Source organism: Lacinutrix iliipiscaria (genome assembly GCF_042686125.1).
GTDB lineage: Bacteria > Bacteroidota > Bacteroidia > Flavobacteriales > Flavobacteriaceae > Oceanihabitans > Oceanihabitans iliipiscarium.
In genome coordinates, this window is record NZ_JBHUOV010000015.1 from 57,672 (window position 1) to 173,014 (window position 115,343).

A 115,343-nucleotide genomic window follows, 5' to 3' on the forward strand; every position below is an offset into this window, starting at 1 on the left:
TTTTATGAGCCTTATTTGTATAGGTCTGTTAAATAACGATTTGGTTAGTGATTTTGTATTGTTTCGATTGTTAATTTCAGGAATAGCTTCATCCTTATTTATGACCAATTTAGTTGCATCACTTTTTGCTAATGTAATTGTTTTTTGATCTTTGGTGTTAATCCAAGTTTTAGAAAGTACAGAATCCTTTTTGAGCTCAAATAAAGCCGAAGGCATACTGTTTTTATTTTTATTCTTAACTGTTACTTTAATGGAGTCCTTAGATGCATCAACTGTTTTAATCGTGTAATCTATTTTTTTAGTAGTGCTTAGATAATCTGTAAAAAACCAGTCCACATTTTTATTGGCTTTAGACTTAATAAGTGTTTCAAAATCTTTGGTTGATGTAGGCTTTAATTTTTGAATATTTATAAACTCTAATAAAGAGCTATCCATTTTTAGAGTCTCATCAAAGTGATTTAAATACTGCAAACCAATTGCTGCTTTATTTGGGTTGGCAATATTTTTATTGAATTTTAAAAGCGAATCTTTAGCCATCGTTAATGGTTGGTCGATGTTGGTTTTCGCCATATTTAAGTAGGAATAGCGGTATTGGTCATTAAAATTTAATTTTGAAGCGTGGAAGGATTTGATGCCCCAAATATTAGAAAGTGTTCCAAAAATTTTCATGTTTGGATAGTATTCATCCACATATTTCATTAAATAATAGACCTGTAATCCATCTATTAACCACTGATCTTTTCTAGGGTTAATAAGGAGAACGTTTTCTAAGTAGTTGCGAATAGTGGTTTTAACCAATTTTAGTTCATATTGAAAACGATCTGGAAATGGACGAATAAAATCTGGTAATAAATTAAGTCCGTAAATAGGGCTTTTTTTGTAATCGATATTTGTTATAAGCAGTTTTTTATGAGGATAATCGCCAAGATTTCTTGTTACAAAACCAGCAATTTTATCGGTAAGAATAACACGATCGGTCTGAGTTAAGTTTTCGTCATCAATATTAGAAACTATGGTAAAATAATCGGTTTCAACAGTATTAAATTGAGGGTATAATGACAAGTATAATTTAGAGTTAACTCTGTCGTTACCAGATAGCTGTGTGATGATATTTCCGTCGACTTTTTTCTGGTCGGTTTGATTTAATTCAGTAGATAAAATATAACGTTCAGGATATTCGATTGAAAATGTGTGATTCGCTTTAGGAATATAAGCATCGTCTAAATCTTTATTACTAAAATAATGCCAAGTTCCATCATAAACAGCAGGAGTTATATACCAATACCTTAGGCTAATATTAGCTTTTGAAGAAACACCATAACGTGTAAATTTAGAATTAGGAATTTGTACAATATAATCCAATTGAAGCGTGTAAACTTCATTAGGTTGTAATGGGTTATTGAGTGTCACTTTAACAATATCGAGCTGATCTTTTAGTCGTTCATGTGAGACGTCAAAACCATCTTGTTTTAAAGAGGTAATGACAGTAAATCCACGGTCTTCATTTTTAGCAAAGTGAAATTCATTTTTGTATTCTTCAGCTAAGCGAATGGCTAAAGGTGTGCTTTTAGTAGAAAAACTATTACTCCAATCATTTAAATAAACCTCTTGTAAGACATCGTTGGTTGTGTTTTGATACTGAATTGTTTGGACAATTTTTATTTGCCTTTTGTCAATGTCAAATGTCGCTTTAAGGTCAATAGTATTTTGACTATAGCTTATAAAATTCACACAAGTGAATACTAAGAAGGTTAAAAAACGGAATTTCAATTTACTTTTACAAACTTTAAAGGTTCAACATGCAAATTAGGCGTGGTAATGTAGTATAAACCACTTGATAGATGGGAAACATCAATGTAATGAGTTTCTGCATTATCAATAGCTAAGGTCATTACCAACTGACCTAAAGTGTTAAAAATGTTTAGTTTTTTAGTGGTAAGTAATTGATTGTTGGTTTGTAAATTTAACGTATTAGAAATAATATTTGTGCCAATTATTTCATAATAATTTGCAGTGGTGTATTCTGGAACGCTTAAAAAGAGTTGATTTGCTTCAATTTGTAGAATTACAGGAAGGTGATCGCTAAAATTGAAGAGTTCATTTCTGATGTCTTCGGAATAATCTGGAGTTGATACATCGCCATCTTCTCCACAATCGGTAGAAGTTATAGCTTGATTATAACAATTTGAATTTGAGTTGTTGCCAAAAACTTCATACGAGCCATCAACAAAATACAAATCAGGGTTAGGGTTTTCTGAAGACATCTCCATGCTTTCAGAAGTTAGTATAAAATCGAAGCGATCATCAAAACCTCCTGTTGCTCCACCCATTCCAGTTGTGGTTCTAGTAGATTGAGTAAACACTTCAATAAAATTAGTGTTGTTATGCCAAGACCCAATTTTATTGGCAGGATCAACAAAAGTAATTACATTAGTCGTATTAATTAATTCTTGGAAGGCATCTTCTGAACTTCGGTATAAATTTAAATCGCCTCCAAGTAAGACATGGCTGTCTTCTGGTAAAGTATTTAAGTAGCTAGTTAAATCTTGAACCATTTCTAGTCGAATCGCTTGATTTTCTGAACCATCTGAAGATTTCAAATGCCCAACTATAACTTCTAGAAATAAAGGGTTTATATCTTGATCTACCGTATTTAATTTTAGAGTATAGTGATTAAAATCTCGATAGACAGTGGTAATAGCGTTTTGGTTTTCTAGGCTAAATTTAGAGCTGTCAAAAAACAATAAATTCTGAAGGTCGTTTTGGTCTCCAAAATCATCATCAGAAGTATTTAGCATAAAAACAGCACTTTCATAATTCGAATTTACATCAGACTGTATCATAGTAATTATACTATTTGCTCCAGTTTCATTATTTAATTCACAAACCATAAAAATATCTGGTTGTGCTTCAATGAGTATTTCTCTTAAATAATCGATTCTGTTTTCAGGAATAGTTTGTAGAGGGAAATTCAACAAATTGTAAAACATTGCTTTAAATGTATCTTGAGCAGAAACAGAGTTTAAGCTTAAGATACTTATAAATAGTATTGCTAAATGTTTTTTCATTTGTTGATGGTTATTGTTTTCAAATACAAAAACGGATTAGAAGTTAGGGCTAAATCCGTAATCTTTATAGAAAGCATCAAGAATATTAATAACTTCATCTTCTGTGTCTACAAGATGAATTAAGTCTAAATCTTTAGCGCTAATGTTATTGAATTTATCTAATAATGTAGATTTCACCCATTCGAATAAACCTTCCCAAAAATCTTTTCCAACTAAAATAATTGGAAATTTTTCAATTTTATTCGTTTGTATTAAAGTAATGGCTTCAAATAATTCATCTAAAGTTCCAAATCCTCCAGGCATAACCACAAATCCTTGTGAATATTTTACAAACATCACTTTACGAACAAAAAAGTAATCAAAGTCTAAGCTTTTATCATGATCTATATAAGGATTGTCGTGTTGTTCAAAAGGCAATTCAATATTTAAGCCTACAGAAGTTCCTCCAGCAAGATGAGCGCCTTTGTTACCAGCCTCCATTATTCCAGGACCTCCACCAGTGATAACACCATAACCATGCTCTACTATTTTAGAAGCCACTTTTTCTGTTAGCTTATAATATCTGTCTTCTGGTTTAGTTCTTGCAGAACCAAATATAGAGACACAAGGTCCGATTCTACTTAGTTTCTCATAGCCATTAACAAATTCACCCATGATTTTAAAAATTGCCCATGAATCGTTTGTTTTAATGGCATTCCAAATTTTTGTATGTTGTTCTGTTCTCATGTATTTTAATTTTAATCCTTTCTCTTTTCAGCAACTTGCTAATTTAATTCTTTTTTTAAGAAATGTGCAGTATAACTCGTTTTATGTTTTGCTACTTGTTCTGGAGTCCCTTCAACTATAATCTCTCCACCATTTTTTCCACCTTCATAACCAATATCAATAATATAGTCAACCGTTTTTATAACATCTAGGTTGTGTTCGATGATAAGGACTGTATTTCCTTTATCGGCAAGCTTATTAAGTACAATCATAAGCACTCGAATATCTTCAAAATGTAATCCTGTTGTTGGCTCATCTAAGATATAAAATGTATTTCCAGTATCGCGTTTGCTTAGTTCTGTAGCTAGTTTTATGCGCTGCGCTTCTCCACCAGAAAGTGTCGTACTTTGCTGTCCTAGTGTAATATAGCCTAAACCAACATCCTTGATGGTTTTTAATTTTTTATAAATCTTTGGAATGTGCTCGAAAAACTCAACAGCTTCATTAATGGTCATGTTTAACACATCGCTTATGCTTTTTCCTTTATAGCGAATTTCTAAGGTTTCACGATTAAAGCGTTTCCCTTGACAGGTTTCACACTCAACATAAACGTCTGGGAGGAAATTCATTTCAATCACACGTAAACCGCCTCCTTGACAGGTTTCGCAGCGACCACCTTTAACATTAAAACTAAAACGACCTGGTTTGTAGCCACGAATCATGGCTTCAGGTATTTTAGCGAATAGACTACGTATCTCACTAAAGGTTCCAGTATATGTAGCAGGGTTACTTCTAGGTGTTCTTCCAATTGGTGATTGGTTGATGTCGATCACTTTATCGATATGTTCTAAACCTTTTATGCTTTTATATGGCATTGGTTTTTTTACACCATTAAAATAATGAGCGTTAAGAATAGGATAGAGGGTTTCGTTAATTAAGGTCGATTTTCCACTTCCAGATACTCCAGTGACACCAATCATTTTTCCTAAAGGTAATTTTATCGAAACATTCTTTAAGTTATTTCCAGTACAGCCTTTAAGTTCCATAAAGTTTCCGTTGCCTTTTCGACGTGTTTTAGGAACCTCAATTTGCTTTGTACCATTCAAATAATCTGCTGTAAGGGTAAAATGCTTTAAAAGTTCTTCAGGCGTACCTTGACTAATAATTTCTCCGCCATGCTTTCCTGCATGAGGACCAATATCTATAACATGATCTGCGCGTTCTATCATGTCTTTATCGTGTTCAACAACAATAACAGAGTTCCCTACATCGCGTAATGATACTAATGAATTAATCAATTTTTCGTTATCACGCTGGTGCAATCCAATGCTAGGTTCATCTAAAATATAAAGTACACCAACCAGTTGCGAACCAATTTGTGTGGCCAATCTAATACGTTGTGCTTCACCACCTGAAAGCGATTTTGAGCTTCGGTTTAAACTTAAATAATTAAGGCCAACATCTAATAAAAACTGAAGTCTAGCTTTTATTTCTTTTATGATTTCTTCAGCAATTTTTAATTGTTTTTCTGAAATATGCTGATCTAATTTATCAAACCATTCAGCTAAATCAACAATGTCTTTATTGGCAAGTTCAGCAATATTCTGATTATTTATTTTGAAATAAAGGGATTCTTGACGCAATCTTGCTCCATGACAAGCGTCGCAATCAATTTTATCCATATATTCTTTTGCCCAACGCTTTAAGGATGTAGAATCTGCATTTTTATACTGATTTTCTATAAAGTTTGCGACACCTTCAAAATCTATTTTATAATCTCTTTTAATACCAAGGGTTTGGCTATCGACAGTAAATTTTTCATTTCCACCATAAAGTATCATTTGTTTAGCCTCGTCAGGAATTGTTTTATACGCATCACTTAACTTAAAGTCGAAACGTTGTGCAATCAATTCAAACTGTTTGAAAATCCATGATTTTTTTTCAGGACCATGAGGCGCTAATGCACCATTTTTTATAGATAAACTATCGTCTGGAATAATTTTTTGTGCATTGACTTGGTACAATTTACCAATCCCATTACATTTCGGACAAGCCCCTTTAGGTGAATTGAATGAAAAGTTATTTGGTTCAGGGTTTGGATACGAAATACCAGAACTAGGGCACATTAAACTGCGACTAAAAAAGCGGGTTTCGTTAGTGTCTTGATCTAAAACCATAAGCACATCATTGCCATGATACATTGCTGTATTTATGGATTCGGTAAGACGTTTGTCATGGTCGACTGTGTCATCAATTTTCAATCGATCGATAACAATTTCAATATCATGATTCTTGTAGCGATCTAATTTCATGCCCTTTACAAGGTCTTTAATTTCACCGTCAGTTCTTACTTTTACAAAGCCTTGCTTGGCAATTTGTTCAAATAATTCACGATAGTGTCCTTTACGCGAACGTACAACAGGAGCCAAAACGTTAATGCGTTTGCCATGAAAACTTTCAATAATTAGCGATTTGATTTGCTCATCACTATAACTTACCATTTGTTCACCAGTATTATAACTAAAAGCATCAGACGCTCTAGCAAATAATAAACGTAAGAAATCATAAATTTCAGTAATGGTTCCAACCGTAGAACGTGGCGATTTGCTTGTTGTTTTTTGTTCAATAGCAATAACAGGCGAAAGCCCATCTATTTTATCCACATCAGGACGTTCTAATCCGCCTAAAAATTGTCTCGCATAAGCCGAAAACGTTTCAATATAACGACGTTGTCCTTCAGCATAAATAGTATCAAACGCTAATGACGATTTTCCACTGCCAGATAATCCAGTTATAACGACTAGTTTTTCTCTAGGAATAGTCACATCAATGTTCTTTAGATTATGAACACGAGCACCTTGAACTTCAATATTTTCTTCGAATTTGGACATAAAATGACAAAGTTGCAAAGTTACGATTTTTGCTTGTCAATACGAAAGATATTTAATTAGGATTTAATTATTATTTTAATAATTTTAGATCTATATTTTTTGGTAAAGAATGGAAATAAAATAAATACGTTTTTATATGCAATTATTAGGAATTGGTTCACGAATTAACCATAATGAATTCGGTAAAGGTGTGGTTACTAATGTCACATCAAAACACTATTGGGTGACGTTTATTGAAAATGGTTTAGAAACGATAGACTTAGATAGCGATTTTGAAGTTATTGAAGCTGCTGAAGATGATGTGGATACTGTAAGCTTTTATGAGGTTGAAAGTAGTTTAGTGTCGATCTTAAAAAAATGGAGTGATGCGACTGAAATAGTACCTATTGCTGATAAATGGAAAGGCGGAAAACTTATTCTAGAACCAGGTGACACAAATTTGCAAAGTAAAGAAGTAAAGATTGACGATTTTTTTCATAAGATAACTATGGTTAGAGACCGTTTACGTGTCATGGAACAGAAAGTAAATTCAAGCAATCTAGAGGAGCAAGAAAAAATAGATTTGCAGCAATACATTACCCGAATTTATGGAAGTTTAACCACATTTAATGTCTTATTTAAATTGAAGGATCAGCAGTTTGTTGGGCAACGATCTAAATAATTAGTGCGTTGTTTTTATATCATCAATTTCTAAGCCTAAGAATAAAAGTTTATGAAAGTTAGGTAGTTGCGCACCAGTTTCGGTCGTGGTCCAATCTGTCCATGAGGCTTCTAAGCCATCAATAGGCAGAATAGACGTCCACATTTTAAAATGAGTCGGTTTGCCTTTTTCATTAAAAAACCACAAATAAGAATCTCCAGGCGTAGAGCCTCCAGAAGTATAAGTAATTAATAGTGCATCTTTGCTATCTTCTGTTTTGACTACACGTCGTTCAGTACCTTGATCAAAGACTTTATAAGGTGCTACGAGCCAAAAGGTATCATTGTTAAAATAGTCTATTGCTTTTTGGATGTGTTCAGGACTTTCAATTTTTTGCTCATTTTGATAAACGTCGTTGTTTGCACTGTTGTTTAAATCTAAATAGACTTTATAGTCTTTCCAGTAAACTTCACAGGTGTTTTCTGATTTATGCCATTTATAATGATGACGCTTTTTAAACGTAAACTCGATATAATCGGTGGCATTATAAGCCTCATAATCTAATGCGTTTAACATTTTTGTTGCTAACAAATCAGCTTGTTCACTATGAGTTCCTGTTGGTAAATCTTCATTGTATTTAAAGTATAAAAATCCAAAAAAGAGTAGGCTAGGCAAGGTGAGGAAGATGATAATTCCAGCAATTATTTTTAAAAGTCGTTTTAATTTCATTTTAGTTTTTTATAAATTGATTTAGCCAGTACAGTAGCTGCTTCTGGATAATTTCTAAACCACAATTCAGGTTCTATAAGTTCTAATTCGGCGAGTGCAATTTTTTTGTTATTATCTTCAAAAATATCAACTCTAGCATAGATTGGTAATTCTGAGCAAGCTTTTACACAGTTTTCTGCAAAGGTAATTTCATCTGGAGTAGGTGTATAATTATGAACGCTTCCACCAAAATCATCTTGTACTCTAAAATCGCCTGATTTTGCTATTTTAAGAATGGCATGTGTGAATGTGCCATTAAATACCATCATAGATATTTCACCTTTGCTTACAATATTGTATTGAAAAGGTTGTAACATCATAGATTCATTAGAAATTAAATCTTTAAAGAGCGCTTCATGTGATGCTATGTTTTCAGAATTCAATTTATAAGTATGTCTAGCTCCACCAGAAATGCAGGGTTTTAATACAGTTTCATTCCACTTTAACTTTTTATGCAATTCTTTTAGGGTTTCAGTGGTTCCTTGTTCGATAAAATAAGTATCTGCGACATGAACACCCTTTCGGTGTAAATCAAATAGGTAATGTTTGTCTATATTCCAGCGAATAATCGTTTCAGAATTTAATAAAATGGTTTTTTTAGCTACATTTTCTAACCATTGAGAAAATTCACTGAAGCGATGAAAATAATCCCAAGTCGCTCTAAACAGTACACATTGTGTTGATGTCCACTCAAAATGTGAGTCATCCCAAGCGACACGCTTAACTGTTAATCCGAGTGATTCAAGAGCTTTTTGAACCAATTCATCTTCATATAAAACATTTTGCACGTAAGTATCAATATGTTTTGGACTTATATAATCTTTTTGAGTGAGTATAATTACATCAAATAGTTTCATAATAACACATTAAAATCCTGCGGCTGCATCATCGCCACGTTTATCAGCACCACCTTCAAGTTTTCCATTGTCTAAAACAAGGATAGCATCTACTTTACCAATAACAGGAGTGCGCTCTTCATTTATAATATAGCCTTTATGTTCAAGCTGTTGTTTTAAATTTTCAGAAAATGAATGCGGTTCCATTCTAATTTCATCAGGTAACCATTGATGATGAAAGCGAGGCGCATCCACAGCGTCTTGCATGCCCATTTTATATTCATGTACATTAATGATGGTCTGGGCTACAGAAGTAATAATGGTAGAACCTCCAGGTGTGCCAACTACCATAAAAAGTTTGCCGTTTTTTTCAACAATTGTAGGAGTCATTGAGCTTAGCATTCGTTTTTCAGGTAGAATGCTATTCGCTTCAGCACCAATTAATCCATAGACATTTGGAACACCAGGTTTACTAGAAAAATCATCCATTTCATTATTTAAAAAGAAGCCTAATTCTTCACAATACAATTTAGAGCCAAAACCACTATTAAGAGTTGTGGTTACAGCAACCGCATTCCCAAAAGGGTCAACTATAGAATAATGCGTCGTTTCATCACTTTCAATAAGGTCTATTACACCATGCTTTAGGTTTTTGGAATCTGTCGCTTTTTCAAAAGAAAAGCTAGACATTCTATCATTTAAATAAGACGTACTAATTAGTTTTTCTTGCGGAATGTTTACAAAGTCTGGATCACCTAAATAGAAACTTCTATCGGCATAAGCACGACGTTCGGCTTCAGCAATAAGCTGAATAGCTTTAACTGAATTATGTTCAAATTGATTTAAGTTATAAGGTTCTAACATGGTTAGTATTTGAGCTAATACGATGCCTCCACTAGAAGGAGGAGACATGGAAATGATTTTTAAATCGTCATAATTAAAGGTAATTGGTGTTCGCCATTTAGGTTGGTATTTGGCTAAGTCTTCTTCAGTAAGAATACCACCATTATCCTGAATACACTTAGCTAGTATTTTAGCACTTTTTCCTTTATAGAACTCGTCAGGACCATGTTTCATGATTCGAGTTAAGGTTTTTGCAAGATTTTGATATTTTATGGTATCATTTTTTTTCCAGTCCTTAGAAAATAAGATTGATGTTTTATTAGCTAATTTAAAATCCTCTTGTTTTTCTGCAATGCGAATTTCCTGTTTTTCAGTCACAACAACACCTCGTTTAGCTAATGCGATTACAGGTTTCATAATGGTTTCAATAGAAAGTTTTCCAAAACGTTTATGCGCTTCAAAAGTACCAGCAACAGTTCCTGGAACACCAACAGCCATAGCACCACGCGTACTTAAATTTGGAATAACCTGTCCAAGAGAGTCTAGAAACATGTTTTTGGATGCAGCTAATGGTGCTTTTTCGCGATAATCTAATGCGCCAATCTCTCCTGTATTTAAGCGATATACCATAAATCCGCCACCACCAAGATTTCCCGCATAAGGATAAGCAACAGCTAAAGCTAGATCTGTAGCAAGCATGGCGTCAAAAGCATTGCCACCTTGCTTCATGATGTCGCTTCCAATTTTTGAAGCTTCGGCACGTGCAGACACCACCATTGCTTTTTCTGTGACTAAACCAATATTCTTCTGTTTGCAAGAAAAACAAAGAGTCAAGAGAAGTATGAACAAAACTATCTTTCTCATGTGGTTAATTCAATTAATTTTTGATTAGAAAAAGTGATAAGCTCGTCAAAAAAACGCGTAAACTCATCTTCAAATTCATTATAAAACGCTTCTAATTCATTAACAGCAAGATTCATTTTAGAGCGATTTTTTGTACGTCTATTCATACCTTCAAGAACTTTAGTAATCCCTTCAATAGTCGCATAGCTTAGCAACCAATTATCAGCGATCATATAAGGCATCATCTTTTGAATTCGAGTTGGTAAAATTTCAAAGTGATCTTGTAGCGAATCATAAAAATTATCGACATACACATCCAATGGTACATGAGAATAGTTATTCCAATTTTTCGCTAAAAAGTGATCGTATAAAATATCGACAATCACACCAGAGTAGTGGCTATAGTTTTCATGTAAGCGTTTAGTACTTTCTCTTACCGTTTTATGAGCATCTGTAAAGGTGTCAATTTGACGATGCAATAATATTCCTGTTTGGATGTCTTTAGGAAACATAGTATATTTTTTTCCACGAATGCCATCAGCAATAAAGTTACCAATAGTCACTAAATCATTATTTCCTGATAGATAAATGTGGGCGAGAAAATTCATAGTGTGAATTTACAAATTCATAATATAAGAATACCATTTAGAACTATTATATTTGCTAAAACTTATTAAATATATATGACACTAATAAAATCTATTTCAGGAATTAGAGGAACTATTGGAGGAACCGTAGGCGACAATCTTACACCAATTGATGCCGTTAAGTTTGCATCAGCTTATGGCACTTGGTTAAAGCAGCAGCGGAATAAAGAAAACTACAGAGTTGTTGTTGGACGTGATGCTAGGATTTCTGGAGAGATGATTCAAAATTTAGTAATGAATACCTTAGTCGGATTAGGAATTCATGTTATAGATTTGGGTTTGTCAACAACACCAACAGTTGAAGTCGCAGTGCCAATGGAAAATGCAGATGGAGGAATAATTTTAACCGCCAGTCATAATCCGAAACAGTGGAATGCGTTGAAGTTATTAAATGAAAAAGGCGAGTTTTTGAATGGTGTAGAAGGAGAGAAGATTTTAAATATTGCTGAAACTGATTCCATGACTTTTGCTGAAGTAGATGCTTTAGGAAAGATTACTAAAAATCAAGCGTATATTGATTTGCATATTGATGAAGTGTTGGACTTGCCTTTGGTTAATAAAAAGGCCATAGAAGCTGCTAACTTTAAGGTTGTTGTAGATGGCGTGAATTCAACTGGAGGAATTGCTATTCCTTTATTATTAGAGCGCTTAGGTGTGCATCCAGTAAAATTATATTGTGAGCCAAATGGTCATTTTCCGCATAATCCTGAACCATTAAAAGAGCATTTGACAGATCTATCAGAAATGGTAGTTAAAGAGCGTGCAGATTTGGGTATTGTAGTTGATCCTGATGTTGATCGATTGGCTTTTATGGATGAAAATGGAGACATGTTTGGGGAAGAATATACATTAGTGGCCTGTGCCGACTATGTGTTAAGTAGAACACCAGGAAATACAGTAAGTAATATGAGTTCATCACGTGCCTTACGTGACGTTACAGAAAAGCATGGAGGGCATTACCAGGCCAGTGCTGTAGGTGAAGTAAATGTAGTTGAGTTAATGAAAACAACTCACGCTGTTATTGGAGGTGAAGGTAATGGCGGCATTATTTACCCTGAGTTGCATTACGGAAGAGATTCTTTAGTAGGAGTGGCTTTGTTCTTAAGTCTTTTAGCAGAGAAAAAAATGAAAGTGAGTGAATTACGAAAGACTTATACGAGTTATTTTATGAGCAAAAAGAAAATTCAACTTACGCCTCAAATAAATGTTGATGAAATATTGAAAACTATTGAATCAAGATATGCTAATGAAAATTTAACGACTATTGATGGCGTTAAAATAGATTTCCCAGAAAATTGGGTGCACCTAAGAAAAAGTAATACAGAACCAATCATTAGAATTTATACGGAAGCTAAATCACAAGTAGCCGCAGACACCTTAGCAGATAAGTTTATTGACGAATTAAAAGCAATCGCTGGAATTTAATACTATTGAAATTTCGCAGGAACTTTATCTTTATGTTTCCAGCGTTTGTGAGTCCATAAGTAATATTCTGGAGCTTCATAAATTTGTTGTTCAACAAGTTTTAAAAATTGATCTGTAATGTCGTAATTTTTAAAATCTTTAGGGTTAACAGCAAGTGTTTTAAAAGTCGTTTCGTAATAACCCCGTTTCACCTTTTTAACAGCAAAGAATACTACAGACATGTCTAATTTTTTAGCTAGCATTTCTGCTCCAGTATGAACAGGGACTTTAATGCCCATAAATTCTTTCCAATGAAAAGCTTTATTAGCCTTAGGTGATTGGTCTGAAATAAACCCATTAATGGTTAATTCGCCTCTCTTTTTGGTTTCAGTTAATGTTGGAATAGTCTCTTTGGTCGTGATTAAGTCTGTATTGTATTTAGCTCTAATACGCTTAATTAAACGATCAAAATATTTATTTTCTAAGCGTTTATAAACACCATAACCTTTATGGTTTACAAATCGCTGAGCGATAAAAATCCACTCAAAATTAGCATAGTGTGCACACATTAAAACAATGCTTCTATTGGCTTTTTCTAGTTTGTGAATTTCTTCAATATGTTTGAATTGAAAGCGTTTCGTGATTTCGGCTTCAGAAATGGTTAATGATTTAATTGATTCTAAAATCATATCACATAAATGGTGAAAAAACTTTTTAGCGATAGCATTAATTTCTTTTTCAGACTTTTCAGGAAAGACAAGTCTTAAGTTATGCCGAACTGTTTTTCTTCGATACCCAATGATGTAGTACACAAAACCAAAAAGTACATCAGAAAGCATGTATAATAATCTAAATGGAAGTATAGAAATTATATATAAAAATGGATAAATTAAGATGTAAACAAGAAATTGCATGAAATAATTTTAGATTTGCAAGAACAAATATATATTATATTTGATTTAAACGTTTCAAATTTATGGGCAATTTAAGTATTGTAACAATTGTAATAATAGTAGCAAATGTATTAATTTCTTACAAAGGCTTTGGCGACTTTAACTTTTTTGAAAAGTATAAGTTTAATGTTGGTGGTATAAAAAGAGGAGAACAGTTTAGAATGTTTAGTTCTGGGTTTCTGCATATAGATACACAGCATCTGTTATTTAATATGTTAACCCTTTTCTTTTTTGCAGATGTAGTTATACAAGACTTAGGCGCTTTAAGTTTTGTTTTAGTGTATGTTGGTAGCTTGATGCTCGGAAGTTTACTGTCCTTATACTTTCATAAAGATGAGTATCATTACAGTGCAGTTGGAGCTAGTGGTGCTGTAACGGGAATTTTATATTCAGCTATCTTATTACGTCCAGAAATGAGTTTATATATGTTTTTTGTTCCTATACCAATTCCAGCATATGTCTTTGGTATTGGTTATTTATTATATTCTATTTATGGAATGAAAAGTAAATCCGATAATATAGGCCACGATGCACATTTTGGAGGTGCTATAGGAGGTTATATTATTACTTTGTTTTTAGCAACTTGGCTTTTTGAAACGAACCTTTTAATGATTGGTTTATTAGCAATACCAATTGTGTTATTATTTGTCTTAAAACGAATGGGGAAATTATAATAAAAAAAAGCCTTCTAATTTTTAGAAGGCTTTTTTTTTAGTCAAGTAATTCAGCTATTTTATTATCTAATGCCTGACCTCGTAAATCTTTGGCTACTATTTTTCCATCAGCATCTAATATAAATGTAGCAGGAATAGAATTAATATTGAATTCTTTTGCTATAGGATCATTAAAATACTGTAAGTTAGAAACCTGATGCCAGGTTAATTTATCTTGAGCAATAGCAGCTATCCAAGCTTGTTTTGCGTCTTTTTGTTGAGGTGTACCATCTAAAGAAACTCCAATAATTTCTAATCCTTTGTCATGATATTTTTCATATACTTTTACCACATTCGGATTTTCTCTTCTGCATGGTCCACACCAAGCTGCCCAGAAGTCTATAATAGTGACTTTGCCTTTAATATCATTTAGAGCTAGTGTTTTTCCATCTGGAGTAGGCGCCGAAAAATTTGGCGCTATGCTACCAATGGCTGTTTTTTTGTTTTTGGAAATATAATCAGCAATTACTTTTCCAGATCTAGAGTTTTTTACTGACGCATTAAAATTTGTATATAAGTCTTCAATTTTAGTAAATTCTACTTGTTTACTCATTAAAGCTCGCTCTAAAATTAGCGCTGATAAAATAGCATCTTCATTTTTAGTCATAAATTCTAAATCATGAGCCAGATTTTCTTTCATAAAACCATCATACTCTTTACGTAAAGCAGCAATTCTTGCTGTGTCTTGTTGTTGCTGGGCAACTTGGTAGTCTGCTGCTAATTTATTGCTTCTACTACGTAAAGATTTTACAAACTCTTGATATTCATTAAAGTAGTTGTTTTCTTTTCCTCCTTTAATTGTTGAAGCAGAAATACTGTCGGAATAAATATTGATATCTATTGTTTCATTTTCAATAATTATAGGAAGTCCTCCTTGTACGCCATCAACGGCAATAAAATACATATCAGGACTCTCAACATTTCCTTTTAGTTCAAAAGTATTTCCATTAATTCTGGTAGAATCTAAAATAATTTCTTGTCTGTTTTCATTTCTAAGTAGTGTTACTAGAGTATTTTCTTCAGCGTTATCTATACGTCCTTGAATTAAAAATCCATCACTACTTTCGGTTTTGCTTTCATTTTTACATGAAACAAGAACAAGTGAAATACATAATATATAAAGTATACTTTTCATAGTCTTTTATTTTCCTGCAAATATAGCAGGAATTACTTATTTATTTTGAAAATGTAAATATGTTAGTTTTAATTTAACAATTTAGTACTTTTGTTGCATGATGGAAAACGATACAATTATTGCATTGGCAACACCTTCAGGTGCAGGAGCTATTGCTGTAATTAGACTTTCAGGACCAAAAGCTATAAGCATTATAGATGCTAATTTTAAGTCAGTAAAAAGTCAAAAGACGCTTAGTACTCAAAAAACACATACCATTCATTTAGGTCATATTGTAGAAGGTCGTAAAACACTAGATGAGGTTTTAGTTTCTGTATTTCTAAATCCAAACTCATACACTGGAGAAGATGTTGTTGAAATATCTTGCCATGGCTCAAATTATATTCAACAGGAAATTATTCAACTTTTTCTCAGAAATGGTTGTAGAATGGCAAGTGCTGGAGAATTTACTTTGCGTGCTTTTTTAAATGGAAAATTAGATTTAAGCCAGGCAGAAGCTGTTGCAGATTTAATAGCTAGTGATAATGAAGCTTCTCACCAAATCGCTATGCAACAAATGCGAGGTGGTTTTTCGTCTGAAATCGCTAAATTAAGAGAAGAACTTCTAAATTTTGCTTCATTAATTGAGTTAGAACTTGATTTTGCTGAAGAGGATGTTGAATTTGCTGACCGAACTCAGTTTAAATCTTTAGTTGATAGAATAGGTTTCGTATTAAAACGATTGATTGACAGTTTTGCTGTAGGAAATGTGATTAAAAATGGTATTCCTGTTGCTATTGTTGGCGAACCAAATGTTGGCAAATCAACACTTTTAAACGCCTTATTAAACGAAGATAGAGCAATAGTTTCTGAAGTTGCAGGAACGACTAGAGATACTATTGAAGATGAAATATCAATTGGAGGTATAGGTTTTCGTTTTATAGATACAGCTGGAATACGCGAAACAGAAGATATAGTTGAAAGTATAGGGATTAAAAAAACATTCGAAAAAATAGACCAAGCTCAAGTTGTTGTTTATCTTTTTGATAGTTTGAATAGTATTTCAAATCTTAATCAAGTACAAATAGAAATTGAAAAGATAAAAAATAAATACCCTCAAAAACCTCTTATTATAATTGCGAATAAAATTGATAAGTTGGATGATATACAACTAGCAAAACTTAACGCAGAAGTTTCTAATGTTCATTTGTTATCTGCAAAAACAGGCTTTGGAGTGGAACAGTTAACCAGTTCATTATTAAATTTAATTAATACTGGAGCATTACGTAATAATGAAACTATAGTCACTAACTCAAGGCATTACGATGCACTTTTAAAAGCCTTTGAAGAAGTTAATAAAGTTAAGCATGGTTTAGAGTCTGGCTTATCTGGCGATTTGTTAGCTATAGATATTCGCCAAGCACTTTATCATTTTGGAGAAATTACAGGTGAAATTACTAATGATGATTTGTTGGGTAATATATTTGCTAACTTCTGTATCGGGAAGTAACTTACTTTCTTTTATTTATTAATGTATTGATTTTATTGACTTTACAAATTTTTATCTTCTCTTTTTTGTTGCTTTTTTGCTCTTTTTTAACTAAATTTGTTGTATATCTGTTGCCTTAAATACGGATTTGTTGCCCAAATCTGTTGGCTAAAAGATTGGCGAAATGATGCACCATATTGCCCCACGTTGCACCATAACGCTACATAAAGCACCATTTATGAGCAGTAATTTATACATCCCAAAAACCTGTAAACATTGCGGTAATGCTTTTACAGCACGCACAACAGTAACTAAATACTGTGGTGATACTTGCGCTAAAAAAGCTTATAAGGCACGTAAGCGTAAAGAAAAAGTACAAGCTACTCTCACAAAGGATATGCAGCAGCAAAAGGAAGCTGTCCAAATTCCAAGTCTCAACACGGTAAATAACAAAGATTTTTTAAGCGTGACAGAAGCTTCACAATTGATTGGTGTAAGTAGATGGACCATTCAAAGAATGATTCAACAAGGACGCTTAAAAGCAGTCCGTTTTGGAAGAAAACGTATTGTAGCCAGATGGCAAATAGAAAACCTCTTTAATTAACATCCTATGAAAGTAACATTAAGACAACGCAAAAAGAATGATAAGATAAGTCTGTATTTAGATTACTATCATAAAGGAAAACGCAAAACCGAGTATTTGCGATTATACCTTACACCTAATCCTAAAACTAAAACTGAAAGAGAGGTTAACAAGAAAACCAAGCAATTAGCAGAAACCATTTGCGCACAACGTCAAATAGAAATACAAAATGGTATTTATGGCTTTCAGGATATTGAGAAATTAAAAGGCAGTTTTATTACTTATGTTACGGCTTTAGCTGAAAAGAAAAACACCAGCTCTGGCAACTACGGGAATTGGAACAGTATGCTAAAACACTTGAAAATCTTTTGTCCTACGGATGTAAGTTTCCAAGATTTGGATAAATCATTTGTTGAGCGTTTCAAAGAGTATTTAGACAAAGATGCTATGGCAAGAGCAGGTAAAAAATTGTCTCAAAACTCTAAATATTCATACTATGGTAAATTTTGCGCAGCTTTAAAGCAAGCGGTTAAGGATGGTATTTTAAAAGTCAATCCTGCTAATGGTGTCGATTATTTCAAACAAGGAGAACCTCAACGAGAATTTTTAACGCTTGATGAATTACAAAAGGCAGTCAACACAGAATGTGAGTTACCACTATTAAAAAATGCGTTTATATTTTCAGCCCTTACCGGATTACGTTGGTCAGATATTGAAAAATTGGTATGGTCAGAAATCCAACACTCTAAAGAAATGGGTTATTACATACGTTTCAGACAAAAGAAAACCAAAGGTGCTGAAACATTACCAATTTCAGAACAGGCAAGAGAATTATTAGGTGAAGCAGGAAAACCCGAAGCAAAAGTTTTTGAAGGTTTACATTATAGTGCCTGGTCAAACCTTAAATTGCAACAATGGATGTTAAAAGCAGGTATTACTAAAAATATTACTTTTCATTGTGCCCGTCATACCTATGCCACTTTACAATTAACTTTGGGTACAGACATTTACACGGTATCAAAATTATTAGGGCATAAAGAATTAAGAACCACACAGATTTACGCCAAAGTAATTGATGATAAAAAGAAAGAAGCTGCTAACCGTATTCAATTGGATTTATAATGAAAGGAAATGTATTTGCAAGCTTGGTATCGATTACCAACGGTTTACATAGAGACGATAGATCAGATAGAGAGTTTAATTTTCAGAACTCTGAATTAAAGGAAAGACCAAAAGCTGATAATGCGGTTTTTAAGGTAAACTTTAAAAGACCTTTAAACAGTAAAAAAGAATATTACTTTAAGTTGATTTCAAATGATACTGAAACCGAATTAGCAGCATTAAAATCCGAATTTCCAACCGATGCAGGAGAACCCGAAAGCAAATACAGATATACAAGACAATTTAATAAATACGATAAGTATCTAAAGGATATTGCCGCCTACATCAAAAAGCAGTCTATAAGTAACGATTTAGGCAACGATACTGATTACATCATTAATTACCTAAAAGTGTCCGCAATTCGCCTATACATTGAACTACAAGAGCAATACGGACAATTTTCAGATACTGCTTTATTTTCAATTCAAGAGATAGCAGAAAAGTATTTTAACGATACAGATTTTGATACTTCAGTATATGTAAAAATAGAAGCTGATAAAAAAGGGGTAATTAAAAAGCCATCTAAAACGAAAAGTAAGCCTAAAACCTCATTTGGTTATAAAAATAAAGACACATCTGGACTCTTGAAAGTATTAAACGATTTTCAATTAAGGGTTGATATGCTTGATAATAGAACTACAGTACAACAGTTATTTAACCTATTAATAGCAAAAGATTTTACAGAAGGTAATACAGAAATTTATCTTCAATGCGAAACCACACAGTTTAGTTATATAGTAGATGTTTTAAAACCTTTTTTTACAGGATTTAATCCAACTTCAATTGAGCGTTCTGGAAAGTTTGTTACTAAAACAGGAACACCTCTAAAGGCAAATAATCTTCATAAAAACAAAGTTCACAACCCAAAAGAAAAAGAAGAAATAGACAATATTATCCAACAACTGCAATAAAAAACAGTAAGATTAGTAAGAAATCTTACTGTTGTCTTACTCTCATTTTACACTCTTACTAAAATCCGATAGCTAATTTCAAACCTTTGTCATGTTCTTGAAAACCAAGAATGACATTTGGCCAGATGTCCATTTCTATTTTTAAAATTAATTAGTTATGGACGAAATATTAGAACGTCTTAAAATTATCGAAGCACACGTTTTAGACAGAAACATTATTGTAAAAAACGTATTGAGCTTTAACGAAGCCTGTAAATTTTTGGAATTGTCACAATCCCATTTATACAAGCTTACAAGTACCGGAACCATTCCGCATTACAAACCGAATGGTAAGAAAATTTATTTCAACAGAGCAGAATTAGAACAATGGTTATTGAGTAACCGTGTCGATTCACAAGATGAAATCGAACAGCAAGCTGCCGATTACTTAATTAAGAAAGGAGCGGTGAAGTTATGACTGAAATAATCGATTTACTCTTGGTGCTCTCACAAGAAATAAAGGACTTAAAGGCACGTATCGAGTTGTTACGACATTCGAGAGCAGAAGTATTAAAAGATACGTGGATAGACAACCAAGACGTATTGCAGACCTTACACATCAGTAAGCGAACCTTACAGACCTTGAGAGACAACGGAACACTGCCTTATAGCAAAGTAAAGGGTAAGTTTTATTACAAGGTGTCCGATGTAGAGCAATTGCTTCAAGATAACTACTACAATCATAATTTCAAGCAAGATGGAAGTAAGTAGAGAGGCAATTTTAGACAAAACACATTACGGCTTAAAGATTTATGCCTACGTGTTAAGACAGTATTATCCTAATACAGCAGTCCTTTCTGTAAAAGGAAGGGACTGTGGGATAACCCGAAACCCCTTTAATGGTGGTAAAGAAACCTTACGGATTCATATTGATGGTGTAATAGCAACACATCGAGATACTGAACTAAAAACTTTTAACGGTGATGTATTCGATTTTGCACAATATCATTTTAGAATAACCGATGAAGAAGAATTGTTGCATAAGATTAACCAAGAGTTGCATCTCAATTTAGAAGTCAAGGAAAAGAGCGAATTAGATTGGTTGAATGGTCCAGACGATACTTGGTATGCTTACTGTAGCTTTTTCAAAGCCCCAGTTCGCAATGTGTTTCCTGCGGAAACTATGCGGTTATATCAAGTATTTGCATTAATCACAAGTGATAAATACAAAAGAATTACTGAAGATTTAAGAGCAATAAGCGATGTAAAAGAAGCACGTAAATTCAAAGCTAATCGCTTTGATTACGTCACTTTTTCAGGAACGTTTGAAAAGCGGAATGATAACAATTTGTTACAGCATTCCAATCTATTAACTATTGATTTTGACCATTTAGAAAATCTACAAGAGTTAAGAACACAATTATTGAATGATGAATACTTTGAAACCGAAATGCTATTTACATCACCTTCTGGTGATGGCCTAAAATGGATTATCAGAATAGATGTTTCAGAAGTAACACATTCAGAGTATTTCACGGCAGTAGCCAATTATATTAAGCATACTTATAACATTGAGGTTGACCAGTCAGGTAAAGACGTTTCCAGAGCTTGTTTTTTACCATACGACCCAACAGCCTTTTTACATAAAAGACACCAAGCATTATGACCAAAATATTTAATCCAAAAGAATGGTTGGAAGTTCCAGAAGAGCAACCGCAACCAACAAGCAACAAAGCAACAACGAATGTTGTTGCTGTTGCTGATAACGACATTGAAACCTACATTTCAGCAATTGAGCAATCAGGTATAGACATAACAGGAAATTATGCCACTTGGAGAGATTTAGGATTTGCTTTAGCTGAAGAATATGGCGAAACAGGAAGAGACTACTTCCACAGAATAAGCAAAAACTATGTAGGTTATGATTCAAAAGAATGTGACGAACAGTTTAACAAATGCCTAAATGCTAAAGGTCACGGCATTACCATTGCAACGTTTTACCATTATGCGCATCAGGCAGGTATAAAACCAATGAAGCAACAAAACAACAACGAGGTTGCAACAAATGTTGCAACTGTTGTTGATGTACCAGAGCAAGCAATGCCAACAATACCAGATGAGGTATTTAATACCTTACCGCAGTTTTTACAACAAGTTGTAAACCCTTCGAGCAGTCAAGAGGAAAAGGACATTTTGTTGTTAGGAGCTTTAACGGCTTTTAGTGCCTGCTTTCCTAAACTCTTTGGTATCTACGACCAACGTAAAGTCTTTGCCAATTTATACCTGTTTGTTACCGCACCTGCATCTGCAGGTAAAGGCAGACTTAACCAAATTAAGAATTTGGTAGACCCTGTACATAAGTTAAAACGTGAACAAGCCAAAGTACTAAAACAACAATTTAATACAGAAATGGCAACGTATAATATGAACAAGGGTAAAGATGAAAACTTGGAGAAACCAGGTAAACCACCCGAAAGGATGTTGTTTATTCCTGCCAACAATAGTGTTACTGGAGTATATCAATTAATTTCTGATAATGAAGGTAAAGGATTGATTTTTGAAACTGAAGGAGATACATTAGCACAAGCTTTTAAGAGCGATTACGGTAATTATAGCGATGGTTTTCGTAAAGCTTTCCATCACGAAACAATAAGCTATTATCGTAGAACAGATAGAGAGTATGTAGATATTGAAAAGCCTTGTTTATCAACAGTATTGTCAGGTACACCTAAACAAGTAGCAACCTTAATTCCAAATGCCGAAAATGGTTTGTTCAGTCGTTTTATGTTCTATTATATGAATATAAAACCTACTTGGAAAAACGTATTTTCAAGTAACAACAATGTTGGTTTAGATGATTACTATTCACAATTGGGTAATGAGTTTTTGGGCTTATATAAAACACTAAAGAATAACCCAGAGATTGAAGTAAGGCTAACAACACCTCAACAACAGATATTCAATACGTTTTTTGAATCCTTACAAACCAAATACATCAACTTACAACCCGAAGAGTATATTGCAACCATAAGGCGATTAGGCTTAATTGCATTTCGTTTAATGATGTTATTTACGGTATTTCGCATTATGGAAGATGGTGATGTTAACCAAGTAAAAGAATGTGAGGATGTCGATTTTCAAAATGCGCTTACTATTATTTCTATTTTGGTAAAACACAGTAGTAAAGTGTTTAACGATTTACCGATAGAACAGAAAGCGGCAAAACGTTTAAATCGAAAGGAAAGGTTTTTAGAAACCCTACCAAAGAAATTCAGTAGGCAAGATTATTTGGATCTGGCAATCAAACAAAGCATCCCACACAAAACAGCAGAGGGTTATATTACAAAGTTTGTAGAAGCAAGATTAATACATAGAGAAGCACACGGTGTCTATTTAAAGATTGTTTGATTGTCAAAGGGTTTTGAATTGCAATGATTTAGTTTCTTTATTTCAAAAAGAGAAAAAACTATACATAATTTGCGACTATAACCTACATTTTTTAGTATAGGCATCTGTAATATTTTCATCAATTGCTTAAAAATTGTACATTAGTTTTATCGATTGAGTTTAATACTCATTATTATGAACTTTTCATTTTTAGTTACCATAAACCACCATGATAATAAACCGCAAAATCCCTTTTAAATTTTTACTTAACGAAATAAAAATTCCATTAATAATAGTTGTCCTTTTAGGCTTTATTTTTGGCTTGTTACCAAAATATTTCCCCAATTTTTCACCTGAAATACCGATAGGTATTGCCACCACGTTAGGTATAGCCATATCTATTTTGCTGTCATATAAAATCAATCAATCGTACAATCGCTGGTGGGAAGCCCGAACCATTTGGGGAGCCATAGTGAATGATAGTCGTTCTTTGGTATTACAACTTCAACTTTATTTGAATGAGAATGATGAACTTTTGCGCAAGATAGCCCACTATCAAATTGCTTGGTGTTATGCTTTAGACAAGTCATTAAGAAAACAAGATGTTCTTTCCGGATGGGAAAACCTGTTAAATAAAGAGGATTTGGAAAAAATAAAAAAACAATCCAACATACCTTTAGCTATAAATCAACTTCAAACAGAAGCCGTTAGAAAGCTATATGAGAAAAAAACGATTGAAGAGTTTGCAAGAACACAACTTGAAGTAACACTAACGAGATTAGTAGCTTCTATGGGGAAATGTGAACGCATAAAAAACACCGTTTTTCCACCAACATATGGTCAAGCTTTAAATATATCTATCTACTTGTTTGTTGTTTTTTTAAGTTTATCCCCTGTGCTTCAACTTAATCTTTTCTTACAAATCATTATTCTACTTTCTATTTCTATGTTGTTTTTCATTTTACAAAAGTTAGCACATCAACTTCAAGACCCATTTGACAACCATGAGACAGATACACCTATGACTTCTTTGTCCAGAACAATTGAAATTAATATCCGTCAATTATTGGACGAAAAAGATATTCCCGAACCTATTCAACCAAAAAAGTTTTATTTAATGTAGTAAAAGCTTTCAAATTGATAAAATGGCAAAGCTGGGTGTCATTTCGAGTTAGAATAAAGGCCTATTTTATGTTATATTTGAAGTATAATAAATAAAAATATTTAAAGAATTAAATGAAAAAATTATTTTACATCTTCCGTTATGTGAGTTGGATTGCAGTTATATGCTCTTTAATAGGGTCATTACTTTTGTTTGTGGTAGGAGCTTTAAAAACCATTAATGCGTTACGGGTGGTATTGTTTGATTATGTTCCGAAGGATAAAGCGCATTTACATAGTGCTGATGTAGCTACAACCTACCTTATCAAATCGTTGGACACCTTTCTTATCGCTTTAATTCTATTTATTTTCGCTCATGGTGTATATACATTGTTCATTTCCAATAAAAAATATGAAGATGGAAATGGCGTACTAAAATGGGTTCGAACTCCTAATATTGGACATCTCAAAAATGTACTTGCAGAGGTTATTGTTATAATTTTGTTCGTGAAGTTTCTTGAAACGGTCTTTGTTAACATAAACAACCTTAAATGGGAAATTGCCATTCTTCCTATTTCAGTGTTGTTGTTAGCTCTTGGTCTCAAATTTTTGCATCTTGACAAAGAAGAAAACTCAAACAAAAAAGATAAACCTGAATAAATTATGAGCAGAGGATTTGTAAAAGAAGATGACCAAGAGGAAATCCCTATAGTACCACCAAGAGCCCACTTACCAGAAGGTGTAACAAACTATGTAACTCCAATGGGAATGGATGAACTATTGACTGAAAAGCAAGTGCTACTTGATGAAAAGAATGAATTAAGTATTAAAGATGAAAACGAACGTCGTATAGCTTTAAATCATATTGATGCAAAATTAAATTTGCTAAACAGCAGAATTTCTTCAGCAAAAGTAGTAGATTTAAAAACACATCCTCCGCATGAAATTCGTTTTGGAGCATCTGTAACACTCAAGAAAGAGAGTACAAAACAAATCGAAAAATACCAAATTGTAGGTGTGGATGAGGCTGATATTTCTAAAGGGAAAATTTCCTTCATTTCACCATTGGCCAAAATGCTAATTCATAAAAAAGTGGGTGACAGGGCTATTTTAGAATTGCCACAGAAACAAAGAGTTTATGATGTTTTAGAAATAGAGTATTAGTCTGACTGACAACTTTTTTTTAGCCTTTCCCGAAATATTCACAATAGAAACATCCATATCCAGTTACTGGTGAAATTGTGGTTAAAGCACATAAGTTACTATAATGTGTATGCCAGAAATTTGACTATCTTTATGTCTGTACATCATTTTTAAACAGAAATAACAGAAACCATTTTTATGTCAACAGGCGTTTTTATTTTACATTCCAATAACACCCCAGCAGGTGACCAACCCGAAGCAATCGCACAAATTGTTTCTGGAATAGAGTCGGGAGCAACCCATCAAACACTTAAAGGTATTACAGGTTCAGGTAAAACCTTCACAATGGCAAACATCATCCATCGGTTAAAACGTCCAACGTTGATTCTTGCACCCAACAAAACACTAACAGCACAGTTATATCAAGAAATGAAACAGCTTTTTCCTGAAAATGCGGTTGAGTTTTTTGTTTCGTATTATGATTATTTTCAACCTGAAATGTACCTACCTGGTAGCGACCGTTTCATAGAAAAAGATTCGTCAATTAATGAGCAATTAGAACGATTACGTCTTTCAACTACAAAATCACTTATTGAGCGAAAAGATACAATTGTAGTAGCATCCGTTTCATCTATTTATGGATTGGGTGACCCTAAAGATTATAAGGCGCTTCAAGTGCATCTTGAACTCGGGATGCCGATTCTTATTGATGAGTTCGAAAAACAACTTTCATCAGTACAATATGACCGTACACAGCATAGTTTAAAAAGAGGGGTTTATAAAATTGATGGAAATACAATCGATATTTTCCCTGCCGATTCTGAATATAAGGCAGTACAGTTGGTAATAGATAATGGAAAGGTTAGTTCGTTAAGATATATCGATTCAGCATCAGGAAACCATATAGAAGACATCACACAATACGCTGTGTCACCAAAAACGTTATTTGCACCGTCCCATGTACAGGCATCCGAAGCGGCAGACCAGATTTTATTAGAGATGGAAGAGCGTATTGCCCAACTTAATCAAGAGAATCGATTAATAGAAGCAGACCGTCTCTACGAACGCATTACAGATGATGTTAATATGCTCAAAACTGTTGGGTATTGTTCCGGAATGGAAAATTATGCAAGTTACTTTAGTGGGCGTGACCCAAAACTACCGCCAACAACACTTCTCGACTACTTGCCTAAAGACGGTCTTTTGTTCATCGATGAATCTCACGTAATGATTCCGCAAATATCGGCAATGTATAAAGGCGACCAAGCACGTAAGGACACGCTTATTGATTACGGTTTTAGATTGCCTTCGTCAAAGAATAACCATCCATTGAGTTTCGAGGAGTTTGAGAAATTAAAACCACAAACAATTTTTGTTTCTGCGACTCCAGGAGCATATGAGTTAAAAGTCTCAAAAGGAAGGGTTGTTGAACAAGTTGTTAGGCCTACAGGCTTACTTGACCCTGTTGTAGAAGTACGACCTAAAGATAATGCTATTGAAGATTTGTTGGGCGAAATAAAAACCTGTGTAGAAGCAGGCAATCGAGTTTTGATTACTACACTCACAAAGGTTGCAGCAGAAAGTCTTCACGAATTTATAGTAGATAAAGGTTTTAGGGCACGATATTTACATTCGGATTTTAAAACTATTGAGCGTACAGAAATCATCAACGGATTAAGAGCAGGCGAATTTGATATTTTAATAGGAATAAGCCTATTGCGTGAAGGATTGGACATTCCAGAAGCTTCCTTAATGGCTATTTTAGATGCTGACCATGCAGGGTTTTTGCGTTCGGTTAATGCATTAATACAAATGATTGGTCGTGTGGCCCGTAACGTCAACGGAAAAGCTATTATGTATGCAGATAATATTACACCTGCTATGAAAGAGGCTATTGATGAAACCGAAAATCGCAGGAAACGACAAATAGCCTATAATGCAGAACATAATGTTACACCAGTAACTTCGGCAAGAAAACTGAATGTTGAAGATGAGAGCGTGGAAGAAACATTCTCCCACCCAAAAGATTTTTGTGAGAATCTTGATGAACTTTGTGAAAGGATTACAGAAAAAGAGCAACAACTTTTGGTAGCTTCTAATGATAAGGATGAACAAACTATAATGAAAATCCGTCAAGAATTAGATAATCTATACAGGCAGTATATTTATATGTGATAGAATAGATATTTAATACAGTTAGTTTTTCTATTGTTTCAAGTAAAACTAAATGAACTTTTAGTAAAGCATCAAAAAATGAAAGCAATACAATTTACAGGCTACGGTGATATTTCTGAAAAAGTAATAATTTCTGAAATACAAAAACCAATCTTAAACAAAGATGAAGTGCTCATTGAAACCCGTTCTGTTAGTGTTAATCCTTTGGATATTAAGGTAATTGAAGGAAAACTTAAAGCAGTACGTAAATTCAAACTGCCAGCTACTTTAGGATATGATGTCAGTGGTATTGTAGTGGATAAGGATAAAAATGTAACTGATTTCAATATTGGAGATGAAGTTTTTTCAAAAGTTAATAAACAAGGAACTTTTACAGAGTTCGTAGTTGTACACAAAGATATTATTAGCCTAAAGCCCAAGAATGTAAATTTTGAGGAAGCTGCCAGTTTACCACTTGTAGGATTAACAGCAATTCAGGCTTTAAAACGCGGAAAATTAAAAGAGGGAGATAAGGTTTTAGTTCATGCTGGTTCTGGTGGTGTAGGTTCATTTGCTATTCAATACGCAAAATACAAGGGAGCCTATGTGTATACTACTACCAGTACAGAAAATGTTGAATGGGTGAAGAAACTTGGGGCTGATGTTGTTATTGATTATAAAAGTCAAAACTATTTAGATATTGTAAGTAATGTTGATTTGGTATTAGATACACTTGGCAACAAATTTACCGAAGATGCTTTTAAGGTTATTAAAACTGGAGGGAAAGTAATATCGCTTGTTGGTCCTATTGACAAAGAAACTGCCAGCCGGATGAAGTTGAATTTTTTCGTTAAATTAATTTTAGCTTGGCGAAGAAGAAAAATCACTAAACATATTCGATTAAAGTCAGCCTACTACAGTTTAATTTTTATGAGAGCTAATGCAAAACAACTCAATGAAATTGCTGAACTTGTAGAATCAGGAATAGTGAAGACCAATTTAGATAAGGTCTTTACCTTTAATGATGCTTTGCAAGCATTGCTTTATGTTAAAAAAGGACGAACAAAGGGAAAAGTTGTTATAAATGTAAAGGCATAACAAGTAAAGCCTTGAACAATAACAAACAATTTTTTATTACTAAATCGGTATAAAAAAGGGGATAATTTTTAAATCATCCCCTTTAATTTTATCTATTTTCTTTGAAATTAATAACGTCCCTTTAGCATACCGTGTGGATCGATAACAAACTTCTTATTCGAGCCATCAGAAAAATCTTGATAAGCTTGAGGTGCTTCATCTAAAGTAATAACCTCTGGGTTCATAATAGTTTTCATAGAGATTCTATCCCAAAGAATGGCTTGCATTATCTGATAATTGTATTTCCCTATCGGTGCCATACCTGTCTGGATACGTAATGATTTTAACCAGCCTTTACCCCAATCAACAGTCAGTTTTCCTTGTTTAGCGTTTTCATCTCTTCCGCCCGGGTCAACAGGAGTATAAATCCCTGGAATGCCTATACCACCACTTGCACGTACAACGTCAAAGAGGTCATTGATTACGGCATTCGGATTTTCTTTCTTATAATCCTCATCCCCATGTCCGTGTGCTTCATATCCAACAGCATCTACTCCTGCATCTACTTCAGGAACTCCAAGAATTTGCTCAATTTGTTCAGCTACGCTTGCATCCAAAGTTAAGTCTACGGTTTCCATTCCTGCTTTTTTCACCAGTTCTAAACGGTCTTTGTTCATATCACCAACAATGACGCATGATGCTCCCAAAAGTTTAGCAGATTCGGCAGCACATCGACCTACAGGTCCTGCACCAGCAATATAAACAGTCGACCCCGTAGTAACACCTGCGGCAAAAGCACCGTGGTATCCTGTTGGAAGAATATCAGACACTAATGTTAAGTCCAGCATTTTATCCAATGCCTGCTCCCTGTCTGGAAATTTCAGTAATTGAAAATCAGCATAAGGTATTAAGCAATATTCCGATTGTCCACCAAGCCATCCGCCCAAATCAAAACCATAAGCACCTACAGGAGCTTCTGGATTAACTGTCTCACATACATCAGTATTTCCTTTCTTACAATTTCTACAACGTCCGCAGGAAACATTGAAAGGTACGGAGACTATATCTCCTACTTTTAGAAATTCAACATCTTTACCAATCTCTACAACTTCACCCGTAATTTCATGACCCAATACATGTCCAACAGGAACAGTAAAACGTCCTCTAAAAATGTGTTGGTCACTACCACAAATGTTGGTAGAAACCACTTTAATGATTACGGCATGATGAATATCTTTTCCTCTTGGATCTTGAAATTTGGGATAGGCAATATCATTTACTTCTAAATTCCAAGCCCCTTTGTAGACAACTCCTCTGTTACTTGACATACTTTTTTGTGTTTTAGTTAATTGATTTCTTTTTTACCAACCTTTTGGTGATGTAAATATAAGCAAATTATTGCTAATTATAAAGTTAAATTATCCTGTTTCGTATCATTTAGAGTTACTTTTAGTATCTAACAAATGTTTCTTGAACAAATATTTCAAGTAAAATTTAATCCTTAAATTAGACAGATTATCATTACACTTAATAGAAACACCTTATAAACATCATTAATTATGAAAACACATATTGGATTAACAAGTGAAAATGCTAATGCAGTTGCAGAAATATTATCTAAACTATTAGCAGATGAGTATATACTTATCACAAAGACTAAAAAGGCACACTGGAATATAGAAGGAGCAGACTTTAAACCGATGCATTTGTTTTTTGAAGAACAGTTTGGACAAATAGATGGTTTTATTGATACCGTTGCAGAACGTATTAGAAGTATAGGTCATTATACACCAGGTACTTTAGCCGAATTTTTGGATTTAACCCATCTTACAGAAAAATTCGAAGGCAAGAACAATAGTAACGATTATATTAAAGCATTACTGTCTGACCATGAAAGTATTGTTTACTCTATTCGTGAAAACATAAATAACATAAATAATTCTTACAATGATGAAGGTACTTCTGGTATGTTGGGGTCATTATTGGAAGAGCACGAAAAAATGGCTTGGATGCTTCGAGCAAGCTTATAATAAATGAGTTGTTAAGGATTTAAAGGAATTGAGGATTTAGAGTAATTTTATTTTGGTCAATATTCCTGTAAATATCTTAAATTCAATGCTGTAATTACATCAGCAGACGAATTTTGGTCGTAGGTCTTTTGAGAATACTGCTTAAACAAAAACCTGAAAAAGACCACCGCATCAGCTGTACGAACACGGTTAAGGAAACGAGGATTTTAAATCCTCATTTCTTTGTGTAGTAATACAGTTTCCTTATTTCCTTAACTTCCTCACTTTCTGTTAATAACTGTTTATATCTTTTTCTTACTTCTTTTTTTCTTTTTCTTACATTAGACAAAATCTGACAAGTCTAATTAATGCTATTATGGAGTTTGGCGAATACATACGCTCATTACGCGAAAAGCGCAATTTGCTATTAAGGGAAATGGCTGCTAATATCAATATGGATGTGGCTTATTTAAGCAAGATTGAACGAGGAAACCGTTTGGCAAGACGAGAGCAGGTAATAGCATTTGCAAAAGAATTAAAAGTAGATGAAAGCAAATTAATTAAGCTTTGGATGTCCGAACAGATTGTACAAATGATAAAAAACGAAAAAGACAGTACGGAAATCCTCAAAATAGCTGAAGAAAAAATTAGTAAGATTGAAAAAAATGAGAGTTTATGAAATATTTGTTTAACTCAAGCGGTAACTGGATTGCTTTTAAAATAGATAGTTATCTTTTTAATAGTAATGCTAATTGGATTGGTTGGTTCCCTTGGGATGACGAACACGCAGTTGATAAAAAAGGTAATTATTTGGGGAGTATTTTTGATAATGACCGTTTCTACAAAATACTCAATTTTCCTTATAGAGGTTATCCTGGTTACCCTGGTTATCCTGGTTACCCTGGTTATCCTGGTTACCCTGGTTATGCAGGCTATTCTATTCGTCCACAAAATACAAAAGACTATACTGTTGAAGAATTAAAAAAATTAGAGAACTAACTTCTTAAAATATGTAAATGAAATTAGACAATTTATATTCATTAAGGCGAGATTTTGTAGTAATAGGTTTAACAGGCCGTACGGGGTCAGGTTGTACCAAGGTAGCAAATCACTTAACTTATAGCTACACTAAATTCAAAAAGCAAGATGGGTTAAGACCTCTTTCCGATTTCGACCCAAGAGATCTTTTTTATAGGAAGTATAAGATTTTAAATGAATTTATGGAGTTCAAAGGAAATTGGATTCCTTTTGAAAAAATAATGTATAAAAACGTAATTGTTTTTTATCTATTTAACAAAGAGGGAGGTAACCTAAAGTTTTTAAGAAAGATTTTAGAGAAATATTTTGTAGAAAAATTAGGTGAAGATAATTCGGATATTGTATCAAATGTATTTAAAGATATTGTCAATCTTCATTTGGAATACAAGGAATTAATAGATGACATAAAAAGTTTAGGTGAGGTAAAAGATATTAAATCTAAAGATGATTTGTCTAAACTAAATGAGATTTTCTTTAAATCAGACTTTAAGCATTTTTGTCATAAATTATTTATGGCTTTAGAAAAATATGGATTTTTCAGACGTACACTTTTCTTACATTATTTAGCATGTAATATTAGGCAAACAGGCCATCCTCTTAAAGAGAAAGGGGAAGGAATTAAGCATGTTTATACAATTGCGGAGGTTATAAATAGGCTAATTAAGGCACGAAAGGCTAATAATAATGGTATGCCAACAAGAATAGTAATAGACTCTTTAAGAAACTCATTAGAGATAATGTTTTTTAAAGAAAGATATTCAGCATTTTACATGCTCGCTACTAAAGATGTAATAGGAAATTCAAAAAGAAGAATACAAAAAAGACTTGAACATATTATAGATGACGAGATAGAGAGGGAAAAGGTAGCAAATAAGCTGTTGGAGCTTGATGAAGTTGAATATAAAACAGGTGATTTTTCAAAAGGTTTATTTTCTTCCCCTGATGTTGAAAATTGTATTCAGAAAAGCGATTATCATATACTTAACTTAAAAAAAGAGGATATAAAGACGTTTTTTGATTTGCATTTAAATGAAAAATTCAAGGAACGTAATTTCATTACAAGAGAAGAGCAATTATTAAAGTTAATGGCTTTAATTGCTCAACCGGGTTTATTAACCCCGAGTTCACCAGAAAGGTGTATGCAAATAGCTCATACGGCAAAATTAAATTCAGGGTGTATTTCAAGAAATGTTGGCGCAGCTATTAGTGATGAAGATTTTTATATTAGGTCGGTAGGATGGAATGATGTTGCAAAAGGACATACACCATGTAATTTAAGGAACATTAATGATATAATTAATCCAAAATCTAAACAAGAATTAGAAGAATCAAATCATTACAGTCCGTTTGAGAAGGGGAATCACTCACAAAATGCCTCATTCAAATACAAAGGGGAGTATCCAGAGAATTTCCCAACTGCTTTGACAGATTATTTTAAAGATAGCTACAGCAAGAATAAAGATGATTTAAATGGTAAAAATTGTTCATTCTGCTTTAAGACTGTTCATAATCATTATGAAGGTGAAGCAAATCAGGTGCATACACGTTCTTTACACGCTGAAGAAAATGCAATGTTACAAATTACTAAACTTGGAGGACAAGGTATTAAGAATGGTATACTTTTTACAACAGCAAGCCCTTGTGAGTTATGTGCTAAAAAAGCCTATCAATTAGGTATTAGAACAATTTATTTTATTGACCCTTATCCAGGTATTTCAAGTGATCAGATTTTAAAAGGTGGAACAGAAACACCAACAATGATACCTTTTGCTGGAGCCATAGGTAACGTTTATCATAAATTATATGATTCTTTTATGGCTTATAAAGATGAGGTTTCTATGACACTTGACATTAAACAAAAAAATAAGTTTGGTATTCAATTTAAAAGTTTATTAAAAAGTTTAAAAAAATCAGATAAAGAAATCGAAGAGTTTCTTGAAAGTAAAAACCAATTCTCTGATGAGGATGTTATAGAATTGATTAAAAATGGACTTTTAAAAAGTGAGCAAAAAAAAGAATAATGAAATGTCAAGAATAAACGCACTTTCAAATTTCAGAAAAGATAACAATATTTTCTTTTTAGACTTGGAGTTACAAACCTTTCGCAATTATGCAAAGTTTGTCGAAGACCATTTTGATAGTTCCTTGACTAATCACGAAAAGGAATATACTAAAATAATGAAGAAAATTGAAGCTGAACCTAAAAAGTATGCGGATGAATATTTAAATCATTTACAGGATACTTTAGTTGATAAAGTAATCGAAATTGATAGGGATTTTGTACAAAGTTTTAGGGCTTCAATGATTACACAATTGTTTTCTTTTATAGAACGGACTATTCAAGACGTGTGTAATTCTTATTGTTTAATGCATAATAAAGAGTTTGGTTTGGATGATTTACGTGGTAATAGTGAATTTGAAAAAGCAAAGTTGTTTTTAACAAGAGCTGCTAAAGTTGATATTAAAGAATTAGAACCTCATTGGTCATATATAAATAATTTAAGGAGAGTGAGAAATTGTATTGTACACAATAACAGTACAGTCTTTGGTGATGAAATTAGAAAATATAATACTCTAAAATCCTTTTCTAAAGGAAGATATATTTTATTGGAGAAAGATAGGGATATTGTTTATTACAACTTGGTATTTGACAACAAGAATTTTATTAATGAAATCATTGAAAATATATTAGGTCTATTTGAAAAACTTGAAAAGTACGATGTCTATTTATAACCTATAATCACTCACTATATGTAAATACAAAAACACCTCATTATTTATGCAAGAACACTTAAAGACGAACATACTCAATTTTAAATGGCCAAGTAGTACACCTGTTATATATCTATCGTTAGAAGATATTGAAGGTAGCCATCCAATCCATAGATCAAAGTTTTCAAAGCAGGTAAAAGAGGCGTTTCCAGATACAGATTTATCAAGTTTAGAGCATATTTTCACCACATTTACCCAAGAAATACCCAATGCCCCAAGTATCAAAATAAATTTAATAAAGGATAAAGAACTACGCATATACAAACAATTCCTTAAACACCAATTAAAAACCTACTTTTTAGAAAAGGGTTACATCGTGGTCAAAAACTTTGTACGTGATGTACAGGTTTGGATGCCTTCAAAAAAAGGAAATACAGCAGACTATAATTTATACTATAAATTCTCATTCAAAATACTGTTTGCAACACTAACAGACTTACCAGAACTTGTGGTATCGTATGATGGTACGTCAAAAGTCCTCACAAAATCAGTTAATGATATTGAGGAAACAGAGTATATTAAGCGTTGTGTGTATGGTCAAAAAACCTTCAATTACCAAATGAACCTTGATACAGAGGACAAAGAAGAGTTTTACAACAGCATAGAATTTACTCAAGCCTTTCCAATATTCAATTTACAACTGGCAAGAGCTTTAAATATACCTATTGAAGAACCAGACAGACCAAAGAACAGATACCAAAAGTATGTAGCACTCATCACTACTTTTGCTAAAAACTACTTGTTTACAGAAGAATTTAAGACCTTGTTTCCTTTTAAGCAAGATGCCTTTATAGATGTTCCTGGCAATCGCATCAATCACATCAACCCTAACTTGGGCTTATTAGAGTTTGGTAAAGACCAATATGGTAATAAAAGAACCCATTTAGTGCCTAAAAAGGCTATGAACATTTTAAACCCTTACAGAAGACCAAACAATCAAAATATCAAGATATTTTTCATTTGCCATACCTCACATAAAGATTCAGTGTTGTCTTTCTATCAAAATCTAAAAGAAGGTGTAAATACTGAAAAGAACTATTACAAAGGATTGGAAGCTTATGTGAATATAAAGGCAACAGCTTCAAAAGAGCATTTTATCGAGTTCACCAATGAAAATGACCCAATACCCGAAATAGTTGAACAGCTTGAAAGTTTAACTTTTGACCACGAAAATGTAAAGTATGCAGCATTTTATATAAGTCCTTTCGATAAGTTTACACCAGATCCTGACAATAGGGAAATTTACATCCGGATTAAAGAACTGTTTTTAAATGAGGGCATTGTAACCCAAGTGGTCGATTATGAAAAGATGATTGTAAACATCCAAGACCAATACAATTTTCAGTTTTCATTGCAAAATATGGCATTAGCTATTCACGCTAAATTAGGTGGTGCACCTTGGAAGCTGGCAGTAACTGATAAAAAAGAATTGGTAATTGGAGTAGGAGCATTTACCAATCAAGGCGAAAACAGAAGATATATAGCAAGTGCATTTAGTTTTCAAAACAATGGTTTGTTTAGAAATTTTGAATATTTCAACCAAAACGAAACAGAATTATTAGCAGGTAGCATATTAAAGGCAATTAGAGATTTTACATCAGTAGCTCAAGCAGATAAAGTAGTCATTCATTTTTATAAAGAAATGAGTTACGAAGAACTACAACCAATTATTGATGGGATGAACAAACTAAAATTAGGAGTGCCTTTATATATTCTGAACATTAATAAAACCGAAGCAGAAGATATAATTGCTTACGATGTAAATTGGGGAAATAAATTAATGCCTGTAAGTGGTACATACATTCGTATAGGAATAAATAAATTTTTACTATTTAATAATGCACGTTACCCAAACGATATTTATTATGCAGATACTGATGGTTATCCATTTCCAATAAAGATAAAAATAAGCAGTCCAGATGAAGATGCTTTTGAAGATGTTGAGGTGATTGAAGAATTGTTAACCCAAGTATATCAGTTCAGCAGATTGTATTGGAAATCCTTACGCCAACAAAATGTACCAATTACCATAAAATATCCCGAAATGGTAGCCCAAATAGCACCTCGTTTTGAAAACGGTGTTCCAGAGGATGCAAAAGATACGTTGTGGTTTTTATAACAAAGTTCTTAACTACATTAAATATTTAGGAAGAGCAGGTAATAAGGTGTTCGTCAGTTGTTCCATTTTGTTCCATAAAGCATAATCACAAATGCGTTGCATTGGTGCTTACCATACATAGCACTACTGCGGTGACACATCCTCGTTAGCACTATGTATTTGCTTTACTTCACACACTACACAACTTCCTCACCCGCTGCTACTCTTGCACCCCAAACCCCAATAAGGTGTGCGCTCGTGGCACACAAAATATAAATTGGGGTACAACCGCTGCTTCATAATTTGGCTCGCCTGCTGTTCGCTGCGGGCTAATCAGGGTGTCACAGTTTTTGATGGCAGCCATTTTGCATATACAATAACCGCTTCAAGTAAATTGAAGTATCCGAATACTTTTAAAACCGCTTTAATAACTGATTAAATAATCTTTTAAATCCAAAAGCGGATTATTCTATATTGCAAGCGCACAGCAAGAGTAACGCATTCAGTCAGCTATTTCAGCCACCACTCAACCCATTTTTAAATTGGCAATTGCTCATTAGGTAAAATCAAAACCCTCAATTTCCTTAATCTACTTAAATCCTTATTAGCTTAATCACGGTAAGTACTCACAATTGCTAAAATTTAAAAACGGTAACCATCCTTCAATAGCTTCATTCAATTGTTACACTTGCTTTCCCACGCTACACCCAAGCTAAAGCCAACGGCTTCAAAAACCTGCGCCACCCTTGCGTTTTCAACGTAGGTGTGGTAGCACTATCGGGCTATTTTCCCACACCACCCTTGCTCAACTCGCTGGCGGCTCGCTATTATGGCTATCGCCATACGCTACGCGATTACCTGCTAAAAGTAAACTTATAAACATTTAGATGTTAAAAAGTTACATTTTAACCTGCTCATTTAATTGTTAATTTTGGATAAAATTAATACCGATGAACGTCACAATAAATATCAAAAACACAGAACCAAAAGTCAACATTGTAAAAGACCGCGAGGCCGAAGAAAAGCTAATTCAAGAAATAGCTTCAAAAGTTGTAAATGATTTATCCAATAATCCAGAGGTATCTGAAAAAGTCAAAAAAATTGGCAAAGAAAAATTAAGAGATATTGCAGTTGAAGCTTTAAGGGACTCAATAAAAAAGTCAGAAGAAAAACAAATTGTAGAAGCAAAAGAAATGAGTGCTGAAATCTCAAGTGCACTTATAGCTGGTATTGTAAAAACCACCATTGATTTTGCTAACGAACTTTAGTTGCTACAATGGTTGAAGGCTTAAAAGAATTATTTCTGCGTTTTAATTATACCGATGAAAAAGGATTCATCCTTAATGTTCCATCTTTAAATAATGGAGAACACTTAACATTGGGTTTTGATAACAAAAGAAAAGAGTTCAATATTCATTTTACCAACGATAACATAACTGTACCAGGTGCAAAACGAAGGGAGTTTATATTTGCAATGTCTGCTTTTCGTTTTTTCTTGTTTTTAAAACGTTTTGAAGTATTCTACAACCAAAGTATTGTCAACCTTATACTATCATCCAAAACCAATCTTGGTAAGCTAAAAAAGTATAAATTTATTGTTAACACCTTTGTTACATCAGACGAAGCAGAAGACAAGCTTATTCATAAGAGGAAAAATGGTAAGCATTGGAAATTTAGAGAAAATTTCGATTGGAATTTAATAGCAGATAATTTCAAATACCTTGAAGAATCAGATTTAAATTCAGATAAAGTTTTAATAGCATATAAGTATGATAAAGGTCATTTGTCACTTCAAGGCTTCATATATAAGTTTGAACATCTAAAAGGTGTTTATTTTATTCCGATTAGAAAATACAATCGTTTTGCAAGGTATATGGCAATTGCAATGTATAATTACCTAAACGCATATCCAACTGAAGAAACCTTACCTTTTAGGCAACTAATGTTTGAGCGACTTAAACACCCTTATCTGAACAAACAAGAAGAAAAAAGTTTGCAAAGTTAGCTGGCTTCCTTCATCCCACGCTCACCATACTATAAAGTTCAAGCCCTACGGGTTTTGAAAAAAATATTGCACCTGAGGTCAGGCACAAATTTCAAAACCCTTTCCATCAGCAATATTTTTTCCAAAAAACTTGACAGTATGTCAACGCCATCAAAGAAACGGCTTTCTTTTTTCTCTTTTTCTTTGTAAAAAAAATATTCATTTTTTTAGTTCTGATGCAAAAGGAAGCAATCTAAAGCAACAAAATCCATATCCAACGAATAGCATAAAAGTTGCCATATATTTCAACGGAAGGTACAACTTCGTGTCAAGTCCGTACCAAGTCCGAAGAAAAGTAAGTTTCATTTAAATTATTTATGTTATGGGTAAAATTGCTCAAGGAATTTTAGGAGGGCTTTCCGGTAAGGTTGGAAACATTATCGGTGGAAGCTGGAAAGGAATTGACTACATCAGAATTAAACCTTCAAGTGTAGCCAATCCAAGAACTGTAGGTCAGGTAAACCAAAGAAACAAGTTTACTGTGACTTTAGAATTTATTCAAGCTGTTAAACCATTTATCCAAAAAGGGTATAAGTTTTTAGCAGTGAAGAAAACAGCATTTAATGCTGCGATGTCTTATGTGTTAAATAATGCCATCACAGGAGTCGAACCAGACTTTGAGGTGGATTATGCAACCGCATTAGTAAGTAGGGGAGGTTTATCAGCTGCTTTGAACCCTTCTACAGATCTTGCAACAGCTGGAGAGGTAACTTTTAACTGGGATGATAACTCTGCTGAAGGTAACGCCAATGCTACCGATAAAGCAATGTTATTGGTTTACAATCCATCAAAGAAAGAATCTATTTCTTTAACAGATGGAGCAGACAGAACAGTAGGAACTCAAATTGTTGCAATACCAACAACCTACGCAGGAGATACTGTAGAGCTATTTATGGCATTTATAACTGCCGATGGTAGCCAAGTATCAAACAGTACTTATTTAGGCTCTGGGATAGCCAATTAATAGCTTGGTGCTTTTATTTGAAAACCGCTCAAATCGAGCGGTTTTTTTATGCTATATTCGTAAATGAATTTATTAATGATTGCTCTTGTTTTACTCTTTTTATGAGTTTTTTGTATCCTATTTGTTGCCCAAACACGATAAACCCTTTATTATAAAGAAAAGTTAAATATTGTATCGGGAAATAGAATTCAAAACAGTTGTATAAGTCTTAATTAAGTCGATTTTTCTATTGCTTTTTGAATTAGTTGCTAGGCATACTTTCATTTTTTATTTTTTAAATTTGCCTTTATAAATTAAACCTTTGATTAATCAAAAATCCATAGCAGTTTTACCATTTGTTAATATGAGCAGCGATATTAGCAACGAGTATTTCTGTGATGGTTTAACAGAGGAAATTATTAATGCATTAGCAAAAATCAAACAACTTTCAGTTACTTCCCGTACCTCATCATTTTATTTTAAAAACAAAACAGTAACTGCTGAAGAGATAAGAGAGAAACTGGAAGTCGCTACATTTATAGAAGGGAGTGTTAGGGCATCTAAAAAGAAATTGCGTATTACAGTACAAATGATTGATACGGTTGATGACTTTCATTTCTGGTCAGAAACTTTTGATAGAAATCCAGAAAATATTTTTGAGATACAAGATGAGATTAGTCTCTTCATTGCAGAAAAACTACGCGAACATATAGGCCACCTTGAAATAGAAGATAAACTAGTAGAACCTATTGATATTCCTGTAGCTATTTATAGAGAATATCTTAAGGGTCGGTATTTTTTAATGAAACTAGGTTATGATAATACATATAAGGCAATTGATATATTTGAAGGTATTATTAAAAAAGCACCAAATTTCCCAAATCCTTATTTAGATATTAATCAAGGCTATGTTTATATGGGAACCATGGGACTTTTACCTGCATTTGAAGCATACAAAAAAGCCCAACCTTATTTGCAAAAAGCCTTAGAACTCGATCCGAATTCATCAAGATCACAATTGAATTTAGCTTGGATTGAATGTTGGCAAAATTGGAATCTTAAGAAGGCCTACGAACACGCAAATAACGCTTTAGAGATACAACCAGCAGACGATATCTACTTAACCATTTCTAACTTTTTAACAGTGGAAGGGAAATTAGATGCAGCACGTAATTACCTTGATAAAGCTTTAGAGTTAGATCCTTACGCTGCCATTAACCATCATTATAAGGGGTTTTTATACTACTTGAAAGAAGAATACGAGACTGCAATACCTTATCTAAAAAAGGCATTGGAGCTAGACCCAATGTTACCTTTTCCTCCAATTTATATAGGAATTAGTTTGTTAATGTCAGGCAAACCAAATGAAGCTTTGACATATTTCGGTTCACTTAAAGGAATTTCTGTGAAAGACCTCACCAAATTAGGTGGTGAAACCATGTGTTATGCAAAGCTCAATGAAACGGAAAAGTGTAATGATGGATTAAAAGAATTAGAAACCTATTTAACAACAGCACTTGTGGATAAGGCATTTACGTTTTTGATATTAGTTAATGCCTTATTAGGTAATAATGAAAAGGTAGTTGATTTTGTAACACAAGCATATCATAACCGCTTGCCTTTAATTTTATTATTAAATCCGTCACCAATTCTTAAACCTGTAAAAAATCACAAAGGGTTTAAAGACATCATGCTAAAAGCCATTCCAGATAATGTCAACTATAAACAGAAAAAAAAGTATAAGCAGGCATTACTAGATGCTAACGAAATTAAAAAATATAGTAAAGAACTAGACCAAATTATGATAGATTATAAACTGTACTTAAACCCAGATCTATCCTTAAAAGATTTAGCATCTTACTTAGAGCTTCCAGTAAATTATGTATCTCAATTGTTAAACTTGGGCTTTCAAAAAAACTTTTCAGAGTATGTGAATTCTTACAGAGTAAAAGAGTTTAAAGAGCGTATTCTTTTAGAAGAAAACAAAGGCTTGACCATTATGGCTGTAGCCTATGATAGTGGCTTTAATTCTAAAACAGTCTTTAATACGTTTTTCAAAAAAATAGAAGGGATAACACCGAATACTTACCTTAAAAGTAATAGTTAGTTCTGATTTTTAAAGTAGAACTTTTCATATTTAAAGCTGTTATAATTTTGCTATAATATAATTAAGAACAGCACAATGGAAAAAATGAAAATTAAAAAAACTAAAAAAGGAGTAAAATTAGGAATAGGGATCATACTAGGTACTATTATAGGGTATTTCACCTCAAATATGCAATTATGGTTTGTACTAGGCATAGCAATTGGTGCGGCATTAGAATATGGTTCAAATAACAAGCAATCATCAAAATGAAATCATCTATTAAAATAGTAATTTTTGCATTTATCACGCTTTCAACGTTAAGCACTCATTCTCAAACCACCAATAAAGAGCTCTTTAACAGAGTTGACTCGTATTTGGAGTCAAGCGCAAACAATGGCTTTTCTGGTGTTGTGTTGGTTGCTAAAAAAGGTGAAGTTATTTTATCTAAAGGCTATGGCTGGGCAGACAGGGAAAATAAAATTCCCAACGCACCAGCAACTGTTTTTAATATTGGTTCTGTAACCAAACAATTTACAGCATCCGCTATTTTAAAATTGGTGGAACAAGGAAAAATTAACACATCCGATAAAATAAGTTCCTATTTTAATCAGACACCTAGTGATAAGAGTGATATAACCATTCATCAATTATTGACACATACCTCTGGAATTTCTAATAGAACAGGCGGTTTTAGATATCATGAAGCAAGTAAAGAACAGTTTTTAAACGAATTTTTTGAGTCAACATTGCATTCTAAACCTGGCACAACCTACCAATATGCCAATGCCAACTATATTATGCTCACGGCTATATTGGAGTTGGTTTCAGGACAAACTTATAATGCTTTTCTACAGGAAAACCTATTTGGTCCTGCCCAAATGACGAATACTGGATATAAACGCATCAATTTTAGTACGGAACGACTGGCGCATGGCTATTACTATAATCGAGATGATGAAAAATGGACAGATTGGGGAACAACCCAACAACACCTACCTTACAACACTAATCATTGGTATAGTATTGGTAAAGGCGACATACATTCTACCATAGAAGATTTATACAAATGGCACGTGGCCTTAAAAAACAATGCAGTATTAACGTCCAAAACAAGAGCAATCCAAGAAACGGCATATGTGGCTGAAAATGATAAAATGACATCATATTATGGATATGGTTGGGCCATATCTAAAAGTGATAGAGACACCAAAATTGTTGCTCATAATGGTAGTAATGGTTTGTACTTCGCAGACTTCGTTCGATTTATAGATGACGATGTTGTGGTCATATACATCACAAATGCGTTTTTAGGACCTGAATCAGAAAACGTTGCGAGAGAAATAGGTAAAATGATTTTTGATACAAATTATAACGCGAAACCAATTCCCAGAAATATTTATGAATTGATTCATGAATTTATGAGAATCAATCCATCATCAGATGCCGAAAAATTACCTGATTTTTTAAAGAAAGAACTTAAAAATGAATTTAACGACCATGCGGTTTTAAATAGGTTAGGGTACAGCAGATTAAAAAAAGAAGACCAGCCCGATTGGGCATTAGCATTGTTTAAACTCAATGTGAAATTATTTCCTCAAGATGGTAATTTATGGGATTCATTGGGTGAAGCTTACTTAAAATACAACCAAAAAGAAGAAGCCATAGAAAGTTACACAAAGGCGGTTAAATTGGGCAGTGAGAGTTCCAAAAAAACGTTGAACAAATTATTGAAAAAAAACTAATTCGCTTTCCAATGTATATGCAGATAATGGAAATATACTCCATAAGAATCACTAAAAAATCAAAACGGTATGACAGGACCTGATAAAAACATAAAATTCCCACTTGAGCATTACGACAAATTATGTTTCTTAAAAAACATAGTAAAGAACCCCAATATCATTATTGGAGATTACACCTACTATGATGATTTTGAAAATGTAGAGAACTTTGAGAAAAATGTAAAATACCATTTTGACTTTGTGGGTGACAAATTAATCATTGGAAAATTCTGTATGATTGCTTCTGATGTAAAGTTCATAATGAATGGCGCCAATCATTTGACGGATGCTATATCAACCTATCCTTTTGCGGTTTTTGATAATGGTTGGGAAGATGCCATGGAAGGAAAATCCTACCCTCAAAAGGGAGATATAAACATTGGTAATGACGTTTGGATAGGCTATAACGCAACAATTATGGCGGGAGTAACTATTGGAGACGGAGCAATTATAGCCACAAACGCAACGGTTGTAAAAGATGTTGAGCCGTATTCTATTGTTGGTGGCAATCCTGCTAAAGAAATTAAAAAGCGTTTTTCAAAAGAAGTTATTGCTAAACTTTTAGAACTTCAATGGTGGCATTGGGATATCGAAAAAATCACAAAGAACATCCAGAACTTAACGGATAACAAAATAGAGAAATTGATGGAATAATTGAATTTGTTCCAATTTCCAAACATGAACCTTTATCACACAAACAAGTTGCAACTTTGTTGTAAATCATTACAATTATGAAAGCAACATTTTATATAGTATAAGCCTGTAAAATTATTTTTTTCTGATGCTTTGTTAAGAAATTAAGCGAAGTCTTTCAATAAGTAGCGTCAAATACTTAAATTTGAGTATAGTAGAAAAAGCATCTTGAAATTGGAGCACTCACATCAACTTATTATTGATAATGTTAGCAGGTTTATTGATTTAACCGAGCTTGAAAAACAGAAGTATATTTCTTTGCTTACAGACATAAAAGTAAAAAAGAAAGGCTTTTTAATGCAGGCAGGCGACATTGCTACATACGAGTACTTTATAAAAAAAGGTTGCTTAAAAGTGTATACTTTGGATGAAGGTGGCGCGCCTCATATCTCTATGTTTGCTGTTGAAGATTATTGGACAGGAGACATGGCTAGTTTTATGACCAAAGAGCCCACACGTTATTTTATTAAAGCTACCGAAGATTCAGAATTATTAGGAATTTCTAGAGCTAATTATGATTTGCTTTTTCAAGAAATACCAAAATTTGAACGGTTTTATCGCATACTATATCAAAGGTCACTCATAAGCTACATAAGGCGTTCTAACCATGGCATATCCTTAACCGCCGAAGAACGATATATTGCCTTTAAAACGAAATATCCTAACATTATTAATAGAGTTACCCAAAAAGACTTAGCAGCATATATTGGCATTACACCAGAATTTATGAGTAAAATTATCTCTAAAGTCAATAGAATCTAAAAGTCTTAAACTAGTTCATTTTTTTTCATGTTTTCCTATCGGAATTTTGTAGCATGAAAAAAGTAATCATCATCACATCGTTTTTAACAATTGGGTTTGCAAACTATTTACAAGCACAATTTACACAAGTAGAACTGTTCGTCGGTTTTGATAAAACAGATTTTACTTTATACTCTAGTTACACTATTAATAAGAGTAAAACTCTAAGTGTTAATACGCTGGCGTTTTTTCAGAAATTTAGAGATGACGAAAACCAAGTCTTTGATGAGACAGGTGTGCAACCAACGTTATTCTGGAACATTAATAAAACTATTGCCATTGGGCCGTCTATATATTACAACAGTTTCTCTGGATATTCTGAACGATTGTCAGCAAAGTTCACATTACAACATTCACGAGTCGTATTTGTAATTATTCCTACGCTAGCGTATTCTGAACAAAAGGATGCTAGCTATGCCGAAGCATTTGCACAATTTCAATTCAATAAACCCATAAACAATAAAATCACTCTTTGGTTCAACGGACAGTTTTTAACCGTCTGGGATGAGTTTAAAATACATTCAAGAAGTTTTCAGCAATTCCGTGCAGGCGTATCACTCAATGGACATCAATTTGGTATTGGTTTGGACTTAGATCAATATGGATCTAATCCTATAGAAAAAACATCTTTCGGTGTGTATTACCGAAACACTTTATAAACACTTTAAATTTTAAATAATATGAAACATTTAGTACAAACACTTTTAATAACACGTCCAAATATTGGATTTAGCATTGCACGATTAACACTCGGCTTAGTCATATTTCCACATGGTGCACAAAAATTATTAGGTCTTTTTGGCGGTAATGGCTATACAGCAACCATGGAGTTTTTCACTTCACAAATGGGATTGCCAAGTATTGTAGCCTTCTCAATAATTATGATTGAATTCTTTGGCTCAATCTCACTAATTCTAGGGTTTGTGAGCAGGTTTTGGGCATTATCGCTTACAGGAATGTTTATAGGTATCATTTACACCACACAGCTAGAGCATGGCTTTTTCATGAACTGGTTTGGTAATCAGGCAGGTGAAGGCTTTGAATATTCACTTCTCATAATAGGTCTTGCCTTAAGCATATTAGTAAATGGAAGTGGGAAATGGTCAATAGATGGTCTAATCTTTAAAAAAGAATAATCATGAAAAAAGTAATCACAATCGCAGGAAGTAATAGTGAAAAATCTATCAACAAAAGTTTAATAAGTTATACTGCTAATTTATTAGAAAAAGTAGAGGTTGTTTCAATAGACTTAAATGATTATGTATTGCCAATTTATGGTGCTGATTTTGAAGCAGAAAATGGCATTCCTACAGCTATAAAAAGACTAAACGACTTGTTTGATACTGCCGATGGTTTTATGGTTTCGCTAGCAGAACATAACGGCTCTTATGCTGCAGTATTTAAAAACACATTAGACTGGTTGTCTCGTGTAAACATGAAAGTATGGAGAGAAAAACCAATGCTGTTAATGGCAACCTCACCAGGTAGTAGAGGAGGAGCCACTGTGTTAGAATCTGCAAGGGCCTATTTCCCGTTTATGGGAGCTAAAATCACAGACACATTTTCATTGCCTAATTTCTATGATAATTTCAAAGACGGCAAGGTAATAGACACTAATCTCGAAAAGGAAATGAAAGAGAAAGTGAGGAAATATTCTAACGAACTCTGAACGTTGTAACGTTAGGAAAATAAAACCCACAGCTAAAGTATATCAAGACTTATTAACCTGGATATCATCCACAAAAAGCAATCAAAATGGAAATAAACTTTAAAATTATCGTATTAATGCTAAGCATCTTATTTACAGGACTAACAGCAGGACTGTGTTTTACATGGTCTAATGCCATAACACCTGGTATTGGTAGATTAGATGACTTAGGGTTCTTGCAATCATTTCAAGCAATGAACCGCGCCATCATCAACCGTAGTTTTCTCATTGTGTTTTTTGGACCAGTGATACTTTTATTCATTAATGCCTACCTGCATCGTAATACACCTCCAACGATATTCTGGTCATTTATTCTTGCAGCAATTTTGTTTTTTTTGGGTGTTGGTCTTATCACGGTTTTCAAAAATGTGCCACTCAATGAACTACTTGATAAAACGGTATTGGAGCAGCTTTCTTCAGTTGAGCTTAAAGAGTTAAGAACCCAATTTGAAGCACCATGGAAACGATGGCACATTCAACGAACCATTTCCTCTTTTACCTCATTTGCCCTATTGCTGATAGGTCTTATTTACACAAAATAAAACAGAACAATTATTAATATTTAAAATTAAAAAACATGAAATCAAAAAACATTTTAATTATCGGAGGAACTGGGAAAACTGGTCGCCGAGTAGCAGAAAACTTAACTCAACAAGGACATAATGTTAGAGTTGTTGGTAGAAAAACTAACCCTGTATTTGATTGGGAAAACACAGATACTTACGATGAGGCATTGAAAGGAATGGATAGAGCCTATATTGTATATTATCCTGATTTGGCAGTGCCAGGCTCAAGAGAGGCCATTAGCACGCTAAGCAAAAAGGCTTTAGAAGCTGGATTAGAAAAAGTAATATTACTTTCAGGGAAAGGTGAAACTGAAGCTGAAGCTTGTGAGGAAATTATCGCTAATTCTGGCTTAAACTTTACACTTGTTCGTGCGTCGTGGTTTAATCAAAATTTTAGTGAAGGTGCATTTTTAGAGTTTGTATTAAATGGTACAGTCGCATTACCAATGCCTGAAGCAAAAATTCCATTTGTTGATGTTAATGATATTGCAGATGTAGTTTCAAAAGTCCTACTAGATGATAGTTATAACGGACAAACCCTAACTGTTACAGGACCACAAAAAAGAACCTTCAAAGAAGTTGTTGACATTATGGCTCAAGCTGCTAATAAACCTATTCAATTTGTACCTATTTCTATTGAAGAATTTAAAGATGGTATGCGACAAGCTGGACTTCCTGAATCATATATATGGCTCTTCGGTTATCTATTTCAAGACGTATTAGGTAATCCTAATAACCAAGAAGTTTATAATGATGTTGAAAAAGTGTTGGGTAGACCTGCAAAAAGTTTTGAAACCTTCGCTAAAGAGACCGCTGCAACTGGTATTTGGAATTAAAAACGTAAAAATCTTATAAAATGAAAAAAATAATTTGCTTTTCGCTGTTTATTCTTGGCATTTCTACTCAAGTCACTAGCCAAGAACAATTATTAAGCCCACAAAATAATCCTGGCAATATTAATTTACTCAAGTCAGAAACAACAAAAATGTCTTGGTTCATGGTAAAGGATTCAATAGAAATTAAAATAGGAGACATTTTTACTAAAATTAAGAAAGGAAAAGATAGTGTCACTATTATAACTACTGTAGTTATGAAACAATCTCCTAGTAATTGGGTAGATAGTACTATTGTTGGAACAAAGAATTTTAAGCCAATTTATCATTCTTCATACAATCAACAGAGAGATATGGTTTTACAATTCGGTAAAAAAATAACAGGTTATTATTTAGATAAGCAATCCGATTCCAAAACTAAAATATCGGAAGAAGTTAATGAACCATTTTTTGATAGCAACTTTTACCCTCAACTGTTAAGGATTCTTCCTTTAAAAAATGGCTATTCAAAAACTATTTCAATTTTTGACTACAATCCAAAATCAAAAATTGGGGTTATTACTGCAACAATAAAAAGTACCGAAGTAACGACCACAAAACATAATGGAAAACTAAAACAAGTTTGGAAAGTTGTAACTACTGACGAGATTTCAAACCATACGGCATTAATTACTTATTACATTGATATGTCAACCAGAAAACTGCTAAAACAAGAACTTAATTTAGGTGCTAGAAAAATGATTATGAGATTAGATGAATAAAGAAAACTAAATCGAAAAGCTGTGCTTACATTGTTTATATTATTGAGTTAAAGTTATAAATGGATTAAACAAATATCAATGACTTTGTTTCCAAAAATCATCCCGTTATTTTAACCATTTATGACCTCTTAATTAGTTCTAATTTCTAAACACGAACGTTTAAAGCCCAAGAATTCACCAACTTTGCAGTAAATAATAGCAATTATGAAAGCAGCAATTTATACAAACTATGGTTCCCCAGAAGTTATTCAGATTATTAATACTGAGAAACCAACACCTAAACCTAATGAGGTTTTAGTAAAGATTAAGACTTCTTCTGTTACAAGAGCTGATACTATGATGCGCCAAGGAGTGCCCAAATATGGAAGGTTGTTTTTAGGTTTATTTAAACCGAAAAATACGGCATTGGGTACAGGGTTTTCAGGCGTTGTAGAATCTATTGGGTCACAAGTCACTAAATTTAATATAGGCGACGAGGTTTTTGGTGAAAAATTGTTTAGCAATGGTTGTAATGCAGAATTTTTATGTGTCTCAGAAGATTTAGTTATCGAAATTAAACCAAATAATATTTCTCATTTAGAAGCAGCTCCTATTTGTGATGGTTTTTTAACTTCCTACAACTTCTTAAAAGATATAGCTGATTTAAAACAAGGTCAGCATATTTTAATAAATGGTGCATCTGGAAGTCTAGGTTCAGCAGCAGTTCAATTAGCAAAAGTAATGGGCGCAAAAGTTACAGCAGTTTGTAGCACAAGAAATATTGATTTTGTAAAATCTATAGGAGCCGATGAAGTAATAGATTACACAAAAACATCCATGGCTAATATACAGGAGAAGTATAATGTCATTTATGATTCGGTTGGAACACTATCTTATAAAGATTCTAAAAAACTAATAAGTTCTAATGGTGTTTTTATGACGCCAGTATTGAGTGGTCAAATTCTTTATCGAATGTTATTTAATTCAAAGAAAGTGAAATTTGCAGCTACAGGTATAAAAAAGACTGAGGAGTTAAAACGATTATTTTTAGAATTGGTAGATTTGTTTAAACAAGGTAAACTTTATACAAATATCGATAAAAGTTACAAGCTTTCAGATATAGCAGATGCTCATCACTATCTTGAAACTGGCCGTAAGGTTGGAAATGTTGTAATCATCAATTCATAATTCATCAATCAAAAAACGAACTGCAAATGTTTTTCAAATCACAAGAAGGAAAATCAAAAATTTTAAGTCTATACAATCAAAAACTTAAAGAACTACAGGTTAATTATACAGAGGAACTAATAGAAACCAAATTCGGTAAAACCAATGTAATTATCGTTGGTGATACTAAATTACCTCCTCTTATGCTTATACACGGTACAGGAGGTTGCGCACCACAAATTTTAGATTCCTTCCCTAATTTAGCCTCAAAATATTGTGTCTATGCAATAGATGTACTAGCTCAACCGAATAAAAGTGCTGAGAATAGACTGGGAATGAAATCTTTGGATTATGGAAATTGGCTAACAGAAATCATCATAAAACTAAGACTTAAAGAGGTGACTTTAGTTGGTTTTTCATTTGGTGGTTTAATTAGTTTAAAAGCTTTAGAATTTAATCAAACCCCAATAAAAAAGGTGTTCTTAATTGCACCAGTTTATATTGTTAACGGAAACCCAATTAAAAACGTATTCAAAATGTTTATACCATTGAAGAAGTTTATAAAAACGAATAATCAAGAATACATCAAAAAGGTAATGAATATCCTTTTTTCTGACTATGATGATTTTGCATTAGCTTTTATGTCAACTACTTTTCAAAATTGCAATATGGATTTTTCATCTTTACCAACAATTTCTAAACAGACTGCAAAAAATATAAAAACTCCAATAACCATTGTTGCTGCAGAAAATGATATCATGTTTCCAGGAAGAAAAATGATAAAAAGAGCAAAACAAATATTTCCATCTTTAGAGGAAGTTGTCTTGTTAAAAGGTTCTAAACACGTACCAAGTTCTAAGGACTTTATGAAAATAGAGCATATAATAATGGATGAAATCAAATAATATAATAATAGCTGCAATAAAATATCTAACATTTCCTGAACATAATTTTTTTGCGTTATCAAGTTTCAGTATTAGAAAAAGCTGACTATCATGTTATTGCGCCAAATCAAATAGCTTTTCTTAACTTAAGTTAATGAAATTCATTTTGAGAGTAAATAATTTTGTGTAGAATTTAATATGCAGATTATGAAACAAGTCGCTAAAGTATCAGGAATTGCTTATACAATGATTTTTCTTGCTGGTTTTTATGCAAATTTTGCAGTGCTAGAAAGTCTTGTAGATACTACTAGTTCAGCAATAACTACTGCAAATTTCATTAATAATCACTCTCAATTAGGAAACGGATTACTTGCGTTTGTAATCATGTTGTTTTTTGATTTAATATTAGTTTGGTCACTTTTTGGTTTAACAAAATCAGTAAATAGAAAAGTGACTTATATCGCTTCTATATTTCGGTTTTTACATGCCCTTTTTTTTGGAATTGCTTTAATCAAACTATGGAAAATCTATTCGCTAACATTGACTGTGAGCCATTCTACAAATTTGCAGCATCGTATATCAGAACTACTATCGAATTTTGACATACTCTGGACAATTGGATTGGTGTTTTTTGGAATTCACTTAATTTTTTTAGGTTCTCTAATTATAAAATCAACATATATGCCTAAAGCCTTGGGTATTCTATTATTACTTGCTGCCTTAGGCTATATCATAGATGGCGTGGCAAAACTAAGTATGCCTAATTATGTTAACTATAAAAATATTTTTGAAGTCATCGTAATTATGCCGTCGGTTATTGGTGAGTTTTCATTCACTGTTTGGTTATTAATTAAAGGGCTTAAAAAAGGAGACATTATAAAAAAAAAGAAAAATAATGTAACTTAAAGACACAGTTTTCAGTCGTATTTAAAAGCAAATAGATTTTCTTAAGATAGCTTAAGAATATTGATTAACAAATAGACTAAGTTTGACTTAAGAATTAGAATTACAATCAATCAAAAAACGAGCATTATGAAATTAGAATATTTAAAACGAATCAGGGTTTTAGTGATCACCTTCTTGATAATGCAAGTAATACATTCACAGCATTTGGAAGCTCATATTGATAGTGTTTTGGTTAATGTTTTTAAGGATAAGAATGGACCAGGAGGTGTGTTTTTAGTGGCAAAAAATGGTAAGTTGAATTACAGAAAAGCATTTGGTAAGTCAAATATAGAACTTGATGTAGATATGGTTCCAGATAACGTTTTTCAAATCGGTTCCATGACCAAACAATTTACAGCTATAGCTATTATGATGCTTGAAGAACAAGGTAAATTAAATGTTAATGATGTTGTTTCAAAATTTATTCCAGATTATCCTAATGGAAACAATATTACCCTTCATCATTTATTGACACATACCTCTGGAATTAAGGATTTTACTAAGATGAAATCCATTATGAGTATTGCAAAAGAAGATCTTACACCCAAAGAGTTAGTAGATTTTTTTAAAAATGAACCTGTAGAGTTTAAGTCAGGTGAAAAATTTGAGTATAATAATTCTGGTTATGTCGTTTTGGGATATATCATTGAGTTAGTATCAGGAAACACGTATGAAGATTTTATAGAAACAAACATCTTCGAAAAGCTTGCAATGAACAATTCTCGTTATGCGAGTGATAGAGCGATTGTAAAGAAAAGAGCTTATGGCTATCATAACAGAGGAGCGTTTACAAACAAAATGTATGTGAGTTTAAGTATTCCGTATGCTTCTGGTTCTTTAATGTCAACTGTTGATGATATGTTAAAATGGCAAGAAGCTATTAACAATAATCTGTTAGTTTCTCGAAATACAAAAGATAAAGTATTTAGCAAAAATAAATTAAACAATGGAGAGCAATTTACCTATGGTTATGGTTGGCATTTAAAAGATATTGATGGTGTGCCAACGAGAGAGCATGGAGGAAGTGTATTTGGCTTTAAATCTATGAGTGTTTATGTACCAAGTTTAGATATTTATGTCATAGGGTTTAGTAATTGTGATTGTAATTCGCCAACACAGGTGACAAGGGATATTACGTCCTTAGTAATCAAAAACTTTAAATAGTAAAAATTTTAAAATAAAACGATATGCCACACTTTGTAATAGACTGTTCGCAACAAATCATAGAACTGAAATCACCTGAAATTATCATGCAAAAAGTGTATGATACAGCAAAGTCAACTGGATTGTTTACTCCTGAAGATATTAAAGTAAGAATTAATCCTTTTCAATATTATAATGTAGGTAATTCTAAAGATAATTTCATTCATGTATTTACTAACATCATGGAAGGAAGAACCACAGAACAAAAAGCAGAACTTTCAAAACGAATAGTTACTGAACTTAAAGCCATGTTTCCTGAAGTACCTATTATTTCTATAAACATAAGAGATTTCGAAAAGGCAACATATTGTAATAGAAATATAATTTAGAAATGCATATTAAAGCTAAAAATGATAATATCAATCAAAAAAAGAGCATTATGAATACCTTAAAAATTAACAATTTAAATCTAATCTACAAAAATGGATATAATGCCATTAATGGTATTTCCCTAGAGATAAAGAATGGCATGTTTGGTTTGTTAGGTCCCAATGGCGCTGGTAAATCCTCTTTAATGAAAACGATCGTAGGCTTACAAAAGCCAACTTCAGGTTCTATTGAGTTTAATGATATAGATGTCGTACAAGACACAGATTATATCAAAAAAAATCTAGGATTTTTGCCACAGGATTTTGGTGTTTACCCTAAAGTAAATGCATACGATTTATTAAACCATATAGCGATTTTAAAAGGTGTTAATAATAAAGTTGAACGTCAGAAACAAATTCAATATTTGTTAGAAAAAGTCAACCTGTGGAATTTTAGAGATAAAGAGGTACATACCTTTTCTGGTGGTATGAAACAGCGATTTGGAGTTGCCCAAGCTTTACTTGGCGACCCAAAAATCATTATTGTAGACGAGCCAACAGCAGGACTAGATCCAGAGGAGCGTAACCGTTTTAACACGCTTTTAAGTGATATTAGTAGTGAAGTAGTTGTGATTTTATCTACTCATTTAGTTGAAGATGTGAAAAATCTATGTTCTGAAATGACCATAATGAATAAAGGTAGAATTCTTAAAACTGGTAAGCCAAAAGAATTAATTGAAGATTTAGAAGGTAAAATCTGGTCAAAATTTATTGATAGTGATGAACTGGAAATTTACCAATCAAATCTAAAAGTTATTAGTCAGCAACTTATAGAGCGTCAACTTCAAATTACAGTGTTTTCACCTACACAACCTGAAGGATTTTCACCAGTTGAACCAATACTAGAACACGTTTACTTTAATGTTCTTTCTCAAAACAGTTAATTATGAATGCTATACTTCAATTTCAATTAAAGCATAGCGGTAACCGTTATGTTTTAGGTTTAACAGCTTTAATATTAGTGCTTATAGGATGGTTTTGTGGTTATAAGTTTAACCTAACTGCTGGTGAAGGAATTTATCTTAATTCCCCATACACCATTGGCTTTATGATGGCTTTGTTGAGTCTGTCAATAATTTTTATGGCTATTTTATTTGCCTTAGAGATTCTGTTTAAGGAATGGGACACAAAATTTGATATTATGTTGTTCTCGTATCCAATTACGCTTAAAAACTATTTAATAGGGAAATTCTCAGTGTTTACTTTAAAAACTTTTTTAAGTTTTTTAATCTTAATTATAGGTTTTGTCATAGGTCAAAACTCGCGTACTGGAAACGAAATACAGTTAGGATTTAGTTTTTGGTCGTATCTCTATCCTTTTTTAATCTTTGGAGTTTTAAACTGTTTTTTTGTTTGTAGCTTCTTGTTTATGATTGCTTATATTACACGTAAGAAGTTATTAGTGGTTATTGGAGGTTTATTGTTGTATGTACTTTACATGATATTATTAGTGTTTTCTAATTCGCCATTTATGGCAGGAAGCATACCACAATCTATTGAAGTACAGCAACTATCATCATTATTAGATCCTTTTGGAGTTTCTGCATATTTCTTTGAAGCTAGAGACTTGAGTGTTACCGAAAAAAATCAGTTTATCGTTTCATTAAAAGGCTTTTTGGCTATCAATCGTATCGCTTATATATTGTTATCAATATTGTTTTTGGTTATTTCTTATCGTTTTTATGTATTTAGTAAAGCGACAAGTAAAAAGGAATTAAAGCGTAAACAGCATAAAGTTAAAGACGCAAAAGTAAGATTAACAAAAGTTAAAACACCTGCTCTTAATTTTGGTTTTAAGTCAGAGTTCAGTTCAATCATTTCCTTTGCAAAGGTTGATGTAATTTACCTTTTTAAAAGTGTAACTATAGTAGCCGTTTCAATGCTGTTGGTATTCTTTGTTGGTATGGAGATGTATTCTGATATAGATAAAGGCATTCGTTTACCAAATTATTATGCCAGTTCAGGACTTTTGGCAACTTCTATTTCTCAAAGCTTTCACTTATTAGGAGCATTTATTCTAGTGTATTTTATAAATGATATGTATTGGAGAAGTAATACAGCCAATTTTTATTTAATTGAAGACAGTACATTTTTTTCAAAAGTAAAATTAAAAGGGCATTTAATGTCATTAGCTGTGCTATTGGTCTTCTTAACGACGCTACTTATAGTAATTGCATTAGTGTTTCAAATAAGTTATGGATATACCCAAATTGATTGGTTGGCTTATTTTGGGGTTATGATATTTAATACAATTCCGCTTTTTCTTTTCGGTACATTGTTACTTCTTATCAATACGATTATAAATAACAAATATGTAGCCTTAGGAGTTTCAATATTAGCGGTTGTAGTTTTTGCAACACCAATAATTAAGATGTTATTACCATATCCATTGTTACACATTTTCTCAGGGTTCAATGGTGTGTTTAGCGACTTAAATGGTTATGGTGCTTATCTGTTGGCCTTTTCAAACAGATTGCTTTTTGGAATTTGTCTTTTAGGTTTAATTTGGATTTTTAATTCCTATTTAAAATTTAAACAATGGACTAAAATCAAATCTTTTATTGTTATTATTTTCTTTGGATTAGGCGTTTTTGGAGGCTTTAATTTCATGAATGGTTATTCACCAAAAAATGAAGAAGCACAAATAATTGAAGCGGTTGGTTATGAAAAAAATTACCGTCATTATCAAAATATATCGCAACCTACAATTATAAATGTAGATACAAAAATAGACTTGTATCCTTCTGAAAATGCTTATAAAATTCAAGGAAAATATAGAATTCAAAATCTATCAGATAAACCGATATATAAGATTCTATTGAATTTTCATTCCGACTTAGAATTAAATGAAGCAACATTTAGAATGCATAATATAGATATTTCAGTTGATGAGATTGTTTCAGAGATAAAACTTGATGAGCCTTTTATGCCAAGTGATACAGCGACTCTGGAGTTTAATTTATCATACAAATGGTTCGCTGTAAATGGGCATCAATCTTTTAATGCTATCGTTGATAATGGTACGTTTATGAGGATTAGCAATTATTATCCTTTATTGGGATACCAATCAGATAAAGAGATAGAAGACCAGCAAAAACGAGAAGAATATGGACTTGGAAATCCAACACGTTTAAAGAAGCTTGAAGCTCCAGAAGTTTTTAAAAATGACTTTATCAATTTAGATATGGTAGTGTCTACGGAAAGCAATCAAACACCTATGGGAATAGGTAATATTGTTAAAACCTGGACTGAAAACGATAGGACAAATACCCAGTATAAAGCCGATGGTATTCCATTTCGATTTGCAGTTGCATCTGCTAAGTATCAAAGGCAATCTGTCAAGCATCGTAACATAGAAATTGAAGTACTTTACCATGACATGCATTTTGAAAATGTAGATCGATTACTAAAAAATGCCGTACTGAGTTTAGATTATTGTGTGAATAATTTTAGTGCTTATCCATTTGAAAAAATAAGTTTTGTTGAGGTCTCATCTTTTACGAGTGGATTTGCAGCAACAGCATATCCAGCGACCATTTTTATGACCGAAAACATGATATTTCATGCTAATATAGATAGTGATCCAAGTAAAGATGTAATAAATGAACTAGCAGGTCATGAATTGGCTCATATATGGTGGGGAAATAGTCAAATAAATCCAGATGAAAGAGAAGGAGCTTCATTGCTCACAGAGTCTTTAGCGATGTATACCGAAATGATGATTTACAAAAAGTTGTATGGGAAAGAACGCATGATGGAACGTGTTAAAGTACATCAACAAATTTATGATAATGAAAAAGGACTTTATGGAGATCCACCTTTATACAAAGTGCCTTATGGTGCAACACATATAGCTTACTCAAAAGGAGCAATCGCAATGGTGGAATTATCTGAATTAATAGGCGAAGATAAAGTAAATCAGGCGTTAAGAAGTTTTTTAGCTAATAACAAATATCCAAAAAAACCAACGTCTTTAGATTTGCTTGAGGAATTATATAAAGTAGTACCAAATGAGGCAGTCAAATCTGAAATTGATAAATTATTTAGGGCAATATAAAATGGATCATGGAATAGACTATATAGATAAATTCGAATATAAAGAGGTTGTAAATGTGTGGGAAGCATCTGTAAGAGCAACTCACCACTTTTTAAAAGAAGCAGACATCGCGTATTTCAAACCTTTAATTCTAAACACTTATTTAGACGCTGTTGAATTAAGATGTTGTAGAGATGAGTATTGTAAAATAATAGGGTTTGTAGGTGTAGCCGAGGAAAATCTAGAAATGTTGTTCATTCACCCATCACATAGAGGTAAAGGTATAGGTAAAACTTTGTTGGACTATGTAATTAATAGCCTTAAGGTAAACAAAGTAGATGTGAATGAGCAGAATGAACAAGCTGTTGGATTTTACAAACACTGTGGCTTTGAAACCATTGGGCGATCTGAAACGGATGCCTCAGGAAAGCCATACCCAATTTTGCACTTGGAATTAATTAAAATATGAAAACATGAAAATTAAATTTATCATTATAGCAATACTACTGTTTAGCGGTCTTCATTTTGCACAAGCACAGGAAAATAATTTGAATACAAATAAAGATTCGCTAAACCATGTGTTTAATCAATATTACAAGTTAAACCTAAAGGTATTTCAGCAAAACTCTACCTTAGAAGACATCGATAACATTTTTGAGTTATTTACTGATGATTTTACCTATGTGCATCCAAATTATGGTGGGGTTTATACACGTGAAGACCTCTATAATGGTTACAAACGTAATCAAGCGAATGGAGGCTACGATGGGAGTGTTGTTGACATAAAAATCGAGAACGTTATTTATGGCTTAAATGCCATTACAGTAAGTAAACGCTTCATCACAAAGGAGGATGTCAAAACGGTTGAAGGTGAAATGCAAATGGCCCTTTTCGAGTTTAAGAATGGGAAAATTTTTATGATTAAAGAATATTGGTAGAATAAATACTTGCAAAATGACAACCATAAGAAAAGCAAGCCAGAAAGATGCAAAAGCGTTGTTCGGTTTAATTAAGGCACTTGCTAAATATGAAGGTCAACTACAATACCTAAAAACAGATTTAAATCAAATAATTGATTCAGGTTTTTTACATCTTCAACCTCCAAAATTTGAAGCTATCGTAGCAGAAAATAAAGGTATTTTAATAGGTTATGTTACTTATATGTGGAACTATTCTATTTGGAATGGAAGTACATACATGGCTATTGATGACGTGTTTGTATGCAAACAATTTAGAGGAAACAATATAGGACTAAAATTGATGCAGTATGCAAAAGACATTTGTACTTCAAACAATATTGAACTCATAAAATGGGAAGTTGAAAGTACTAACGAAAAAGCGATTCGTTTTTATAAAAAATTAGGAGCTGAAGTAAATAATAAGTCAATAGTAAAATGGTATATAACATGAAACATGGAATAGTTACTGGAAGCAGTAGAGGTATTGGTTTGGCAACGGTTGAGTTGTTGACAAAGCAGCCAAGTTTCAAGGTCATTGGCTCCTCCACCTCAGGAAATAATCCATTAGATTATTCTAATTTTAAATGTTTAAAACTCGATTTATCCAATAATGATTCTATTAACAAATTCGTTGAGAATTTAGGAGATATAAAACTTGATTTTTTAATCAACAATGCAGGCATTTTAATAGAAAAATGGGATGCTTCAGAAATCAATATGGAACAATTGAAAAAGACATTCGATATCAATGCTTTTGGGACTATTGAACTCACTGAAAAGCTCTTGACATTATTCACTCCTAATGCACATATTATTAACATCACATCTGATTGGGGCTCTTTTAGCGAGCAAAATTTTGACGCTTTTCAGCCACATTACAAAATGTCTAAAGCGGCCTTGAATATGTACACCAAGTTGTTGGCAAAAAGATTAGAGGAAAAACACATTAAAGTATCGTCTCTAGACCCAGGATGGACACAAACCGATATGGGAGGTAAAATCGCGCCTCGATTACCTAAAGATGTAGCTATTGATATTTTAAATTTATTACATGCTGATGTTGAAAGTGGACAGTTTTGGCATCAGGGAAAGATTAGAGAATGGTAGATAAAGCAGACAATGCTACTTAACTAAAGTCAATAAGTAAAACTACTTAAAGCAATATTTTTGCGTTAAATTATTAAAATGAATATTATGAAGGACAAATTTCAATTATCAGCTTCTAAAATTGAGTATAGCAAATATCTTTTTTTAGGTTTTTTAATAGCTATTTTAAGTCTTGCCTGCCAATCAAAAATAGCAACAGCAAATCCATCTGACTTGATGACAAGTCGTATTGATGATTATCTAAAACAAAGTGAAGTCAATGGTTTTTCAGGATCAGTTTTGGTCGCTAAGAATGATACTATTATTATTAATAAAGGATTCGGATTCGCTGATAAAGAAAATAACCTACTCAATAACCCTAATACGGTATATGATATTTGTTCGGTGTCAAAACAGTTTACAGGTGCTGCTATTGTGAAATTAGTTGAAGACAACAAATTAAAAGTGGAAAGCCCTATCAGTACCTACTTTGATGATTTGCCAGAGGATAAAAAAGACATCACCATTCATCAGTTATTAACCCATTCAGCTGGATTTGGTCATGGCAGTACTGATGATTTTGATCTCACATCAATGGATATTTATTTTTCAAATCTGTTTCAAGAGAAGCTATTATTCACTCCTGGCTCTAGGTACGAATATTCAAATTCAGGCTATAGCATTTTAGGACGAATTATTGAGCTTGTTTCTGGTCAGGATTATGAAACGTATTTGAGTGAAAACTTATTCCAACCATCAGGAATGAAGCACACAGGTTATTTGTTCCCAGATTGGGATAACGCGACTACTGCCAATGAATATTTGCTTAATGTTTCCAATGAAGGTTCTCATATTGAACAGTATAAACAAGATGGAGAAATTGCAAGAACGGTACTTGCGAATGGTGGTGTACATTCTACGAATAATGACATGTACAAATGGTATCAAGCATTAAAGTCTAATAAAATTTTATCTCAGGAGTCCTTTGAAATTCTCACAAAGCCCTATGTAGCTGAATATGAAGACGAGTCGAGCCACTATGCCTATGGTTGGACTGTTTATACCTCTAAAAGAGATACTAAAGTCATCACTCATAACGGATTTAATGGTATTTCTTATTATGAGTTTATATGGTTTCCTGAAGAAAATATTGTGATGCTATTTGCCTCTAATGCCTATATTAGACCAATAGGAAGAATGACCATGGAAATTGAAAAGATGTTATTTGATAAGGCTTATGTCCCTGAAGAATTACCAAAGTATATGGTGAGTGAGCTTTACAAATTTACCGAAGCACATAAGGGTAGTATTGATGATTTAGTAAAACAATTAAAACTGAAATTTGAAAACACCATCGACTCACCAAGACATTTAAATCGTTTAGGAGGCACGTATTACAGAAAAAATAAAATGAAAAAAGCGATAACTATCTATAAGCTTAACACACAATTATTTCCTGAAGATGGCAATAGCTGGGATTCTCTTGGAGATGCTTATTACAAGGCAAATGAAAAAGATAACGCCATTGAAGCCTATACAAAAGCTTTAGAGTTAAAACCTACAGAAGGTGCTTGTTTTTGGTGTGACAATTCAACAGAAAAACTTTCAGTATTAACTAAAGTCAATGAATAAATTTTAACATTGCAATACCTTCGTTTCATAATAAATATAACATTATGAACATAAAAAAAAGTAATATTCGAGATGTTGGTATGAGTAGCTATAACATCTTGTTCTGTACAACAGTTTGAAGTGAACACAGAAACACATCCATTTGAAAATGGTGGGTAGATCGTAAGACTGTAAAAGTGATTAAAAGGGAAGAGTAGTACCCTAGCCATTAATCATTTAGCAGCTCTGGTGTTTATGTCAAATTCATTTAACACAACTCAAGTTCTGAAATTAGTGCCTATTTTATGGAAGCTTACATTATGGCTCTCTCATTGCAGGCGCCTTTTTTTAGAGAGCACTATCTATTACTAGCACTACTCATATACAAATCCTTTATGTTTCCAAAGCTGTGTAGAGATCTATTGTTGGTGCTTTAACAAGCTCTCTCATTGAAGCGTTTAGAAATTTAACATCCCGAGCTATGAAGGTTATACAACGTTAGTTGTTAGTATTGCTGCTCCTCTTGGAGAGGTAGGTTTAACACTATACATGCTTATATATGGAACTACAAAATCTTATAAAAATTAAAAGAATTACGATTATGAAAACAAAAACATTTAAACAATTAATGCTAATAATAATTATGGCATTATGTTATCATCAATCAAATGCACAAGTAGCCAATAAAATAGAATTGACTGAAGATAATCAACTTTTGGGTTTAGGAACTCAACATATAATCAAGTCAAATATTTTGAATAAAGAACGCCCAATTATTATTTCATTACCCATTGGCTACAAAGATTCAAACACTAATTATCCTGTACTTTATGTTTTGGATGGTCTACAAAATATAAAACATACTGTTGGAACAGTAGAGCTTTTAACTGAATCAGGATTGATTCCTCCTTTAATTGTGGTAGGTTTAGAGAGTTTGGATAGAACAAAGGATTTAACGCCATCTAATGCTGGACAGAATGTTCATGGTAGTGCTGGAAACGTTGGTATACCGCAAAGTGGAGGCGCTCCTAAGTTTCTTGAGTTTTTAAGTGAGGAATTAATTCCTTTTGTTGACGCCAATTATAGAACACATCCTTATCGTATATTGGAAGGACATTCTTTGGGAGGTCTTTTTAGTGTTTATACGCTTATGGAAAGAAAGGATCTTTTTGATGCGTTTATTGTGGAAGCACCAGCGCTTTGGTGGAATAAGGAAGAAATGACAGAAAAAGCAAAATCCTTTTTTAAATCCAATGAAAGCCTGAACAAAACAGTTTATTTTGGTATTGGTGGTGGAGATGGTTGGGGAATGCGACAGGAACTATTGAGGTATGTTGATACTATTAAAGAAAACCCGCCTAAAAATTTTAGGTGGCTCCATGAAGAAGTTGGGGATGAAGGACACATGGTATCTAGATTAATATTGAATTATAATGGATTAAAGTTTTTATTTTCCGATTTAAAAATAAGTGATGGCTTAGTTAATAATTTTAGTGATGGGACTTTTTTAAAAGAAGAACAGCGGTTAAAAAACAAATATGGCGATAACGCACGAAGATCTGCAGAAGATTATTTTAGTCTTGTTTCAGTATTAGTTGAAAATGAGAATGATTCAGGAGCCATAACTGTGCTAAAAAGAGCATCCGAGGCCTATCCCATGTATGTTGGACTTCTAACTTATTTAGCAAAGTTATATGAGAAGAATAGTCAAAAAGCTAAAGCAATAGACACTTATCTTTTAGGAGTTGAAGTGTCAAGAAAGTACAAGCTGGGACAAGAAGATGATTTATTGCAAGAGGTAGGTAGGTTAAGAAAAACAAATTAAAAGAGAAGAATAAAAATCCCTCAGTTAATAGCAGTTATTCAGATGCTCTAGGATTTTTTTCTAGAGCATTTTTTTTCTTAAAAATTTATTTTTTAGCTATTCGTTTCCTTATGCGACTTAATGATTCTGGTTTCACACCCAAATAACTCGCCAAATGATATTGTGGTACACGTTGTAATAAATCTGGCCTGGTTTCTAAAAGGTTTTTGTAGCGTTCTTCAGGGCTAGAAGTTATAAATTTAGCTAATGCTTCCTGCTGTTCTCCAAAATCATTTTCCATAGACATTCGGCATAAAGCTTCATATTTTGGAACACGTTTAAATAATTCTTGCTCTTTATCATAATTTAAAACAGCTAGTCTACAATCTTCAACACATTCAAAGTAATGGTTGGCAGAGGTTTTGTTTTTATAGCTTTGCAGTGAGGCAACAGATTCATCTTCAACATAAAACTCAGTGGTACGTTCTTCACCGTCAATTATATAATATTTTCTAACGCATCCTTCAATAACAAAATAAGAATCTCTTGAAACCTGGCCTTCTCTTAAAAGAATCTCTCCTTTTTTAAATGCTTTAATAGGAATACATTCGGTAAAAGCCTTTGATTCTTCATCATTTAAAGAGAGGTATCTAGAAATCAGTTTTACGATGTCATTTTCCATAAAGAGATTGTCATAATATAAAAACATCTCTAAATTAAAAAGGTTTGAGCATAAACCCAAACCTTTAAATAAAAAATATAATTCAATTATATAATGTCGAAGAGTTGTTCTATGGGTTTACGCACTTTTGGCAATCCAATTGTGTGGTCATCCTTATGTCTGTAGCCTACAGGAGCGATAACAGCAGCATTAAGACCTTGACTTTTCAAGTTTAAGATTTTATTATAAGCTTCAGGTTCAAAACCTTCCATTGGGCAAGCGTCAATTTTTAATTCGGCACAAGCATTTAAGAGGTTTCCAAGTGCCAAATAGGTTTGTGATTTTAACCAGCTCGTTTTATCCTCTGTAGATTTTTCAGCTAATTTAGATTTTATAAAATCACCATAACCATTTAGTCGGTCTAAATCAAGGTTACGAGTTTCTGCTGTTTGTTTAATAAAGGCATCAATGGCTTCTGGAGAAGCATCAATATAATTACAAAATACAAATAGGTGAGAAGCATCAGTAATTTGACTTTGATTCCAAGAAACTGGTTTTAATTGCTCTCTGATTTCTGAATTTTTAATAATTAAAATTTTGTATAGTTGTAGCCCATATGAGGAAACCGATAATTGTACAGCTTCTTTTAATTTGTCAAGATCATTATTTGATATTTTTTTTGAAGTATCAAATTTTTTGGTAGCATAACGCCAGTTTAAGTTTTTAAGTAATTCCATTTTATTGTGTTTTTAATTCATAACTATTCATTGTAAAGTCTTTTATAAATCCCATTTTTTCATACATACCTTGTGCTAGTTTTGAAGCCTGTAAAGTTGCCAAAGTTGCACCTTACTCAAAAGATTTATTTAAAATAAAGTGCATCATTTCTTTAGCATACCCATTTCCTCGTAAATTAGAAGGTACGCCCAAACTGTATATTCCAGCAATTTTATTTGTAAGATGTAATTTTATAACACCTATGGGTTTGTTGTTTTCAAAAGCAACATAATAACTTACTCTGTGCATACTTTTTAAGACGACATCTTTACTAATAATATAACCAAAGGAGGTTTTAAATATATCACACCATGTTTTCGCATCATTAGCATTTGTTACCAATAGAAAATTTAACTTAGTTTTAGTTTTAAAGAGTGTATTAAGTTTTAAATGCATTCCAGGTAATGAGGATGTGAGTACAAAACCAGAACTTTCAATGAGTTTTTTATTGATCTTTTTATCATACTCAAAATCAATAAAACGGAGTTTTGTCTGAGATGTACTGACAAGGGTTTTAACGTTATGTAGTATTTCTAATGTGAGCTTTTGGCTTGTCCAAATTTTGTTTGGCCATTCAGAATTCTGTATGCGACTATAACTTATGATGTCATCATTAGCATATCCATTAAATGGTTTACTTACGGTTGTCCAAAGATGTGTTAGATTATTTATGTTGTTTTTAATTGTTTCCATAAAGCACTATTATTATTTTGTGTTAATTAATATGATTCCTAGTAACATTGATCCAGCACCTATAATTCTTTTAGTTGTAATGGGTTCTACAGGAAGATTAAGCCAGCCATATTTACCTGCGATTAATGAAAATAAGAGCTGTCCGCAAAGTCCAAGTGCAATCATTTTTGAAATACCAATTTTTGGAATAGTATAGAAATAAATAGAAATACCAATTACACTAAACAGTCCTCCAATAAACCATAAATACCAAGGCACTTGTGCTGTGATTATGGATTGTATACTGCTTTTTTCAAAAAAGAATAAGGTTAAAATTCCGAAAATAACACTGCTTATCGACGTTGCGATTACCGCAAGTATAGGTTGTTTAAGAATACTTCCTAACTGCGAATTAAATCCAGCTTGAATAGCTAAAAAAACACCTCCTGTTAATGCTAAAAATGTTAGTATATAAAGTCTCATAGTTTATATTTATTAATCCCATTTGTTTTTAGTAGAGATTCCATATTTACCTGCTCCAGTAAAGATTAATGCTATTCCAAAAATCATGTAAATAAAGATTGGTCCGATTTCCCAGCCACCAAATTCATTTAGTTTAAGTATGTTTGGAAGTTGCACCATAAGGATGGCAACAAGACAATTAATAGCAAATACAAATCCGGCTAGTTTTGTTCTAAATCCAATAATAATGAGAATAGGTGCGATAACCTCACCAATGAAAATTCCATACCCAAAAAAGGAGGGAAGTCCAAATTCAGTTAATAAAGTTTTAATGAAATCGATTCCATGTATTAACTTGGTAATTCCATAAATCAGCATTGTAAATGCAATGCATACTCTTAAAATAAATAATCCGATGTGTTGTTTTGTTTTCATAATATGAATGTTTAAAAATTATACTTTATAAATACTCCGAAGTTTTCGAGTGTTTTTTCTGCTTTATTAAACTGATCTAGATTTGCAGCTATTCCAGTTATTAATTTTTCTTTTTTTATTCCGAGACGTAGTTGTTGAATACCTCTATCAAGCACTTTTAAATTGGTGTTCGCCACTGCAAAAAGGTTTATATAGCCCTGAATGGTTTTATTTAGTTTAGGAGTGTAATTGAGTATTAATGTTTGCTCAAGTGTAAACCCATCTTGATATGTGCTACCAATAACATAGCTTAACTTAAAGCTGGAGGATACATATTGATATTGAGATGTTAAGGTTGCAAATGCTCCAGGGTTTTTAACGCCTATAGCTGCATTTACTTTAAAATTGCTGTTGAGATTGTAAGACAGCATATTCCTTATAAAAAAGATGTTATTCTTATCGTTAGTATGCTCGGTATCAAATAGAGAGATATTATTAATAGACCATGAACTCTTGAATGTATATTCAATAAAATGCTGATAAGCAGAAGAACGATTTCCTACAAGTATTTCTGGTGAGAAGCTAACATTTTGCGCATTTGATGTAAAAGCTCCAATAGTGAAAAAAAATAATAAAAATATAAATCGTAGCATTACCCATTTGTTATTTGATGGGTCAAAATTACATACAGGTTAGAAGAAAAAACTTAAGGTATCTTAAGAAGCGATTTTAAGAATGTTTTTTTCGTAAATAACTTAAAAACTCTGGGGTAACTCCAAGATATGAAGCTATAATATATTGAGGAACACGTTGTTCGATATTTCGATACGACTTTCTGAAGTCATTGTAACGTATATAGGCATCATCACTCATACTATCAATAACACGCTCTTGAATGGCAACATAGGCGCTTTGTATTTTAATACGGAAAAAATTAGAAACCTGAGGAACTTCAATATATAGTTTTTCTAACTCAATTCTAGGGAGTTGTATAATCAATGTTTTTTCTAATGCCTGAACATACATACGAGATGCTTTCCTGCTTAAATAGCTATATAAATCATTTATCCACCATTCTTCAATTCCTAATTGCAAGGTGTGTTCTTGTGCGTTTTCATCTAAATAATAACTACGCATAGAGCCTTGAACAATAAAATTCATGGTATTAGCGGTTTCTCCAGGCTCAATCAAAAATTCTTTTTTATTTAAGTCTTTAAATACAAGGATTGATGATAATTTTTGTTCGCCATACTTGTCAAGTGGGACAACTTTATTGATATGATTAATAAGAAGTTGTATCTGTTTATTTTCATCCATATTGCATAAGAAAGTTAATTCTTTTTAATTTTTATAACCTCTTTTGTAAATTCAAAATCATATAAAATATTATGATTTTCAACTATAGCTTTAAATGGTGATGGTGTTATAGGCAAATCTGTTGGAAACCAATGTGCTCTAGTTTTATAGTTTGGTAATAAGAATAATCCTTCTTGGGTTCCGTTTGTTCCAAAATATTGTGTGTTCCCTTTCCAAAAACAAGAATTTATTTCTTTTTCAATTAGTGAATTGGTATTTTTAATTGAAGTTGTTGGTACACCTATTTCGTTAACACAAATAACATCTTCAATACTAAAGGGATTATCCATTTGATTTTTTAAATCATACCTTACTATAAACTCAGCAACATTGCCACTTGCATCAAAAAAGTAAAATGAATCTGCATTCCAACTTTCAAAATGCTGTATTTCTCTGCCCTTATCTATATCTAAAACAGTAACTCTTTTTTTTATCCAAGCCATAGCTTCTTCAAGCTTGTTAGAAGGAATTAAAAAACAATAGTGGTATTTAAATTCTTCATCAGATTTCATAAAAGTTAATCTGCTCCAGCCAATTTTTAAAGTAAAGCTATGATCTGTTTCTTTAAGGATTTTAAAACCAAGAGTTTCGGAATAAAATATTTTTTCTAACTCTAAAGTTTTAGTAAATAAACTTAATTCTTTTATTCTCATGATAATTTTATCAATATCAAAAATACAAATTCCATTTTTTTTATAAAATTATCTTATAAACTAGTTTGTAAAAACTATGAATAAAATGAGAGTCGATATCAGGTTAAGGCGATTATCTTACTATTAAATCATGATATATTCCTATGCTTATATTGTATTTGCTTAATATTTAGCCTGTTATTAATTAATAAAAAAATTGCTTTTATCAACTAATTATTTTAACTTAATTGCATCAAATTTATCTATTGATTGAGTACTAATTGCTATAGGTATAAGGTCAATTCAAAAAAAGATATTAGAGGGGACAATAATATGTTTTTATGAGTAAGATTAATGAAAAGTTAATTAATGAATTACAACAATTAAATGGTTTTACTGAAAATTTTATAGAGTCACTTCAGGATGGTTTTATAATTTTAGATACTAAGGGAAGAATAGTAATCTCTAATTCGGCCTTTAGTAAATTCACTGGATATGATAAGCATGAATTATTAGGATTAAGTGCGCCATTTCCTTTTTGGCCTGAAGAGTTTCATAATGACTACATGAGTCGTTTTGAAGAAATGTTAAAGGATAATTTAAAATCTGAATTTGAAGTTGTTTATCAGCGAAAAAACGAAGACAGAATTCCTGTAACATTATTTGTAGCAAGTATAAAGAATAGCAAAGACAAAACCATCGCTTATTTTGTTCTAGTTCAAGATGAATCTATTGATAAGCAAAGTATTACAACAAAAACTTTCCCAAGTAAAGAATTATTTTCTGTAATAAATTATAGGAAAAAATACCTTGATTTAATAAGTCACAAAAAGATTGCAACGCAACTAGATAACGCATTAGCTCATATTTCTGATGGTTTAGTCTCTTTTGATACGAATTGGTGTTATACCTATATAAATGACAAAGCAGGCGAACTTATAGGAAGAAAACCAGATAGTTTAATTGGTAAGCATGTTTGGACAGAATTTCCTGAAGCTGTAAATTCAAAGACTTATAAAGCTTTTTATAAGGCTGCAAAAACTCAAGAAACTCAATCATTTGAGGATTATTTTGAAGGTTTTGATAAATGGTTTGAAAATAGAATTTATCCTTACCCTCAAGGTGTAACACTTTATTTTACAGATATTTCTGAACGAAAAAAAATAGAAAAACGCTTAGTAGAAAGTGAGAAAAATCTAGACAATATTATTAATAATATTGGAGACCCAATATTTGTTAAAGATCATAAAAGCCGCTTAATGTTTGTAAATCATGCTTTCTGCGAAATTTTTAATCATTCAAAAGAAGAAATTATTAGGAGTACCTTAGAGCAGGATGTTTTGCCAAGTGAAAGAGAAAGTTTTTTAAAGATTGATAAAGAAGTTTTAAAAACAGGTATTGAGAACATTAATGTAGAAACCCTTACTGTTAAAGGGAAACCTACTCGAATGATATCTACAAAAAAAAATAGATTTATAGACGACAAAGGCAATAAGTTTATAGTTGGTGTTATTAGAGATGTCACTAAGCTTATTCAAGTAGAAAAAGAGCTAAAATCTGTTAAAAATTATTCTGAAAGTTTAATTAGTTCAATGCATGAAGGTTTGGTTGTTTTTGATAAGCAAACAAGAATCATAAGCGTAAACCCTTCCTTTTGTAAAATGTCTGGATTTTCAGAAGACGAATTAATAGGTCAAGAATGTCCGTATCCATTTTCTTCACCAGAAACAGAAGAAGCGTCTAATTTACGTCATAAGCAAATTGCTGATGGAGAAATATTAGAACACTTTGAAAGTGTTTATATTCGAAAGGATGAGAAACGATTTAATGTTGACGTTATGCTTTCTCATATTGAAGATGAGCAAGGAAACATGTTAGCCTATTTTGCAACGGTTATAGATATTACTAAACGTAAAATTTCTGATGCTAAAATAGCGAAAGCCAATGAGCTACTTGTTGAGGCAAACAAAGAGCTAAATAAATTAAGAAAAGGACTAGAGCAAGAGAATTTTTATTTAAGAAACGAATTAGATTTAGTCTTTAATTATGAAGAAATGGTTTATGGAAGTACCGAATTTAGTAATGTTTTAACCGAAGTAGAAAAAGTCGCACCAACTAATGCAACCGTTTTATTATTAGGAGAATCTGGTACAGGAAAAGAATTATTGGCTAGAGCAATTCATAATACGAGTTCTAGGAATAATAAACCATTAATTAAAGTGAATTGTTCTGCTATACCAAGAGAACTTATAGAAAGTGAGTTATTTGGGCATAAAAAAGGTTCTTTTACTGGAGCTTTTAGTGATAAAGTCGGAAAGTTTGAATTAGCAGATGGAGGGACTTTGTTTTTAGACGAGATAGGAGAGTTGCCTTTAGATATGCAACCTAAAATTTTAAGATTTTTGCAAGAAGGGGAAATTGAAGTCGTTGGAGGTGTTGGAACTAAGACTCTAAATGTAAGAGTTATTGCAGCAACTAATAGAAATCTTTTAGAAGAAATCGAAAAGAAGCAATTTAGAGAAGATTTATATTTTAGGCTTAATGTATTTCCAATTGTGATTCCCGCATTACGTGATCGAAAAGACGATATTCCATTACTTGTAGAACATTTTGTCGATAAATTTAATAAAGCTTATGAAAAGCATATAAAGTATATTTCTGATGATGCTATGAGTAAACTAAAAGCCTACAGTTGGCCTGGAAATATTAGAGAATTAGAAAATTTAATTGAGCGCGCAGCAATTTTATCAACAAGTGATACATTAATAATACCTGGTTTTGAAACTTCTAATCAAAAAGCGAAACAAGCAATTAATAATAAAAATGTATCTCTAGATTTTGTTTTACGTAACCATATTCTTCAAGTCCTAGAAGATTGCCAATGGAAAATTAGTGGTCATCATGGGGCTTCCGATTTATTAGGATTAAAACCTAGCACTTTACGCGATAAAATGAAAAAATTAGGTATTGTAAAACCTAAATTGCTATAACGGTATTCCGTTGATTGTGCATTTCATCCGAAAAAAATAACGGTATATCGACATTCTGTGTTTTTTTAGTAAATATTTAATTAAGCATAAATCATTGTAAAACAGTGGTTTGTGTTTTTTTTTGCTTCAAATTTAATTTTTGGCACTTGTTTTGGCATCAGTTTTAAAAATGAAAATAATGGAGGAACTGATTCAAATAAATGATTTTAAGTTTTGGATAGAAAAAGATATTATCTATTGCGAAATACAAAGCGGTTTTGATAATACTAAAAGTGATAAATATATAGCAAATATTTTCACGAAAGCCATTTCAGCTTTAGCTAAAGGTAAATGCTTGTCATTTTTAATTGACATGAGTGAACTTAGTTATAAGCATTCAATACGCGTGTTTAAAATTTTATCTAATAATCCTCAAGCAAAGTCAATAATACTTTCTAGAGCATTTTTAGTTGACACTTATATCTTAAAGGGCATTTTATCAATAATTAGCTTTATTTATAATCCTATTCTTCCTGATACAATTTATATAAATAGTAACAAAGCTATTAAGTATTGTAATAAAAGTAGTATTGTTTTTAATGCTGTAAACTAAAAGTATGGAAGCTAAGAAAAATAGTATTCAATTAGGATCTGCAAGGTTTTGGACCGATGTAAGGAACATTATTTATTGCGAGTTTGAAGATAGTATGACTTATTGCCACTTAGATATTGAAAGTGTAAAACTATATATTAATACGATTGTAAAACTATGTAATGGTAAAGCGATGCCTTTTTTAATTGACTTGAGAAACATTCGTTTTACTTTTTCAAATGAAGCAGTTAGTTTTCTAGCACAATCCTCGTTACTTAAGACGCTTATAATTTCGGAAGTATTTATTCTTAACTCAATAGGAACCAAGTTATTAATTTCTGCTTACAAAAGAATATTCGACCCAATTATTCCATACAGTATTTTTAGTGATATAACCTTAGCACAACAATATTGTATAGAAGCAAAAAATAAATTTTATGGAAGCAATTAAATATTATTTGTCAGCCAATATAAATGAGAGTGTTGTGGATTTATTGAAAGGCAACACCATATTTACAATTACAGATACCTTGGGAAGAATAGAATACGCAAGTGATAACTATTGTGAACTTATTGAATCTAATGCAAATGAAGTTATTGGAGAAACTCAAAAACTATTAAAATCTCATTTATACTCTGATGAAGTATATAAAAGTCTTTGGCGTACCATAAAAATGGGCTATAAATGGAATGGTGTTTTATCTGAAACATTAAAAAGCGGACGAACATTATGTTTAGATACAACTATAGTTCCTGTAAAGAATGAACTAGATAAGAGCATAAGGTATATAGCTATATATCATGATGTGACTAAACTTCATTTAGAAAATAATCAATTACTAAATACGGTTAAGGCCGATAAAGGTTTTTTAAACAGTATGCCATTCCATATGTTTTTAATAAACAAACATGGAAAAATATTAAATGTAAATAAGAGCCATCATGGTATAGAAGTTTCAGAATTAATAGGAACATATATTTATATTCAAATGAGCTCAAACTCTATTGAAACATATAGAAAGAATATCGAGCAAGTGTTTTTTGAAAAAACTCCGCGTCAGTTTGAAATTAATGAGGTTAATTCAAAAGGAAAGATGAGTTTTTATTCAGTAATAATATCACCTGTTTTTAACGACCTTGGAATAATATCTTCTGCAACAGTAATGATTCAAGAGATTTTTAAAAATGATACGATTAAAATCGATAGCCAAGACGCTAAAGTAGAATCTCAACTAATCCGACAAAAGATAAATTATGAAATACAATTATAAACTAAAAATATACTTTAAAACATATTAAAAATTAACCCCCAAACCTATTTATTAACTATTAAAACCATAACTTATGAAAATTAAATTTTACTTATGTAACATTTTAGCTTTTTCTTGTTTTTTTTGTTGCTACGCTCAAATTATTAATGAGGGTATCCTACAAATTGAACCCTCTACAAATGTTTATTTCGAAAATGAATACACTAATGCCAATAGTGGTATTCATAGTAGTGATGGCAACCTTTATTTAAACGATGATTTTATAAATAACGGTACAACATCGGCAATATCTGGCTCAACTCATTTTAAGAGTGCTACAAATCCTTTAGTCAATATTTCAGGCTTATCTAATACTATTAATTTCTATGATTTAGAGATTAATATTACAGCAGCTAGTACTAAAGGTGTGCTTGTTTCTAATAATTTTGAGTTAAACGTAGCGAATGCTATACACTTTGAAAGTGGAGACCTTCGCTTAAGAGGACAAGCTCAACTTATTCAGAAACATACTGGTTTAGATTTAAATACTAAAACTTCTGGCCGACTGTTAATTGACCAGCAAGGTTATGCATCGGCATATAAATACGATTATTGGTCAGCACCTGTAAACACTAATGGTACATTTACTTTATCAGGGAACATGTATGATGGGACAGACTCGAGTGTTAATAGATTTGATCCACAAGCCATTCAATTTATTTCTGGAGCACCACATAATGGTTTACCATCTGTAGTCGATGGAGGCTTTAATGTCACCACAGCTTTAAGTATCAACACCTATTGGTTGTATAGTTATATACAAGGTACAGGCGCTTATTCAGATTGGATTAGTTTAGATGAAAATAGTGAATTAGACCCAACGGAAGGATTTACCATGAAAGGAACCAATACACTTTCATCTGAACAAAATTATGTGTTTTATGGTTCACCAAATAATGGAGATTATTTTTCAACTATAAACTTAGGTGAAGAATCATTACTAGGTAACCCTTACCCTTCAGCATTAGATGCTAGTGAATTTATAACAGATAACCTACTGATACTTGATGCCTTATATTTTTGGGAAGATGGAGGCTCTACGTCACATGCTTTGACAGATTATTTAGGAGGTTATTCTATACGTAATTTAACAGGAGGGACACCACCGTCTATCACATCACCATTAATTAGTGGAGTAGGAACTTCAGGAAGTGTTACAGACCCTAGTCAATATGTCCCTGTAGGGAAAGGCTTTTTTGTAGAAGCTTATGGAAGTGGAACTATTGTTTTTAAGAATTCACAAAGATATTTTAAAACTGAAGCATCTAGAGGTGAGAATACCAATAGTACTTTAAATGATTCTGAAAGGGTAAGTGAAAATCAATATGTAAGAATTGGTTATGAAGATACAGAAGGATTTCATAGACAGCTTCTTTTAGGTTTTTTACCTAATTCTAATGCAGATATAGATTACAACCAAGGTTATGATGCGATACTTAACGAGCATAGAGATAATGATTTGTTTTTTGTCATTGAAGATGATACAGATAAAAAGTATGCCATTCAAGGCTTAAAGACTTTTTCTGAAACTCTAGAATTACCATTAGGCGTCTTAATTTCTGAAGCTGGAACTCATCAGATAATGTTAGATGAAGTAGAAAATTTTGAACATACAGTGTACTTAAAAGATAACTTTTTAGATGTCACTCATAACTTAACCGAGTCTAGCTTCGACATTAATTTAGCATTAGGCGAACATTTAGATAGATATTCAATTGTTTTTTTACCAGGTGAATCTTTATCAGTTAATGATAGTTCGATGCCTGCAATAGATGTTTTTTATGATGGCAATGATCATGTTATAGTCAATAACATCAACAATGTTGAGATAAAAAATATAAGAATATTTAATGTCCTAGGGCAAGAAATTTTAACATTAAATAAAAACCTAAATACAGACAATAGATTACAAATACCATTTAACAATAGTGTTGGTATCTATATAGTAAACATTGAAACCAATAATAGCCAATTAACCCAAAAAATAACAAACTACTAATCATTAAAAACTTAAAATTACTTATTATGAAAAATTTAAAACAAAAATTAACGATCCTAGCTTTAGCCGTTTTTACATGCTTAAATTATAATGCCTTCGCTCAAGTTGGTATAGGAATATTAGATCCAGATGACTCAGCTATGTTAGACATAACTTCAACAGACAAAGGGCTTTTAGTGCCACGAATGACGACAGCTCAAAAAGCAGCCATCTCAAGTCCTGCCGATGGTCTAATGGTGTTTGATACTGACCAAAATGCATTTTCTTTTTTTGATGGTTCAAATTGGAGAAACCTTAGGTCTGATACTCCAGAGTTTTTACATGCAAATATGAATGCAGATGAAGCTGTAGTAGCAGGAAATAATATCGATAATCTAACCATTACTGCTTCTTCTGGTGCTGTAGGTACTGCTGCTTTTTCTGCTGGAACAGGAGTTGTGACTTTAAGTGCAGGTGTAACTTATAAACTAACGGCTGCTTTAAATGCGACCAATACATCTATTTTTTCTTATTTAGTTTACCAATGGTATGACGATACAAATTCAGTGGAATTTGGAAATAAAGCTTTTATTTCACCTACTAATCTTAGTGTTGCAGGTTCTAGTCAACCAATTGCTGTGGCATATATCACACCATCTGTGACTACTGAAGTATATCTAAAAATTATATCTCTTACAGGAACTAGTGTAGATATAGATGCAGACTATGGTTATATTACTGTAGAAGGTTTATAATTTAAATAATCCCTAACGATAAAAAAAGAAAACACGTTTATAAAAAATGTGTTTTAAATAAATGCCCAAAAAAACCCTTAAAGTACTAATTATGAAAAAATTAAAAGAACAATTAGCAATATTAACTTTAGTAGTTTTTACTTGCTTTAATTATAATGCCTTAGCACAAGTTGGTATCGGTCTATTAGATCCAGATGACTCAGCAATGTTAGACATCAGCTCAACAGACAAAGGGCTTTTAGTTCCACGAATGACTTCAGCGCAAAGAACATCTATATCAAGTCCTGCAGAAGGCTTGTTGGTTTTTGATACCGATGAAAATGCATTTTACTTTTATTATGATGCAAGTTGGACAAAACTCATTAGTGAAAATAGTGTAAGTGATTCTACAGGATGGGCAGATTATGCAGATGGAACTTATACTTCTGCAAGCCCTTTGTCACTTACAAGTAGTAATAAGATTACTTTACCTAATGATGCAAGTGTAACAAGAGACAGCCAAAAACCAACAGATATTACTGAATTTTATGATTCAACTAATTCTAAAATTACAGGTAGAGATGGTGATGGTTTAAATATTGTGATAGAATTCAAGGCTAAACCAACAACTGCTTCTATAACAAAATTAACTGTGGCGATAGATATTGGAGGAGCTGTAGGAGAAATATATACTAGAGACTTTATTTTGTCTAAAGGGAATGGAGTTGAACATTATTATTTGAGTTCTTTTACAGCTTATACTTTAGATACTTGGGAAGCCAATGGAGGAACAGTTAAAATTGTTTCAGATGCAGCAGCAGATATTTACGATATACGTTATGTGCTAACAAGAACTCATAAAGCAAAATAAGTATTTAGCACTTATAAAAATATTAGACATAATATAACTCCCTAACAAGCTTGCTAGTTGTTTAAAAAAATTAATAGCTCAATTACAAATAGCAAATAGAAAGGCCTCAATTTGAGGCTTTTTTTATTATGTAACTATAATAAAGGACGTGGAGTAATTATTTAAATAGAATTGGTTCAATGATATTATTAAATTATTGAAAAGTAAATTTTAACAAAAAAATCGATAAAACGCTTGTTTTTTTCGATTAATTGCATAAATTTGTCACATAGACCCCTTAAATCTTAAACATGAAAATTAAATTTATTTTATTTAGCCTTACTTTTTTATTAATTGCTGGCGTTGGTCAAGCACAAAGTAAAAAGAATCAGCCAAAGAGTATTATTAATACCGATGTATCCATTTCAAAATACCATGATCTTAAAGAATTGGAGGATATGCAAAAAGGTAAATTATTGTCTTTATATAATGAACGTATAGAGATAATAATCAAAATATTACCTTCTATTGCATTTGGTATTAAACCAGGTGTTACAATGTCTAACTTTGGGATCCCAAATACAAAAGACAATAGAGAAGCACTAGAGGAACATCATGAAGCAACAACATCGTATTTTGAAAATACCATTTCCTTTCAAAGTCGAATCTTGCCTTATTCTGATAAGGCGAATTTAATTGCTGCTATTTTGTTTTATGAACAAACACTAAAATCCCTACATTTATATGGCTTAGAAAATAAATTTTAATTAATTATTGCCAGTACACTTAAATTTGTAAGATATATCTGTCGAAATTTAATTTTTATTTTTAGCTAAATATTTATAAAATATACTAGGCTAGTTAGCTTAAACCTGTATCATACTTGAGTTCTTTGATTAGAAATCTTGTCGTACAGGTTTTTTTATACACTAAAGATAAAATATCAAAAGTGCATTTCATCGATATTATTTGTATTTCGTGGAATTTATTTATATGTTTGAAAACAGAAAAATAACCTACAGTATTAATAATTAATTTATTGTTATGAAACATCTGCCTCAAATCTTATGCCTGTTTTTTTTAATGCTTGGTAATGCTTATGCACAACAAGAAAAAGGTATAATTGGTACTAATAATTGGTTAAGTTCTTGGACAGAATTTAGACCTGATCTTGTTGAATATGGTGAAGCCACCGAAATTTTAACTGGTACGATTTCAACTGACACAAAATTATTGAAGAAACATACCTATATGTTATTAGGCGATGTCTTTGTTACTAATAATGCCGTTCTAACTATTGAACCTGGAACTGTAATCATTGGCGATTTTAAAACAAAAGGCTCTTTAACGATAACAAAAGGCGCAACCATAATTGCTGATGGACTAGAAACCGATCCCATAGTTTTTACTTCAAATAGAAGCGTAAAAAAAGCTGGAGATTGGGGAGGATTAATTATTCTAGGAGATGCACCTATTAATACTTATGGTGGTGGTTCTCCATCTGGCTATAATTTTGCAGTTAATCCTTCAGTAAATATAAATTATGGTGGTGATAACATCGAAAGTAATTCTGGCATTTTAAGATATGTGCGTATAGAATATGCAGGTAAACGTAAACGTGATGGTGGGAACTTCTACGCTTTATTATTAGCAGGTATTGGTACCGAGACGACTATCGATAATGTTATGGTAAGTTATTCTGCAGGTAATTCGGTTGATGTTTTTGGAGGACAAGTCTATCTTGAAAAGATGGTGTCGTATAAATCTAACCGTTTAGATTATAACTTTAGTTCTGGAGCTCAATGCGATATTTATAATTCCTTAGCCATTAGATCTTCATATATTTCTAATTCAGAGGGTTCAAGATGTATGAATATTAAATCTAATGAATATGAAGAGGATATCGATTTTTCTAAAAAAGAAACTTCAGTAACTGCAATAAATTTAACATTAATAAATGTTAGTGATGATTTAGACTATGAAATTAAATTAGGCTTAGTTAAAGAGGCCATATATGTTGGTAAAAATACATCACTTAATATGAAAGAAAGCGTAATCTCTGGTTTTAGTCCAGCAGTATTACTAGAAAATAAAATTAAAATCAATAACGAAAGTTTAAGTAAGATTAAATTCCAAAAAATGTATTTCAATAATTGTAATGGAAATATTTTTACAGAATATAATAATAATAATGAAGACTTAGAAAACTGGTATGGTAACAGTAGTTTCTTTAATGTATACTCTAAAGGTCTGGATTCAGAGACTTTTATTGATATTAGAGATGATAAAAGACCAGATTTTAGATTGCGAATAAATAAGATTATTGCATCTAACGAAGATTAGCCCTCACTAATTCAATTTTCAACCCTTTTAATTAATCCAAAATATAGTAGAGCTTGTTAAATACAAGAGCAGGACGTTTATAGAACTTCGTGTTTTAGTATTTATTTTTAATAAGTAAGTGTATGATGAAAACTACTTTTGTATGTAAATTACTTTTAGGATTATGTATTAGTGCTCTTTTTTGTTCTCAAAAAATTAATGCACAAATAGTTATTGGTACTCCAAATTTAGGATTCAGTCAAGCCTGCGCGAATGCGGATTTTAATTCATATAATGTTTCTTTTGTTTTTTCTCCCGAATCTGCTTTAAATGCATCTAATCAATTTAGTATAGAATTGTCTGATGCAAGTGGAAGCTTTACTGACTCAACAATCATTTATACATCTAGTGCAGGAGAAATTACAACGTCTCCAGCAACCATAAGCTTTTCATTTCCAACAACGATTGCTGGTGAAGGGTATAAGCTTAAAATAAAAAGTACTGCTCCAGCAGCATCTAGTTCAAGTTCTGCCTCATTTGCAGCTTACTATAAAATACAAGATTCACCATTCACTATTAATAATTTAATTGATAATGCCGCTTATTGTGAAGGTGGTAGCTATTTATTAACTATAGATAATCCTGGTGCAGGGACAAATGATTCACCTCTTAATTATCCTTCTTTAACGTTTAATTGGTATAAAGAAACTGGTCCAACAACGTCTGTCTTTGTTGCAGAAGGTTCGAGCTTATCAGTGAATACACCAGGTACTTATTTTGTAGAAACTAATTACGGAACCTGTACTTCAAATTCATATTCTAACCGAGTAGAAATTATTGAAGCAACTTCTGGTATAGATACAACGATTTCATCTAGTTTAGGCAATCCTTTTTGTCCTAGTAGCGAACCAACAACATTAAGTACTACAGATGGTATTAGTTATCAATGGTACAAAGATGGTATTCTTTTACCTGGAGCAACCAATCAAACTTATCAAACTGAAGATTCTGGACTTTTTGAAGTAAACATAGATTTAGGTGGTTGCATGGCTACAGGTGCTATCGATTTAATAAGCGAAAAATTTACAAGTAGTATTAATGTTTTTGATGAAAATGAAATAGAATCTGATGAAACATTAAATGTTATCATAACAACTTCAGCTATAAACCCAGAATACCAATGGTTTATTAATGATGTAATTATTTCTGATGCTTTAGGAAGTAGTTATGAAGTTGACCAAACGGGAAATTATAAAGTCATTATTACTGAAACTACAGGTTGTACGGCTTCAAAAGAGTTTCTTTTTATGGTAACTCAAGCTGCTAATCCTTTTCCTGATGTTTCAGATATTCCAAATTTAATTAGTCCAAATGGAGATGGAACAAACGATACATGGATCATTCCTAATCAATATGTAAGTGGTACAAATACCGAAGTATTGATTATGGATAATTATGGAAAAATAGTATTAAAAACAGATGACTATCAAAATAATTGGCCAGAAAGTGAATTAAGTTTTAACACTGTCAACCTTGTGTACTATTATATCATCACCACACAAGATAATGACACTAAAAAAGGTTCAATAACCATTGTGAAATAGAATGAAAAAATACTTACTTATTATAGCTTTATTTTTAGGCGCTATTCAGTTCTTCCATGCTCAGGAAGATGGAGTAGCTTCTTTGGCTATACCTGTAAGAAATTCATTGAAGTTTAATAAATATGTTATCAACCCAACATTTAGTTTTGTTAGAGAGCAAAATAAATACATTAGTATTAATAATAAAAGAGAGTGGGTTCAATTTAATGATGCGCCTCAAACATACTTACTAAGTTACTCTGGAAGATTTAGAGAAAATATTGGAGTAGGTGTTGGACTGTTTCAACGGAATTATGGTGTGCTCACATCATTTGGAGGAATAGTAAATTTTGCTTACAATGCAATGCTTCAACCTGATAGTAATTTAACTTTTGGAATAAATGTCGCCTTTTATCAAAGTGGAATTAACGACGGCAAAGTCGTCACAAATGTTCCAGACCCTTCATTAGAAAACATACCAAAAAACTCAATATTAAGCATCAGTCCAGGAATTAACTATGGAACTGTTTTTTTTGATTTTGGAGTATCCGTAAATAATGTAGTGCAATATAATTTTAAAACATCTCAACTTCTTGAAGAAGATCCTGAGCAAAATATTCAAGCACATATCATGTATACAGGTTATATGAGTAGTCGTGGCTTTTTTGATGAAAGTAAGTTTTCAGGTTTAGTGAAATCAGAATTTAAAAAAGATAATACTATTATTTCTGGCTTAGCAATGCTTACAGTTCCTAAAGGAATTTGGGCTCAATTAGGTTATAATACACAATATGGAGTGTCTGGTGGTGTTGGACTTAATATTACCTCACAAATTGCTATTGAGTATAATTATGAAAGAGCTATGGGAGACCTTTCAGATTTTGGATCCTCTCACGATATCACGTTAGCTTATAAATTTAAAAATACAGAAAACTATTATTATAGTGGTGATGATGAGGAAGAAGCTCTCGTCATTCCAAAAAACAAAAAGAGAAAAGCGATTGTCTCTAAACCTAAAATAGATGCAGAGACTAGAGCAAAATTAGCTCAAGAAAAAGCTGAGGCAAGAGCTTTAGCACAACAACAACAACAACAACAACAACAAGCTGAAGAGGAAGCACGACTAGCAGCAGAAGCTTTAGCGCAGCAACAAGCCGAAGAAGAAGCACGATTAGCAGCAGAAGCTTTAGCACAGCAACAAGCCGAAGAAGAAGCACGATTAGCAGCAGAAGCTTTAGCACAGCAACAAGCCGAAGAGGAAGCACGACTAGCAGCAGAAGCTTTAGCGCAGCAACAAGCTGAAGAGGAAGCACGACTAGCAGCAGAAGCTTTAGCACAACAACAAGCCAAAGAGGAAGCACGATTAGCAGCGGAAGCTTTAGCACAGCAACAAGCCGAAGAGGAAGCACGACTAGCAGCGGAAGCTTTAGCACAACAACAAGCTGAAGAGGAAGCACGACTAGCAGCAGAAGCTTTAGCGCAGCAACAAGCCGAAGAAGAAGCACGACTAGCAGCAGAAGCTTTAGCACAGCAACAAGCCGAAGAGGAAGCACGACTAGCAGCAGAAGCTTTAGCGCAGCAACAAGCTGAAGAGGAAGCACGACTAGCAGCAGAAGCTTTAGCACAGCAACAAGCTGAAGAGGAAGCACGACTAGCAGCAGAAGCTTTAGCACAGCAACAAGCCGAAGAGGAAGCGCGATTAGCAGCAGAAGCTTTAGCACAACAACAAGCCGAAGAGGAAGCACGATTAGCAGCAGAAGCTTTAGCACAACAACAAGCCGAAGAGGAAGCACGATTGGCAGCAGAAGCTTTAGCACAGCAACAAGCTGAAGAGGAAGCGCGATTAGCAGCGGAAGCTTTAGCACAACAACAAGCCGAAGAAGAAGCACGATTAGAGATCACTCAAAAAGATGATATAGCTAAGTCTATGTTTGAGATTACTGAATCTGCTAAACAATCAAAACTAGAACAGGAAGAATTGTTATCTAGATTAAATGAAGCGGTATCAAATAAAGATCAAGATCTTAAAGATTTAAAAGAAGAGAATGATTTAAGTGAGCAAGGTATTTACCAAGAACCAAAACCATTTAAAAGTATATCTGCTGAAAATAGAGCTTTAGAAGCCTTACAATTAGAAGTTGATCAAGCGATTAACGCACGCAGTGAGAAGATCAAAGAGTTAGAGAGTTTATATAACCAAAGAGTTAAAAATGTTTCTAATATAAATGAGGAAACGAACCAGTATTATTTAAATGCGATACAAAATTTAAAAGAAGAGCAAAAAGAATCTGAAAGATCTAAAGCACGAATGGTTTCAAATTTAGAAACAATTAGATTGGCTACAGAATTTGAACGTAAGAGAAGAATTAAACGTGCGGCTTATGATAATGAAGAGGATCGTTATTTAAAAGATAAAGCTGCATTAAATCGTATTAAAGAAAATACGCCTTTAAGTACCGAGCCATTAGAGGCTGAAGATTTTGATTTTGGAGAAGAACAGAGTAGTAATGTGAAAATAATTAAAGATGTTCAAAATGTTGAAAACGGTTATTATATCATTATTGCCGTGCATAATAATGTTGAAAAGAGAGATGAATTCTTAAGGAAAGTAGTCTCAACTGGACAGAAGAATATAGACTTTTTCTATGATGCTAATTCTAGTAAATATTTTATTTACTACGAAAAGTTTGAATATGTTGATGGAGCAATGAGCGCATTAGATGCTAAGGGAAGTAAACCTTATAATGGAAAAATGTCTGTAGTTAAAATTGAGAATTAATGAAATAGCAGTATGAATATCATTTAATCTATAACCCCAAATGGTTTAAATGTATTAATAAAATTATCATGAAAAAACCTACTTTTTTTAAGATTGGCATAGTAGTTATACTACTTGTATCGAGCTTGCAAACTATTGCTCAAAACTACGTGCCGTTTACGCCAAGATTTAACCAAGATTTAAAAGGGGATATTCGCCTAATTGGTAATAATATATTAGGACCAGATAATAATCCTTTTAATAATGATAATGTCTATAATCATAATGTAGACATGGTTTATATCGATATTGATGGAGACCCTTCAACGTTCAATTCAACGAGTGCTGATTTAGAAATTCCAAATCCTGGGTGTTATAATATTATTCATGCTGGTTTATATTGGGGAGCAGTAACTAATGGTTCCGAGCCTATTACTGAAGTAAAGTTTAAAGGTCCTACTGGAGGCTATAATGATGTGGTTGGTACTGTTATATATGAAGCTGCTGGTGTTGTAACAGGGAGTAGTTACCCATATTCGTGTTATGCTGATGTGACTTCAATTGTTAATGGCTTAGCTAATGATTTAGGAACTTATACTGTTGGTAATGTATCTACTGCACAAGGAGAAACAGGTAGTTTCGATCCTTATAATGGTACTGGTTATTCTTCGGGTTGGTCACTCTTTATTGTTTTTGAAGATCCAACATTACCTGGAAAATCAATTACAAGTTTTGATGGTTTTAGCGCTATTAGCTTAGCCGATAACCCTAATTTAGATATTCCAGTTTCTGGATTTAGAACTGTTCCTGTTCCTTTACCTGTAAGAGCCAATTTCGCTTTTGCGGCTTTAGAAGGGGATAAACCAATTGTAGGTGATCAGCTTTTAATTAATGGCGTAAATATGTCAACTGCAGATCGTTTAGCAAATAACTTTTTTGATAGTTCTGTAACACAGCTTAGTGCTTTACCTGTTAATAATAGAAATCCCAATAGTACAAATACTCTAGGTTTTGATACTGGAGTTATGGTGGTTCCTAATCCTGGAAACTCCGTAATAAATAATGATGCGAATAACGCAACCATTAGTTTAAGTACTCAAGGTGATACTTATTTCGTGTATTTTACAGCTTTAGCTGTAGATATTATTGAACCCAATATAGTACTCACAAAAATTGTTCTAGATGAATTTGGGACAGACATTGGTGGCCAAGTAGTAGATCTCGGACAAGCCCTTACTTATGTGATTGGTTTTCAGAATACAGGTAATGATGATACGGGAAATTTAATCATTAGAGATGTGCTTCCTATCAATATTATTTTCGATTATCCATCTGGTTTAGAGTTGCCTCCTGGTGTTACGGTTGTTAGTTACGATCCTACCACTAGAGAAATTGTTTTTAGTGTAGATAATTCATATGTTGAAGAAGGTGATCCCGTTTCTGAAATTCGTATTAATGTAACGGTTGTTGAATCTTGTAATGAAATAGACGATGCATGTTCTAATATTATTAATAATCAAGCTTTTGCTACATATACAGGAATCACTAATCCGAATTATGAGATTACAGACGATCCTAGTGTAAATAGTAATACAGGATGTTTATTAACGCCACAAGCGACTAACTTTTTAGCCGACTTAAACGATTGTACTTTTGATCAAAATGAAGTGCTTTGTGGTGAAAGTGTAGATTTAACTGCTGCTGATGGTTATGATACGTATTCGTGGTCAACGAGCCCTACAGGGACACCAGTAATTGGTACAACGCAAACAATTACTGTTACAGCTGTTGGGACTTATTATGTACATAACACTGCAGTTGCTCCTTGTCAATCGATAGATCAAGTTTTTACAGTAACGGCTTACGGATCGTCTATTACAAATCCTGTCATTCCATTTGCTGATGAAGTAGTTACTTGTCCTAATGATGGTAAATTACTACCAAATATATTTTTATGTGGTGCGAATGATTTTGTCCTAATAGAGACCAATATTACTGATGCGTCTTCTATTATATGGGAACAACTTGATGAATCGAGTTGTCCGCCTGTTACAGATACAGATTGTGCAAATGAAAACGCTTCTTGTACTTGGAACGAAGTTGGTACAGGTCCCGATTTCTTAGCGAATACTTCTGGACAATTTAGGTTGACATTAAACTATGAAGGTGGATGTTTTCACCAGTTTTATTTTAATGTTTACCAAAATATATTAAACCCTACAGTTACGAGTCAAGATATTATTTGTGACACTCCTGGACAAATTACTGTTGGAGGTGTGCCTACAGGTTATGAATATAGTATAGATGGTGTAAATTATCAATCAAGCAATATCTTTCCTATTACTGTTGCAGGCCTTTATACTGTTTATATTAGACAAATTGATGTAACCACCAATCCTTGTATTTTTACTGTTCCAGATATTCAAATTAGAGAAAGAGACTTTACTGTGTCAACTAATGTTGCTCAACCTCTTTGTAATGGAGATAAAGGCAGTATAAGTTTAGCCGCTAATGATGTTCGTCCACAGTATTTCTTCGCCATATATAGTGGAGCCACATTAGTGAATAGTGTTGGACCAATTATTGAAAACAACTATACATTCGATAACCTCAATCCTGGGACATATACTGTTACTGTTGAAACTGAAGATGGTTGCTTTTATACTGAAGACATCATAATTATTGAACCTCCTTTATTAACAGCGACTTCAGCATTAACAATTCCTTTAACGTGTACAGATGGGGAAATAACCGTTTATGCTGATGGAGGAACACCTCCTTATTTCTATTTTGTAAATAGTACGACTGTTTTTCAAACGGTTCCTGAAGTTGTAGTAACAGCTCCAGGTGTATTTGATATCACTGTTGTTGATTCAAATAACTGTAGCGCTACAACTATTATTACTGTTGAAGCAGTACCTGACCCTGAATTTACTATTACAGCAACAGATATTCTTTGTCCTAGTTCTGATAATTCTGGGACTATAACAGTAAATGTGACAGATCCTCATGGAAGTACTTTATTATATAGTATAGATGGTGGAACTACATTTTTTAGTTCTCCAGTATTTACGAACCTTACTCAAGGCAGTTATGAAGTTGTAGTACAATATACTTTAGGTGCGAGTGTTTGTGTAACAGATCCTCAAACGATAGTGGTTAATGCAACTGATCCTATTATTGGAACAGCTAATTTAGATACACCATATACCTGTACAACCAATGGTGTAATTACTGTTACTGCTGTCTCTGGTGGTACGCCTCCTTATATGTATAGTATTGATGGAATAACATTTCAATCTAGTAATACGTTCTCGGGCTTGTCCAATGGGACTTATACAATTACTATTCAAGATGATAATGATTGTACTTTCATAACAAATGAAGTCATTATTGAGCCATTAAATCCTCCAACAGATTTAGAATTTGATAATACTCCCTTAAGTTGTCCTTTAAATGTTTCAACCGTAACAATAACTGGAACAACAGGTGGCTTTGGCACATTACAATACCAGATAATCGCACCAGCATCTGCTGTTACACCTTACCAAACCTCTAATGTTTTTAACAATTTAGAGCCAAACACATATACTTTTCAGGTTATGGATGCTAATGAATGTACCTATTCTGAATCTTATACTATAGCACCTTTACCTGAATTAACAGTAAGCTTGATTTTAACTGAAGATTTAGATTGTACAGCAACACCTGATGCTTTAATTACAGGAACTATTGCTGGAGGTACTGCACCTTTTACGTATGCAGTATCAATAAATGGAAGTGGCTATAGCCCTTTAGGTGCTACAGGTTCTCCTTTTACTTATTCAGCTCCAACCGATGGAACCTACCAATTTCAAATAACTGATGCTAACGGTTGTATTGCTGAATCTGGAATACAAACAATCAATGTCATCTCTTATCCTGAAATTATATCTGTAGTCCAAACTCAACCAATTCTATGTAATGGTGATGAAAATGCAGCTATTGATATTACAATAAATAATACTGTTGGTACACCTCCTTTTGTTATTAATGTTAATAATGATACTACAGGAACAAACTACGGAACTCAAACGTCTGGATTACCAGCTGGTAATTATACGATTACCTTAACGGATGGGAATTCTTGTACTGACACAGAACCCATAACTATTGTTGAGCCAGATCCTATTGATGTGACTTATCATACGGTAGATATTACTTGTACTGGTAGTGGTATTTCTCAAGGCTCAATTATTATTGATGGTGTTACAGGAGGAACGGCTCCATATAATTATTTTGTAACTGGAACGAATGGGTATTCTGAAACCGAACTTAATACCACAGGAGGAACGTCTGTCTCTTTTGATGTGGTTGACTTTGGATTATATGAAATCAACGTTGTTGATGCTAATGGATGTTCTGTATTAATACAAGATGTTCTAGTAGCATCGCCTCCAACAGATTTAGACATTGTTATTACTGCTTCAGTAGATTGTCTATCAGGTGGAGAAGCTGTAGTTAGCGTAGGGTCTTCTTTAAGTAGTGTTGGTCCTTTCTATTTTGATATTTATCAAGGATTTATTCCAGCTCCACCACCAGGAGGAACTTGGATTTCTGAAGATGCTCCAGGAAGTCAATCAGCGACTTTTGGAGGGTTAACACCAGGAGTGACATATACATTTATTGTTTATGATATGTCAACTAATTGTAGCTATTATGAAATGGCTTCGAGCCCAATTCCAACAAATTCAACATTATCAGCTAGTGCATTATCAACCAATAATATTACTTGTACAGGTAGTGCTGACGGAAATGTATCATTTGTAATTAATAGCGTTTATGTTGTGCCTACTAATGTTGACTATGAAATATTTGAATCATTATCACTCGCTTCAACAGGTATTAGTGGTTCTGGAGTAGTACCTGCAACAGGTTCTTTACCTATAACTGACTTAGGACCTTTACCTTTTGGAAATTATTATGTTTTAATTACAGAGACTTCTGGACCAAATTCTGGGTGTAGTGTACTTACTGTACCTTTTAACATTACTGAATCAGCAATTGAGCTAAGTGTTACTGCAACTGTTGATCAAAATGCTAATTGTAACCCTAATTCTGGAGTTATTAGTGCTGTAGCTATGAATGGAACCCCTCCATATATGTACCAAATAACAACATCTGCAACGGCTCCTTTAGAAACAGATCCATCATGGGCAACGACAAATACATTCAATGTAGATGCTAATAGTTATTACGTGCATGCAATGGATGCTTATGGTTGTATTAGGTCTACACCTGTACTTGTATTACCTAGCGATCCATCACCAGTTGTTTCTGCATCATTAATTGATCAATGTTCTACAGCTGAAGGTGAGTTTGAAATACAAGTCACTTTAACAACATCAGGAATATCACCTCATAGTTATAGTATTAATGGAGGTGCTTTTCAAACACAAACAGCTCCGTTTACGATTTCAAATCTAGTTTCAGGAACGCATACTATAGAAGTCCAAGATGCTAATGGCTGTGGTAATTTAGTGTCTGTAGATATTGCTGCACCTATCAATTTAATACCAGAAGTTACTGCATTACCAACATGTAATGATGATGATGGTGAAATTACAATAACTGGTTCTGGTGGAACTGGAACATATACGTATAGTATTAGTCCAAATCCTACTTCAATAACTTTAACAGGGAATGTGTTTTCTGGAGTGCCTTCAGGAATGTATACAGTAACGATAACCGATACGAATTTATGTACTGCTGAGGTAAATGTGTCATTATCTGCTGCAATAGCACCTTCTTTTACTACACTTCCAACAGAAGTGACTTGTTTTGGTGATAGTACAGGAGCATTTGAATTAAATGTAAGCGGTTACTCTGGACCTTACTCTTATGAAGTATTTGATAGTTCAAGCACTTCAGTATTAGGAGTTGTAACAGCTAATACTTCAACAAATCCAGAAATAGTAACAGGAATGCCTGCAGGAAGTTTTACTGTAGTAATTACAGAAACTGCTAGCCCATTTTGTTCAGCAACATCAAATGTGATTATTGGATCACCTACATCAGCGTTGGTTGTTGATGCTATAGAAACCTCAAATGTAACTTGTGATGATGATTCAGGAACCATAACTGCTACTGCTAGTGGTGGATGGGGAACATACCAATATGAATTAACAGGTGCTGCAACTGTAGCTTATTCTTCAAGCGGAACCTTTGTAGGCTTATCTGCAGGAACATATACCGTAAATGTAATGGATGCTGGAGGGTGTATTGCTTCAGATTCAGTAACTCTTGTTATTCCTCCACCAATAAATGCAATAATAACTCCAAGTACTACATTGTTGTCATGTTTTGGAGATGCCGATGCGACGATTACAGTCTCTAGTATTACTGGAGGAAGTGGAAGTGATTTTTCATATACGTTGAATATGGTTTCGCCAACGGTAAGTACTTCAGGACCGCAAAGTTCTCCAATTTTTGGAGGGTTAGGAGCAGGAACTTATAATGTAGTAGTTACAGATATATTAAACTGTAGTTTTACTTCAGCAGATATAGTGATTTCTGAACCTACTCAAATTGTGGCTAGTTTAGTAAAAGAAACCTCGCAAACCTGTTTAACTGATGCTACGCTTACATTAAGTGCATCAGGAGGAACGGGAACATATATTTATAGTGAAAATAGTTCTTTAACTCCAGTTTTAGGCTCTTTCTCAACTTCAATAACTTTTCCAGTTTCTGAAGGCACTTATAATTATTATGTGAGTGATGCAAATGGTTGTGTGGCTAATGTCTCTAATGAAATTGCAATTGACCCACTTCCTGAATTAACATTAAACTTATCGTTAATTAATGCGACCATTAATTGTGCTGGAGATAATACAGCTGTAATTATTGCGACTGCTGTTGGCGGATTAGGTGATTATGTATATACCTTACAAGATGCTTCAGGAACTCCTATTCCTGCTACACAATTAAGTCCAGGTGTTTTCACAGAACTTACTGCAGGAACATATCAAGTAGAAGTCGTTAGTGATGATTGTTTAACAACATCTGCTTTAATTGATATTGTTGAACCATCAGCACCATTAGTTGCACCTTTTACTGTTACAGATATAACCTGTAACGGAGCAAACGATGGTATTTTAGAAATAAATGCTTCTGGAGGAACTGGGATTATTAAATATGCTATCTCTCCACAAATGGATCAATTTTTTGAGACGAATATTTTTGAAAATTTAGAGCCAGGAACGTATGATGTCATAGTTCAAGATGAACTTGGTTGTTATTTAACCTTTGACTTCACTATAAGTGAACCAACTCCTGTGTTAATTAGTATTGTACCATCTTCAATTTTACCAGAAGTATGTGATGGTGATAATGATGGTGAATTTAGTATTGATGTAACTGGAGGAACCCCTCCTTATGAAGTGAGTATAGATAATTATGATGGCCCTTATATAACTGGAGCTCATGGTCAAACGCAATTTGACTTTACAGAGTTAGGTGGAGGAGATCATACAGTATATGTACGAGATAGTTTTGGTTGTGAATCTGAATGGAATATAACTTTCCCAGAATCTGTAGCGATTAATCCTATGGTTGAAATAGAGTATGCTTGTGTTAATAATTCTCCTACCAATAATGTTACAGTTATTGTAGATGATGGTATTACAGATCTTTCCGATTTAGATTATTCTTTAGATGGTGGACCATATCAATCGAGTAATGTTTTTATTGATGTGGTACCTGGAACAGATCATTATATAGATGTGAGACATACTAATGGTTGTATCCAAACTACAGAGCTTTTTGATATTACAACCTTTGAACCTTTGGAACTAGCAATACATGATGGTGAGTTAAATGAAATTATAGCTGTCGTTACTGGTGGATCTGGCGAATATCAATTTACTCTTAATGGTGAAGATTATGGCGATACGAATACGTTTATGCTTGATGAAACTGGAGAGTACGCTGTAGTCGTTACAGATAGTAATGGGTGTATGGCAATAGCAACTAGATATTTTGAATACATAGATATTTGTATTCCAGATTATTTCACACCTAATGGTGATGGTGTCGTTGACGGCTGGGCTCCAGAATGTTCTACTCAATATCAATATTTAGAGTTCTCAATTTTTGATCGTTATGGTCGTAAAATTGCCACATTGAGACAAGGTGAAAAATGGGACGGAACTTATAATGATGTCGAATTACCTACAGGAGATTATTGGTATGTGGTTAACCTTAACGACCCATCAGATGATCGAGATTTTGTAGGTCATTTTACCCTTTACAGATAATTTAATGTGTTGTTGTTATCTAATTTAAAATTATTTAAAATGAAAAAAATCACTATATATATACTTTTTTTAGCTGTAACATTTAGTTATGGCCAAGAGTTGAATTTACCTGTTTTCACTCAGTATTTAGCAGATAATAGTTTTGTAATATCACCAACATATGCAGGTATAGGAGATAATCTTAAAATTAGAGCTAATGGATTAACACAATGGGTTGGTATAAAAGGTGCTCCCGATAATCAATCTTTATATGCCGACATTAGAATTGCAAATCGTTCTGGCGTAGGAATATCCTTATATAATGATAAAAACGGAAATACAATTCAAAAAGGGGTGAAAGTGTCATTTGCTCATCACCTGACTTTAGATTATTATTCTAAACAATATTTGTCTTTAGGTTTATCTTATAATTTGAATAGTTTTAAAATCGATATTAATAATTTTCGACCAACTTATAACATGCCTATTATAGACCCAAGAATTACAGATGATAGGTCGATTTCAAATAATAATTTTGATGTAGGAGCATTATACAGAAACAAAGGATTTTATTTGAGTTTTAATGCTAATAATATTTTAGGAAAAGAGATAGATGATTTCAGTGGAATAGAACCTGACTTACTTTTAAATTATCAAGTGTATACTGGAATTGTTCTTCAAAACCCTAAAAACAAAAAAGTTGAGATTGAGCCTTCAGTATTTTTTCAATACTTTGAAAGTGATAACCGTTCGAGTACAGATATCAACATAAAATACAGAAAATTTAATAGAAATGAAGATTATTTCTGGGGAGGGATATCTTACCGTTTTCTTAATGATCAATTTTTTAAACCTTTAAATATTGGTCCGATGGCTGGGATTAAAAAATCTAATATCTATTTTGCTTATGCCTACCAAATTACAATCAATGATTTATCAGGATATAATTCTGGAACGCATATGATTACCATTGGTTTTGACTTTTTACAAGGTTTAAGTGATTGCGAATGTACTAAAAGTACACGCCATGAAACAGGAATTAATTAAACCCAGTTTTTTACGATTTCAAAATGAATGTCATTAAAATCAGAAATTACTTTGTTGGCTAAGGTATAATCTTGATTTTTTGAATTTAGACTATCATAACCTATACAATATATTCCCGCATCATAGGCTGCTCTTATGCCATTGGTAGAGTCTTCTATGACAAGACATTCATTATTATTAAAGCCCGAAGCTTTGGCTGCATTAATAAAAATCTCTGGATGAGGTTTTGAAGCCTTTAAATCTGCACCACTTAATTTAGCAACAAAATATTGATCCAAATCAAATCGCGTAAACACATTGTTAATGGTTGTCATTGACGCCGATGAAGCTAACACCAGAGTCACTCCATTACGATAATAATCTTTAATCAAGTCTAAAACTCCATCGACCAAACTTAGGCTTGAATCATTAAAAAATAAATCTTTAAAATGAAAGCGTTTTCTCTCAACAAGGTTATTTGGATGAGTTTTCAAGTTGAAATGATCGCATAAAATTTTACAAATGTTTAGTGTTGATTGTCCAGTAAATGATTGATACATAGATGCGCTAACCTCAATGTTAAAATCAGTAAACATATTGTAATAAGCTTTATGGTGTAAAGGTTCAGTATCTACAATAACACCATCCATATCAAATAAAACAGCTTTAAGCATTTTTTCTCAATTTGTTTGCTAATATAGTAAAGCTGCACAATATTTTTTATTTAAGGCATGTTACCTTAAAGTTATTATCATAACTTTATCTAGGATAAAAAATAGTAAAAATGATAGATGAATTAAAACAGCATTATGGTTATTTATTTGAAGATGAATTACTTCAAGAAATAAATAATATTGGTACGTATAAAGATATACCTGAAGGTTTTAAACTGATTAATATAGGCGATTATATTAAGTCAATGCCTTTATTAGTAAGTGGTGCCATTAAAATTCTTCGCGAAGATGAAAACGGGGATGAGCTTATTCTATATTTTATTGAGCAAGGCGATACATGTGCCATGACATTATCTTGTTGTTTAGGGAGTTCTAAAAGTGAAATTATAGCCATAGCTGAAACCGACACTAAACTAATCATGATTCCTGTAAAAAAAATGGAAGAATGGTTAGGGAAATATAAAAGCTGGCAAAGGTTTATTCTACAAAGCTATCACGATCGCATGTCCGAACTTCTAGAGGCAATAGATACAATTGCCTTTTTAAAATTGGATGAGCGTTTGTTTAAATACCTTAAAGATAAGGCAATGGTGAATCACAATGAAACCATTCATGTAACTCATCAAGAAATAGCACAAGATTTGCACACCTCCAGAGTTGTGATTTCAAGATTGTTAAAAACTTTAGAAATAGATGGTAAGATTGAACTCCATAGAAATAATATAAAAGTCTTAGATTTATAAAATGTAACTTTTGTTACTAATTTAAGTTCAAATTCTCTTTAGGTTTGTTTGAATTATTATAAATAAACATGGAAATTCAACAACTTTTGGGTTATTTAGGAGCACTTCTAATAGGTTTAGTTTTAGGCCTAATAGGTGGAGGTGGTTCTATTTTAACAGTGCCAATTTTAGTGTATTTATTGTATATTAATCCAGTAACGGCTACAGCGTATTCTCTATTCGTGGTTGGTGTTTCTGCTTTAGTTGGCGCCATTAAAAACATTCAAAAAGGTTTAGTTGATTTTAGAACAGCTATAGTTTTTGCCATACCAGCTTTTATAGCAGTATATATTACTCGAAAATTTATTGTGCCTGCAATTCCTGAAGAATTGTTTTCTGTTGGAAGTTTTATCATTACAAAAGATATTGCAATTATGCTGTTTTTTGCTTTAGTGATGTTGCTAGCCTCAATTTCTATGATTCGTAGCAACCGTAAAGATTCTGGCGAAGAAACTGAAGTTAAATATAACTATCCACTAATTATTATTGAAGGTTTTGTTGTTGGAATACTTACAGGAATTGTTGGAGCTGGTGGTGGGTTTTTAATCATTCCCGCTTTAGTTTTATTAGCTAAGCTACCAATGAAAAAAGCTGTAGCAACATCATTATTAATAATTGCAATCAAATCATTAATAGGATTTATAGGAGATGTCGAGAATTTAGATATTGATTGGTTATTTTTGCTAAGTTTTACAGGCCTATCCATTATAGGAATATTTATCGGAATGTACCTATCCAATTTTATTGAAGGGAAAAAACTAAAAAAAGGATTCGGTTGGTTTGTGCTTGTAATGGGAGTGTATATTATATATAAAGAACTTACTAAATAAAATATATAGTGTGTAACTTTAGTTACTGCACAGTATTCAAAACATAAGTATTTTTGAGTACAAATAATTAAAACAAATAAAATGAAAGTAGAACAAATTTATACAGGATGTTTAGCCCATGCAGCGTATTATATCGAAAGTAACGGTGAAGCTGCAATTATAGACCCATTAAGAGAAGTACAACCTTATATAGAAAGAGCAAACTCAGATAATGCTAAAATTAAGTACATTTTTGAAACACATTTTCATGCCGATTTTGTGTCTGGTCATTTAGATTTAAAAGCAAAAACAGGAGCTCAAATTGTTTTCGGCCCTACTGCAAAACCATCGTATGACGCCATTATTGCTGAAGACAATCAGATATTTGAAGTTGGCGATTATAAAATCAAAGTCATTCATACACCTGGTCATACCATGGAAAGCACAACTTATTTGCTTATAGATGAAGAAGGAAAGGAACATGGCATTGTTACTGGTGATACTTTGTTTATTGGTGATGTTGGTCGTCCTGATTTAGCTCAAAAAATTGCTACAGATTTAACTCAAGAAAAGTTGGCAGGTTATTTATATGATTCGCTTCGTAATAAAATTATGCCTCTAAGCGACGACTTAATTGTCTATCCAAATCATGGTGCTGGTTCTGCTTGTGGAAAGAATATGAGTAAAGAAACCACAGATACTTTAGGTCATCAAAAGCAAGTGAATTATGCATTGCGTGCAGATATGACTAAAGAAGAGTTTATTGCTGAATTATTAGATGGTTTAAAAGAACCTCCAGGATATTTTCCACAAAATGTAATGATGAACATTCAGGGTTATGAAAGTTTTGATAAAGTCATGACTAAATCTAAAAACCCTTTATCTCCTAATGCTTTTGAAGCTGCTGCAAACGAAACGGAAGCTATTGTTTTAGATGTTCGTCATCAATCAGAATTTATAAAAGGCCATATTCCTCGTTCTATTTTTATTGGAATTGATGGTGGATTTGCACCTTGGGTTGGCGCTTTAATCGTAGATGTTAATCAGCCTATTTTACTAGTCACTCCAGAAGGAAGAGAAGATGAAGTGATTACACGTCTGTCTCGTGTTGGTTTTGATAACGTGATTGGTTACTTAGATGGAAGCTTTAATACTTGGAAATCTGCTGGAATGGAGTACGATACTTTAACATCTATTTCAGCCGATGAGTTTGCTAATCGTTATTCAGATATTAAAGATGTTGTTTTTGATGTTCGTAAAGATGGTGAGTTTCTTGCAGAACACGTAGATCGAGCGAAACATACAGCTTTAGATACTTTAAATAATCATTTAAGTGAGTTTCCCGAGGATCAACCATTTTATGTGCATTGTGCTGGTGGCTATCGTTCAGTAATTGCAGCATCCATATTAAAGAGTCGAGGGATTCATAACTTAATTGATGTCGCTGGTGGCTATGGAGCAATAAAAAAGACAAATATTCCAAGAACTGATTATGTCTGTCCTTCAACTTTAAAATAGACAATATGATTAAAAACACAATTTGAATCAATCGATTGTGTTTTTTCATGTAACATAGGTTACATGAATTTGTTGTTTAAGTGTTTATTTTTGCTTCTTAAAACGGTTAAGAATGGATTTTATTTATCAACCCTGGACTTGGTATGTATCGGGATTTTTAATTGCGCTTACCATGTTTATCCTTTTACTTCTAGGGAAGAAGTTTGGGATGTCTTCAAATCTTAGAACCTTTTGCGCAGCTTGTGGCGGTGGAAAAGCTAGCTCTTTTTTTAGATTTGATTGGAAAAATGAACGCTGGAATTTATTAGTGGTTTTTGGCGCAATACTTGGAGGTTTTGTGGCTTCACATTATTTATCAAATGGAGAAATGCCAGTTTTAAATGAAGCAACAATCTCTTCATTAGAACGATTAAAAATATCACCAAGCAATCAGTATTTACCACAAGAATTATTTTCTGTATCAGCATTAAGTGATACTAAAGTCATCATATTGTTAGTCGTTGGAGGATTACTAATTGGATTTGGTGCACGTTATGCTGGAGGCTGCACTTCTGGTCACGCAATTTCTGGGCTTAGTAATTTACAGTTGCCCTCTTTAATTGCTGTGATTGGTTTCTTTATAGGTGGGCTTATTATGGTTCATTTATTATTTCCTATAATTTTTTAAGTGATGAAAAGTATTCTATATATCGTTATCGGTTTTTTCTTCGGATTAATTATGTACAAGTCTGAAGCGGCATCATGGTTCCGTATTTATGAAATGTTTCGTTTTGAATCATTTCACATGTATGGTATCATTGGAACAGCTTTAATGTTCGGAATTGTTTTTGTTTATTTAATTAAGAAATTTAAAATAAAATCATTTGATGGTAAGCCAATTATTATTTCACCTAAAGACAAATCTTTTTATCGATATATGTTTGGAGGTATCATATTTGGATTGGGCTGGGCTTTAGCTGGCGCATGTCCAGGACCAATATTTGTATTGGTAGGTGCTGGCTATTTACCAATATTAATTGTGTTAGTATCTGCAATTTTAGGCACGTTTTTATATGGTGTTATAAAAGATAAGTTGCCACATTAAAAAATAATAGAAAGGGATTTACCTTGGTAAATCCCTTTCTTAAAAGTTATTGACCTTCCTTAATATAGCCCCAGCCTTCAGCTTGTTTTTGAATAATTTCTAGAATGCCATCTGGAACACTAGTGACTCCTGGAATGATTTCAGAAGCATCAATTTTATGGCGTTTCATTGTGCCTTCACAAATAACAAAAGTGATATTTTCATTTTTTGCTAATACTTCTAAATCAAAGGCAACAGATGATTTTTCCTTTAAAACCATATCTATAGAGCCACTATACATAACGACTTCAAATTCAGATTCTGGATAAGCCTTCGACATGGCTTTCACATGTCGTATAGTCGATTGGTGGACTATAGTATCATTACTTGTAACATCAAATACAATTTTTACAGGTTTCTCTTGAGCAAAAGTTGATATTGAAATTAGGAATGCAATAATTAAGTTTATATAATTTTTCATTGTTTTTATGTTTTAATATTTATTCGCCAGCAAATATGTAACCACATCCATGTTCTTGTGCTCTTCCTAAAGCCCAAACACCAGAAGGTACAGACTGTATATTGGGTAAAATGCCACTTACCCAATCATTATAAACCTCTGTAGGATCTAGATTCATTTTCGAAGCCACAGCATTGCTATATACTTTAATGGCCAAATCACAGACACAAAACATTGCACCACGTTCTTGCATGCGCTTGATACCATCAATTATTGGAAGCGGGAAATCACCATCTTGTGGTTCATAATAAGGGTTGCGTTTATAAGCGGTTCCATCGCTCTTTTTTACATTAAAGACTTCAGCCATTGGATACTTTTCCCATAAACGGTCTTCAAAAGCAAAAGGTATGGCATCGTGTCTTAATACAGTCATTGCAGTCATATTTTCGTCAGCTGTGCCAGTTTCATTATTTGATAAATAGTAGGCCCAATTCCAAATGATAGGAAATCCAGCATGTGGTTTAGAGCCATCATATACAATACGATGATCACCTTTAATTTTTTTAAACCACTCATCTGAATCATTCATTCTTTTAATGTCTAATTCTGGTGTGTTTGCATAAATAGGATTGGTAAGAATACCAATAGTACTTGCAGTTGCACCTAATGCAATTGCTCCTAAAAATTTTCGTCTTGAATTACTGTTACTAGTTGTTTCCATAATAATTACTTAGTTTTGGTTATATTAAATTGTTGTTTGTAATAGTCTATTATAGGTTTAAAAGGACCTTTCTGATGTTGTTCAGTTGAAAAATTATCAGCGTAAGGTGGATATGGAGTTGATACAGGTTTTTTCTTTAAATCTGGAAAATCTTTTTCAGAGTTTTGTTTTTGTGGTCTTTTTTGCTGATTAATATATCCAGCAACGTCATAAGCTTCTTCATCACTTAACGTTGGCGAATCATAGGTTGTTCCGAAAGGCATGTTAGCTTTAATAAATTTTGCAGACGTTAATACACGAGTCATGCCTGCACCATTATTATATGAATCGTTTCCCCAAAGTGGTGGATATTGATAAGTTTTACCATCTTCAGATTTTACACCTTGCCCATCATTTTGGTGACACACAACACAATGATCTGTAAATATTTGCTTGCCATGGTCTATATTTATGGCACGATTAATCATCTTCATTTTTACAAATCCAGTTCCTTCAATTTTGCCATCTTTAGGCGCATAACGGCTAATCCAATTTAAGTAACTAATAAAAGCCAACATTTCATTACTGTCTTCAGGCATCATTTTACCATTCATACTGCGTTCCATACAACCATTTATTCGTTCCTCAATAGTGCCAATTTTATTTTCTCGACCTCTGAATTGAGGAAAACGTTGGATGATACCAATAAGCGGAGCAGAGTAGGGCTTGGTGCCATTATCTAGATGACAATTTGCACAGGCTAATCGATTTCCAGAAAAGATTAACCCTTGATTGCCATTATCTGGACCTAAGTATTCTGGAGTATTGCGAAATAGTTCGTAGCCATATTTAATTTTTTTACTTTCTTCAGAATTGTCAAGTGTACTTGTATCATAATTCATATAGTAAATACTTGCTATATTGTTAGAATCTACAAAAGCACTTTTTGGCATAAAATCTAAAAAATGAGCTAAAAGAAGAGCACCGAAAATAAGAATACTACCAAACCCTATAAAAATTATAAAGATGAGTTTCTTTTTTTCTTTCGTTATAAAATAATTAGGCATAACTAGTCATTTAACAGGTATTCGCTATGCTAAAAATTTCAGGGAGAAATAATATTATATAAAAAAATGATTTATGTAATCTTGAACTAGACGCTTATAAAAAGCACATAATTTTTTGCTAAGTTTTAAAAGTACGAAAAATTATAATAGTAACGACTTAAATAATTCTTCTTTAATACTTTAGGGGTTTTTTGTAACATTTTAAATGATTCGACGTCATATAAGTATCAATCAATATTTAATCATCATGAGACAAGACAAACAACTTATTGTTTTAACACACTTAAGCCAACTTATTACCTTGGTTATTGGCTTTGGGAGTTTAATACTACCATTAATTCTTTGGGTAACCCAAAAGGAAAAAGTACATCAATTAGATACGCATGGTAAAAATATTATCAATTTTCAATTGAGTTTAATCGTTTACTGTTTAATATGTATTCCTTTGATACTATTCTTCGGATTAGGACTTTTAGGATTTGTTATATTAGGTATAATTTCTATAATATTTCCAATTATTAATGCGATTAAGGCGAGTAATGGAGAAACACCAACATATCCTTTATCTTTTAATTTTATTAGTTAGTTAATTTACTCTTTAGAGTAGCCTTTTAAATAAAATTTGAAAGGTTGAAAGATAAAGAAAACGCTCACCATTTGGTGAGCGTTTTTTGCATATATGAGGGACTGCTGATGTTAATTATTAAGCATAACAGGCATCACAAGCATAGTGACTTGCTCTCCTTCATCTAAACCATCTATAGGTGTTAAAATACCTGCGCGATTTGGTAAGCTCATTTCTAATTGTACATCGTCACTAGTTAAATTATTTAGCATTTCAGTTAAGAAACGAGAATTAAACCCTATTTGCATATCGTCTCCTTGATAATCACAAGTTAAACGTTCTTCTGCTTTGTTAGAGTAATCAATATCTTCTGCTGAAATATTAAGTTCAGCACCAGCTATTTTTAAGCGAATTTGATGTGTCGTTTTATTTGAGAATATGCTCACACGACGAACAGAATTTAAAAACTGAGTTCTGTCTATACTTAATTTATTTGGATTCTCTTTAGGAATCACCGCTTCGTAATTTGGATATTTGCCATCAATTAAACGGCAAACTAACTCTGTATTTTCAAAAGTGAATTTCGCATTAGAATCATTATATTCTATAGTTACATTGTCATCGGTTGCAGCTAAAATACCTTTTAAAAGATTTAATGGTTTCTTAGGCATAATAAACTCTGCAACTTGATTTGCGGTAACATCACTACGTGTGTACTTCACCAATTTATGTGCATCTGTAGCAACAAAAGTTAAGCCTTCTGTAGAAAATTGAAAAAATACACCACTCATTACAGGACGTAAATCATCGTTTCCAGCAGCAAAAATTGTTTTACTTATTGCAGTGGCCAAAATATCTCCAGAAATAGTTGTTGCACTTGGATTTTCTAAAGCAACTGCTTTTGGAAACTCATTTCCATCAGCATAAGCTAGAGCGTATTTACCATGATTAGAACTAATTTCTATAGTATTGTTATCTTCTACAACAAAAGTTAATGGTTGCTCTGGGAATGTTTTTAATGTATCTAAAAGTAAACGTGCTGGCACAGCAATGCTTCCTTCATTATCACTTTCTACATCAAGCGTAGAAGACATTGTCGTCTCTAAATCACTTGCTGAAACGGTTAACTTAGATTGGTTTAATTCAAATAAGAAATTATCTAAAATGGGTAAGGTATTTGAGCTGTTTATAACACCTCCTAGAACTTGTAATTGTTTAAGTAAATATGTACTTGATACTATAAATTTCATTTGTATCTATCTGTTTTATTAGAAATTTTTTCTAATTACAAATATATCTTTTACTTACTGAAATTGGAAACAAACTTATTAACATTTATTCGAATGCAAAGTCGTTTATTTGGCGTATTTTTTTCTTCTGAAATAATTAAAGATAAATCCGAAGACTCCTAATAATACTAGTGGTAGTAAGATATTTATAAACTGCCATTTCGTTTTTTCTGATGCTATTTTGTTTTGATCTAAAAAGGCAACTGTTATTTCTTTAGAACGAATGTTTATAAGTCCATTGTCATCTAGCAAGTAATTTACTGCATTCAGTAAAAATTCTTTATTTCCATAGGTTTGGCCAGACCATTTATCAAATCCCAGTTCTTCGGGTCCATTCCTGCCCACTTCATTCTTTATCAAATCTCCATCAGCAATCACAATCATTTTGGTTGAAACACTTGAGTTTTTTTCATTATCTAATGGAAATGGTTTAACTCTATTATTATAGACTGAAGTGAATTCACCTTCCAATAAAACAGCAAGATTTTGCTGGCCTTTAGTATAGGTTTGCGGATCTGGTTCTTTTCTCGTCATCTCTAAACTGACTTCTCTTGGTGTACCATCAATTTTTGTAAGTACAGAACTGTGCAGTAAAATGGTTTTAGACACATCATTTTTTAAAGTATCAATCTGATTTGCAAAATCAAATTTTACCAGATTTAAATTATTGGTAATAGGATGTGTATTCATGCTATTCACTAATGGCGAATAAAACCAAGGGACTTGTTGAAACTGTGACTGACTCCCTTCACCTGTTGCTAATACTATAGGTGCAGAGTAGAGGTCGTTAACTAAAACAGGATTGATGCGTACACCATATTTAAAAAAGAAATCGGTTAAATTTAAATCTCTAGCTATAGCAATACTTTTTCCACTTTCATACAGACTGTCTTTTTCCGTCGCTACATTATCGATTAGCCATAGACTTTTCCCACCATGCATCGTAAACTGATCAAGAACAAATTTTTCTTCTTCAGTAAATGTTTCTGTTGGTTTTGCAGAAATGATAAGATCATAAGAATTAAGCGCTTTAGAGGTGTTTTGCGGATTTGAAGCCACACTATCTAAAGTGAAAGGCGCAATAAAATAGTAGTCTCTAAGTGTTTTTGCAAAGTCAAAAATATACTTGTCTTCAAGTTGATTATTACCACGTAGTATGGCCACTTTCTTTCGTTTTGGGTGAATCAATTTACTAAAACCATCAGCAAAAGCATATTCTAAATGTTGTACAGAATTAGTAACTAACTCTTGTTGCGTTGCTCCAATTTTAGTTTTAACTAAAGGAATTTCAATAGTTACATTATTATGACTCGCCAAAGCCCAAGGAAAAATAACAGCCTGACTCGATTTTCCACTTTCTTGAACCGTTAATTGCATAGGTGTTAAACCTCGCTGATTCATTTGTTGAATTACTTGATCTCGATTCGCTTCATCTTCTAAAGGATTGATAAAATTGAATGCGATATTTCGATTATGTGCTTGAAATTCTTCTAGCAGTTGTTTCGTTTCAGTTTTTAATCGTCTAAATTCAGTAGGAAAATCATCGCCTTCTAAAAAAACATCAACTTGAATAGGTGATTCTACTTCATGTACAATATTTAATGCAGCTTCGCTAATGGTATAGCGCTTGTCTGTCGTTAAATCATAACGTTGGTAGATGTCTGTCTTTGTAGAAAATAGATTGATAACCAATACACCAAACGTTAAAAGTATAAGTGTGCCCAATTCTTTTTTATCAAAGGCTTTAGTTTGTATTCGTCTAGTTGTAAACAGAATAAAAAGCAGAGTTACACTAATAAAATAAACAATATCCCGAGTATCCAGAACGCCTCGACTCATACTTTTGTAATGCGCATTCATGCCTAATTGTTCAACAAAATTGCTCGACATAAAATCAGCAACACCTTCAAATCCTATATAGAAAAAGAAGCATAGAAATACAGCAACAATAAAAGCTACAATTTGATTATCTGTAATTGACGATGTAAAAATACCTATAGAGGTATATGCAGCCACTAAAAATAATAAACCAAAATAGGAGCCAAGTGTGCTTCCAACATCTAGATTGCCTTGCGGATTTCCTAGCTGATATACAGTATAAACATAGAGTAAACTAGGTAAAAGCGCTAATACTATAAGTACAAATGCACCTAAATATTTACCGATTACAATTTTTAAATGGCTAATAGGTTTAGTCAATAGAAGCTCTAAAGTTCCTTGTTTTTTTTCATCACTAAAACTACGCATGGTAACCGCAGGAATGAGGAAAATAAGAATCCAAGGTGCTAATAAAAAGAAGGAAGACAAATCGGCAAAACCATTATCTAAAATATTAAACTCGCCTTTAAATAACCATAAAAATAAACCGTTTAATAATAAAAAAATGGCAATCACCAAATAACCTATTGGTGAAGCAAAAAACGAGCTTATTTCTTTTCTTAGTATGGCAAGCATTTAATTAATTTATAAGGGTTTTATTATTTACTGAAGCGAAGCGACTTTATCAACACTCCACGCTTCTGGCTTATCATTAAACAATGGTTTGGTTTTAGCCCAAACAGCTGCAAACAAATCTGAGTGTCTGTAGCGTTCTAAATCGGCTTCCGTATTCCAATAGCTATAGGTAAAGAATAGGTTAGGATTCTTTTGGTCTCTATATAATTCTAAAAAACGACAGCCTTCAAAATTTCGTATACATACTTTGTTTTTATTGAAATGTTCTAGAAACACATCAATTGCGTCTTCTTTAAAACTCATTTTTACAATACGAACAAACATAAATTATACTTTATTAATATTTATAGTTACTGTATCCATCAGCTTAAGCCCCATTAAGGTAGAAGCACTACCTACGGTTTCGGTATTACTCTTATATAAAGCAATCTCTAAATAATTTGACGAATTAAAAACCACAACACCTCGTCCTTCATCATGTCTTTTGTCTGCTGGTGTATCAAAATTTACAATGTCACTATATTTCTTGTGTATCGTTTTAAATTTATAATTACGTGCAGAAATTTCAAAATCACGCCCTTTTTGTATTTTCTCAAAAAAGGGTTTCCTGATATTAGTGACTACATTCCCATAATTATCGATATAAATTATACTACCAATTATTTGAGTTTGTTCTTCATTTATAAAAGGATGAATATTTGTTATTGGTTTAATCGTATCAATTAATTTCCCAATAACTTCTAGTGTGCCTCCTCGAGCTAAATGTGCGGCAACTTTAACAAAGACATCCAAAACAGGAAAGCTTGTTACTATTTTATCGTGAATATTTATTTCAACAATTTTTTCTGGAGCAATCTCTGCACAAATCATACTCATGATACCATTATTGGCACAAATAAAATAATGACCATCTAGTTTAACAGCAATATGTTTGTTTTCTGGATTGATTTCAGAATCAATACCAATCACATGAATAGTACCTTTCGGAAAGCTGCTGTATGCATTTTGAATAATGTAGGCCGCTTCAGGAATGCTAAATGGCGAAACAGAATGTGAGATATCAACAATTTTAACATCAGGAATCTCGGAATAAATAGCTCCTTTTATCGCACCAGCAAAGTGATCTTTCTCACCAAAGTCAGTCGTTAAAGTTATTATAGCCATAAATTTTTGTTGATATTTTTTTAACCTAACTCACCTCAAAATTGTGTAAGTTTGTTTTGCTTTCTAAACGAAAACAAATCTAATAAAATTGAACAGATTACTATAATTAAATCATGCGCTTTTGAACGAATTAATACTAGAACTTGAAGAAATCACTCCAAAAGAGTTTTTTGGAGCACAAAATGCCAATATAGAACTCCTTAAAAAATACTTTCCTAAACTTAAAATAGTCGCTCGAGGTAATAAAATAAAAGCCTATGGTGACGAAGATTTACTTGAAGAATTTGATCGTCGCTTAACGATGCTCATGGAACATTTTGGGAAGTACAATAAACTTGATGAAAATGTTATCGAGCGCGTTTTAACCAGTCAGAGTAAAGACGATTACGCAACGAGTAAAGAAAGTGGCGAAGTTATTGTTCATGGTGTTAATGGCAGATTAATTAAAGCGCAAACGGCTAACCAACGCAAAATGGTAGAACTCATGCGCAAAAATGATATGGTTTTTGCTATTGGTCCTGCAGGAACTGGTAAAACTTATACAGGAGTTGCATTGGCTGTTCAAGCATTAAAAAATAAAGAGGTTAAACGCATTATTTTAACACGTCCTGCGGTTGAAGCTGGAGAGAACTTGGGTTTTCTACCTGGCGATTTAAAAGAAAAGCTTGATCCTTATATGCAACCTTTGTATGACGCATTGCGTGATATGATTGCACCAGAAAAGTTAGCTCATTATATTGAAAACGGAACCATTCAAATCGCGCCTTTGGCGTTTATGCGTGGACGAACTCTAGATCATGCATTTGTCATTCTAGATGAAGGCCAGAACACCACACACGCACAAATGAAAATGTTTTTAACGAGAATGGGAAAAAACGCCAAATTCTTATTAACAGGAGATCCTGGACAAATAGACTTGCCACGTCGTACCATTTCTGGCTTAAAAGAAGCGTTATTAATTTTGAAGAATATAGAAGGTGTAGGCATGATTTTTCTAGACGACAAAGATGTAATTCGTCACAAACTAGTCAAAAAAGTCATTGCAGCTTATAAAGGCATAGAAAATAGGGCTTAATTTTTTTTGAAGCTATTTCCAGCTTTCAGCAGTCGCTTTTTTTGAGTCGCCATTCTGCATTACGATGCAGAATTAACAAAAAAGAGCTCCAACATATGCTTCAATCTGGGCTAGGCCTTCTAACTAAAATATAATATTGTCGTTCTGCATTATCTTGCAGAATCCATAATGATTTTACCATGAGTAATACAATAATAGATACCAATTTCAATTTTCCAAACCAAAAAAGCGTTTACAAAGGAAAAGTACGTGAGGTTTATAACATCAATGACGAAATGTTGGTCATGATTGCTACAGATAGGTTATCAGCGTTTGATGTGGTCATGCCTAAAGGAATTCCTTATAAAGGACAAATACTAAATCAAATAGCAACAAGCATGATGAAAGCCACCGAAGATTTGGTTCCAAATTGGTTATTAGCCACTCCAGATCCTAATGTCGCCATCGGTCATTTATGCGAGCCATTTAAAGTCGAAATGGTGATTCGTGGCTATCTGTCTGGTCATGCAGCTCGTGAGTATAAAGCTGGTAAACGCCTGCTTTGCGGTGTTACTATGCCAGAAGGCATGAAAGAAAATGATAAATTCCCTCAACCCATAATTACACCTGCAACCAAAGCAGAAATGGGTGATCACGACGAAGATATTTCTCGAGAAGACATTCTAGCTCGTGGTATAGTTTCAGAAGAAGATTATCTTGTTTTAGAAGACTATACACGTAAACTTTTCCAAAGAGGGACAGAAATTGCAGCTTCTCGTGGTCTGATTTTAGTCGATACTAAATATGAATTTGGGAAAACTAAAGCAGGAAAAATTGTTTTAATTGATGAAATTCATACACCAGATTCCTCACGCTATTTTTATAAAGCGGGTTATCAAGAACGACAAGATCAAGGCGAGTCACAAAAACAACTCTCTAAAGAATTTGTGCGTCAGTGGTTAATAGCAAATGGCTTTCAAGGTTTAGAAGGACAGACTGTTCCAGAAATGAGTGATGCATATATTGAAACCGTTTCAGAACGCTATATTGAATTGTATGAAAATATAATGGGAGAAACATTTGTAAAAGCAGACGTTACCAATATTCAAAAACGAATAGCGGAAAAAGTAAGGTCTTATTTAAGTCATTAGGATTTGCAATGAGCGGTTAATTGAGCTTGTGAACATAGCCTATTGCAAGCTCTGTAAAATCGGCTTGACCTAAATTACCATTTATAAAAGCACCAATATAAATATTGTTTTTAGGTTGTTTTTCTGTTCCAATCATATAGTATTTAAAACCTAATCGCGAAGAAATAATGTGTTTTATTTTAAAGTACGTATCAAATTCTCCTAAAACAATATTACTGTTTTCAGGAATCTCTCTTGGCACATTTTCCCAGCCTTCATTTATTCGCCAATCTATCTTATAAGCTGGTTTAAAGAGATTAAATCCAATTTGTACATCTATACCAATATGATTTAGTAGAATTTCACCACTTAAGCTTAATCCAATATTTGAAGCATTCCAAACAGGATGTTTTTTAAAATGTTCAAACTCTCTACCTTCTTGCACTAAAGATTCGTTGTCTTTTATGTAATCATAGTATTTTTTATAAAATCTATAATAAAAACCAATCCCTAATTTATATATGTTGTTATATACTTTTCCATATTCTCCAGAAAACGTATAGACATCTTTTTTGCTATTAATGGTATTAGATAATGTGCTTTCTCCATAACCAGAACGCAAGGTAAAATAACGATAAGAACTCTTTTCTAATTCTGGAGGTGTTTGAATTGTATTTGAAGAAATTGTTTTTTGATTTAGTTTTAAATCTGCAGAAACGCTTAATAAAAAAGAATTAAAACCTTGATTTGGTAATTTTATATGTCCATTAGAATGGTGAGCATAACCTAGACCTACACGCCAATCTATGTTTTTTGTGGTTGAAAAACTATAATAACCTAATAACCGAAATGCCCAAGTAAAATGCGATGAAACAGCTTTGTTATTTGGGTTTTCAATTGGGTCATATACTTTATTAAAGTATGAAATTCCTGTGCCAACATGTACTTTTAGATGTTTGTTTTTAAAAGCATTAAATTCTATAAAAGGAAGTAATGATAACGCGTAACCCAAATTTTCGGTGTTACCAAAATCGGTAAGACCTAGACTTAATCCAGTTCTAGGAGCTTTAAATCGTCGTGACCATTCATGTTGATTATTAGTATTGTCAAAACCAAAACTCACATAAAGTTGTTTTTGCAGTTCTCTGTCAGGAAATCCTGTATTTGCTTCGCCAGTAATACCAAACAATATTTCTGGAGTTATAATAATGTTTGGGTTATTGTTATGATCTTGTCCGAAAGAAGAAATAGTACTGATAAGAAAAAAAGGAAGGATTACTGTTTTTAATAGAGTTTGATCGAGTCGCATGCATTTATGGTTAGAAAATATGCTGTGTAAATTACGCAAAATAAATAGTTAGCTGCTGATTAGCATAAAAAAAGCGACACTATGGTCGCTTTTTTTATTTTTTTTAGAAGACTATTCAATAATCATTTTTTTAATGACAGTCTTAGAGCCTTCAGTGACATTTAAGATATACATTCCAGATTGCATGTTTCTTAAACTAATTATTTCATTAAAAGTTGGCGTATTTTCATAAGTGTTATTAAAGACGTTGCGACCTCTAATATCATAAACTTTAATGTCTATAGGATGATCAGATGAAGTTTTAAAAGAAACAGTAAACGCTCCATTATTTGGATTAGGAAATACTGCAAAACTATTTAATTCTTCTTCACCTACAGATAATGAAGTCATGACATTAAGAGAATAATCTTCAACTTCAGCATCATGACCATTTTCACATGAAGTAGGAAACCCTTCAGGTTTATATTTAGTTGTCACTCGCATTGTTGTAAATCCTTCAACTGCATCAGCAGGAACCGTTATTGGTAAAGGAGAATTAGCTGTTAGTCCATTGGTTACATTTTGAGTATCACCCAATTCGTATAATTCACCAGGATCATCAAAACTGCAATTTTGATTCCAATCTATCCAAACTCTAGTGGTACATAAAAAATTACCATCAGTATTTGTTCTCACGCTTAAGTTATAAGTTTCTGTAGCCTCAACTTCGGTTGACATTGCAGTATAATCACTATAGCCTGAAGGCTTTCCACTATTAAGATTACTAAGCGTATTGAAAACCACACCTTCAGTACTTGTTGCGTATTCTGTATGTGCAGTCGACGGACAAACACCATTATTAATATTTAAAGTTATATAAGTATCGTGACTAACACTAGTTGAAGTTCCAGTAATTCTTAGACTATATGTTCCTGGACTGGCACCATCTAAATCATCAATTGTCATTGTAAGATCACCTTCAGCAGATACAGGATTCGAGCTAAAAGTGACTGTAGATCCAGCAGGATTTCCTGTAACAGAAAGTGTGGTGTCTTCGCTAAATCCAGAATACGTTCCATAAGATAAGTTGTAAACAGCCTCATACTCTGGACATATATAAATTGAAGCATTATCTGACGTTATTCTAAAATCTGGATCGATTGTACATTCAGTTACATTAGGTTTAAATTGAGGTTGAATAGTGGCAATATATGCATCAACTACAGATGCTTGACCTTGAGTGAACATATACATACAAGCATCATTTGTATAATCCATATAGTTCATGGTTAAAGCATTGTCATATACACAAGCGTCAATGCTTCCTGGCGTCGGACAACCATAATTTTCAGAATCAATATTTGGAGTATCTGTGATTGCATCATCACCACCACAATCACCAGTAAATGTATGGTTTAGATTATAAAAATGACCTAGTTCATGAGTAACCGTCCTACCTAAGTTAAAAGGCGCACCAGGAACAATTCCAGATCCTGGACATCCAGAACCAGAACCAAAAGCACCTAAATTCATAGTTACAGAATCGCCATTAGTGATGCTTCCGCCTAAAGGAGAAAATCCTAATAATCCGCCACCAATATCTTTAACTAAAAAATTCATATAACCACCCCAAGTAGCGTCAGTACTACCGCCGCCACCAAAGTTGTATCCAATAGTAACTGCTGGACCGCCTTCAACCATGTCTGGGTCAACACCAACAGGATGATTCATAGTTGCAATGCAGAAATAAATATTCGCAGCACCAGAGTTCGAGCCATGATAATTAGAGCTTGCCGAATTCCATAGGGCAATATCACTATTTGTTGCAGTATAATCTGCATTTAAAATATCAATTTGATTTTGAGCCAGTGCTTCTAAGCACACTCTGTCTGCTTCATTTGCTTCAGGATAATGAACAGCAACAGGAATAATAATAGAAGATGCTCTTCTAGACAGCGAAGAAGTTTTGCTTAATTGTTCAGCAAGTTGAGCTTTAAATTTTTCTTGAGAGGCCTGATAAATTTTTACATATTCTGGGTCTTTCATTTTTTCTTCCATATATTCGGTCATTCCACAAGTTCTTTCTTGAGCTTGAATAAATGAACAACAAAATAAAAAGGCGATAAAAGCAATTATTTTGTTAAAGGAATAAGTAGTTTTTATTGTCATAGTATTGATTGTTAATTAATTATTCTCAAAAGTATAAAAATAATACCCAGTTCAATAAAAAAAGAAACTTAATTCAAATTAATTAACTTTGGCAATTCAAAAAATGATCTATTTACTCAACTGTAATTTTTAAATTATTTAATGCATCAATTAAATCAATTTTTTTCTGATTTCGCTTCATTCGTTTGGGGCTTACCTTTGTTAATATTATTAATTGGAGGTGGAGCTTATTTGTTAGTTCTATCTCGTTTTTTACCATTTCGTTATTTAGGTCATGCCATTCAGATTCTTAGAGGCAAGTATGATAATATGGAGGATGCAGGAGAAATTTCGCATTTTCAAGCATTAACAACAGCTTTATCTTCTACAATTGGTATGGGAAATATTGCAGGCGTCGCTGTTGCGATTTCTATTGGTGGTCCAGGAGCAGTATTCTGGATGTGGATAAGTGCTATTATTGGTATGTCTACTAAATTCTTTACCTCAAGTTTGGCAATTATGTATAGAGGAAAAGATAGTAATGGTAATACACAAGGCGGACCAATGTATTTTATTACCGAAGGTTTAGGTCAGCATTGGAAACCTTTAGCAGTGTTCTTTAGTCTTTGTGGTTTAGTTGGCGCATTGCCAGTTTTTAATGTAAATCAGCTCACACAAGCCATTAATGATATTGTTTTAAGTCCGAATGGCATAGAGGTAAACTTGACTTCTAATTTAATAATCGGCTTGGTATTAGTAACTATAACATCAATTGTAATTTTAGGCGGACTCAACAGAATTAGTAAGGTCGCTTCTAAATTAGTGCCGAGTATGGTATTACTTTATTTTGTGCTTATTCTTATTATTTTATTCGCTAATGCGGAAGTTGTGCCTACATACTTCAAACTTATTTTTACAGATGCTTTTGCTGCAGAAAATTATAAAGGTGACGCCTTTTTAGGTGGAGTTTTAGGTGGACTAATTATCTTAGGAATTCGTCGTGGTGCATTCTCAAATGAAGCTGGTATTGGAACAGCACCTTTAGCACACGGAGCAGCAAAAACCAATGAACCAATACGTGAAGGGTTAGTTGCCATGTTAGGTCCTGCTATTGATACTTTAATTGTCTGTACGCTTACCGCTTTAGCCATTTTGGTAACAGGAGTTTGGCAAACAACTGAAGCTAATGGTGTGAGTTTAACTGCAAATGCATTTGGCGCAGCAATGCCAACTTATGGTAGGTATTTATTGTTGCTTTGTATTGTTATATTTAGTGTCTCCTCCTTGTTCTCTTATGCATATTATGGCGGAAAATGTCTGTCATTTCTTGTCGGTGAAAAACATAAACATTATTATAATTATTTCTATATTTTAAGTATTATTTTAGGCGCTACAACATCATTAGCTTTAATGATTAATTTAATAGATGGTGTATTTGCACTTATGGCAATACCAACAATGACTGCCACATTAATATTAGCTCCAAAAGTGGTAAAAGAAGCGAAAGCATATTTTATGCGAATAAATAAAGACTAAGATTTTTTTATAGACGCCTTAAATTGTTGTGGTGTCATTAATTCCATTTTCTTGAATTGTCTATTAAAGTAACTCGTGTTATTAAATCCAGACTTAAAAGCAATTTCTGACATTCTAAAATCTTTAGATTCTTTAATGAGTTTTTTTGAAAACTTAATTTTTTCAGAATTTATATAGTCTATAGGAGAGATGCCTAATGTGTTTTTAAATTGCTTATGAAAATGAGAGGTACTCATATATGCTTTTTTAGCTAACACCTCTACATTAATATCTTTATTGGTTAAATTATCTTTTATGTATTTAATAACGGTTCCTATTCTTGTGTCGTTAAAAATCTGATTAGGATCGTTTATAATAAGAGATTTTGCTTTTGTTTGTAGTAATCTAACAATCAATTCTTGAATCATTAAATCTAGTAATACATCCTTTGATTTGTTGTTATTGGTAAATGTATAAGTCAAACGCTCTATAAGATGATTAACATCTGCATTATTTATTAAATGAGATGCTGATTCATCGATGTTCCAATTGTTGTTTTCATTTTCAATAGCAACTTGCTGATTAAATTTTTCAACCACTTCATCAATTTTAAAAGCATCTATACCAAGGGCTAAACATTGTGTCGGACTTTCTTTTGTAGCCAACGGAAAATCAATAACCATTTCTTTATTGGTTGGCATAACTACAGATTCGCCTGGAAAAAAATCAAATGCTTCAAAACCGTCAAGATGCATAATTTTTTTTCCTGTGAGCATACTTGCTATAATTGGAAAGTTAAAGGTTAGCGATACTTTTTCGGCAAAAGCATGAGTTTCATATATATTAAGTTCAGCATAATCAGCATTATATGTTGTTCGGTTTTCCACTAAAGTGGTTAGTTTTCTGTTATTTCTATGTTGATTTAATAATGACTTCATACTCAATATTACAAAATTTTAAGACATGAATAATTAAATAAGAGATATGTTCAAGAATATAATAAATACGTTCAAGAGAATTAGAATATGATAAAATAATTTTATCAAAATTAAAGATAATCTATTTTTTAGATTGAAAAATTAATTAATTACTAATTTAACACGAATTTATATGAGTTATTCTAAACCTAAGTTTAAAGAAAAATATGGCAATTTTATCAATGGGAAGTTTACAGATCCTATAGGTGGTCAATATTTTGAAAACACATCGCCAATTGATAACAGTTTAATTGCAAAATATCCACGTTCTCAAAAAGAGGATATTGAGTTAGCATTAGATGCAGCCAATAATGCCAAAGAAGCCTGGGGAAATACGTCAGCAACAGAACGTGCAACTTTACTTAACAAAGTGGCAGATATTATTGAAGAGAACCTTGAAGAATTTGCTTTAGTAGAGACCTGTGATAATGGGAAACCAATTCGTGAAACCTTAAATGCAGATGTGCCATTAGCTGTAGATCATTGGCGATATTTTGCTGCATGTATTCGTTCAGAAGAGGGTAGTGCGACCGAGTTGGACCAACATACATTATCAATGAATATTAAAGAGCCATTAGGAGTGGTAGGTCAAATTATTCCATGGAATTTTCCGCTTTTAATGCTATCTTGGAAATTACCTCCAGCATTAGTAACTGGTAACTGTGTGGTTTTAAAACCTGCAGAACAAACACCTTCTTCTGCAACACTATTAATGGAGAAAATTGCGGATGTATTTCCTCCAGGCGTAGTAAATATTGTGCATGGTTTTGGTCCAGAAGCAGGAAAACCTTTAGCCTCAAGTGCTAGAGTAGATAAAGTGGCATTTACAGGAGAAACCACTACAGGACAATTAATTATGCAATATGCATCTAAAAACCTAAACCCTGTGACGATGGAATTAGGAGGGAAATCGCCTAACATTTTCTTTAATTCTGTAATGGATGCTGACGATGCGTATTTAGATAAAGCAATTGAAGGTGCAGTTTTATTTGCTTTTAATCAAGGAGAAGTATGTACCTGTCCTTCTAGAATTTTAGTACAAGAAGATATTTATGACGCGTTTATGAAGCGTGTTATTGAACGTACTAACGCCATCATTCAAGACAATCCTTATGATGTGAATACGATGGTTGGAGCGCAAGCTTCAAACGATCAATATGAAAAAATACAATCGTATTTTAAAATTGGTAAAGATGAAGGCGCAAAAGTATTAACTGGAGGATCTGCTCATAAATTACCTGGAAATTTAGCAAATGGGTTTTATATAAAACCTACCTTATTAGAAGGTCATAACAAAATGAGAGTCTTTCAAGAAGAAATTTTTGGTCCTGTGGCTTGTGTGACTAAATTTAAAGATGAAGCTGAAGCATTAGAGATTGCGAATGATACACTTTACGGATTAGGTGCAGGTGTATGGACGCGTGATGCACATCAATTATATCAAATCCCTAGAGCCATAAAAGCTGGACGTGTTTGGGTGAATTGTTATCATGCATATCCTGCACATGCGCCATTTGGAGGTTATAAAAAATCAGGTTTTGGTAGAGAAAATCATGTGATGATGCTTAATTATTATCGTCAAACCAAAAATATGTTAATCTCATACGATAAAAATAAATTAGGGTTCTTTTAGTAGTATAGATTATAGCACTAAAGGCTGAATTTAAAAGTGAATTCAGCCTTTTTAATATCATAAATTATGGAAAGAGTAGCAATTACAGAGGAAGCTTCAAAAGTATTGGAGCAGTTAAAAGCAAAACATGGTGAATTAATTTTTCATCAAAGTGGTGGCTGTTGTGATGGATCAGCACCAATGTTATTTGAAAAAAATGATATGTATTTAGACGAAAGCGATATCTTTTTAGGGACATTAAATGGGGTCAATTTTTATATGAATCAAGATCAATTTGAATATTGGAAGCATACTCATCTAACTGTAGATGTAACTGAAGGTCGAGGAGCAAGTTTTTCTTTAGAAATACCTTTAGGACTTCGTTTTTTAATTCATTCAAGATTGCTAACAAATGAAGAAGAAGCATTTTTTAATTTAAAATAGATGCATTAACTTGCTAAAACAAACAAAAATAAGATGAGTAACTACCACATTAAACATTTAGAAGAATATTATCAAGTCTATCGTAAATCTGTCAGAAATCCTGAAAACTTCTGGGAAGAAATAGCAGAAGAACATTTTCTATGGCGAAAAAAATGGGACAAAGTTTTAAGCTGGGATTTTACCAAACCTGAAATAAAATGGTTTGAAGGCGCTCAATTAAATATTACCGAGAACTGTATAGATAGGCATCTAGCAACTCGTGGAGATAAAACCGCAATTTTATTTGAACCCAACGATCCTAATGAAGGTGCCAAACATATTACTTACAAACAATTGTATCATCGTGTTAATAAATTCGCGAATGTCTTAAAAGCACAAGGCGTGAAAAAAGGTGATCGTGTTTGTATTTACGTGCCAATGATTCCAGAATTAGCCATTTCTGTTTTAGCTTGTGCAAGAATTGGAGCTATACATTCTGTTGTATTTGCAGGCTTTTCATCAACAGCATTAGCTACTCGAATAAATGATAGCGATTGTAAAATGGTAATTACTGCAGATGGTTCTTATCGTGGAGCAAAAACAATCGATTTAAAAGGTATTGTTGATGAAGCTTTAGAAAATTGTCAAGGCGTAAATACAGTTTTGGTTGCTAAACGAATTAACTCCAATATAAATA

General features: G+C 32.8%; 104 protein-coding genes (2 of these 104 cut by a window edge). 74 read left to right on the forward strand and 30 right to left on the reverse strand.

Annotation, left to right across the window (positions count from 1 at the left end; all coding sequences use genetic code 11):
- The 4 genes in view from ACFS5M_RS13015 to uvrA are tightly spaced (at most 38 nt apart) and all read right to left on the reverse strand, a layout consistent with a single transcriptional unit that may run on beyond the window.
- Positions 1 to 1,731, reverse strand: partial view of a metalloprotease gene (locus ACFS5M_RS13015; RefSeq protein WP_379899057.1) — the 5' portion only. 1,062 nt of this gene lie to the left of the window's left edge; 1,731 of the gene's 2,793 nt are visible here — the first part of the coding sequence; the start codon lies at positions 1,729 to 1,731; its stop codon lies beyond the left edge, outside the window.
- Positions 1,732 to 1,766: 35 nt separating this feature from the next.
- Positions 1,767 to 3,068, reverse strand: coding sequence for a T9SS type A sorting domain-containing protein (locus ACFS5M_RS13020; RefSeq protein WP_183489068.1), 1,302 nt, complete (start codon positions 3,066 to 3,068; stop codon positions 1,767 to 1,769).
- A gap of 36 nt (positions 3,069 to 3,104) precedes the next feature.
- Positions 3,105 to 3,794: an LOG family protein gene (locus ACFS5M_RS13025; protein WP_183489071.1), complete on the reverse strand. Its 690-nt coding sequence runs from the start codon at positions 3,792 to 3,794 to the stop codon at positions 3,105 to 3,107.
- A gap of 38 nt (positions 3,795 to 3,832) precedes the next feature.
- On the reverse strand, positions 3,833 to 6,664 hold the full coding sequence (uvrA, locus tag ACFS5M_RS13030; protein WP_183489074.1) for an excinuclease ABC subunit UvrA: 2,832 nt from the start codon (positions 6,662 to 6,664) through the stop codon (positions 3,833 to 3,835).
- Between the two features lie 136 nt (positions 6,665 to 6,800).
- On the opposite strand from uvrA, the gene ACFS5M_RS13035 reads away from it, so the two are divergent.
- Complete coding sequence (locus tag ACFS5M_RS13035) at positions 6,801 to 7,325, forward strand: hypothetical protein (RefSeq protein WP_183489077.1); 525 nt, start codon at positions 6,801 to 6,803, stop codon at positions 7,323 to 7,325.
- Here the strand turns inward: ACFS5M_RS13035 and ACFS5M_RS13040 are convergent, their stop codons facing one another.
- From ACFS5M_RS13040 to ACFS5M_RS13055, 4 genes are read right to left on the reverse strand one after another with little or no spacing between them, the layout of a single operon-like run.
- Positions 7,326 to 8,033 (reverse strand): hypothetical protein, encoded by a 708-nt coding sequence (locus ACFS5M_RS13040; RefSeq protein ID WP_183489080.1) that lies wholly within the window; start codon positions 8,031 to 8,033, stop codon positions 7,326 to 7,328.
- Positions 8,030 to 8,929, reverse strand: a complete 900-nt coding sequence (locus ACFS5M_RS13045; protein WP_183489083.1) for an ATP-grasp domain-containing protein — start codon at positions 8,927 to 8,929, stop codon at positions 8,030 to 8,032. The genes ACFS5M_RS13040 and ACFS5M_RS13045 overlap by 4 nt, the downstream gene beginning before the upstream one ends.
- Positions 8,930 to 8,938: 9 nt before the next feature.
- Positions 8,939 to 10,615 carry a gamma-glutamyltransferase gene (gene ggt, locus ACFS5M_RS13050; RefSeq protein ID WP_183489086.1) on the reverse strand — a complete coding sequence of 559 codons (1,677 nt, stop codon included), beginning with the start codon at positions 10,613 to 10,615 and terminating at the stop codon, positions 8,939 to 8,941.
- Complete coding sequence (locus tag ACFS5M_RS13055; protein WP_183489089.1) at positions 10,612 to 11,202, reverse strand: acyl carrier protein phosphodiesterase; 591 nt, start codon at positions 11,200 to 11,202, stop codon at positions 10,612 to 10,614. Before ACFS5M_RS13055 ends, ggt begins: the two co-directional genes overlap by 4 nt.
- A gap of 75 nt (positions 11,203 to 11,277) precedes the next feature.
- Between ACFS5M_RS13055 and glmM the strand changes: the two genes are divergently transcribed.
- On the forward strand, positions 11,278 to 12,666 hold the full coding sequence (gene glmM, locus ACFS5M_RS13060) for a phosphoglucosamine mutase (RefSeq protein WP_183489092.1): 1,389 nt from the start codon (positions 11,278 to 11,280) through the stop codon (positions 12,664 to 12,666).
- 2 nt (positions 12,667 to 12,668) lie between these two features.
- On the opposite strand, the gene ACFS5M_RS13065 is transcribed toward glmM, so the two are convergent.
- The gene (locus ACFS5M_RS13065) at positions 12,669 to 13,559 is read right to left on the reverse strand and encodes a lysophospholipid acyltransferase family protein (RefSeq protein ID WP_183489095.1); all 891 of its coding nucleotides are present in this window, start codon (positions 13,557 to 13,559) and stop codon (positions 12,669 to 12,671) included.
- Positions 13,560 to 13,621: 62 nt separating this feature from the next.
- On the opposite strand from ACFS5M_RS13065, the gene ACFS5M_RS13070 reads away from it, so the two are divergent.
- A complete protein-coding gene (locus ACFS5M_RS13070; protein ID WP_183489098.1) occupies positions 13,622 to 14,272 on the forward strand; it encodes a rhomboid family intramembrane serine protease in 651 nt (216 codons plus the stop codon).
- A gap of 37 nt (positions 14,273 to 14,309) precedes the next feature.
- Here ACFS5M_RS13070 and ACFS5M_RS13075 read toward each other — a convergent pair whose 3' ends face one another.
- Positions 14,310 to 15,446: a redoxin domain-containing protein gene (locus tag ACFS5M_RS13075; protein WP_183489101.1), complete on the reverse strand. Its 1,137-nt coding sequence runs from the start codon at positions 15,444 to 15,446 to the stop codon at positions 14,310 to 14,312.
- Between the two features lie 97 nt (positions 15,447 to 15,543).
- Here ACFS5M_RS13075 and mnmE point away from each other — a divergent pair, with 97 nt between their 5' ends.
- The 13 genes from mnmE to ACFS5M_RS13140 all read left to right on the forward strand — a co-directional run bounded on the left by mnmE (position 15,544) and on the right by ACFS5M_RS13140 (position 28,431).
- On the forward strand, positions 15,544 to 16,935 hold the full coding sequence (gene mnmE, locus ACFS5M_RS13080; protein ID WP_183489104.1) for a tRNA uridine-5-carboxymethylaminomethyl(34) synthesis GTPase MnmE: 1,392 nt from the start codon (positions 15,544 to 15,546) through the stop codon (positions 16,933 to 16,935).
- 217 nt (positions 16,936 to 17,152) lie between these two features.
- Entirely contained in the window at positions 17,153 to 17,518 is a 366-nt protein-coding gene (locus tag ACFS5M_RS13085; protein WP_183489107.1) for a helix-turn-helix domain-containing protein, read from the forward strand.
- 6 nt (positions 17,519 to 17,524) lie between these two features.
- Positions 17,525 to 18,619 (forward strand): phage integrase SAM-like domain-containing protein, encoded by a 1,095-nt coding sequence (locus tag ACFS5M_RS13090; RefSeq protein WP_183489110.1) that lies wholly within the window; start codon positions 17,525 to 17,527, stop codon positions 18,617 to 18,619.
- Positions 18,619 to 19,569, forward strand: coding sequence for a DUF6617 family protein (locus tag ACFS5M_RS13095; RefSeq protein ID WP_183489113.1), 951 nt, complete (start codon positions 18,619 to 18,621; stop codon positions 19,567 to 19,569). Before ACFS5M_RS13090 ends, ACFS5M_RS13095 begins: the two co-directional genes overlap by 1 nt.
- 157 nt (positions 19,570 to 19,726) lie before the next feature.
- Positions 19,727 to 20,026 (forward strand): helix-turn-helix domain-containing protein, encoded by a 300-nt coding sequence (locus tag ACFS5M_RS13100; protein WP_183489116.1) that lies wholly within the window; start codon positions 19,727 to 19,729, stop codon positions 20,024 to 20,026.
- A 23-nt stretch (positions 20,027 to 20,049) separates the two neighbouring features.
- A complete protein-coding gene (locus tag ACFS5M_RS13105; RefSeq protein ID WP_379899132.1) occupies positions 20,050 to 20,319 on the forward strand; it encodes a helix-turn-helix domain-containing protein in 270 nt (89 codons plus the stop codon).
- A complete protein-coding gene (locus tag ACFS5M_RS13110; protein WP_183489121.1) occupies positions 20,306 to 21,214 on the forward strand; it encodes a BT4734/BF3469 family protein in 909 nt (302 codons plus the stop codon). Before ACFS5M_RS13105 ends, ACFS5M_RS13110 begins: the two co-directional genes overlap by 14 nt.
- Complete coding sequence (locus ACFS5M_RS13115; RefSeq protein WP_120201207.1) at positions 21,211 to 22,956, forward strand: DUF3987 domain-containing protein; 1,746 nt, start codon at positions 21,211 to 21,213, stop codon at positions 22,954 to 22,956. Before ACFS5M_RS13110 ends, ACFS5M_RS13115 begins: the two co-directional genes overlap by 4 nt.
- 208 nt (positions 22,957 to 23,164) lie before the next feature.
- Positions 23,165 to 24,058 (forward strand): bestrophin family protein, encoded by an 894-nt coding sequence (locus ACFS5M_RS13120; RefSeq protein ID WP_120201205.1) that lies wholly within the window; start codon positions 23,165 to 23,167, stop codon positions 24,056 to 24,058.
- A gap of 113 nt (positions 24,059 to 24,171) precedes the next feature.
- The gene (locus ACFS5M_RS13125) at positions 24,172 to 24,696 is read left to right on the forward strand and encodes a YqhA family protein (RefSeq protein ID WP_120201203.1); all 525 of its coding nucleotides are present in this window, start codon (positions 24,172 to 24,174) and stop codon (positions 24,694 to 24,696) included.
- A 3-nt stretch (positions 24,697 to 24,699) separates the two neighbouring features.
- A complete protein-coding gene (locus ACFS5M_RS13130; protein WP_120201201.1) occupies positions 24,700 to 25,200 on the forward strand; it encodes a GreA/GreB family elongation factor in 501 nt (166 codons plus the stop codon).
- Between the two features lie 177 nt (positions 25,201 to 25,377).
- Complete coding sequence (gene uvrB / locus ACFS5M_RS13135) at positions 25,378 to 27,354, forward strand: excinuclease ABC subunit UvrB (protein ID WP_120201199.1); 1,977 nt, start codon at positions 25,378 to 25,380, stop codon at positions 27,352 to 27,354.
- Between the two features lie 78 nt (positions 27,355 to 27,432).
- Complete coding sequence (locus ACFS5M_RS13140) at positions 27,433 to 28,431, forward strand: NADP-dependent oxidoreductase (protein WP_120201567.1); 999 nt, start codon at positions 27,433 to 27,435, stop codon at positions 28,429 to 28,431.
- 107 nt (positions 28,432 to 28,538) lie between these two features.
- Here the strand turns inward: ACFS5M_RS13140 and ACFS5M_RS13145 are convergent, their stop codons facing one another.
- The gene (locus ACFS5M_RS13145) at positions 28,539 to 29,738 is read right to left on the reverse strand and encodes an alcohol dehydrogenase catalytic domain-containing protein (protein ID WP_120201197.1); all 1,200 of its coding nucleotides are present in this window, start codon (positions 29,736 to 29,738) and stop codon (positions 28,539 to 28,541) included.
- A gap of 231 nt (positions 29,739 to 29,969) precedes the next feature.
- On the opposite strand from ACFS5M_RS13145, the gene ACFS5M_RS13150 reads away from it, so the two are divergent.
- The 33 genes from ACFS5M_RS13150 to ACFS5M_RS13310 all read left to right on the forward strand — a co-directional run bounded on the left by ACFS5M_RS13150 (position 29,970) and on the right by ACFS5M_RS13310 (position 62,606).
- Positions 29,970 to 30,440, forward strand: coding sequence for a Dps family protein (locus tag ACFS5M_RS13150; RefSeq protein ID WP_120201195.1), 471 nt, complete (start codon positions 29,970 to 29,972; stop codon positions 30,438 to 30,440).
- A 355-nt stretch (positions 30,441 to 30,795) separates the two neighbouring features.
- On the forward strand, positions 30,796 to 31,098 hold the full coding sequence (locus ACFS5M_RS13155) for a helix-turn-helix domain-containing protein (RefSeq protein ID WP_120201193.1): 303 nt from the start codon (positions 30,796 to 30,798) through the stop codon (positions 31,096 to 31,098).
- A complete protein-coding gene (locus ACFS5M_RS13160) occupies positions 31,095 to 31,418 on the forward strand; it encodes a 4-fold beta flower protein (protein WP_120201191.1) in 324 nt (107 codons plus the stop codon). Before ACFS5M_RS13155 ends, ACFS5M_RS13160 begins: the two co-directional genes overlap by 4 nt.
- A 17-nt stretch (positions 31,419 to 31,435) precedes the next feature.
- Positions 31,436 to 33,478 (forward strand): hypothetical protein, encoded by a 2,043-nt coding sequence (locus ACFS5M_RS13165; protein ID WP_120201189.1) that lies wholly within the window; start codon positions 31,436 to 31,438, stop codon positions 33,476 to 33,478.
- Between the two features lie 4 nt (positions 33,479 to 33,482).
- Entirely contained in the window at positions 33,483 to 34,190 is a 708-nt protein-coding gene (locus ACFS5M_RS13170) for a hypothetical protein (RefSeq protein ID WP_147376122.1), read from the forward strand.
- 46 nt (positions 34,191 to 34,236) lie between these two features.
- On the forward strand, positions 34,237 to 36,348 hold the full coding sequence (locus tag ACFS5M_RS13175; protein ID WP_183489123.1) for a Piwi domain-containing protein: 2,112 nt from the start codon (positions 34,237 to 34,239) through the stop codon (positions 36,346 to 36,348).
- 929 nt (positions 36,349 to 37,277) lie between these two features.
- Positions 37,278 to 37,595 (forward strand): hypothetical protein, encoded by a 318-nt coding sequence (locus tag ACFS5M_RS13180; RefSeq protein WP_183489125.1) that lies wholly within the window; start codon positions 37,278 to 37,280, stop codon positions 37,593 to 37,595.
- 8 nt (positions 37,596 to 37,603) lie between these two features.
- Positions 37,604 to 38,332, forward strand: coding sequence for a hypothetical protein (locus tag ACFS5M_RS13185; protein ID WP_183489127.1), 729 nt, complete (start codon positions 37,604 to 37,606; stop codon positions 38,330 to 38,332).
- 361 nt (positions 38,333 to 38,693) lie between these two features.
- Positions 38,694 to 39,335, forward strand: a complete 642-nt coding sequence (locus tag ACFS5M_RS13190) for a DUF6266 family protein (RefSeq protein WP_103052474.1) — start codon at positions 38,694 to 38,696, stop codon at positions 39,333 to 39,335.
- A 343-nt stretch (positions 39,336 to 39,678) separates the two neighbouring features.
- Positions 39,679 to 41,421, forward strand: coding sequence for a helix-turn-helix domain-containing protein (locus tag ACFS5M_RS13195; RefSeq protein WP_183489129.1), 1,743 nt, complete (start codon positions 39,679 to 39,681; stop codon positions 41,419 to 41,421).
- A gap of 75 nt (positions 41,422 to 41,496) precedes the next feature.
- On the forward strand, positions 41,497 to 41,670 hold the full coding sequence (locus ACFS5M_RS13200; protein ID WP_183489131.1) for a hypothetical protein: 174 nt from the start codon (positions 41,497 to 41,499) through the stop codon (positions 41,668 to 41,670).
- Entirely contained in the window at positions 41,667 to 43,142 is a 1,476-nt protein-coding gene (locus ACFS5M_RS13205) for a serine hydrolase (RefSeq protein WP_183489133.1), read from the forward strand. The genes ACFS5M_RS13200 and ACFS5M_RS13205 overlap by 4 nt, the downstream gene beginning before the upstream one ends.
- A gap of 69 nt (positions 43,143 to 43,211) precedes the next feature.
- On the forward strand, positions 43,212 to 43,835 hold the full coding sequence (locus tag ACFS5M_RS13210; protein ID WP_183489135.1) for a CatB-related O-acetyltransferase: 624 nt from the start codon (positions 43,212 to 43,214) through the stop codon (positions 43,833 to 43,835).
- Positions 43,836 to 44,048: 213 nt separating this feature from the next.
- Positions 44,049 to 44,636, forward strand: a complete 588-nt coding sequence (locus ACFS5M_RS13215) for a Crp/Fnr family transcriptional regulator (RefSeq protein ID WP_379899073.1) — start codon at positions 44,049 to 44,051, stop codon at positions 44,634 to 44,636.
- Between the two features lie 53 nt (positions 44,637 to 44,689).
- Entirely contained in the window at positions 44,690 to 45,334 is a 645-nt protein-coding gene (locus ACFS5M_RS13220) for a hypothetical protein (RefSeq protein ID WP_183489141.1), read from the forward strand.
- A 21-nt stretch (positions 45,335 to 45,355) separates the two neighbouring features.
- Positions 45,356 to 45,811: a DoxX family protein gene (locus tag ACFS5M_RS13225; protein ID WP_183489144.1), complete on the forward strand. Its 456-nt coding sequence runs from the start codon at positions 45,356 to 45,358 to the stop codon at positions 45,809 to 45,811.
- Between the two features lie 2 nt (positions 45,812 to 45,813).
- Entirely contained in the window at positions 45,814 to 46,344 is a 531-nt protein-coding gene (locus tag ACFS5M_RS13230) for an NADPH-dependent FMN reductase (protein WP_183489147.1), read from the forward strand.
- An 86-nt stretch (positions 46,345 to 46,430) separates the two neighbouring features.
- The gene (locus ACFS5M_RS13235; RefSeq protein ID WP_183489150.1) at positions 46,431 to 46,925 is read left to right on the forward strand and encodes an anthrone oxygenase family protein; all 495 of its coding nucleotides are present in this window, start codon (positions 46,431 to 46,433) and stop codon (positions 46,923 to 46,925) included.
- 35 nt (positions 46,926 to 46,960) lie between these two features.
- Entirely contained in the window at positions 46,961 to 47,785 is an 825-nt protein-coding gene (locus ACFS5M_RS13240; protein ID WP_183489151.1) for an NmrA family NAD(P)-binding protein, read from the forward strand.
- A 20-nt stretch (positions 47,786 to 47,805) separates the two neighbouring features.
- A complete protein-coding gene (locus ACFS5M_RS13245; RefSeq protein ID WP_221267590.1) occupies positions 47,806 to 48,543 on the forward strand; it encodes a DUF3108 domain-containing protein in 738 nt (245 codons plus the stop codon).
- 204 nt (positions 48,544 to 48,747) lie between these two features.
- Entirely contained in the window at positions 48,748 to 49,710 is a 963-nt protein-coding gene (locus ACFS5M_RS13250) for an NAD(P)-dependent alcohol dehydrogenase (protein WP_183489154.1), read from the forward strand.
- A gap of 26 nt (positions 49,711 to 49,736) precedes the next feature.
- Positions 49,737 to 50,594, forward strand: coding sequence for an alpha/beta fold hydrolase (locus tag ACFS5M_RS13255; RefSeq protein ID WP_183489157.1), 858 nt, complete (start codon positions 49,737 to 49,739; stop codon positions 50,592 to 50,594).
- 186 nt (positions 50,595 to 50,780) lie between these two features.
- Positions 50,781 to 51,479: a DUF4386 domain-containing protein gene (locus ACFS5M_RS13260; RefSeq protein WP_183489160.1), complete on the forward strand. Its 699-nt coding sequence runs from the start codon at positions 50,781 to 50,783 to the stop codon at positions 51,477 to 51,479.
- A 126-nt stretch (positions 51,480 to 51,605) separates the two neighbouring features.
- A complete protein-coding gene (locus tag ACFS5M_RS13265; protein ID WP_183489163.1) occupies positions 51,606 to 52,682 on the forward strand; it encodes a serine hydrolase domain-containing protein in 1,077 nt (358 codons plus the stop codon).
- Positions 52,683 to 52,705: 23 nt separating this feature from the next.
- A complete protein-coding gene (locus ACFS5M_RS13270; RefSeq protein ID WP_183489166.1) occupies positions 52,706 to 53,050 on the forward strand; it encodes a 5-carboxymethyl-2-hydroxymuconate Delta-isomerase in 345 nt (114 codons plus the stop codon).
- Between the two features lie 50 nt (positions 53,051 to 53,100).
- Positions 53,101 to 53,973 carry an ABC transporter ATP-binding protein gene (locus ACFS5M_RS13275; RefSeq protein ID WP_183489170.1) on the forward strand — a complete coding sequence of 291 codons (873 nt, stop codon included), beginning with the start codon at positions 53,101 to 53,103 and terminating at the stop codon, positions 53,971 to 53,973.
- A gap of 2 nt (positions 53,974 to 53,975) precedes the next feature.
- Complete coding sequence (locus ACFS5M_RS13280) at positions 53,976 to 57,146, forward strand: M1 family aminopeptidase (protein WP_183489174.1); 3,171 nt, start codon at positions 53,976 to 53,978, stop codon at positions 57,144 to 57,146.
- 1 nt (position 57,147) lies between these two features.
- Entirely contained in the window at positions 57,148 to 57,594 is a 447-nt protein-coding gene (locus ACFS5M_RS13285) for a GNAT family N-acetyltransferase (protein ID WP_183489178.1), read from the forward strand.
- 4 nt (positions 57,595 to 57,598) lie between these two features.
- Positions 57,599 to 58,063, forward strand: coding sequence for a nuclear transport factor 2 family protein (locus ACFS5M_RS13290; protein ID WP_183489181.1), 465 nt, complete (start codon positions 57,599 to 57,601; stop codon positions 58,061 to 58,063).
- A gap of 16 nt (positions 58,064 to 58,079) precedes the next feature.
- The gene (locus ACFS5M_RS13295; protein WP_183489184.1) at positions 58,080 to 58,535 is read left to right on the forward strand and encodes a GNAT family N-acetyltransferase; all 456 of its coding nucleotides are present in this window, start codon (positions 58,080 to 58,082) and stop codon (positions 58,533 to 58,535) included.
- Positions 58,532 to 59,191: an SDR family NAD(P)-dependent oxidoreductase gene (locus ACFS5M_RS13300; RefSeq protein WP_183489186.1), complete on the forward strand. Its 660-nt coding sequence runs from the start codon at positions 58,532 to 58,534 to the stop codon at positions 59,189 to 59,191. The genes ACFS5M_RS13295 and ACFS5M_RS13300 overlap by 4 nt, the downstream gene beginning before the upstream one ends.
- Before the next feature lie 87 nt (positions 59,192 to 59,278).
- A complete protein-coding gene (locus tag ACFS5M_RS13305; protein ID WP_183489188.1) occupies positions 59,279 to 60,802 on the forward strand; it encodes a serine hydrolase in 1,524 nt (507 codons plus the stop codon).
- 580 nt (positions 60,803 to 61,382) lie between these two features.
- Entirely contained in the window at positions 61,383 to 62,606 is a 1,224-nt protein-coding gene (locus tag ACFS5M_RS13310; RefSeq protein WP_183489190.1) for an alpha/beta hydrolase-fold protein, read from the forward strand.
- 85 nt (positions 62,607 to 62,691) lie between these two features.
- Here the strand turns inward: ACFS5M_RS13310 and ACFS5M_RS13315 are convergent, their stop codons facing one another.
- The 8 genes from ACFS5M_RS13315 to ACFS5M_RS13350 all read right to left on the reverse strand — a co-directional run bounded on the left by ACFS5M_RS13315 (position 62,692) and on the right by ACFS5M_RS13350 (position 67,580).
- Positions 62,692 to 63,267 carry a Crp/Fnr family transcriptional regulator gene (locus ACFS5M_RS13315; protein WP_183489192.1) on the reverse strand — a complete coding sequence of 192 codons (576 nt, stop codon included), beginning with the start codon at positions 63,265 to 63,267 and terminating at the stop codon, positions 62,692 to 62,694.
- An 86-nt stretch (positions 63,268 to 63,353) separates the two neighbouring features.
- The gene (locus ACFS5M_RS13320; protein ID WP_183489194.1) at positions 63,354 to 63,983 is read right to left on the reverse strand and encodes an NAD(P)H-dependent oxidoreductase; all 630 of its coding nucleotides are present in this window, start codon (positions 63,981 to 63,983) and stop codon (positions 63,354 to 63,356) included.
- Positions 63,984 to 64,095: 112 nt separating this feature from the next.
- The gene (locus tag ACFS5M_RS13325; RefSeq protein WP_183489196.1) at positions 64,096 to 64,716 is read right to left on the reverse strand and encodes a GNAT family N-acetyltransferase; all 621 of its coding nucleotides are present in this window, start codon (positions 64,714 to 64,716) and stop codon (positions 64,096 to 64,098) included.
- A 12-nt stretch (positions 64,717 to 64,728) separates the two neighbouring features.
- Positions 64,729 to 65,178, reverse strand: a complete 450-nt coding sequence (locus ACFS5M_RS13330) for a DMT family transporter (RefSeq protein WP_183489198.1) — start codon at positions 65,176 to 65,178, stop codon at positions 64,729 to 64,731.
- Between the two features lie 12 nt (positions 65,179 to 65,190).
- Entirely contained in the window at positions 65,191 to 65,592 is a 402-nt protein-coding gene (locus tag ACFS5M_RS13335) for a DoxX family protein (protein ID WP_183489200.1), read from the reverse strand.
- An 11-nt stretch (positions 65,593 to 65,603) separates the two neighbouring features.
- Positions 65,604 to 66,224 carry a hypothetical protein gene (locus ACFS5M_RS13340; RefSeq protein ID WP_183489202.1) on the reverse strand — a complete coding sequence of 207 codons (621 nt, stop codon included), beginning with the start codon at positions 66,222 to 66,224 and terminating at the stop codon, positions 65,604 to 65,606.
- 76 nt (positions 66,225 to 66,300) lie between these two features.
- A complete protein-coding gene (locus ACFS5M_RS13345; protein ID WP_183489205.1) occupies positions 66,301 to 66,888 on the reverse strand; it encodes a Crp/Fnr family transcriptional regulator in 588 nt (195 codons plus the stop codon).
- A 14-nt stretch (positions 66,889 to 66,902) separates the two neighbouring features.
- Positions 66,903 to 67,580 carry a VOC family protein gene (locus tag ACFS5M_RS13350; protein WP_183489208.1) on the reverse strand — a complete coding sequence of 226 codons (678 nt, stop codon included), beginning with the start codon at positions 67,578 to 67,580 and terminating at the stop codon, positions 66,903 to 66,905.
- A 320-nt stretch (positions 67,581 to 67,900) separates the two neighbouring features.
- Between ACFS5M_RS13350 and ACFS5M_RS13355 the strand changes: the two genes are divergently transcribed.
- The 13 genes from ACFS5M_RS13355 (at position 67,901) to ACFS5M_RS13415 (ending at position 91,975) form a co-directional block, all read left to right on the forward strand.
- Positions 67,901 to 70,549, forward strand: coding sequence for a sigma 54-interacting transcriptional regulator (locus ACFS5M_RS13355; protein WP_183489212.1), 2,649 nt, complete (start codon positions 67,901 to 67,903; stop codon positions 70,547 to 70,549).
- 178 nt (positions 70,550 to 70,727) lie between these two features.
- On the forward strand, positions 70,728 to 71,141 hold the full coding sequence (locus ACFS5M_RS13360; protein WP_183489215.1) for a hypothetical protein: 414 nt from the start codon (positions 70,728 to 70,730) through the stop codon (positions 71,139 to 71,141).
- A gap of 4 nt (positions 71,142 to 71,145) precedes the next feature.
- Positions 71,146 to 71,571 carry a DUF7793 family protein gene (locus ACFS5M_RS13365; protein WP_183489217.1) on the forward strand — a complete coding sequence of 142 codons (426 nt, stop codon included), beginning with the start codon at positions 71,146 to 71,148 and terminating at the stop codon, positions 71,569 to 71,571.
- On the forward strand, positions 71,558 to 72,391 hold the full coding sequence (locus tag ACFS5M_RS13370) for a PAS domain-containing protein (RefSeq protein ID WP_183489220.1): 834 nt from the start codon (positions 71,558 to 71,560) through the stop codon (positions 72,389 to 72,391). Before ACFS5M_RS13365 ends, ACFS5M_RS13370 begins: the two co-directional genes overlap by 14 nt.
- Positions 72,392 to 72,464: 73 nt before the next feature.
- Positions 72,465 to 74,429, forward strand: coding sequence for a T9SS type A sorting domain-containing protein (locus ACFS5M_RS13375; RefSeq protein WP_183489223.1), 1,965 nt, complete (start codon positions 72,465 to 72,467; stop codon positions 74,427 to 74,429).
- 26 nt (positions 74,430 to 74,455) lie between these two features.
- Positions 74,456 to 75,163: a hypothetical protein gene (locus ACFS5M_RS13380; protein ID WP_183489226.1), complete on the forward strand. Its 708-nt coding sequence runs from the start codon at positions 74,456 to 74,458 to the stop codon at positions 75,161 to 75,163.
- A gap of 91 nt (positions 75,164 to 75,254) precedes the next feature.
- Positions 75,255 to 76,013, forward strand: coding sequence for a hypothetical protein (locus tag ACFS5M_RS13385; RefSeq protein WP_183489228.1), 759 nt, complete (start codon positions 75,255 to 75,257; stop codon positions 76,011 to 76,013).
- Between the two features lie 290 nt (positions 76,014 to 76,303).
- Complete coding sequence (locus ACFS5M_RS13390; protein ID WP_183489231.1) at positions 76,304 to 76,759, forward strand: hypothetical protein; 456 nt, start codon at positions 76,304 to 76,306, stop codon at positions 76,757 to 76,759.
- A gap of 277 nt (positions 76,760 to 77,036) precedes the next feature.
- On the forward strand, positions 77,037 to 78,335 hold the full coding sequence (locus ACFS5M_RS13395; protein WP_183489234.1) for a hypothetical protein: 1,299 nt from the start codon (positions 77,037 to 77,039) through the stop codon (positions 78,333 to 78,335).
- Positions 78,336 to 78,457: 122 nt separating this feature from the next.
- Positions 78,458 to 79,918, forward strand: coding sequence for a T9SS type B sorting domain-containing protein (locus ACFS5M_RS13400; protein WP_183489236.1), 1,461 nt, complete (start codon positions 78,458 to 78,460; stop codon positions 79,916 to 79,918).
- A 1-nt stretch (position 79,919) separates the two neighbouring features.
- A complete protein-coding gene (locus ACFS5M_RS13405; RefSeq protein ID WP_183489239.1) occupies positions 79,920 to 82,676 on the forward strand; it encodes a PorP/SprF family type IX secretion system membrane protein in 2,757 nt (918 codons plus the stop codon).
- A 68-nt stretch (positions 82,677 to 82,744) separates the two neighbouring features.
- Positions 82,745 to 90,949, forward strand: a complete 8,205-nt coding sequence (locus ACFS5M_RS13410) for a T9SS type B sorting domain-containing protein (RefSeq protein ID WP_183489242.1) — start codon at positions 82,745 to 82,747, stop codon at positions 90,947 to 90,949.
- Positions 90,950 to 90,988: 39 nt separating this feature from the next.
- On the forward strand, positions 90,989 to 91,975 hold the full coding sequence (locus ACFS5M_RS13415) for a PorP/SprF family type IX secretion system membrane protein (RefSeq protein ID WP_183489245.1): 987 nt from the start codon (positions 90,989 to 90,991) through the stop codon (positions 91,973 to 91,975).
- On the opposite strand, the gene ACFS5M_RS13420 is transcribed toward ACFS5M_RS13415, so the two are convergent.
- Positions 91,972 to 92,628, reverse strand: a complete 657-nt coding sequence (locus tag ACFS5M_RS13420; RefSeq protein WP_183489248.1) for an HAD family hydrolase — start codon at positions 92,626 to 92,628, stop codon at positions 91,972 to 91,974. The two genes, ACFS5M_RS13415 and ACFS5M_RS13420, sit on opposite strands and share 4 nt — an antisense overlap.
- A 110-nt stretch (positions 92,629 to 92,738) precedes the next feature.
- On the opposite strand from ACFS5M_RS13420, the gene ACFS5M_RS13425 reads away from it, so the two are divergent.
- From ACFS5M_RS13425 to ACFS5M_RS13445, 5 genes are all read left to right on the forward strand, one after another.
- Positions 92,739 to 93,371: a Crp/Fnr family transcriptional regulator gene (locus ACFS5M_RS13425; protein ID WP_183489251.1), complete on the forward strand. Its 633-nt coding sequence runs from the start codon at positions 92,739 to 92,741 to the stop codon at positions 93,369 to 93,371.
- 68 nt (positions 93,372 to 93,439) lie between these two features.
- Positions 93,440 to 94,240 (forward strand): sulfite exporter TauE/SafE family protein, encoded by an 801-nt coding sequence (locus ACFS5M_RS13430; RefSeq protein WP_183489253.1) that lies wholly within the window; start codon positions 93,440 to 93,442, stop codon positions 94,238 to 94,240.
- Between the two features lie 81 nt (positions 94,241 to 94,321).
- Entirely contained in the window at positions 94,322 to 95,737 is a 1,416-nt protein-coding gene (locus ACFS5M_RS13435) for an MBL fold metallo-hydrolase (protein ID WP_183489256.1), read from the forward strand.
- A gap of 112 nt (positions 95,738 to 95,849) precedes the next feature.
- Positions 95,850 to 96,404, forward strand: coding sequence for a YeeE/YedE family protein (locus ACFS5M_RS13440; RefSeq protein ID WP_183489259.1), 555 nt, complete (start codon positions 95,850 to 95,852; stop codon positions 96,402 to 96,404).
- 3 nt (positions 96,405 to 96,407) lie between these two features.
- A complete protein-coding gene (locus ACFS5M_RS13445) occupies positions 96,408 to 96,821 on the forward strand; it encodes a DUF6691 family protein (RefSeq protein ID WP_183489262.1) in 414 nt (137 codons plus the stop codon).
- 46 nt (positions 96,822 to 96,867) lie between these two features.
- On the opposite strand, the gene ACFS5M_RS13450 is transcribed toward ACFS5M_RS13445, so the two are convergent.
- From ACFS5M_RS13450 to ACFS5M_RS13460, 3 genes are read right to left on the reverse strand one after another with little or no spacing between them, the layout of a single operon-like run.
- Entirely contained in the window at positions 96,868 to 97,281 is a 414-nt protein-coding gene (locus ACFS5M_RS13450; protein WP_183489265.1) for a DsrE family protein, read from the reverse strand.
- Positions 97,282 to 97,300: 19 nt separating this feature from the next.
- Positions 97,301 to 97,981 (reverse strand): Tat (twin-arginine translocation) pathway signal sequence containing protein, encoded by a 681-nt coding sequence (locus ACFS5M_RS13455; RefSeq protein ID WP_183489268.1) that lies wholly within the window; start codon positions 97,979 to 97,981, stop codon positions 97,301 to 97,303.
- 5 nt (positions 97,982 to 97,986) lie between these two features.
- Positions 97,987 to 99,027, reverse strand: coding sequence for a c-type cytochrome (locus tag ACFS5M_RS13460; RefSeq protein WP_379899092.1), 1,041 nt, complete (start codon positions 99,025 to 99,027; stop codon positions 97,987 to 97,989).
- A 247-nt stretch (positions 99,028 to 99,274) separates the two neighbouring features.
- Between ACFS5M_RS13460 and ACFS5M_RS13465 the strand changes: the two genes are divergently transcribed.
- Positions 99,275 to 99,613: a DUF4870 domain-containing protein gene (locus ACFS5M_RS13465; protein WP_183489270.1), complete on the forward strand. Its 339-nt coding sequence runs from the start codon at positions 99,275 to 99,277 to the stop codon at positions 99,611 to 99,613.
- Between the two features lie 110 nt (positions 99,614 to 99,723).
- Here the strand turns inward: ACFS5M_RS13465 and dnaN are convergent, their stop codons facing one another.
- The 4 genes from dnaN to ACFS5M_RS13485 form a co-directional block, all read right to left on the reverse strand.
- Positions 99,724 to 100,842: a DNA polymerase III subunit beta gene (dnaN, locus tag ACFS5M_RS13470; protein ID WP_183489273.1), complete on the reverse strand. Its 1,119-nt coding sequence runs from the start codon at positions 100,840 to 100,842 to the stop codon at positions 99,724 to 99,726.
- Positions 100,843 to 100,947: 105 nt separating this feature from the next.
- Entirely contained in the window at positions 100,948 to 103,335 is a 2,388-nt protein-coding gene (gene gldG, locus ACFS5M_RS13475) for a gliding motility-associated ABC transporter substrate-binding protein GldG (protein WP_183489278.1), read from the reverse strand.
- A 27-nt stretch (positions 103,336 to 103,362) separates the two neighbouring features.
- Positions 103,363 to 103,659, reverse strand: coding sequence for a putative quinol monooxygenase (locus ACFS5M_RS13480; RefSeq protein ID WP_183489281.1), 297 nt, complete (start codon positions 103,657 to 103,659; stop codon positions 103,363 to 103,365).
- 3 nt (positions 103,660 to 103,662) lie between these two features.
- Entirely contained in the window at positions 103,663 to 104,499 is an 837-nt protein-coding gene (locus ACFS5M_RS13485) for an SAM hydrolase/SAM-dependent halogenase family protein (RefSeq protein WP_183489284.1), read from the reverse strand.
- Between the two features lie 121 nt (positions 104,500 to 104,620).
- On the opposite strand from ACFS5M_RS13485, the gene ACFS5M_RS13490 reads away from it, so the two are divergent.
- Both ACFS5M_RS13490 and ACFS5M_RS13495 read left to right on the forward strand, forming a co-directional pair.
- Positions 104,621 to 105,574 carry a PhoH family protein gene (locus ACFS5M_RS13490; protein ID WP_183489286.1) on the forward strand — a complete coding sequence of 318 codons (954 nt, stop codon included), beginning with the start codon at positions 104,621 to 104,623 and terminating at the stop codon, positions 105,572 to 105,574.
- Between the two features lie 179 nt (positions 105,575 to 105,753).
- Entirely contained in the window at positions 105,754 to 106,704 is a 951-nt protein-coding gene (locus tag ACFS5M_RS13495; protein ID WP_183489289.1) for a phosphoribosylaminoimidazolesuccinocarboxamide synthase, read from the forward strand.
- Between the two features lie 16 nt (positions 106,705 to 106,720).
- Here ACFS5M_RS13495 and ACFS5M_RS13500 read toward each other — a convergent pair whose 3' ends face one another.
- Both ACFS5M_RS13500 and ACFS5M_RS13505 read right to left on the reverse strand, forming a co-directional pair.
- A complete protein-coding gene (locus ACFS5M_RS13500) occupies positions 106,721 to 107,992 on the reverse strand; it encodes an acyloxyacyl hydrolase (protein ID WP_183489292.1) in 1,272 nt (423 codons plus the stop codon).
- A gap of 111 nt (positions 107,993 to 108,103) precedes the next feature.
- Positions 108,104 to 110,140: a GEVED domain-containing protein gene (locus tag ACFS5M_RS13505; RefSeq protein WP_183489295.1), complete on the reverse strand. Its 2,037-nt coding sequence runs from the start codon at positions 110,138 to 110,140 to the stop codon at positions 108,104 to 108,106.
- Between the two features lie 141 nt (positions 110,141 to 110,281).
- On the opposite strand from ACFS5M_RS13505, the gene ACFS5M_RS13510 reads away from it, so the two are divergent.
- Positions 110,282 to 111,655, forward strand: a complete 1,374-nt coding sequence (locus ACFS5M_RS13510; protein ID WP_183489298.1) for an alanine/glycine:cation symporter family protein — start codon at positions 110,282 to 110,284, stop codon at positions 111,653 to 111,655.
- Here ACFS5M_RS13510 and ACFS5M_RS13515 read toward each other — a convergent pair.
- On the reverse strand, positions 111,652 to 112,572 hold the full coding sequence (locus ACFS5M_RS13515; protein ID WP_183489301.1) for an AraC family transcriptional regulator: 921 nt from the start codon (positions 112,570 to 112,572) through the stop codon (positions 111,652 to 111,654). The two genes, ACFS5M_RS13510 and ACFS5M_RS13515, sit on opposite strands and share 4 nt — an antisense overlap.
- A 172-nt stretch (positions 112,573 to 112,744) precedes the next feature.
- Here ACFS5M_RS13515 and ACFS5M_RS13520 point away from each other — a divergent pair, with 172 nt between their 5' ends.
- From ACFS5M_RS13520 to acs, 3 genes are all read left to right on the forward strand, one after another.
- On the forward strand, positions 112,745 to 114,244 hold the full coding sequence (locus tag ACFS5M_RS13520) for an aldehyde dehydrogenase family protein (protein ID WP_183489304.1): 1,500 nt from the start codon (positions 112,745 to 112,747) through the stop codon (positions 114,242 to 114,244).
- Positions 114,245 to 114,310: 66 nt separating this feature from the next.
- A complete protein-coding gene (locus ACFS5M_RS13525; RefSeq protein ID WP_183489307.1) occupies positions 114,311 to 114,667 on the forward strand; it encodes a DUF779 domain-containing protein in 357 nt (118 codons plus the stop codon).
- 33 nt (positions 114,668 to 114,700) lie between these two features.
- On the forward strand, positions 114,701 to 115,343 hold the 5' end (the start) of the coding sequence (acs, locus tag ACFS5M_RS13530) for an acetate--CoA ligase (RefSeq protein WP_183489310.1). The gene runs 1,265 nt beyond the window's last position; only the first 643 of its 1,908 coding nucleotides appear in the window; the start codon lies at positions 114,701 to 114,703; its stop codon lies beyond the right edge, outside the window.

Bases quoted from the DNA above. Each gene is read 5' to 3' on its own strand.
- ACFS5M_RS13020 (WP_183489068.1), bottom strand. From the start codon at position 3,068: ATGAAAAAACATTTAGCAATACTATTTATAAGTATCTTAAGCTTAAAC.
- ACFS5M_RS13025 (WP_183489071.1), bottom strand. From the start codon at position 3,794: ATGAGAACAGAACAACATACAAAAATTTGGAATGCCATTAAAACAAAC.
- uvrA (WP_183489074.1), bottom strand. From the start codon at position 6,664: ATGTCCAAATTCGAAGAAAATATTGAAGTTCAAGGTGCTCGTGTTCAT.
- ACFS5M_RS13035 (WP_183489077.1), top strand. From the start codon at position 6,801: ATGCAATTATTAGGAATTGGTTCACGAATTAACCATAATGAATTCGGT.
- ACFS5M_RS13040 (WP_183489080.1), bottom strand. From the start codon at position 8,033: ATGAAATTAAAACGACTTTTAAAAATAATTGCTGGAATTATCATCTTC.
- ACFS5M_RS13045 (WP_183489083.1), bottom strand. From the start codon at position 8,929: ATGAAACTATTTGATGTAATTATACTCACTCAAAAAGATTATATAAGT.
- ggt (WP_183489086.1), bottom strand. From the start codon at position 10,615: ATGAGAAAGATAGTTTTGTTCATACTTCTCTTGACTCTTTGTTTTTCT.
- ACFS5M_RS13055 (WP_183489089.1), bottom strand. From the start codon at position 11,202: ATGAATTTTCTCGCCCACATTTATCTATCAGGAAATAATGATTTAGTG.
- glmM (WP_183489092.1), top strand. From the start codon at position 11,278: ATGACACTAATAAAATCTATTTCAGGAATTAGAGGAACTATTGGAGGA.
- ACFS5M_RS13065 (WP_183489095.1), bottom strand. From the start codon at position 13,559: ATGCAATTTCTTGTTTACATCTTAATTTATCCATTTTTATATATAATT.
- ACFS5M_RS13070 (WP_183489098.1), top strand. From the start codon at position 13,622: ATGGGCAATTTAAGTATTGTAACAATTGTAATAATAGTAGCAAATGTA.
- ACFS5M_RS13075 (WP_183489101.1), bottom strand. From the start codon at position 15,446: ATGAAAAGTATACTTTATATATTATGTATTTCACTTGTTCTTGTTTCA.
- mnmE (WP_183489104.1), top strand. From the start codon at position 15,544: ATGATGGAAAACGATACAATTATTGCATTGGCAACACCTTCAGGTGCA.
- ACFS5M_RS13085 (WP_183489107.1), top strand. From the start codon at position 17,153: ATGAGCAGTAATTTATACATCCCAAAAACCTGTAAACATTGCGGTAAT.
- ACFS5M_RS13090 (WP_183489110.1), top strand. From the start codon at position 17,525: ATGAAAGTAACATTAAGACAACGCAAAAAGAATGATAAGATAAGTCTG.
- ACFS5M_RS13095 (WP_183489113.1), top strand. From the start codon at position 18,619: ATGAAAGGAAATGTATTTGCAAGCTTGGTATCGATTACCAACGGTTTA.
- ACFS5M_RS13100 (WP_183489116.1), top strand. From the start codon at position 19,727: ATGGACGAAATATTAGAACGTCTTAAAATTATCGAAGCACACGTTTTA.
- ACFS5M_RS13110 (WP_183489121.1), top strand. From the start codon at position 20,306: ATGGAAGTAAGTAGAGAGGCAATTTTAGACAAAACACATTACGGCTTA.
- ACFS5M_RS13115 (WP_120201207.1), top strand. From the start codon at position 21,211: ATGACCAAAATATTTAATCCAAAAGAATGGTTGGAAGTTCCAGAAGAG.
- ACFS5M_RS13120 (WP_120201205.1), top strand. From the start codon at position 23,165: ATGATAATAAACCGCAAAATCCCTTTTAAATTTTTACTTAACGAAATA.
- ACFS5M_RS13125 (WP_120201203.1), top strand. From the start codon at position 24,172: ATGAAAAAATTATTTTACATCTTCCGTTATGTGAGTTGGATTGCAGTT.
- ACFS5M_RS13130 (WP_120201201.1), top strand. From the start codon at position 24,700: ATGAGCAGAGGATTTGTAAAAGAAGATGACCAAGAGGAAATCCCTATA.
- uvrB (WP_120201199.1), top strand. From the start codon at position 25,378: ATGTCAACAGGCGTTTTTATTTTACATTCCAATAACACCCCAGCAGGT.
- ACFS5M_RS13140 (WP_120201567.1), top strand. From the start codon at position 27,433: ATGAAAGCAATACAATTTACAGGCTACGGTGATATTTCTGAAAAAGTA.
- ACFS5M_RS13145 (WP_120201197.1), bottom strand. From the start codon at position 29,738: ATGTCAAGTAACAGAGGAGTTGTCTACAAAGGGGCTTGGAATTTAGAA.
- ACFS5M_RS13150 (WP_120201195.1), top strand. From the start codon at position 29,970: ATGAAAACACATATTGGATTAACAAGTGAAAATGCTAATGCAGTTGCA.
- ACFS5M_RS13155 (WP_120201193.1), top strand. From the start codon at position 30,796: ATGGAGTTTGGCGAATACATACGCTCATTACGCGAAAAGCGCAATTTG.
- ACFS5M_RS13160 (WP_120201191.1), top strand. From the start codon at position 31,095: ATGAAATATTTGTTTAACTCAAGCGGTAACTGGATTGCTTTTAAAATA.
- ACFS5M_RS13165 (WP_120201189.1), top strand. From the start codon at position 31,436: ATGAAATTAGACAATTTATATTCATTAAGGCGAGATTTTGTAGTAATA.
- ACFS5M_RS13170 (WP_147376122.1), top strand. From the start codon at position 33,483: ATGTCAAGAATAAACGCACTTTCAAATTTCAGAAAAGATAACAATATT.
- ACFS5M_RS13175 (WP_183489123.1), top strand. From the start codon at position 34,237: ATGCAAGAACACTTAAAGACGAACATACTCAATTTTAAATGGCCAAGT.
- ACFS5M_RS13180 (WP_183489125.1), top strand. From the start codon at position 37,278: ATGAACGTCACAATAAATATCAAAAACACAGAACCAAAAGTCAACATT.
- ACFS5M_RS13185 (WP_183489127.1), top strand. From the start codon at position 37,604: ATGGTTGAAGGCTTAAAAGAATTATTTCTGCGTTTTAATTATACCGAT.
- ACFS5M_RS13190 (WP_103052474.1), top strand. From the start codon at position 38,694: ATGGGTAAAATTGCTCAAGGAATTTTAGGAGGGCTTTCCGGTAAGGTT.
- ACFS5M_RS13195 (WP_183489129.1), top strand. From the start codon at position 39,679: ATGAGCAGCGATATTAGCAACGAGTATTTCTGTGATGGTTTAACAGAG.
- ACFS5M_RS13200 (WP_183489131.1), top strand. From the start codon at position 41,497: ATGGAAAAAATGAAAATTAAAAAAACTAAAAAAGGAGTAAAATTAGGA.
- ACFS5M_RS13205 (WP_183489133.1), top strand. From the start codon at position 41,667: ATGAAATCATCTATTAAAATAGTAATTTTTGCATTTATCACGCTTTCA.
- ACFS5M_RS13210 (WP_183489135.1), top strand. From the start codon at position 43,212: ATGACAGGACCTGATAAAAACATAAAATTCCCACTTGAGCATTACGAC.
- ACFS5M_RS13220 (WP_183489141.1), top strand. From the start codon at position 44,690: ATGAAAAAAGTAATCATCATCACATCGTTTTTAACAATTGGGTTTGCA.
- ACFS5M_RS13225 (WP_183489144.1), top strand. From the start codon at position 45,356: ATGAAACATTTAGTACAAACACTTTTAATAACACGTCCAAATATTGGA.
- ACFS5M_RS13230 (WP_183489147.1), top strand. From the start codon at position 45,814: ATGAAAAAAGTAATCACAATCGCAGGAAGTAATAGTGAAAAATCTATC.
- ACFS5M_RS13235 (WP_183489150.1), top strand. From the start codon at position 46,431: ATGGAAATAAACTTTAAAATTATCGTATTAATGCTAAGCATCTTATTT.
- ACFS5M_RS13240 (WP_183489151.1), top strand. From the start codon at position 46,961: ATGAAATCAAAAAACATTTTAATTATCGGAGGAACTGGGAAAACTGGT.
- ACFS5M_RS13245 (WP_221267590.1), top strand. From the start codon at position 47,806: ATGAAAAAAATAATTTGCTTTTCGCTGTTTATTCTTGGCATTTCTACT.
- ACFS5M_RS13250 (WP_183489154.1), top strand. From the start codon at position 48,748: ATGAAAGCAGCAATTTATACAAACTATGGTTCCCCAGAAGTTATTCAG.
- ACFS5M_RS13255 (WP_183489157.1), top strand. From the start codon at position 49,737: ATGTTTTTCAAATCACAAGAAGGAAAATCAAAAATTTTAAGTCTATAC.
- ACFS5M_RS13260 (WP_183489160.1), top strand. From the start codon at position 50,781: ATGAAACAAGTCGCTAAAGTATCAGGAATTGCTTATACAATGATTTTT.
- ACFS5M_RS13265 (WP_183489163.1), top strand. From the start codon at position 51,606: ATGAAATTAGAATATTTAAAACGAATCAGGGTTTTAGTGATCACCTTC.
- ACFS5M_RS13270 (WP_183489166.1), top strand. From the start codon at position 52,706: ATGCCACACTTTGTAATAGACTGTTCGCAACAAATCATAGAACTGAAA.
- ACFS5M_RS13275 (WP_183489170.1), top strand. From the start codon at position 53,101: ATGAATACCTTAAAAATTAACAATTTAAATCTAATCTACAAAAATGGA.
- ACFS5M_RS13280 (WP_183489174.1), top strand. From the start codon at position 53,976: ATGAATGCTATACTTCAATTTCAATTAAAGCATAGCGGTAACCGTTAT.
- ACFS5M_RS13285 (WP_183489178.1), top strand. From the start codon at position 57,148: ATGGATCATGGAATAGACTATATAGATAAATTCGAATATAAAGAGGTT.
- ACFS5M_RS13290 (WP_183489181.1), top strand. From the start codon at position 57,599: ATGAAAATTAAATTTATCATTATAGCAATACTACTGTTTAGCGGTCTT.
- ACFS5M_RS13295 (WP_183489184.1), top strand. From the start codon at position 58,080: ATGACAACCATAAGAAAAGCAAGCCAGAAAGATGCAAAAGCGTTGTTC.
- ACFS5M_RS13300 (WP_183489186.1), top strand. From the start codon at position 58,532: ATGAAACATGGAATAGTTACTGGAAGCAGTAGAGGTATTGGTTTGGCA.
- ACFS5M_RS13305 (WP_183489188.1), top strand. From the start codon at position 59,279: ATGAAGGACAAATTTCAATTATCAGCTTCTAAAATTGAGTATAGCAAA.
- ACFS5M_RS13310 (WP_183489190.1), top strand. From the start codon at position 61,383: ATGAAAACAAAAACATTTAAACAATTAATGCTAATAATAATTATGGCA.
- ACFS5M_RS13315 (WP_183489192.1), bottom strand. From the start codon at position 63,267: ATGGAAAATGACATCGTAAAACTGATTTCTAGATACCTCTCTTTAAAT.
- ACFS5M_RS13320 (WP_183489194.1), bottom strand. From the start codon at position 63,983: ATGGAATTACTTAAAAACTTAAACTGGCGTTATGCTACCAAAAAATTT.
- ACFS5M_RS13325 (WP_183489196.1), bottom strand. From the start codon at position 64,716: ATGGAAACAATTAAAAACAACATAAATAATCTAACACATCTTTGGACA.
- ACFS5M_RS13330 (WP_183489198.1), bottom strand. From the start codon at position 65,178: ATGAGACTTTATATACTAACATTTTTAGCATTAACAGGAGGTGTTTTT.
- ACFS5M_RS13335 (WP_183489200.1), bottom strand. From the start codon at position 65,592: ATGAAAACAAAACAACACATCGGATTATTTATTTTAAGAGTATGCATT.
- ACFS5M_RS13340 (WP_183489202.1), bottom strand. From the start codon at position 66,224: ATGCTACGATTTATATTTTTATTATTTTTTTTCACTATTGGAGCTTTT.
- ACFS5M_RS13345 (WP_183489205.1), bottom strand. From the start codon at position 66,888: ATGGATGAAAATAAACAGATACAACTTCTTATTAATCATATCAATAAA.
- ACFS5M_RS13350 (WP_183489208.1), bottom strand. From the start codon at position 67,580: ATGAGAATAAAAGAATTAAGTTTATTTACTAAAACTTTAGAGTTAGAA.
- ACFS5M_RS13355 (WP_183489212.1), top strand. From the start codon at position 67,901: ATGAGTAAGATTAATGAAAAGTTAATTAATGAATTACAACAATTAAAT.
- ACFS5M_RS13360 (WP_183489215.1), top strand. From the start codon at position 70,728: ATGGAGGAACTGATTCAAATAAATGATTTTAAGTTTTGGATAGAAAAA.
- ACFS5M_RS13365 (WP_183489217.1), top strand. From the start codon at position 71,146: ATGGAAGCTAAGAAAAATAGTATTCAATTAGGATCTGCAAGGTTTTGG.
- ACFS5M_RS13370 (WP_183489220.1), top strand. From the start codon at position 71,558: ATGGAAGCAATTAAATATTATTTGTCAGCCAATATAAATGAGAGTGTT.
- ACFS5M_RS13375 (WP_183489223.1), top strand. From the start codon at position 72,465: ATGAAAATTAAATTTTACTTATGTAACATTTTAGCTTTTTCTTGTTTT.
- ACFS5M_RS13380 (WP_183489226.1), top strand. From the start codon at position 74,456: ATGAAAAATTTAAAACAAAAATTAACGATCCTAGCTTTAGCCGTTTTT.
- ACFS5M_RS13385 (WP_183489228.1), top strand. From the start codon at position 75,255: ATGAAAAAATTAAAAGAACAATTAGCAATATTAACTTTAGTAGTTTTT.
- ACFS5M_RS13390 (WP_183489231.1), top strand. From the start codon at position 76,304: ATGAAAATTAAATTTATTTTATTTAGCCTTACTTTTTTATTAATTGCT.
- ACFS5M_RS13395 (WP_183489234.1), top strand. From the start codon at position 77,037: ATGAAACATCTGCCTCAAATCTTATGCCTGTTTTTTTTAATGCTTGGT.
- ACFS5M_RS13400 (WP_183489236.1), top strand. From the start codon at position 78,458: ATGATGAAAACTACTTTTGTATGTAAATTACTTTTAGGATTATGTATT.
- ACFS5M_RS13405 (WP_183489239.1), top strand. From the start codon at position 79,920: ATGAAAAAATACTTACTTATTATAGCTTTATTTTTAGGCGCTATTCAG.
- ACFS5M_RS13410 (WP_183489242.1), top strand. From the start codon at position 82,745: ATGAAAAAACCTACTTTTTTTAAGATTGGCATAGTAGTTATACTACTT.
- ACFS5M_RS13415 (WP_183489245.1), top strand. From the start codon at position 90,989: ATGAAAAAAATCACTATATATATACTTTTTTTAGCTGTAACATTTAGT.
- ACFS5M_RS13420 (WP_183489248.1), bottom strand. From the start codon at position 92,628: ATGCTTAAAGCTGTTTTATTTGATATGGATGGTGTTATTGTAGATACT.
- ACFS5M_RS13425 (WP_183489251.1), top strand. From the start codon at position 92,739: ATGATAGATGAATTAAAACAGCATTATGGTTATTTATTTGAAGATGAA.
- ACFS5M_RS13430 (WP_183489253.1), top strand. From the start codon at position 93,440: ATGGAAATTCAACAACTTTTGGGTTATTTAGGAGCACTTCTAATAGGT.
- ACFS5M_RS13435 (WP_183489256.1), top strand. From the start codon at position 94,322: ATGAAAGTAGAACAAATTTATACAGGATGTTTAGCCCATGCAGCGTAT.
- ACFS5M_RS13440 (WP_183489259.1), top strand. From the start codon at position 95,850: ATGGATTTTATTTATCAACCCTGGACTTGGTATGTATCGGGATTTTTA.
- ACFS5M_RS13445 (WP_183489262.1), top strand. From the start codon at position 96,408: ATGAAAAGTATTCTATATATCGTTATCGGTTTTTTCTTCGGATTAATT.
- ACFS5M_RS13450 (WP_183489265.1), bottom strand. From the start codon at position 97,281: ATGAAAAATTATATAAACTTAATTATTGCATTCCTAATTTCAATATCA.
- ACFS5M_RS13455 (WP_183489268.1), bottom strand. From the start codon at position 97,981: ATGGAAACAACTAGTAACAGTAATTCAAGACGAAAATTTTTAGGAGCA.
- ACFS5M_RS13460 (WP_379899092.1), bottom strand. From the start codon at position 99,027: ATGCCTAATTATTTTATAACGAAAGAAAAAAAGAAACTCATCTTTATA.
- ACFS5M_RS13465 (WP_183489270.1), top strand. From the start codon at position 99,275: ATGAGACAAGACAAACAACTTATTGTTTTAACACACTTAAGCCAACTT.
- dnaN (WP_183489273.1), bottom strand. From the start codon at position 100,842: ATGAAATTTATAGTATCAAGTACATATTTACTTAAACAATTACAAGTT.
- gldG (WP_183489278.1), bottom strand. From the start codon at position 103,335: ATGCTTGCCATACTAAGAAAAGAAATAAGCTCGTTTTTTGCTTCACCA.
- ACFS5M_RS13480 (WP_183489281.1), bottom strand. From the start codon at position 103,659: ATGTTTGTTCGTATTGTAAAAATGAGTTTTAAAGAAGACGCAATTGAT.
- ACFS5M_RS13485 (WP_183489284.1), bottom strand. From the start codon at position 104,499: ATGGCTATAATAACTTTAACGACTGACTTTGGTGAGAAAGATCACTTT.
- ACFS5M_RS13495 (WP_183489289.1), top strand. From the start codon at position 105,754: ATGAGTAATACAATAATAGATACCAATTTCAATTTTCCAAACCAAAAA.
- ACFS5M_RS13500 (WP_183489292.1), bottom strand. From the start codon at position 107,992: ATGCGACTCGATCAAACTCTATTAAAAACAGTAATCCTTCCTTTTTTT.
- ACFS5M_RS13505 (WP_183489295.1), bottom strand. From the start codon at position 110,140: ATGACAATAAAAACTACTTATTCCTTTAACAAAATAATTGCTTTTATC.
- ACFS5M_RS13510 (WP_183489298.1), top strand. From the start codon at position 110,282: ATGCATCAATTAAATCAATTTTTTTCTGATTTCGCTTCATTCGTTTGG.
- ACFS5M_RS13515 (WP_183489301.1), bottom strand. From the start codon at position 112,572: ATGAAGTCATTATTAAATCAACATAGAAATAACAGAAAACTAACCACT.
- ACFS5M_RS13520 (WP_183489304.1), top strand. From the start codon at position 112,745: ATGAGTTATTCTAAACCTAAGTTTAAAGAAAAATATGGCAATTTTATC.
- ACFS5M_RS13525 (WP_183489307.1), top strand. From the start codon at position 114,311: ATGGAAAGAGTAGCAATTACAGAGGAAGCTTCAAAAGTATTGGAGCAG.